General features: G+C 64.4%; 108 protein-coding genes and 1 tRNA gene (1 of these 109 running past the window's edge). 58 read left to right on the top strand and 51 right to left on the bottom strand.

Annotation, left to right across the window (positions count from 1 at the left end):
- The 3 genes from ABIB73_RS13895 to xth form a co-directional block, all read left to right on the top strand.
- Positions 1–873 carry the 3' portion of a DNA translocase FtsK gene (locus ABIB73_RS13895; RefSeq protein ID WP_354224898.1) on the top strand. The gene continues 1,605 nt to the left of window position 1, outside the view, so only the last 873 of its 2,478 coding nucleotides appear in the window; its start codon lies off the left edge, out of view; it ends in the stop codon at positions 871–873.
- 153 nt (positions 874–1,026) lie between these two features.
- Positions 1,027–1,782 carry an outer membrane lipoprotein carrier protein LolA gene (locus ABIB73_RS13890; protein ID WP_354224977.1) on the top strand — a complete coding sequence of 252 codons (756 nt, stop codon included), beginning with the start codon at positions 1,027–1,029 and terminating at the stop codon, positions 1,780–1,782.
- 131 nt (positions 1,783–1,913) lie between these two features.
- Positions 1,914–2,729, top strand: coding sequence for an exodeoxyribonuclease III (xth, locus tag ABIB73_RS13885; protein WP_354224897.1), 816 nt, complete (start codon positions 1,914–1,916; stop codon positions 2,727–2,729).
- 120 nt (positions 2,730–2,849) lie between these two features.
- Here xth and ABIB73_RS13880 read toward each other — a convergent pair whose 3' ends face one another.
- Together ABIB73_RS13880 and ABIB73_RS13875 are read right to left on the bottom strand one after the other, a co-directional pair.
- On the bottom strand, positions 2,850–3,293 hold the full coding sequence (locus ABIB73_RS13880; RefSeq protein WP_354224896.1) for a Crp/Fnr family transcriptional regulator: 444 nt from the start codon (positions 3,291–3,293) through the stop codon (positions 2,850–2,852).
- A gap of 58 nt (positions 3,294–3,351) precedes the next feature.
- The gene (locus tag ABIB73_RS13875; RefSeq protein ID WP_007598630.1) at positions 3,352–4,038 is read right to left on the bottom strand and encodes a response regulator transcription factor; all 687 of its coding nucleotides are present in this window, start codon (positions 4,036–4,038) and stop codon (positions 3,352–3,354) included.
- Between the two features lie 203 nt (positions 4,039–4,241).
- Here ABIB73_RS13875 and ABIB73_RS13870 point away from each other — a divergent pair, with 203 nt between their 5' ends.
- Entirely contained in the window at positions 4,242–4,811 is a 570-nt protein-coding gene (locus tag ABIB73_RS13870; RefSeq protein ID WP_354224895.1) for a L,D-transpeptidase family protein, read from the top strand.
- Positions 4,812–4,817: 6 nt separating this feature from the next.
- The gene (locus ABIB73_RS13865) at positions 4,818–5,603 is read left to right on the top strand and encodes a 2-keto-4-pentenoate hydratase (RefSeq protein WP_354224894.1); all 786 of its coding nucleotides are present in this window, start codon (positions 4,818–4,820) and stop codon (positions 5,601–5,603) included.
- Positions 5,604–5,743: 140 nt separating this feature from the next.
- Here the strand turns inward: ABIB73_RS13865 and ABIB73_RS13860 are convergent, their stop codons facing one another.
- Positions 5,744–6,433, bottom strand: coding sequence for a YggS family pyridoxal phosphate-dependent enzyme (locus ABIB73_RS13860; protein WP_354224893.1), 690 nt, complete (start codon positions 6,431–6,433; stop codon positions 5,744–5,746).
- A gap of 108 nt (positions 6,434–6,541) precedes the next feature.
- On the opposite strand from ABIB73_RS13860, the gene ABIB73_RS13855 reads away from it, so the two are divergent.
- On the top strand, positions 6,542–8,239 hold the full coding sequence (locus tag ABIB73_RS13855; protein ID WP_354224892.1) for a diguanylate cyclase domain-containing protein: 1,698 nt from the start codon (positions 6,542–6,544) through the stop codon (positions 8,237–8,239).
- 36 nt (positions 8,240–8,275) lie between these two features.
- On the opposite strand, the gene ABIB73_RS13850 is transcribed toward ABIB73_RS13855, so the two are convergent.
- A complete protein-coding gene (locus ABIB73_RS13850; protein WP_354224976.1) occupies positions 8,276–9,322 on the bottom strand; it encodes a GGDEF domain-containing protein in 1,047 nt (348 codons plus the stop codon).
- A 198-nt stretch (positions 9,323–9,520) separates the two neighbouring features.
- Here ABIB73_RS13850 and leuS point away from each other — a divergent pair, with 198 nt between their 5' ends.
- The 3 genes from leuS to holA are packed head-to-tail and all read left to right on the top strand — an operon-like array spanning position 9,521 to position 13,756.
- Positions 9,521–12,160, top strand: a complete 2,640-nt coding sequence (gene leuS / locus ABIB73_RS13845; RefSeq protein ID WP_354224891.1) for a leucine--tRNA ligase — start codon at positions 9,521–9,523, stop codon at positions 12,158–12,160.
- Positions 12,147–12,698, top strand: a complete 552-nt coding sequence (gene lptE / locus ABIB73_RS13840; protein ID WP_354224890.1) for an LPS assembly lipoprotein LptE — start codon at positions 12,147–12,149, stop codon at positions 12,696–12,698. The genes leuS and lptE overlap by 14 nt, the downstream gene beginning before the upstream one ends.
- 29 nt (positions 12,699–12,727) lie before the next feature.
- A complete protein-coding gene (gene holA, locus ABIB73_RS13835) occupies positions 12,728–13,756 on the top strand; it encodes a DNA polymerase III subunit delta (protein ID WP_354224889.1) in 1,029 nt (342 codons plus the stop codon).
- Between the two features lie 217 nt (positions 13,757–13,973).
- Here holA and ABIB73_RS13830 read toward each other — a convergent pair whose 3' ends face one another.
- From ABIB73_RS13830 to hemJ, 7 genes are all read right to left on the bottom strand, one after another.
- Positions 13,974–14,858 carry a ParB/RepB/Spo0J family partition protein gene (locus ABIB73_RS13830; RefSeq protein ID WP_354224888.1) on the bottom strand — a complete coding sequence of 295 codons (885 nt, stop codon included), beginning with the start codon at positions 14,856–14,858 and terminating at the stop codon, positions 13,974–13,976.
- Between the two features lie 145 nt (positions 14,859–15,003).
- Positions 15,004–15,870, bottom strand: coding sequence for a ParA family protein (locus tag ABIB73_RS13825; RefSeq protein WP_354224887.1), 867 nt, complete (start codon positions 15,868–15,870; stop codon positions 15,004–15,006).
- A gap of 29 nt (positions 15,871–15,899) precedes the next feature.
- Entirely contained in the window at positions 15,900–16,541 is a 642-nt protein-coding gene (gene rsmG, locus ABIB73_RS13820; protein WP_354224886.1) for a 16S rRNA (guanine(527)-N(7))-methyltransferase RsmG, read from the bottom strand.
- 141 nt (positions 16,542–16,682) lie between these two features.
- Positions 16,683–18,563 carry a tRNA uridine-5-carboxymethylaminomethyl(34) synthesis enzyme MnmG gene (gene mnmG / locus ABIB73_RS13815; protein ID WP_354224885.1) on the bottom strand — a complete coding sequence of 627 codons (1,881 nt, stop codon included), beginning with the start codon at positions 18,561–18,563 and terminating at the stop codon, positions 16,683–16,685.
- 222 nt (positions 18,564–18,785) lie between these two features.
- The gene (gene mnmE / locus ABIB73_RS13810; protein WP_354224884.1) at positions 18,786–20,144 is read right to left on the bottom strand and encodes a tRNA uridine-5-carboxymethylaminomethyl(34) synthesis GTPase MnmE; all 1,359 of its coding nucleotides are present in this window, start codon (positions 20,142–20,144) and stop codon (positions 18,786–18,788) included.
- A gap of 315 nt (positions 20,145–20,459) precedes the next feature.
- Positions 20,460–21,725 (bottom strand): transcription termination factor Rho, encoded by a 1,266-nt coding sequence (gene rho / locus ABIB73_RS13805; RefSeq protein WP_279660187.1) that lies wholly within the window; start codon positions 21,723–21,725, stop codon positions 20,460–20,462.
- Positions 21,726–21,972: 247 nt separating this feature from the next.
- Positions 21,973–22,407, bottom strand: a complete 435-nt coding sequence (gene hemJ, locus ABIB73_RS13800; protein WP_354224883.1) for a protoporphyrinogen oxidase HemJ — start codon at positions 22,405–22,407, stop codon at positions 21,973–21,975.
- A gap of 458 nt (positions 22,408–22,865) precedes the next feature.
- On the opposite strand from hemJ, the gene ABIB73_RS13795 reads away from it, so the two are divergent.
- Genes ABIB73_RS13795 through dnaQ form a run of 4 tightly spaced genes read left to right on the top strand, consistent with a single transcriptional unit; the run spans position 22,866 to position 25,693 of the window.
- Positions 22,866–23,705, top strand: a complete 840-nt coding sequence (locus ABIB73_RS13795) for a pyruvate, water dikinase regulatory protein (RefSeq protein WP_354224882.1) — start codon at positions 22,866–22,868, stop codon at positions 23,703–23,705.
- Positions 23,706–23,713: 8 nt separating this feature from the next.
- Positions 23,714–24,322, top strand: coding sequence for a Maf family nucleotide pyrophosphatase (locus ABIB73_RS13790; RefSeq protein ID WP_354224881.1), 609 nt, complete (start codon positions 23,714–23,716; stop codon positions 24,320–24,322).
- Positions 24,323–24,345: 23 nt separating this feature from the next.
- Positions 24,346–24,945, top strand: a complete 600-nt coding sequence (gene coaE / locus ABIB73_RS13785; RefSeq protein ID WP_354224975.1) for a dephospho-CoA kinase — start codon at positions 24,346–24,348, stop codon at positions 24,943–24,945.
- A gap of 28 nt (positions 24,946–24,973) precedes the next feature.
- Complete coding sequence (gene dnaQ, locus ABIB73_RS13780) at positions 24,974–25,693, top strand: DNA polymerase III subunit epsilon (RefSeq protein ID WP_354224880.1); 720 nt, start codon at positions 24,974–24,976, stop codon at positions 25,691–25,693.
- Here the strand turns inward: dnaQ and secB are convergent.
- A complete protein-coding gene (secB, locus tag ABIB73_RS13775) occupies positions 25,690–26,175 on the bottom strand; it encodes a protein-export chaperone SecB (protein ID WP_354224879.1) in 486 nt (161 codons plus the stop codon). The genes dnaQ and secB overlap by 4 nt on opposite strands.
- Before the next feature lie 416 nt (positions 26,176–26,591).
- Here secB and ABIB73_RS13770 point away from each other — a divergent pair, with 416 nt between their 5' ends.
- The 3 genes from ABIB73_RS13770 to ABIB73_RS13760 are packed head-to-tail and all read left to right on the top strand — an operon-like array spanning position 26,592 to position 29,399.
- On the top strand, positions 26,592–27,296 hold the full coding sequence (locus tag ABIB73_RS13770; protein ID WP_354224878.1) for a Tim44/TimA family putative adaptor protein: 705 nt from the start codon (positions 26,592–26,594) through the stop codon (positions 27,294–27,296).
- Positions 27,274–28,812 carry a murein transglycosylase A gene (gene mltA, locus ABIB73_RS13765; RefSeq protein ID WP_354224877.1) on the top strand — a complete coding sequence of 513 codons (1,539 nt, stop codon included), beginning with the start codon at positions 27,274–27,276 and terminating at the stop codon, positions 28,810–28,812. The genes ABIB73_RS13770 and mltA overlap by 23 nt, the downstream gene beginning before the upstream one ends.
- Positions 28,809–29,399 carry a Smr/MutS family protein gene (locus ABIB73_RS13760; protein ID WP_354224876.1) on the top strand — a complete coding sequence of 197 codons (591 nt, stop codon included), beginning with the start codon at positions 28,809–28,811 and terminating at the stop codon, positions 29,397–29,399. Before mltA ends, ABIB73_RS13760 begins: the two co-directional genes overlap by 4 nt.
- Here the strand turns inward: ABIB73_RS13760 and ABIB73_RS13755 are convergent.
- The 4 genes from ABIB73_RS13755 to hslV form a co-directional block, all read right to left on the bottom strand.
- The gene (locus ABIB73_RS13755; protein ID WP_354224875.1) at positions 29,396–30,520 is read right to left on the bottom strand and encodes a hypothetical protein; all 1,125 of its coding nucleotides are present in this window, start codon (positions 30,518–30,520) and stop codon (positions 29,396–29,398) included. The two genes, ABIB73_RS13760 and ABIB73_RS13755, sit on opposite strands and share 4 nt — an antisense overlap.
- A 200-nt stretch (positions 30,521–30,720) precedes the next feature.
- Complete coding sequence (hslU, locus tag ABIB73_RS13750; RefSeq protein WP_354224874.1) at positions 30,721–32,025, bottom strand: ATP-dependent protease ATPase subunit HslU; 1,305 nt, start codon at positions 32,023–32,025, stop codon at positions 30,721–30,723.
- Positions 32,026–32,077: 52 nt separating this feature from the next.
- The gene (locus tag ABIB73_RS13745; protein WP_354224873.1) at positions 32,078–32,689 is read right to left on the bottom strand and encodes a DUF2585 domain-containing protein; all 612 of its coding nucleotides are present in this window, start codon (positions 32,687–32,689) and stop codon (positions 32,078–32,080) included.
- Positions 32,690–32,692: 3 nt separating this feature from the next.
- Positions 32,693–33,253 carry an ATP-dependent protease subunit HslV gene (hslV, locus tag ABIB73_RS13740; protein ID WP_354224872.1) on the bottom strand — a complete coding sequence of 187 codons (561 nt, stop codon included), beginning with the start codon at positions 33,251–33,253 and terminating at the stop codon, positions 32,693–32,695.
- A 191-nt stretch (positions 33,254–33,444) separates the two neighbouring features.
- Here hslV and hisB point away from each other — a divergent pair, with 191 nt between their 5' ends.
- From hisB to coaA, 7 genes are all read left to right on the top strand, one after another.
- Positions 33,445–34,038 carry an imidazoleglycerol-phosphate dehydratase HisB gene (gene hisB, locus ABIB73_RS13735; RefSeq protein ID WP_354224871.1) on the top strand — a complete coding sequence of 198 codons (594 nt, stop codon included), beginning with the start codon at positions 33,445–33,447 and terminating at the stop codon, positions 34,036–34,038.
- A 66-nt stretch (positions 34,039–34,104) separates the two neighbouring features.
- Positions 34,105–34,635: a DUF2628 domain-containing protein gene (locus ABIB73_RS13730; protein ID WP_354224869.1), complete on the top strand. Its 531-nt coding sequence runs from the start codon at positions 34,105–34,107 to the stop codon at positions 34,633–34,635.
- On the top strand, positions 34,632–35,282 hold the full coding sequence (gene hisH, locus ABIB73_RS13725) for an imidazole glycerol phosphate synthase subunit HisH (RefSeq protein WP_354224867.1): 651 nt from the start codon (positions 34,632–34,634) through the stop codon (positions 35,280–35,282). The genes ABIB73_RS13730 and hisH overlap by 4 nt, the downstream gene beginning before the upstream one ends.
- A complete protein-coding gene (gene hisA, locus ABIB73_RS13720; RefSeq protein ID WP_354224865.1) occupies positions 35,279–36,010 on the top strand; it encodes a 1-(5-phosphoribosyl)-5-[(5-phosphoribosylamino)methylideneamino]imidazole-4-carboxamide isomerase in 732 nt (243 codons plus the stop codon). Before hisH ends, hisA begins: the two co-directional genes overlap by 4 nt.
- Positions 36,011–36,019: 9 nt before the next feature.
- Positions 36,020–36,796, top strand: coding sequence for an imidazole glycerol phosphate synthase subunit HisF (gene hisF / locus ABIB73_RS13715; protein ID WP_354224863.1), 777 nt, complete (start codon positions 36,020–36,022; stop codon positions 36,794–36,796).
- Positions 36,797–36,869: 73 nt separating this feature from the next.
- Positions 36,870–37,196, top strand: a complete 327-nt coding sequence (locus tag ABIB73_RS13710) for a phosphoribosyl-ATP diphosphatase (protein WP_354224861.1) — start codon at positions 36,870–36,872, stop codon at positions 37,194–37,196.
- Between the two features lie 27 nt (positions 37,197–37,223).
- A complete protein-coding gene (coaA, locus tag ABIB73_RS13705; protein ID WP_354224859.1) occupies positions 37,224–38,180 on the top strand; it encodes a type I pantothenate kinase in 957 nt (318 codons plus the stop codon).
- Between the two features lie 120 nt (positions 38,181–38,300).
- On the opposite strand, the gene ABIB73_RS13700 is transcribed toward coaA, so the two are convergent.
- The 3 genes from ABIB73_RS13700 to ABIB73_RS13690 all read right to left on the bottom strand — a co-directional run bounded on the left by ABIB73_RS13700 (position 38,301) and on the right by ABIB73_RS13690 (position 42,786).
- Complete coding sequence (locus tag ABIB73_RS13700) at positions 38,301–40,526, bottom strand: ATP-binding protein (RefSeq protein ID WP_354224974.1); 2,226 nt, start codon at positions 40,524–40,526, stop codon at positions 38,301–38,303.
- Positions 40,527–40,650: 124 nt separating this feature from the next.
- Entirely contained in the window at positions 40,651–41,118 is a 468-nt protein-coding gene (locus ABIB73_RS13695; protein WP_354224857.1) for a hypothetical protein, read from the bottom strand.
- A 129-nt stretch (positions 41,119–41,247) separates the two neighbouring features.
- Positions 41,248–42,786, bottom strand: a complete 1,539-nt coding sequence (locus ABIB73_RS13690) for a YifB family Mg chelatase-like AAA ATPase (protein ID WP_354224855.1) — start codon at positions 42,784–42,786, stop codon at positions 41,248–41,250.
- Positions 42,787–43,013: 227 nt separating this feature from the next.
- On the opposite strand from ABIB73_RS13690, the gene ABIB73_RS13685 reads away from it, so the two are divergent.
- Entirely contained in the window at positions 43,014–43,259 is a 246-nt protein-coding gene (locus ABIB73_RS13685) for a PilZ domain-containing protein (protein ID WP_027534981.1), read from the top strand.
- A gap of 156 nt (positions 43,260–43,415) precedes the next feature.
- Positions 43,416–44,192: a tetratricopeptide repeat protein gene (locus tag ABIB73_RS13680; RefSeq protein WP_354224853.1), complete on the top strand. Its 777-nt coding sequence runs from the start codon at positions 43,416–43,418 to the stop codon at positions 44,190–44,192.
- A 21-nt stretch (positions 44,193–44,213) separates the two neighbouring features.
- Here ABIB73_RS13680 and ABIB73_RS13675 read toward each other — a convergent pair whose 3' ends face one another.
- The 7 genes from ABIB73_RS13675 to rsmI all read right to left on the bottom strand — a co-directional run bounded on the left by ABIB73_RS13675 (position 44,214) and on the right by rsmI (position 51,423).
- A complete protein-coding gene (locus ABIB73_RS13675; protein ID WP_354224851.1) occupies positions 44,214–45,503 on the bottom strand; it encodes a CpaE/TadZ family protein in 1,290 nt (429 codons plus the stop codon).
- A complete protein-coding gene (locus ABIB73_RS13670; protein WP_354224849.1) occupies positions 45,500–46,237 on the bottom strand; it encodes a CpaD family pilus assembly protein in 738 nt (245 codons plus the stop codon). The genes ABIB73_RS13675 and ABIB73_RS13670 overlap by 4 nt, the downstream gene beginning before the upstream one ends.
- A gap of 56 nt (positions 46,238–46,293) precedes the next feature.
- Complete coding sequence (locus ABIB73_RS13665; protein ID WP_354224847.1) at positions 46,294–47,811, bottom strand: type II and III secretion system protein family protein; 1,518 nt, start codon at positions 47,809–47,811, stop codon at positions 46,294–46,296.
- Between the two features lie 14 nt (positions 47,812–47,825).
- Positions 47,826–48,647 carry a Flp pilus assembly protein CpaB gene (cpaB, locus tag ABIB73_RS13660; protein ID WP_354224845.1) on the bottom strand — a complete coding sequence of 274 codons (822 nt, stop codon included), beginning with the start codon at positions 48,645–48,647 and terminating at the stop codon, positions 47,826–47,828.
- Positions 48,648–49,117: 470 nt separating this feature from the next.
- A complete protein-coding gene (gene gshB, locus ABIB73_RS13655; RefSeq protein WP_354224843.1) occupies positions 49,118–50,062 on the bottom strand; it encodes a glutathione synthase in 945 nt (314 codons plus the stop codon).
- A gap of 10 nt (positions 50,063–50,072) precedes the next feature.
- Positions 50,073–50,486, bottom strand: a complete 414-nt coding sequence (locus ABIB73_RS13650; RefSeq protein ID WP_354224841.1) for a YraN family protein — start codon at positions 50,484–50,486, stop codon at positions 50,073–50,075.
- Positions 50,473–51,423 carry a 16S rRNA (cytidine(1402)-2'-O)-methyltransferase gene (gene rsmI / locus ABIB73_RS13645; RefSeq protein ID WP_354224839.1) on the bottom strand — a complete coding sequence of 317 codons (951 nt, stop codon included), beginning with the start codon at positions 51,421–51,423 and terminating at the stop codon, positions 50,473–50,475. Before rsmI ends, ABIB73_RS13650 begins: the two co-directional genes overlap by 14 nt.
- A gap of 367 nt (positions 51,424–51,790) precedes the next feature.
- Between rsmI and ABIB73_RS13640 the strand changes: the two genes are divergently transcribed.
- Positions 51,791–53,041 (top strand): penicillin-binding protein activator, encoded by a 1,251-nt coding sequence (locus tag ABIB73_RS13640; RefSeq protein WP_354224837.1) that lies wholly within the window; start codon positions 51,791–51,793, stop codon positions 53,039–53,041.
- Between the two features lie 72 nt (positions 53,042–53,113).
- Here the strand turns inward: ABIB73_RS13640 and hemW are convergent, their stop codons facing one another.
- From hemW to rph, 3 genes are read right to left on the bottom strand one after another with little or no spacing between them, the layout of a single operon-like run.
- A complete protein-coding gene (gene hemW, locus ABIB73_RS13635; RefSeq protein WP_354224835.1) occupies positions 53,114–54,268 on the bottom strand; it encodes a radical SAM family heme chaperone HemW in 1,155 nt (384 codons plus the stop codon).
- The gene (gene rdgB / locus ABIB73_RS13630; RefSeq protein WP_354224833.1) at positions 54,255–54,890 is read right to left on the bottom strand and encodes an RdgB/HAM1 family non-canonical purine NTP pyrophosphatase; all 636 of its coding nucleotides are present in this window, start codon (positions 54,888–54,890) and stop codon (positions 54,255–54,257) included. Before rdgB ends, hemW begins: the two co-directional genes overlap by 14 nt.
- 11 nt (positions 54,891–54,901) lie before the next feature.
- Complete coding sequence (rph, locus tag ABIB73_RS13625; protein ID WP_354224831.1) at positions 54,902–55,615, bottom strand: ribonuclease PH; 714 nt, start codon at positions 55,613–55,615, stop codon at positions 54,902–54,904.
- A 161-nt stretch (positions 55,616–55,776) separates the two neighbouring features.
- Here rph and hrcA point away from each other — a divergent pair, with 161 nt between their 5' ends.
- Both hrcA and grpE read left to right on the top strand, forming a co-directional pair.
- Positions 55,777–56,865 (top strand): heat-inducible transcriptional repressor HrcA, encoded by a 1,089-nt coding sequence (gene hrcA, locus ABIB73_RS13620; protein ID WP_354224829.1) that lies wholly within the window; start codon positions 55,777–55,779, stop codon positions 56,863–56,865.
- Positions 56,866–56,962: 97 nt separating this feature from the next.
- Positions 56,963–57,580, top strand: a complete 618-nt coding sequence (grpE, locus tag ABIB73_RS13615; protein ID WP_354224827.1) for a nucleotide exchange factor GrpE — start codon at positions 56,963–56,965, stop codon at positions 57,578–57,580.
- Between the two features lie 155 nt (positions 57,581–57,735).
- Here grpE and pncA read toward each other — a convergent pair whose 3' ends face one another.
- Both pncA and ABIB73_RS13605 read right to left on the bottom strand, forming a co-directional pair.
- Complete coding sequence (pncA, locus tag ABIB73_RS13610) at positions 57,736–58,458, bottom strand: bifunctional nicotinamidase/pyrazinamidase (RefSeq protein ID WP_354224826.1); 723 nt, start codon at positions 58,456–58,458, stop codon at positions 57,736–57,738.
- A 104-nt stretch (positions 58,459–58,562) separates the two neighbouring features.
- On the bottom strand, positions 58,563–59,504 hold the full coding sequence (locus ABIB73_RS13605) for a hypothetical protein (RefSeq protein ID WP_354224824.1): 942 nt from the start codon (positions 59,502–59,504) through the stop codon (positions 58,563–58,565).
- A 384-nt stretch (positions 59,505–59,888) separates the two neighbouring features.
- On the opposite strand from ABIB73_RS13605, the gene dnaK reads away from it, so the two are divergent.
- From dnaK to ABIB73_RS13565, 8 genes are all read left to right on the top strand, one after another.
- A complete protein-coding gene (gene dnaK / locus ABIB73_RS13600) occupies positions 59,889–61,790 on the top strand; it encodes a molecular chaperone DnaK (protein ID WP_354224822.1) in 1,902 nt (633 codons plus the stop codon).
- Positions 61,791–62,049: 259 nt separating this feature from the next.
- A complete protein-coding gene (dnaJ, locus tag ABIB73_RS13595) occupies positions 62,050–63,177 on the top strand; it encodes a molecular chaperone DnaJ (protein ID WP_354224820.1) in 1,128 nt (375 codons plus the stop codon).
- Between the two features lie 88 nt (positions 63,178–63,265).
- Positions 63,266–63,865 carry a class I SAM-dependent methyltransferase gene (locus tag ABIB73_RS13590; protein WP_354224818.1) on the top strand — a complete coding sequence of 200 codons (600 nt, stop codon included), beginning with the start codon at positions 63,266–63,268 and terminating at the stop codon, positions 63,863–63,865.
- A 57-nt stretch (positions 63,866–63,922) separates the two neighbouring features.
- Positions 63,923–64,501 carry an NADPH-dependent FMN reductase gene (locus ABIB73_RS13585; protein ID WP_354224816.1) on the top strand — a complete coding sequence of 193 codons (579 nt, stop codon included), beginning with the start codon at positions 63,923–63,925 and terminating at the stop codon, positions 64,499–64,501.
- A 6-nt stretch (positions 64,502–64,507) separates the two neighbouring features.
- On the top strand, positions 64,508–65,218 hold the full coding sequence (pyrF, locus tag ABIB73_RS13580) for an orotidine-5'-phosphate decarboxylase (protein WP_354224814.1): 711 nt from the start codon (positions 64,508–64,510) through the stop codon (positions 65,216–65,218).
- 23 nt (positions 65,219–65,241) lie between these two features.
- A complete protein-coding gene (locus ABIB73_RS13575; RefSeq protein ID WP_354224812.1) occupies positions 65,242–65,553 on the top strand; it encodes a DUF1330 domain-containing protein in 312 nt (103 codons plus the stop codon).
- A 255-nt stretch (positions 65,554–65,808) separates the two neighbouring features.
- Positions 65,809–66,624 (top strand): 4-hydroxy-tetrahydrodipicolinate reductase, encoded by an 816-nt coding sequence (gene dapB, locus ABIB73_RS13570; RefSeq protein ID WP_354224811.1) that lies wholly within the window; start codon positions 65,809–65,811, stop codon positions 66,622–66,624.
- A gap of 85 nt (positions 66,625–66,709) precedes the next feature.
- The gene (locus ABIB73_RS13565; protein WP_354224809.1) at positions 66,710–67,333 is read left to right on the top strand and encodes a 2,3-bisphosphoglycerate-dependent phosphoglycerate mutase; all 624 of its coding nucleotides are present in this window, start codon (positions 66,710–66,712) and stop codon (positions 67,331–67,333) included.
- A 40-nt stretch (positions 67,334–67,373) separates the two neighbouring features.
- On the opposite strand, the gene ABIB73_RS13560 is transcribed toward ABIB73_RS13565, so the two are convergent.
- Positions 67,374–68,270 carry a methylated-DNA--[protein]-cysteine S-methyltransferase gene (locus ABIB73_RS13560; protein WP_354224807.1) on the bottom strand — a complete coding sequence of 299 codons (897 nt, stop codon included), beginning with the start codon at positions 68,268–68,270 and terminating at the stop codon, positions 67,374–67,376.
- Between the two features lie 55 nt (positions 68,271–68,325).
- On the bottom strand, positions 68,326–68,871 hold the full coding sequence (locus ABIB73_RS13555; protein ID WP_354224805.1) for a DUF2244 domain-containing protein: 546 nt from the start codon (positions 68,869–68,871) through the stop codon (positions 68,326–68,328).
- Between the two features lie 22 nt (positions 68,872–68,893).
- Between ABIB73_RS13555 and nth the strand changes: the two genes are divergently transcribed.
- From nth to ABIB73_RS13540, 3 genes are read left to right on the top strand one after another with little or no spacing between them, the layout of a single operon-like run.
- Positions 68,894–69,649, top strand: a complete 756-nt coding sequence (gene nth, locus ABIB73_RS13550; protein ID WP_354224803.1) for an endonuclease III — start codon at positions 68,894–68,896, stop codon at positions 69,647–69,649.
- Positions 69,650–69,708: 59 nt separating this feature from the next.
- On the top strand, positions 69,709–70,845 hold the full coding sequence (locus ABIB73_RS13545; protein ID WP_354224801.1) for an HlyD family secretion protein: 1,137 nt from the start codon (positions 69,709–69,711) through the stop codon (positions 70,843–70,845).
- The gene (locus tag ABIB73_RS13540; protein WP_354224799.1) at positions 70,832–72,460 is read left to right on the top strand and encodes an MFS transporter; all 1,629 of its coding nucleotides are present in this window, start codon (positions 70,832–70,834) and stop codon (positions 72,458–72,460) included. Before ABIB73_RS13545 ends, ABIB73_RS13540 begins: the two co-directional genes overlap by 14 nt.
- Positions 72,461–72,520: 60 nt before the next feature.
- Here ABIB73_RS13540 and ABIB73_RS13535 read toward each other — a convergent pair whose 3' ends face one another.
- Positions 72,521–73,261, bottom strand: coding sequence for a sulfate transporter family protein (locus ABIB73_RS13535; protein ID WP_354224797.1), 741 nt, complete (start codon positions 73,259–73,261; stop codon positions 72,521–72,523).
- Between the two features lie 86 nt (positions 73,262–73,347).
- Positions 73,348–74,520, bottom strand: coding sequence for a phosphorylase family protein (locus ABIB73_RS13530; protein ID WP_354224795.1), 1,173 nt, complete (start codon positions 74,518–74,520; stop codon positions 73,348–73,350).
- A 288-nt stretch (positions 74,521–74,808) separates the two neighbouring features.
- Between ABIB73_RS13530 and ABIB73_RS13525 the strand changes: the two genes are divergently transcribed.
- Positions 74,809–76,452, top strand: coding sequence for a S53 family peptidase (locus tag ABIB73_RS13525; protein ID WP_354224793.1), 1,644 nt, complete (start codon positions 74,809–74,811; stop codon positions 76,450–76,452).
- A 59-nt stretch (positions 76,453–76,511) separates the two neighbouring features.
- Here ABIB73_RS13525 and ABIB73_RS13520 read toward each other — a convergent pair whose 3' ends face one another.
- Positions 76,512–77,927, bottom strand: a complete 1,416-nt coding sequence (locus ABIB73_RS13520) for an MFS transporter (protein WP_354224792.1) — start codon at positions 77,925–77,927, stop codon at positions 76,512–76,514.
- A gap of 318 nt (positions 77,928–78,245) precedes the next feature.
- Positions 78,246–79,178 (bottom strand): LysR family transcriptional regulator, encoded by a 933-nt coding sequence (locus tag ABIB73_RS13515; protein WP_354224790.1) that lies wholly within the window; start codon positions 79,176–79,178, stop codon positions 78,246–78,248.
- Between the two features lie 106 nt (positions 79,179–79,284).
- Between ABIB73_RS13515 and ABIB73_RS13510 the strand changes: the two genes are divergently transcribed.
- Positions 79,285–80,460 carry a CoA transferase gene (locus ABIB73_RS13510; protein ID WP_354224788.1) on the top strand — a complete coding sequence of 392 codons (1,176 nt, stop codon included), beginning with the start codon at positions 79,285–79,287 and terminating at the stop codon, positions 80,458–80,460.
- Complete coding sequence (locus ABIB73_RS13505) at positions 80,457–81,404, top strand: hydroxymethylglutaryl-CoA lyase (protein WP_354224786.1); 948 nt, start codon at positions 80,457–80,459, stop codon at positions 81,402–81,404. The genes ABIB73_RS13510 and ABIB73_RS13505 overlap by 4 nt, the downstream gene beginning before the upstream one ends.
- A gap of 156 nt (positions 81,405–81,560) precedes the next feature.
- Here ABIB73_RS13505 and nikR read toward each other — a convergent pair whose 3' ends face one another.
- Positions 81,561–82,007: a nickel-responsive transcriptional regulator NikR gene (gene nikR / locus ABIB73_RS13500; RefSeq protein ID WP_354224785.1), complete on the bottom strand. Its 447-nt coding sequence runs from the start codon at positions 82,005–82,007 to the stop codon at positions 81,561–81,563.
- 57 nt (positions 82,008–82,064) lie between these two features.
- Positions 82,065–84,506, bottom strand: a complete 2,442-nt coding sequence (locus ABIB73_RS13495; RefSeq protein ID WP_354224783.1) for a heavy metal translocating P-type ATPase — start codon at positions 84,504–84,506, stop codon at positions 82,065–82,067.
- Between the two features lie 50 nt (positions 84,507–84,556).
- On the opposite strand from ABIB73_RS13495, the gene ABIB73_RS13490 reads away from it, so the two are divergent.
- Positions 84,557–84,832 (top strand): metal-sensitive transcriptional regulator, encoded by a 276-nt coding sequence (locus tag ABIB73_RS13490; protein ID WP_007598521.1) that lies wholly within the window; start codon positions 84,557–84,559, stop codon positions 84,830–84,832.
- 180 nt (positions 84,833–85,012) lie between these two features.
- Here ABIB73_RS13490 and ABIB73_RS13485 read toward each other — a convergent pair whose 3' ends face one another.
- Entirely contained in the window at positions 85,013–85,996 is a 984-nt protein-coding gene (locus ABIB73_RS13485) for a YiiX/YebB-like N1pC/P60 family cysteine hydrolase (RefSeq protein WP_354224781.1), read from the bottom strand.
- A 189-nt stretch (positions 85,997–86,185) separates the two neighbouring features.
- Between ABIB73_RS13485 and ABIB73_RS13480 the strand changes: the two genes are divergently transcribed.
- The gene (locus tag ABIB73_RS13480; protein ID WP_354224779.1) at positions 86,186–87,574 is read left to right on the top strand and encodes a flavin monoamine oxidase family protein; all 1,389 of its coding nucleotides are present in this window, start codon (positions 86,186–86,188) and stop codon (positions 87,572–87,574) included.
- A 132-nt stretch (positions 87,575–87,706) separates the two neighbouring features.
- On the opposite strand, the gene ABIB73_RS13475 is transcribed toward ABIB73_RS13480, so the two are convergent.
- The 3 genes from ABIB73_RS13475 to pheS are packed head-to-tail and all read right to left on the bottom strand — an operon-like array spanning position 87,707 to position 92,020.
- Positions 87,707–88,477: a sulfite exporter TauE/SafE family protein gene (locus ABIB73_RS13475; protein ID WP_354224777.1), complete on the bottom strand. Its 771-nt coding sequence runs from the start codon at positions 88,475–88,477 to the stop codon at positions 87,707–87,709.
- Between the two features lie 55 nt (positions 88,478–88,532).
- On the bottom strand, positions 88,533–90,941 hold the full coding sequence (pheT, locus tag ABIB73_RS13470; RefSeq protein WP_354224776.1) for a phenylalanine--tRNA ligase subunit beta: 2,409 nt from the start codon (positions 90,939–90,941) through the stop codon (positions 88,533–88,535).
- Positions 90,938–92,020: a phenylalanine--tRNA ligase subunit alpha gene (pheS, locus tag ABIB73_RS13465; protein ID WP_354224774.1), complete on the bottom strand. Its 1,083-nt coding sequence runs from the start codon at positions 92,018–92,020 to the stop codon at positions 90,938–90,940. The genes pheT and pheS overlap by 4 nt, the downstream gene beginning before the upstream one ends.
- 136 nt (positions 92,021–92,156) lie before the next feature.
- Between pheS and ABIB73_RS13460 the strand changes: the two genes are divergently transcribed.
- Positions 92,157–92,564, top strand: coding sequence for a hypothetical protein (locus ABIB73_RS13460; RefSeq protein WP_354224772.1), 408 nt, complete (start codon positions 92,157–92,159; stop codon positions 92,562–92,564).
- 32 nt (positions 92,565–92,596) lie between these two features.
- Here ABIB73_RS13460 and rplT read toward each other — a convergent pair whose 3' ends face one another.
- From rplT to infC, 3 genes are all read right to left on the bottom strand, one after another.
- Positions 92,597–92,956 (bottom strand): 50S ribosomal protein L20, encoded by a 360-nt coding sequence (gene rplT / locus ABIB73_RS13455; RefSeq protein ID WP_354224770.1) that lies wholly within the window; start codon positions 92,954–92,956, stop codon positions 92,597–92,599.
- Between the two features lie 80 nt (positions 92,957–93,036).
- Entirely contained in the window at positions 93,037–93,237 is a 201-nt protein-coding gene (gene rpmI, locus ABIB73_RS13450; protein WP_008539890.1) for a 50S ribosomal protein L35, read from the bottom strand.
- A 495-nt stretch (positions 93,238–93,732) separates the two neighbouring features.
- Positions 93,733–94,272, bottom strand: coding sequence for a translation initiation factor IF-3 (gene infC / locus ABIB73_RS13445; RefSeq protein WP_354224973.1), 540 nt, complete (start codon positions 94,270–94,272; stop codon positions 93,733–93,735).
- Positions 94,273–94,526: 254 nt separating this feature from the next.
- On the opposite strand from infC, the gene ABIB73_RS13440 reads away from it, so the two are divergent.
- Both ABIB73_RS13440 and ABIB73_RS13435 read left to right on the top strand, forming a co-directional pair.
- On the top strand, positions 94,527–95,315 hold the full coding sequence (locus ABIB73_RS13440) for an alpha/beta hydrolase (RefSeq protein ID WP_354224769.1): 789 nt from the start codon (positions 94,527–94,529) through the stop codon (positions 95,313–95,315).
- Positions 95,316–95,418: 103 nt separating this feature from the next.
- A complete protein-coding gene (locus ABIB73_RS13435; RefSeq protein WP_354224767.1) occupies positions 95,419–95,886 on the top strand; it encodes a nuclear transport factor 2 family protein in 468 nt (155 codons plus the stop codon).
- Positions 95,887–95,985: 99 nt separating this feature from the next.
- On the opposite strand, the gene ABIB73_RS13430 is transcribed toward ABIB73_RS13435, so the two are convergent.
- From ABIB73_RS13430 to ABIB73_RS13420, 3 genes are all read right to left on the bottom strand, one after another.
- Positions 95,986–96,783 (bottom strand): acyl-CoA thioesterase domain-containing protein, encoded by a 798-nt coding sequence (locus ABIB73_RS13430; protein ID WP_354224765.1) that lies wholly within the window; start codon positions 96,781–96,783, stop codon positions 95,986–95,988.
- 171 nt (positions 96,784–96,954) lie between these two features.
- Entirely contained in the window at positions 96,955–98,130 is a 1,176-nt protein-coding gene (gene queG / locus ABIB73_RS13425) for a tRNA epoxyqueuosine(34) reductase QueG (protein WP_354224763.1), read from the bottom strand.
- Entirely contained in the window at positions 98,079–98,771 is a 693-nt protein-coding gene (locus tag ABIB73_RS13420; RefSeq protein ID WP_354224761.1) for a glutathione S-transferase family protein, read from the bottom strand. Before ABIB73_RS13420 ends, queG begins: the two co-directional genes overlap by 52 nt.
- A gap of 169 nt (positions 98,772–98,940) precedes the next feature.
- On the opposite strand from ABIB73_RS13420, the gene ABIB73_RS13415 reads away from it, so the two are divergent.
- The 3 genes from ABIB73_RS13415 (at position 98,941) to ABIB73_RS13405 (ending at position 101,922) form a co-directional block, all read left to right on the top strand.
- A complete protein-coding gene (locus ABIB73_RS13415) occupies positions 98,941–99,747 on the top strand; it encodes an undecaprenyl-diphosphate phosphatase (protein WP_354224759.1) in 807 nt (268 codons plus the stop codon).
- A gap of 100 nt (positions 99,748–99,847) precedes the next feature.
- On the top strand, positions 99,848–101,185 hold the full coding sequence (locus tag ABIB73_RS13410; RefSeq protein WP_354224757.1) for an FAD-binding oxidoreductase: 1,338 nt from the start codon (positions 99,848–99,850) through the stop codon (positions 101,183–101,185).
- Complete coding sequence (locus tag ABIB73_RS13405) at positions 101,182–101,922, top strand: SDR family oxidoreductase (protein ID WP_354224755.1); 741 nt, start codon at positions 101,182–101,184, stop codon at positions 101,920–101,922. Before ABIB73_RS13410 ends, ABIB73_RS13405 begins: the two co-directional genes overlap by 4 nt.
- A gap of 3 nt (positions 101,923–101,925) precedes the next feature.
- Here the strand turns inward: ABIB73_RS13405 and ABIB73_RS13400 are convergent, their stop codons facing one another.
- The gene (locus ABIB73_RS13400) at positions 101,926–102,891 is read right to left on the bottom strand and encodes a complex I NDUFA9 subunit family protein (protein ID WP_354224754.1); all 966 of its coding nucleotides are present in this window, start codon (positions 102,889–102,891) and stop codon (positions 101,926–101,928) included.
- Between the two features lie 138 nt (positions 102,892–103,029).
- Between ABIB73_RS13400 and ABIB73_RS13395 the strand changes: the two genes are divergently transcribed.
- Positions 103,030–103,116, top strand: a tRNA-Leu gene (locus ABIB73_RS13395).
- Positions 103,117–103,160: 44 nt separating this feature from the next.
- Here ABIB73_RS13395 and ABIB73_RS13390 read toward each other — a convergent pair.
- The gene (locus ABIB73_RS13390) at positions 103,161–103,454 is read right to left on the bottom strand and encodes a type II toxin-antitoxin system ParD family antitoxin (protein ID WP_354224752.1); all 294 of its coding nucleotides are present in this window, start codon (positions 103,452–103,454) and stop codon (positions 103,161–103,163) included.
- A 197-nt stretch (positions 103,455–103,651) separates the two neighbouring features.
- Here ABIB73_RS13390 and ABIB73_RS13385 point away from each other — a divergent pair, with 197 nt between their 5' ends.
- The 7 genes from ABIB73_RS13385 (at position 103,652) to hpf (ending at position 110,986) form a co-directional block, all read left to right on the top strand.
- Positions 103,652–105,001 (top strand): UbiA family prenyltransferase, encoded by a 1,350-nt coding sequence (locus tag ABIB73_RS13385; RefSeq protein ID WP_354224750.1) that lies wholly within the window; start codon positions 103,652–103,654, stop codon positions 104,999–105,001.
- Positions 105,002–105,112: 111 nt separating this feature from the next.
- Positions 105,113–105,727 (top strand): ribonuclease D, encoded by a 615-nt coding sequence (locus ABIB73_RS13380; RefSeq protein WP_354224748.1) that lies wholly within the window; start codon positions 105,113–105,115, stop codon positions 105,725–105,727.
- Positions 105,728–105,900: 173 nt separating this feature from the next.
- The gene (lptC, locus tag ABIB73_RS13375) at positions 105,901–106,626 is read left to right on the top strand and encodes an LPS export ABC transporter periplasmic protein LptC (RefSeq protein WP_354224746.1); all 726 of its coding nucleotides are present in this window, start codon (positions 105,901–105,903) and stop codon (positions 106,624–106,626) included.
- 5 nt (positions 106,627–106,631) lie between these two features.
- Positions 106,632–107,363 (top strand): LptA/OstA family protein, encoded by a 732-nt coding sequence (locus ABIB73_RS13370; RefSeq protein WP_354224744.1) that lies wholly within the window; start codon positions 106,632–106,634, stop codon positions 107,361–107,363.
- A gap of 222 nt (positions 107,364–107,585) precedes the next feature.
- Positions 107,586–108,599, top strand: coding sequence for an LPS export ABC transporter ATP-binding protein (gene lptB, locus ABIB73_RS13365; RefSeq protein ID WP_354224742.1), 1,014 nt, complete (start codon positions 107,586–107,588; stop codon positions 108,597–108,599).
- A gap of 91 nt (positions 108,600–108,690) precedes the next feature.
- Positions 108,691–110,304, top strand: a complete 1,614-nt coding sequence (gene rpoN, locus ABIB73_RS13360) for an RNA polymerase factor sigma-54 (RefSeq protein ID WP_354224740.1) — start codon at positions 108,691–108,693, stop codon at positions 110,302–110,304.
- An 82-nt stretch (positions 110,305–110,386) separates the two neighbouring features.
- Positions 110,387–110,986 carry a ribosome hibernation-promoting factor, HPF/YfiA family gene (gene hpf / locus ABIB73_RS13355; RefSeq protein WP_354224738.1) on the top strand — a complete coding sequence of 200 codons (600 nt, stop codon included), beginning with the start codon at positions 110,387–110,389 and terminating at the stop codon, positions 110,984–110,986.
- The last annotated feature ends 14 nt before the right edge of the window (positions 110,987–111,000 follow it).

The following is a 111,000-nucleotide window of genomic DNA, read 5'->3' as shown; positions in this document are numbered from 1 at the left end:
GCGCTGAAATGGGCCGTGCGCGAGATGGAAGAGCGCTACAAGAACATGGCCAAGCTCGGCGTGCGCAACATCGACGGCTACAATGCGCGCCTGCTCGAAGTGAAGGCCAAGGGCGAAGAGCCGACGCGCACGGTGCATACCGGCTTCGACAAGGAGACCGGCAAGGCGATCTACGAGGAAGAGAAGCTCTCGCTCGAACCGCTGCCCTACATCGTCATCATCGTCGACGAAATGGCCGACCTGATGATGGTCGCCGGCAAGGACATCGAAGGCGCGGTGCAACGCCTGGCGCAGATGGCGCGCGCCGCCGGCCTGCACGTGATCCTCGCCACGCAGCGTCCATCGGTCGACGTCATCACCGGCACAATCAAGGCGAACTTCCCGACCCGCATCGCCTTCCAGGTCACCTCCAAGATCGACAGCCGCACCATCCTCGGCGAGATGGGCGCCGAACAGCTGCTCGGTCAGGGCGACATGCTCTACATGGCGGGCGGCGGCCGCATCAGCCGCGTACACGGACCTTTTGCCTCCGACGAGGAAGTCGAGAAGGTGGTGCGTCACCTCAAGACGCAGGGTCAGCCGGAATATCTCGAAGCGGTCACGGCGGAAGAGCCCACCGAGGACGAGGACGGCGCGGTGTTCGACGCAACCGGAATGGGCGCGGACGGCGGCGGCGATCTGTTCGCGCAGGCCGTTGCGATCGTCAAACGCGACCGCAAGGCCTCGACCAGCTACATCCAGCGCCGCCTGCAAATCGGCTACAACCGCGCCGCATCGCTGATGGAGCGCATGGAACTGGAGGGCATTGTCGGCCCAGCCAACCACGCCGGCAAGCGCGAGATTCTGGTCGAGGAAGAAGACAGCCACATGTGAGGCGAGGGGCCTCGAAATGATCTTTTCACGCAAAAACGTTATCTGCTTTTGGCCGAAATCACGCTAAAACGACGCCTAGCCACACAGGACGACGCGTTGATCAGACATCCGGACATTCGATTCGCTGCCTCCATCGCCGCGCGAAGCGCGCGCGTGGCGGGTGTGCTGCTCGTCACCGCCGCGATGGTGACCGCTACGTCGGTCGCGCAGACCGTGCCGGTACCGAAGCCCGCACCGAAAGGCCGCGACGGTGCTCAGCCCTCGGGGGGGCCGTCGATCACGGGCGCGACGCAGGCGCCACCGAATCCGATCATTCCCGATCCGCGCCGCAACGTGCCGAGCAGCATCTTCCAGACCTTCGATGCGAACCAGAAGGCGCAGGCGGCCAAGGTCAGCGCCTATCTGTCCTCGCTGTCGACGCTGGTCGGGAATTTCGTCCAGGTCGGCCCCGACGGCAGCAAGACCCAGGGCGATTTCTACATCCAGAAGCCGGGCAAGGTGCGCTTCGAATATGATCCGCCGAGCCCGATCGATATCATCGCCGACGGATCGTCAGTCGTGGTGCGCGACCGCAAGCTCGCCACGCAGGACGTCTATCCGCTGTCGCAGACGCCGCTGCGCTTTCTGTTGTCGGACCGCATCGACCTGATGAAGGACACCAACGTCGTCAATGTCACTGCCGACGACGCCTTCGTCAGCGTGACGATCGAAGAGAAGCAAGCGCTCGTCGGCACCAGCCGTCTCATGCTGATGATCGGCGCCAAGGACGGCCAGCTGAAGCAATGGACCGTCACCGACCCGCAGGGCTACGACACCACGATCGCGGTCTATAATCTCGATGCGGGCAAGAAGCTCGATCCCAGCATGTTCAAGATCGATTTTACAAATTACGGCCCATCGCCAGGTTGAGACCTGCTCGCTGCTCCGACGATCGTCATGCCCGGGCTTGTCCCGGGCATCCACGTTCTGAGCCTACAAAAAAGGCGTGGATGGCCGGGTCAAGCCCGGCCATGACGGATAGAGTTTGTTAGATCAATCTCATGCGTCTTTCCCTGACAACCTGGAACATCAATTCGGTGCGGCTGCGCATCGATCTCGTCGCGAAGTTTCTCAAGAGCGCGCGGCCGGATGTGCTGTGCCTCCAGGAGACCAAGTGCATCGACGACGCCTTTCCGCTGAAGCGCTTCAAGCGGCTCGGCTATGAGCATGTCGCGCTGAACGGGCAGAAGGGCTATCACGGCGTCGCCATCGTCTCGAAGATTCCGTTCGAGTCAAAGGACATCCGCACCTTCTGCGACAAGGTGGATTCGCGCCACATCTCGGTGTCGTTCGGCGAGAAAGCGCAAATCGCAAAACCGCTGGTGCTGCATAATTTCTACGTGCCCGCCGGCGGCGACATTCCCGATCCCGCGCTGAACGAAAAATTCGACCACAAGCTCCGCTTCCTCGACGAGATGAAGGCGTGCGAGCCGTTGCATCCGCGCGGCGAGGACCGCCATATCCTGGTCGGCGATCTCAACGTCGCGCCGCACGAGAACGACGTGTGGTCGCACAAGCAGCTTCTGAAAGTGGTCTCGCACACGCCGATCGAAACCGAGAAGCTACAGGCCGCGCTGAACGCCGGCGAATGGATCGACGTCGCGCGCGAGCGCATTCCGATGTCGGAAAAGGTCTATACGTGGTGGAGCTACCGCGCCGCCGACTGGACCGTCGGCGACCGCGGCCGCAGGCTCGACCACATCTGGGTCTCGCGCGCGCTGAAAGACGCGGTCAGCGATTTCAGAATTTTGCGCGACGCGCGAAAGTGGGAGCGGCCATCGGACCACGTTCCGGTGACGGTGACGCTGGAGGTTTGATCTCTCGTCATTCCGGGGCGCAACGAAGTCGCGAGCCCGGAATCCGTTCATCTACAGTCTCTGCGGCTCCATGGATTCCGGGTTCGCGCTGCGCGGCCCCGGAATGACGAGCAGAAAGACCTACGTGCTCAGCTTTGCACCGGCCATCAAGATGTCGCTGGCAATCTGACTGGAGCGCACCGCGAATTCGTCGCGGAGGCGGAGCGCGGCAGCCGGGTCGCTCTCGAGCACGCGCTGAAACAGGCTGCGCGCGACGCGGATAACTGAGGAATGCTCCAGCGCGATCGCGCCCGACGGCCGCTTCATCGGCACGACCAGTGCGAGTTCGCCGATCAACGTGCCGGGGCCCGCGATTATTTCGGCGCCGGCGCCGTCATCGACGCGAAAGGCGCCGCGCTGAACTACGAAACCGGCGTCGGCGTCGTCACCGAGATTGAACAGGACATCGCCGCGGACGAAATCACGCTGCTCGGAGCCGATCGCCAGCATGCGCAACGAGGCGTCTCCCAACAGGCGCAGTGTCGGGACACGCTCGAGCAGCGCTACGTCGTCGTCGATTGACATTCAGATCCGAGGCTCAAGGGCACGCGATCTAAAACGATTCGCACGCCCCCGAAGCGTATCACGGCACCAGCTTGTAGCCACCGGCTTCCGTCACCAGGATTTCCGGGTTGGCGGCGTCCTTCTCGATCTTCTGGCGAAGGCGGTAGATGTGGGTTTCCAGCGTGTGGGTGGTGACGCCGGAATTATAGCCCCAAACCTCCTGGAGCAGGGTCTCGCGCGACACCGGCATCTGGCCAGCCCGGTAGAGGAAGCGCAGGATCGCGGTCTCCTTCTCCGTCAGCCGCACCTTGCGCGCGTTGGCGGCGGTCAGCATCTTGGAGCCGGGACGGAAACTGTAGGGCCCGACCGAGAACACCGCGTCTTCGCTGGCCTCGTGCTGGCGAAGCTGGGCGCGGATGCGGGCGAGCAGCACGGCAAAGCGGAAAGGCTTTGCGACATAGTCGTTGGCGCCGGATTCCAGTCCCAAAATCGTATCGGAATCGGTGTCATGCCCGGTGAGCATGATGATCGGCGCCTTGAACCCGCCCTTGCGCAAGGAGCGGACCACCTCGCGGCCATCGGTGTCGGGGAGGCCGACATCCATCAGGACGAGATCAGGGGCGTTGGCCTTTGCGGCGCTGGCGCCCTTGGCGCCGGTATCGACGGCCGAGGCTTCAAATTCTTCGTGTAGCGATAATTGCTCCACCAACGTATCGCGCAGATCGGTATCGTCATCCACGATCAGGATCTTGCGGGCATTGGCCATAGCGGGTCATCCTTTTGGGGTCCGGCTCGGCGCGCATGCATGCCGCACCCAGCCGTAACGGGAAGTTTTGGGGTCGCTGTTTTTATTGTTGTTCGTGTTGAAGTAGTGGGCTGTTACCGATTCACAAGCCGGAATTACTCTAACCCAGAATAGCAGGGCGGTTTGATGAATGTCCTGTAATGAATTCGACACCGCGCTTTCACATGAAAAACAACGTCAATTCAATCGGTTACACCAAGATTCGGCACTCCGGCCAGCTCTCGACGATCCGCGTTAAGCCTGCCGCCGGCAATCCACGCCGGGGCTGGCTCACCGCCGGACAGCTGACGATTCCGGTGGCGCTGGGGCGCGGCGGCATTTTGGCCAACAAACGCGAGGGCGATGGTGCCACCCCCAGGGGCAGCTTCAGGCCGCAGCAATTATGGTGGCGGGGCGACCGCCACAGCCGGCCGCAAACCCTCCTGCCGGCCCGGACCATCACCGGCGCAGACGCCTGGTGCGAAGATCCTAGTGATCGCCACTACAACCAGTGGATCCGGCTCGGAAGCGAGCAGGGCGGCGACCGGCTCAGGCGCGCCGATCACCTCTACGATTTCATCATCGAGATCGACCACAACACCAGGCCACGCATCGCCGGCCGCGGCAGCGCGGTGTTTTTACACCTGGCCCGCGACAATTTCGGTCCGACCGCGGGCTGCGTCTCCATGAGGAAATCTGCGATGCTGCAATTGCTGCGGCGCCTGGGACCGCGAACAAGAATCATCATCGGGTGAGGACACATGCTCGACAAGGATCAGATCGCCGCCGCGTCACGCGTCCTCGTCCAACATTGGCGCGACGGCGCCAAGCTTGAGGCGCTCGAGGCGAGCTTGCGGCCGCGGAGCCGCGCCGAGGGCTACGCCGTCCAGGCCGCTCTCGAAACGCATTCGGCCGGGAAATTGTTCGGCTGGAAAATCGCGGCAACCAGCGAGGCCGGACAGAAGCACATCAATGTCGCAGGTCCCATGGCCGGACGCATCTTGAGCGACACTGTCATCGCCGATGGCGGCACCGCGTCGATGAAAGGCAACGCTATGCGCGTCGGCGAGCCGGAATTTTGCTTCCGCATGGGGCGCGATCTGGCGCCACGGCCTGAGCCTTATAGCGTCGACGAGGTGCTCGCCGCCGTCGACACCTTGCATCCGGCCATCGAGATTCCCGATTCGCGCTTTGCCGATTTCGCCGGCGCCGGCGAGGCCCAGCTCATCGCAGACAATGCCTGCGCGCATCTGTTCGTGCTCGGCGCGCCGACCACCGCGAACTGGCGCGCGATGGATCTCATCGAGGAACGGCCCGAGATCGCGCTGCGCGGCCAGCGCTATATCGGCCACGGCAAGAACGTGCTCGGCGATCCCCGTGTCGCGCTGACCTGGCTCGCGAACGAGCTGCGCGGGCTTGGCATCACCTTGCGGGCAGGGGAGGTGGTGACGACAGGAACGTGCCATCCGCCACTGCCGATCGAGGCGGGCGATCATTTTGCGGTGGATTTTGGCGTGCTGGGGAAGGTGTCGGCGGGGTTCGAATAGACACCTCACCCACCGCCGTCATTGCGAGCGAAGCGAAGCAATCCAGGCTGTCACCGCGGAAAGATTCTGGATTGCTTCGCTGCGCTCGCAATGACGAATGAGAGAGCTCGTGTTGGCCTCCCGGCCTTCGCCGACGGCAATCACCGATGCCCGAAGATCGCGCTCCCCACGCGGACATGCGTGGCGCCGAGCATGATGGCAGTGGCAAAATCCGCACTCATGCCCATCGACAGGTTCTGCAAGCCATTGCGCGCGGCGATCTTGGCCGTGAGCGCAAAATGCGCCGCCGGCGGCTCGTCCACCGGCGGGATGCACATGAGGCCGGAGATCGTCAAGCCATAGGAGTCGCGGCAGCTCGCGAGGAAGCTATCGGCCTCGCCGGGCGCGATGCCGGCCTTCTGCGGCTCCTCGCCGGTGTTGATCTGGACGAAGAGCTGCGGGTGTTTTTTCTGGGATTCGATTTCTTTGGCTAACGCTTGGCAAATGCTCGGACGGTCAACCGAATGGATGGCATCGAACAGCGCGACCGCCTCTTTCGCCTTGTTGGATTGCAGTGGTCCGATCAGATGCAGCGCGATATCGGGGTAAGCAGGCGTTAACGCAGGCCACTTGCCTTTAGCCTCCTGGACACGATTCTCGCCAAATACGCGCTGTCCGGCCCCGATAACCGGCATAATTGCATCAGCCGCGAAGGTCTTGGACACCGCGATCAAAGTGACCGCGGCGCGATCGCGCCGCGCGTCCTTGCAGGCGCGCGCGATTTCCGCCTCGACTGCGGCGAGCGCGTTTGGTGAATGGCCGGTTACCGGCCCGGCGTTGGCTTCTGTCATGACGTCGATTGGCTGTGTCCGTAGCGGAGGTAGTTCCAATTTTACCAAGTTCAAGAAAGGGTTTTTGAACCCTTCGCTTTACCTTGCCACATGGGGTGGGTCGCGAAGATGGCAAACGTTAGTTTCAACCGCAAACGAGCAAAACTCAAGCAGGTCCTCGGAATCCGGGCACGGCTTGCGTTGCTCGCGGTGATTCTGGTGGCCCCCTTGATGCTCGAGCGCATCCGTTCGCTCGAAGACACCCGCACCAAACAGATTGCGCAGGCCACGGCCGAATTCACCACCGTGGCGAGGCACAGCGCCGATGCGCAACGCGAGGTGATCTCGTCGGTCGAGACCATCCTGAAATCCGAGGCCTTCATCCGCGCTTCCGCCGGCGGCGTCAGCAAGAGCTGCGACGTGCTGCGCGCGAGCCTGCCGACGAGCCTTCCCTGGATCCGCACGCTGCTGATCGCCGGCCAGGACGGCCGCATCCAGTGCGCGACCAACAACATGTATGTCGGCCTCGACCTCAGCGACCGGCCCTATTTCCAGCAGGCGCAGGAGACCGGCCGCTTCGTGCTGTCCGACTTCATTCTATCGCGGCCCGTGCAGACACCGACCGTCATGGCGGTGTATCCGGTCTCTGCGTTCAGCGGCGTCGCCGACGCCGTCGTGCTCGCGACCGTCAATCTCGACTGGATGTCGAAGGTCATGAACAATCTGGGCGGCCGCGCCGGCATCGCGGCGGTGCTGGTCGACAGCGCCGGCACCGTGCTGGCCGCGCCCGCCGACCAGCACAGCGCGGTCGGACGTCCGCTCGACAACATGCCGCTGATGTCGGCCATCGCCGATATGGCCTTGCGTTCGAACCAGGACGAAGGCTCGCTGTCGTTCCTCGCCGCTGACGGCTCACGGCGCGCGGTCAGCTTCACCCGCATCGCCGGCACCAATGCCCGCCTGATCGCGAGCATCGACGAGGACAAGGTGTCGGCAGCGGTCAGCCGCGACATCCGCACCGCTTATCTCCAGCTTGCTTTCGTCGTCGTGTTCGTGCTGCTCGGCGCGCTGATCGCCGCCGAGAAGCTCGTGATCAAGCCGATCGAGATGCTCGCGGACATGGCCAAGCGTCTTGGCGAGGGCGATCTGTCGGCCCGCGCCGCGCGCAATCGCCTGCCGTCCGAATTCGTGCCGCTGGCGCGCGCGTTCAACGCGATGGCCGCCCAGCTCAGCCAGCGCGAGCGCGAGCTGATCGCGAGCAACGACCGGCTGACGGTGATGGCATCGATCGACATGCTGTCGGGACTTGCCAACCGCCGCGGCTTCCAGAGCCGGCTCGATTTCGAATGGATGCGCGCGCAGCAATATGGCAGCGAGCTCGCGCTGCTGATGATCGACGTCGATCACTTCAAGCTCTTCAACGACACCTACGGCCATCTCGAAGGCGATTCCTGCCTAACCCGGCTCGGCGAGTCGCTGTCCGGCATCGCCGCCGACACCATGGGCTTCGCGGCGCGCTATGGCGGCGAGGAATTCTGCCTGCTGCTGCCGAACACCGATGTGATGCGCGCGGTCGAGATCGGCGAGCTGGTGCGCGCGGCCGTGCTGAAGCTCTGCCTGCCGCACATCACGTCCGCCCACATGGTGGTCACCGTATCGATCGGCGTTGCCGCCACGCGGCCCAACGAGACCTTGCGTCCGGGTGATCTGATCGAAGCCGCCGACGCTGCGCTCTACGCCGCAAAACACCGCGGCCGCAACAATGTCGTCGAACATGGCATCCTGCGGATCGAGGGCAGCACGACCGAGATCGCGATGGCGGGCTGATCCCGCGGCGACGCTGTCTTCACCTTCATCGGAGAACTAGCCCGCGGCCCAGGCGCGATCGAGCTCGTTTTCCGTCACAACGCGATTGCGGCCGCCGCCTTTGGCGAGATAGAGCGCGCGGTCGCAGCGCTCGACGAGATCCGCAATCGCCTCACCCACCCGATACTGCGCCACGCCGATCGACACGGTGATGTTGGGCAACACTTCGCCGGTCGACCGGCGCGTGATCGTGCACTCCCCGATCGCGCGCCTGATACGCTCGGCGATCTCGGCACAGGCGGCAAGATCGGCGTCCGGCAGCACCGCCATCAGCTCCTCGCCGCCATAGCGCGCCGGCAGATCATCGACGCGCACCTTTTCGCGCAGCACCTTTGCCATCAGGCGCAGCACCTGGTCGCCAACGCCGTGGCCGAAATTGTCGTTGAAGGTCTTGAAGTGGTCGATGTCGAGCATCAGCACGCTGAGCGGCTCGCCCCATTCTGCGGTCGCCTGTGCCTTGCGCAGGAATTCATCCAGCGCCCGCCGGTTCGCCAGCCCGGTCAGCGTATCGGTCCGTGCGCGCTCTTCGGATTTGGAGAGCGAATCGCGGATCACGTCGAGCTCGCGGGCCTTTTCCGCAAAGCCCGCCTCCAGTCGCGTCGCCCTTGTGGCGGCGCGCGCCAGCTCGTTCATCAGCTGCGAAACCAACGCCTTCGGATCGACGCCGGCCTGGCCCTGATCGGCGACGTCGTTGATCGCCTGCAGCTGGGAACGATTGTCGGCGATCGCGGTCGCCAGAAATTCCTTCGCCGCGCCCATCAGCCCATGCAGGCGCTTGGACGTCTCGGAGGCAGCGGCGCCCGCGTTGGGCGCGACATAGGTCTCGAACAGGTCCTGATTGGTTCGGACGTCGAACGGACGATTGTGGTCGATCAGGAGATCGATGGCGTTGCGCAGATCGTCATGGGCGCCCGCGACATAATGGAACCAGACCGCAAAATTGTTCGGCGTCGGCGGAATCCGTTGCTCGGCCATGCCGCGCATCGCCCTATCGGCGACAGAGGCGGCATAGTCGTGATCGAGATCGTCGAAGCTCATGTCCATCGCGGGCATTGGGGGGTTGTATCTGCTTGCAACCTCGCATCGACCTCTTAATCGCCCCCCAACAGCGGCCTCAGTAGTTATGCGGGGAGAGCGGCCTTGCAGACCCGCCCCCGCGGCAACCCATTGACCCCTTGAGGACTTCTATGGCCTAGTCCGCCGTCTTTAGACGGCCCGAACTCACGAAAACCCAACGATTCCATGACCTCCGAACGCTACAACGCCCGCGACGCCGAACCGCGCTGGCAACGCCAATGGGACGAACAGGCCATCTTCGTCTCCAGGAACGACGATTCGCGGCCGAAATACTATGTGCTGGAGATGTTCCCCTACCCATCCGGGCGCATCCATATCGGCCATGTCCGCAATTACACGCTCGGCGACGTGCTGGCCCGCTTCATGCGCGCCAAGGGGTTCAACGTGCTGCACCCGATGGGCTGGGATGCCTTCGGCCTGCCGGCCGAGAACGCCGCGATCGAGCGCAAGGTCGCGCCAAAGGCCTGGACCTACGACAACATCGCCTCGATGAAGAAGCAGCTCCGTTCGATCGGGCTGTCGCTGGACTGGAGCCGCGAGATCGCGACCTGCGATCCCAGCTATTACAAGCACCAGCAGAAGATGTTTCTGGACTTCCTGCGCGCCGGCCTCGCCGAGCGCGAGAAGCGCAAGGTGAATTGGGACCCCGTCGACATGACCGTGCTCGCCAATGAGCAGGTGATCGACGGCCGTGGCTGGCGTTCGGGCGCCGTTGTCGAACAACGGGAAATGAGCCAGTGGGTCTTCAAGATCACGAAGTACTCGCAGGAGCTGTTGTCCGCGCTGGACGGGCTGGATCGCTGGCCCGACAAGGTGCGGCTGATGCAGCGCAACTGGATCGGCCGCTCCGAGGGCCTGCTGGTCCGCTTCGCGCTGGATGCCAAGACCTTGCCTGAAGGCTCGACGCCCGCCGGCGAGAGCGAGCTGAAGATCTTCACGACGCGCCCCGACACGCTGTTCGGCGCGAAGTTCATGGCGATCTCGGCCGATCATCCGCTGGCGACCGCCGCCGCCGCGAAGAACCCGAAGCTCGCGGAGTTCATCGCCGAGATCAAGAAGATCGGCACCGCGCAGGAGATCATCGACACCGCGGAGAAGCAGGGTTTTGACACCGGCATCCGCGCGGTCCATCCGTTCGATCCGACCTGGAAGCTGCCGGTCTATGTCGCGAACTTCGTGCTGATGGAATACGGCACCGGCGCGATCTTCGGCTGCCCCGCGCATGACCAGCGCGACCTCGACTTCGTCAACAAGTACAATCTCGGCAACACGCCGGTGGTGTGCCCCGAGGGCCAGGATCCGAAGACCTTTGTAATCACCGACACCGCCTATGACGGTGACGGCCGCATGATCAATTCGCGCTTTCTCGACGGCATGACCATCGAGCAGGCCAAGGACGAAATCGCAAAACGTCTTGAAAACGAGCTGCGCGGCAACGCGCCGGTCGGCGAGCGGCAGGTCAATTTCCGCCTGCGAGACTGGGGCATTTCGCGTCAGCGCTATTGGGGCTGCCCGATTCCCGTCATCCACTGTCCCAAGTGCGATGTGGTGCCAGTGCCGGATGCCGACCTGCCGGTGAAGCTGCCGGACGATGCGACCTTCGACAAGCCGGGCAACGCGCTCGACCACCATCCGACCTGGAAGCACGTCACCTGCCCGCAATGCGGCGGCAAGGCTAGCCGCGAAACCGACACCATGGACACCTTCGTGGACTCGTCCTGGTATTTTGCGCGCTTCACCGATCCCTGGAACGAGAACGCGCCGACGACGCCTGCGGTCGCCAACCGGATGATGCCGGTCGACCAGTATATCGGCGGCGTCGAGCATGCGATCCTGCATCTGCTCTACAGCCGCTTCTTCGTCCGCGCGATGAAGGCAACCGGCCACATCGCGATGGACGAGCCGTTCGCCGGCATGTTCACGCAGGGCATGGTGGTGCACGAGACATACCAGAAGGCCGACGGCACCTATGTGCAGCCGGCCGAGGTCAAGATCGAAGTCGGCGGCAACGGCAGGCGTGCTGTTCTGCTGGCGACCGGCGAGGACATCACCGTCGGCCCGATCGAGAAGATGTCGAAGTCGAAGAAGAACACCGTCGACCCCGACGACATCATCGAGACCTACGGCGCCGACGTCGCGCGCTGGTTCATGCTGTCGGACTCCCCGCCCGACCGCGACGTGATCTGGAGCGACGAGCGCGTCCAGGGCGCCTCGCGCTTCGTGCAGCGGCTGTGGCGGCTGGTGAACGACTCACTGGAGTTCGGCAAGGGCGCGCCCGCGGCGCGGCCGGCTTCGTTCGGGGCGGATGCGACCGCCCTGCGCAAGGCCGCCCATGGCGCGCTGGACAAGGTCACGACCGGCATCGAGCGGCTGCACTTCAACGTCTGCCTTGCCCATATCCGCGAATTCGCCAATGCGTTTTCGGAGGTGCTGCAGCGCCCCGGCCAACCCTCTCCCGACTTGGCTTGGGCGATCCGGGAGGCCAGCCAGATCCTGGTCCAGCTGTTCTCCCCGATGATGCCGCATCTGGCCGAGGAGTGCTGGCAGGTGCTGGGCCATGAGGGGCTGGTTTCCGAGGCCAATTGGCCCCAAATCGAACGCGATTTGCTGGTTGAAGACAGCGTGACCCTGGTGGTTCAGGTCAACGGCAAGAAGCGGGGTGATGTCACGGTTGCAACAGCGGCCCAGAATCCGGAAATCGAGGCTGCCGTTTTGGCCCTCGATGCGGTAAAACTGGCCCTGGACGGCAAGCCCGTCCGCAAGGTGATCATCGTCCCCAAGAGGATCGTGAATGTTGTCGGCTAGGATCCGCATCGCAGCGCGCTTGCTGGCGGTTGCCGCATTGGCGGCGCTGACGGCTGGCTGTTTCCAGCCGATGTATGCCGAACATACCGACGGCACCCCCGGCCTGCGCGAGAAGCTGATGGGGGTCGACCTTCCGCCCATCAGCAAGGCGAACGCCTCACGCGAGGCCCGGGTCGGCGTGGAAGTCCGCAACGCCCTCGCCTTTAAGCTTTACGGCTCGGCCACGGGCATGCCGCCCACCCATCGTCTGGACATCCGCTTCAACTCCAGCAGGTCATCCCTGATCGTCGATCCCAATACCGGCCTGCCGAACAGCGAAAACTACGGCATCGACTGCCAGTATAATCTGATCGAGGTCGCGACCGGCAAGTCGGTGATGACCGGCTCCACGTTCTCGCGCGTGTCCTATGACATGCCCGGCTCCTACCAGCGCTTCGCCCGCAACCGCGCGGTGCGTGACGCCGAGGATCGTGCCGCCAACGAGATCGCCGAGAACATCAACACCCGGCTCGCCGCGTTCTTCACCGCGGGCACCTAGGTTTGCTTCTTGTCATGGCGATCTAGGTCATGGTCGCGCTACGCGGAAAAGAGATCGACGCCTTCCTCGCCCGCCCCGATGTGGGCCGTCCGATCATCCTGCTCTATGGTCCGGACGCCGGCCTCGTGCGCGAACGCGCCGATGCGCTGATCGCCTCCGCGGTCGACGATCCCAACGATCCCTTCTCATTGGTCAAGCTCGATGGTGACGAACTCTCGGCCGAGCCGTCGCGTCTGGTCGATGAAGCGATGACCGTGCCGCTGTTTGGCGGTCGCCGCGCCATTCGCGTGCGCGCCGGCTCACGCAGCTTTGCCAGCGGCATCGACACGTTGGCGGAGATGGGCGTGAAAGATTGCCGCATCGTGATCGAGGCCGGAGAGCTGCGCCCCGAATCGCCGTTGCGCAAGGCCTGCGAGCGCGCCAAGACGGCGGTGGCGATCGGCTGCTATCCCGACACTGAGCGCGACCTCGCAAAGCTTATGGAGGATGAACTTCGCATCGCCAATCTGCGCATCGCGCAGGACGCCCGCGCTGCGCTGATGTCGTTTCTCGGCGGCGACCGCCAGGCCTCGCGCAACGAGCTGCGCAAGCTCACGCTCTACGCCCACGGCAAAGGCGAGATCACGCTGGATGACGTGATGGCCGTGGTGGCCGACGCGTCCGAGCTGAAACTCGATCCGATCGTCGACGGCGCCTTCGCCGGCCGGCCTGATATCGTCGAGACCGAATTCGCAAAGGCCATGATCGCCGGTACCTATCCCGGTGTGATCATCTCCGCCGCACAGCGCCAGGCCGCATGGCTGCATAAATCCGCGCTTGCGATCGCCGACGGTACGCCGGCCTCCGCCGTGCTCGACGGCGGATTTCCGCGGCTGCATTTTTCACGAAAGCCCGCGGTCGAGACCGCGCTGCGCAATTTCAGCGTGGCGCGACTCGCCGGCATCATCGAGCAGCTCGCCACCGCAGCACTCGACACCCGCAAGCAATCCACCCTCGCCGCCGCCATCGCCCAGCGTACGCTGATGGCGATTGCGGCCAATGCGAAGCGGCGCGGCTGAGCTCCGTTCCCTCCGCCGTCGTTGCGAGGAGCTCTTGCGACGACGATGTTGATGGACGTGCGCGCCACGCACTCAGCCGTCGTCCTGGCGAAAGCCAGGACCCATTACCCCAGTGAGAGGTTTGGCGAAGATTCGTAGTTCGGTACTGCGACCAACCCTCATCGATGGATCACGCGGTATGAGTCCTGGCTTACGCCAGGACGACACCGAGGGTCGTCTAGATCGCGCCCTTCGCCAGCCGCTTCATTACCTCGTCGAGCTGATCAAGGTTGCGGTAGTTGATCTGCACGGAGCCGCCGGGATCGCGGTGGCTCACGGTGACCTTGAGGCCGAGCGCATCGCTGACACGCTTCTCGAGATCGACCGTATCAGGGTCCTTCTCCTTGGCCCCCGCGCGCGCCTTCTGCGGCTTGCGCTCCGGCACGCCCTCTTCATGCGCGAGCGCTTCGGCCTGACGGACGTTGAGGCCCTCTTCGACGATGCGCTTGGCGGCCGCAAGCGGATCGGGCACGCCGATCAGTGCGCGGGCATGACCGGCGGTCAGCTGTCCCGTCGCGATGAAGGCCTGCACCTCGGCCGGCAGTTTTGTCAGCCGCATCATATTGGCGACGTGGCTGCGGCTCTTGCCGACGACTTTTGCGATGTCGTCCTGGCTACGTTTGAACTCGTTGGCGAGCGCGTGATAGCCCTGCGCCTCTTCCATCGGGTTGAGGTCTTCGCGCTGCACGTTCTCGACGATCGCGAATTCCAGCGCATCGCTGTCGCTGATGTCGACGGGCACGATCGGTACTTCATGCAGGCCGGCCATCTGCGAGGCGCGCCAGCGCCGCTCGCCGGCGATGATCTCAAAACGATCCTGCGCGCCCTTCACGGGGCGCACCACGATCGGCTGAATCACGCCATGCTGCTTGATGGAGTCCGAGAGCTCCTTGAGCTCGACTTCCGAGAAGGTGCGGCGCGGGTTGCGCGGATTGGGCTTGATGAATTCGATCGGCACCTTGCGCTGCGCGCGCGGACGGTCGACATGCTGTGCCTCGCCGCCGACGTCACCGATCAGACTCGCAAGACCCCGGCCCAGTCGCGAACGCGCTTCGTCGGCCATCGCCAGCTCCCTTGGATTCACGTAGCAACACTCCAGAACTGAATTTCGAAATCGTAGGATCGTGGGGTGGGCAAAGCGAAGCGTACCCACCTTTGCGGAAGATGGTGGGCACGGCGAAGACGCCTTTGCCCACCCTACGGCAGCTTCAATGTGTCGTGCGCAGCTCGCGCTCGCGCTGGATCACTTCGGTGGCGAGCCGCAGGTAAGCTTCGCTGCCGACGCATTTGAGATCGTAGACCAGCACCGGCTTACCGTAGGACGGCGCCTCCGAGATGCGCACGTTGCGCGGAATCATGGTCTTGTAGACCTTCTCGCCCATGAATTGGCGGACGTCGGCGACGACCTGGTTCGAGAGGTTGTTGCGCGAGTCGAACATGGTCAGCACGATGCCGTGGATCGACAGGTTCGGGTTGAGCGTCGAGCGCACCTGCTCGACCGTCTGGAGCAATTGCGACAGACCTTCGAGCGCGAAGAACTCGCACTGCAGCGGCACCAGGATCGCATCCGACGCCGCCATCGCATTCACCGTCAGCAGGTTGAGCGAGGGCGGGCAGTCGATCAGCACATAAGTGTAGTCGGCATCCGGCGAGACGTTGTTGTTGAGCGAGCCGATGGCATCGCGCAGCTTGAAGGCGCGGCCCGGCGTGGTGCCGAGCTCGAGCTCGAGGCCGGAGAGATCCATGGTCGAGGGCGCGATGTGCAGCCGCGGCACTGCGGTCGACACCACCGCCTCGCGCAAACTCGCTTCGCCGATGAGCACGTCATAGGTCGAGCAGGAGCGGTTGCGGCGATCGATGCCGAGACCAGTTGAGGCGTTGCCCTGCGGATCGAGATCGACGATCAGGACACGCTCGCCAATCGCTGCGAGCGCCGTGCCGAGATTGATCGCTGTGGTTGTTTTTCCCACACCGCCCTTCTGATTCGCCAGCGCGAGAATGCGCGGGTGGCCCTGCGGGACCACTGCCTTTTCTTGGGCGGTCGGCTCTTGCTGCGGTTCGTCAATCACGGTCATCGCAATTCCCCACTCGACCCCTGAACGCCTCAGCCGCGCCGTTCGGCGGTATCAAGCTCCACGATCCAGCCGTCACCGGTGCGGCTTTGGTGGAGCTGAGGCTGAATATTCCAATATTTAGCGGCTTCGGTCAATTCAGCCTCTACATCTTGACCCTTTGGAAATAACGCTTTTGCGCCCTGGCGCATCAGCGGCTCCGCAAAGCCGATGAGTTGATGTAGCGGAGCCAGCGCGCGCGCGGTGACGCAATCGACGGGCCCGGTGATTCTATCCACATTATCCCCGATCTCGGCGAGATGTACGACTCCTGGAGATGTGGTGATGCGGACAGCTTCGCGCAGGAACGCCGCCTTCTTGGCGATGCGCTCGACGAGGTGAACGCTGGCGCCCGCCGTTTCGGCCATGGTGCAGGCCAGGACGACGCCGGGAAAGCCGCCGCCGCTGCCGAGGTCCGCCCAACGTTTCGCCGACGGTGCGAGGTCCACGAGCTGAAGCGAGTCGGCGATGTGCCGGGTCCAGAGGTGCGGCAGGGTTGAGGGGGCGACGAGGTTGGTCTTGGCCTGCCACTCCCGGAGCAGCGCGATGTAGCGATCGAGCCGGGCTTCGGTTTCACGTGAAACGGGAGCGAGCTTCAGGGCTGCGGCCTTGTCGGCTGCGATGACAGAGTCCAACGATCTATCGTTCGCGCCGGCCTTGTCGATCTTCGGACTGGCCGATGCCGACCCAGATCGAGGTCCCGCCCCTTCGCCCGCCTCAGGTCCGCGCGATGAAGATCTGCCGCCCGCCGGTCCGCGTTGTTTCACGTGAAACGCCTATGCGATTGCTTTGGAAGTCTTCCGCGCCTCGCGGCGGAGATAGGCCGCGAGGATACCCAGTGCCGCTGGCGTCATGCCATCGATTCGGCCGGCCTGGCCAACGGTGAATGGACGCGCCTTCTCCAGCTTGGCGCGGACCTCGTTGGAGAGACCGGGCACCAGCTTGTAGTCGACCTCAGATAGCACCAACCCCTCGTCCCGCCTGAAGGCCTCGACGTCCGCGCTCTGCCGCTCCAGATAGACGTCGTACCTGGCGTCGATCTCGAGATGGGTCGCGATCACTCGATCGATCGTCGATAGCTCGGGCCAGATCGCGCGGACCTGGGTCCAGCCGATGTCTGGATAGGCCATCAGCTCGAAGGCCGACCGCCGCTGGCCGTCCCGGTTCAGGGACAGCCCGTGCTTGATCGCCTCGTTCGGGGTGATCGTCAGCGACTTCGAAAGCGTCCGGGCCGCATCGAGAGCGTCCATCTTGGCGCGATGATGCTGGTTCCGGGCACTGCCGACACATCCGAGCGCAATCCCCTTCTCGGTCAGGCGCTGGTCGGCGTTGTCCGCCCGCAGCGTCAGCCGGTATTCGGCCCGCGAGGTGAACATCCGATAGGGCTCGCTGATCCCGCGGGTGACGAGGTCGTCGATCATCACCCCGAGATATCCGTCTGCCCGATCAAACACCGTCAGCGCGGCGCCACTGGCGGCCAGCGCTGCGTTCAGGCCGGCCACGATGCCCTGCCCGGCGGCTTCCTCATATCCGGTCGTGCCATTGATCTGCCCGGCCAGGAACAGGCCGCGCAGACGCTTGGTCTGGAGGGTCGGATCAAGCTCGCGGGGATCGATGTGGTCGTATTCGATGGCATAGCCCGGCCGGACCATCTTCACCTGCTCAAGACCGGGGATGCTGGCGAGGATCGCGAGCTGGACCTCCTCCGGCAGCGAGGTCGAGATGCCGTTGGGATAGACGGTCGTATCGTCGAGTCCTTCCGGCTCCAGAAAGATCTGATGGCCGTCGCGATCGCCGAAGCGGACGATCTTGTCCTCGATCGAGGGACAATAGCGCGGACCGGAGCTCTTGATCTGGCCGGAGTACATCGGCGAACGATGGACATTGGCCCGGATCACCTCATGGGTTGCGGACGTCGTCCGGGTGATCCCGCACTGGATCTGCGGCGTCGTGATCCGCTCCGTCATCACCGAGAACGGCTCCGGGGGCTCGTCTCCCGGCTGCATCTCGACGGCCGACCAGTCGATCGTAGAGCCGTCGAGCCGCGGCGGCGTCCCGGTCTTCAACCGCCCCAAGGTGAAACCGGCGCGCTCGAAAGAGCTCGACAGGCCCATCGCCGGGGCTTCCCCGACACGTCCGGCCGGCCAGTTCTTCTCACCGAGATGGATCAGACCGCGAAGGAAGGTGCCAGTGGTGACGACGATCGCCCCTGCGCGAAGCTCCCGGCCGTCGGCCAGACGCAAGCCGGTCACCCGGCCCTCAACCACGGTCAGATCGTCCGCCTCGCCTTCGATGACGGAAAGACCCTGGGTCTCCCGGATCGCCGCCTGCATTGCCGCGGCATAGAGCTTCCGGTCGGCCTGGGCCCGCGGACCACGGACGGCTGGACCCTTGCGCCGATTGAGCACACGAAACTGGATCCCGCCGGCATCGGCCACGCGACCCATCAAACCATCGAGCGCATCGACCTCACGAACCAGATGGCCCTTGCCGAGACCGCCAATGGCGGGATTGCAGGACATCGCGCCAATCGTCGAGAAGCGGTGCGTCACCAGCGCGGTTATTGCGCCCATCCGGGCGGAAGCAGCCGCGGCCTCACAGCCGGCATGGCCGCCGCCAATCACGATGACGTGGAAATTCTCTCGCTCTGTACGCATGAGCGGACTTCTAGCTCAGAGTGGAAAAAGCCGGAAGTCAAAACTCGGGAGGCGGCTGTTTCACGTGAAACAAGGACCGACCGGCCCGGAACAAATTTTCTCGAAAACAACCCCATGCACAGTAGAGCGGGGCTTGAAATCATTATGTTTCACGTGAAACAGTCGGAACCCATTGCTGGCCTGTTTCACGTGAAGGATTAGTTCTAGAATGAAAAACTAGCGCTACTTTCCGATACAGAATTTCTGGAAAATGGCTCCAAGGACGTCCTCGACGTCCACCCGGCCCAACAGCCGACCCAAAGCGTAAGCCGCGGCGCGTAGCTCTTCGGCGGCCAGCTCCTCGCCCTCTTCTACAAGCTCCAGGCTCCGGCGCAAGCTATCTGAGGCCCGGTGCAACAGATCGCGTTGGCGTGCCCGAGTCACCAACGCACCCTCGCTGGTTCCGAAGAACTCGGAGGCGAATTTCACCAGCGCATCGACCAGCTCTGGAATACCATCGCCCAGGCTGGCCGAGATCCCAAACTCGCCGCGCGGCTCGGTCCCCGCGATCCCGCTGAGATCAATCTTGTTCCGCACGATCCAGACCGAGCCGCCGGACAGCTCAACCTTGCCGCCCGTTTTCCACGGCGATCGCATGGCATCGGGATCGACGGGCTGCCGTCCCTCCACCAGCCACAGCACGAGGTCGGCGTCTTCGGCTCGCGCTCGCGCCCGGCGCACGCCTTCCTGTTCGACCGGATCATCGGTCTCGCGAATGCCGGCGGTGTCGATCACTGTGACGGGGTAGCCGTCGAGATCGAGCTGCACCTCGATCACGTCACGCGTGGTGCCGGCGTGCGGTGAGACGATCGCAACGTCGCGCCGTGCAAGCTGATTGATCAGCGTCGACTTGCCGACGTTCGGCTCTCCTGCAATCGCAACCACAAGGCCGTCGCGCAGACGTTCAGCCTGGCCCTGTGCCGCAAGGACTTCTGCGATTTCGTCATGCAAGGCTTTGATCGCCTTGACCGCCGACGCCATCAACTCGGCGGGCACATCGCCTTCGTCGGAGAAATCGATGCCCGCCTCGATCAGCGCGGAGGCCTCGATGATGCGCTCCCGCCAGTCGCGCGCGCGATTACCCAGCAGGCCCTGTAACTGCCGTAGCGCCTGGCGGCGCTGCCGATCGGTATCGGCATGGATGAGATCGTCCAGCCCTTCGGCCTCGGTCAGATCGAGCTTGCCGTTCTCAAAGGCGCGCCGCGTAAACTCGCCGGGCTCGGCCGCGCGCGTATTCGGAATCGCGGAAATCGCGGCCAGGAGCGCCGACAGTACGGCACGACCGCCATGGACGTGAAATTCGGCGATGTCCTCGCCGCTCGCGCTCGCCGGCCCTGGAAACCACAGCACGACCGCGTCGTCGATCGGCTGGCCTTTCCCGTCCCGGAGCAGCCGGCGGCCGGCCTGCCTCGGCTCGGGCAACTTCCCCGCAAGTGTCGTCAGCGCCAGGCCGGCCTGCGGTCCGGAGACGCGCACCACGGCGATCGCGCTCGGAGGCCTGCCTGACGACAGCGCAAATATGGTCTGGTCCCGCGGGTGCATGGCCTATTTGTCCGGCTGCCGGGGAAAAGGCAAACATCGTTTAATGACCTGGAAGACCACGCTTGTTGCGGATTATCCCGCAGCAAATCCGCTATGTTGCATTGCAACAATATACGCAGCATTTTGCTGCGGATTTTCACAGTTCGTGCCCGCTCCGCGCAGCATGGTAAGAATATCTGGTTTAAAAAACAAATCCTTAGTTGAAATCACCGAAACCGATTGGGCTACTTCTTATGCTGCACTTTGCCGCAACATAGCCGCACAAAAAGGAAAAGGGCGCCCGAAGGCGCCCTCCAATCTTTTGCTGCACTGCACTCAGGTGTTCATCGAGTCGAAGAACTCGGAATTGCTCTTGGTCGAACGCAGCTTGTCGAGCAGGAAGTCGATCCCGTCCATCGTACCCATCGGGTTCAGGATGCGCCGCAGCACGTACATCTTCTTCAGCACCAGCGGATCGGTGATGAGTTCCTCCTTGCGGGTGCCGGAGCGCGAGATGTCGATCGCCGGGAAGGTCCGCTTGTCCGAGACCTTGCGGTCGAGGATCAGTTCGGAGTTACCGGTGCCCTTGAACTCTTCGAAGATGACTTCATCCATACGGCTGCCGGTATCGACCAGCGCGGTCGCGATGATGGTCAGCGAACCGCCCTCCTCGATGTTGCGGGCGGCGCCAAAGAAGCGCTTTGGCCGCTGGAGCGCGTTGGCGTCGACACCACCGGTCAACACCTTGCCGGATGACGGCACCACGGTGTTGTAGGCACGGCCGAGACGCGTGATCGAATCGAGCAGGATGACGACGTCGCGGCCATGCTCGACGAGACGTTTTGCCTTTTCGATCACCATCTCGGCGACCTGGACGTGACGCACGGCCGGTTCGTCGAAGGTCGAAGACACGACCTCGCCCTTCACCGAGCGCTGCATGTCCGTGACTTCTTCCGGACGTTCGTCGATCAGAAGCACGATCAGATAGCATTCGGGGTGATTGTGCGCGATGGAATGCGCGATGTTCTGCATCAGCACGGTTTTACCGGTGCGCGGCGGCGCGACGATCAGCGCGCGCTGACCCTTGCCGATCGGCGCGACAATGTCGATCACCCTTGCAGAAAGGTCTTTTCGCGTCGGATCGTCGATTTCCATGCGGAAACGCTGGTTCGGAAACAGCGGCGTGAGGTTGTCGAAATTGACCTTGTGCTTGGCCTTTTCCGGGTCCTCGAAATTGAGCGTGTTGACCTTCAGCAGCGCGAAATAGCGTTCGCCCTCTTTCGGGCTGCGAATATGGCCCTCGATGGTGTCGCCGGTGCGCAGGCCGAAGCGGCGGATCTGCGACGGCGAAACGTAGATGTCGTCCGGGCCCGGCAGATAATTGGCATCCGGCGAGCGGAGGAAGCCGAAGCCGTCGGAGAGAACTTCGACGACGCCCTCGCCGACGATGTCGGTTTCCGCGAGCGCGAGCTGCTTGAGGATGGCGAACAACAGCTCCTGCTTGCGCATGGTGCTGGCATTCTCGACCCCGTTCTCTTCCGCGAACGAGACGAGCTCGGCCGGCGTCTTCGACTTGAGGTCCTGAAGTTTAATTTCCCGCATTGGGGTGGTCCTGTGGGGTAACCTGGGGAGGGGGTGCGAGGAGGCTCTGAAATGCGGACGCGAGAAGGTAAGGTCCGCAGGTCTGGCAAGGAGAGTGCCGGTGAGGCTTCAAACCTGATGCGGTGTCCGGCCTCTGAAAAGCTCAGACACAACCACATCCGCCTGCGTTGGGTGGGATATCGCTAATATAGAAAATCGCTTCTCACTGCGCAAGCCGAAGCGCTGAGCGATCGTTCACGATCCTTGCCTAGAACGGCTTCACGATCACCATGATGACGATCAAAATCATCAGGACGGTCGGCACCTCATTGATAATCCGATAGAATTTCTGGCTCCGCGGACGCCGGTCGGCAGCGAAATCCTTCAGCCAGCGTGAAAAAAAGCCGTGGACCGCGGACAGCGCCAGGACCAGTGCCAGTTTTACGTGCAGCCAGCCGGAGGCCAACCAATGGCCGGACCAGGCGAGGTAGAGCCCGGCGAGCCAGGTGACGATCATCGCGGGGTTGATGATTGCCTTGAGCAGCCGGCGTTCCATGACCTTGAACGTCTCCGACTGCTTCGAACCGATTTCGGCCTCGCAGTGATAGACGAACAGTCGCGGCAGATAGAGCATGCCCGCCATCCAGGAGATCACGGCGATCACGTGCAGCGCCTTGATCCAGAGATAGACGTCTTCAAACATGTCCGGCGTCCGAATTTGCGACCGGCCTTCCGGCGGCTGGGGATAGTAAGATCTCGTTAAGGTCTTCCAGCGCACACTTATCCATCCGGGGCATCCTTCTCAAAATAGAATCTTAGATTCTTAAGGTTTGAGTCTATGTGACGGTGGATTGGACTCACACAATGCCATCCGCCACTTCACGCGCGCTTGTTCACATCCATCAACATGTCCAATGCGGTTCCGGCCTGACCGGATAAGTCATCCGGGCTCAAAGGCTTGCGCGTTTCTATCCGCAGTCTATCAAGGGGCTTATCCGCGCAATCCCGTTTCCCTCTCGCAGGGGCGCCGGAGTTGTTCTGATGGGCAGTGGTGTGAAGAAAATTGGCAGTTGTCCCGCCCCTGGTGTCGCGCAACCCTTTCCGAGGGGTTAAGGTCCACAGAAATCCACAAACCACACCGCCTCCATACAAAGGGCTTTTGTGCCGACCTCGAACAATTATTTCCATCTGCACCTCGTCTCCGACTCCACCGGTGAGACGCTGATCACGGTCGCACGCGCTGTCGCCGCACAGTACGCGAATGTGACTCCTGTCGAGCATGTCTATCCGCTGGTGCGCAGCCAGAAGCAGCTCGATCGGGTGCTCGACGAGATCGAGGAGGCGCCGGGGATCGTGTTGTTCACGCTGCTCGAGAAGGATCTGGTCTCGCGGCTCGAGGACAAGTGCAAGGGGATCAATGTTCCGAGCCTGTCGATCATCGGCCCGGTGATGCAATTGTTCGAAGCCTATCTCGGTGCTGCGACCACCGGTCGCGTCGGCGCGCAGCACGTTCTCAACGCGGAATATTTCAAGCGCATCGACGCGCTGAACTACACGATGATCCACGACGATGGCCAGCATGTCGAAGGCCTTGACGACGCCGACGTTGTGCTCGTCGGTGTCTCCCGCACCTCGAAGACGCCGACGTCGATCTATCTGGCCAATCGCGGCATCCGCACCGCCAACGTGCCGCTGGTGCCGGGCATCCCGGTGCCGGCGCAATTGGAGACGTTGACGCGGCCGCTGGTCGTGAGCCTGCACGCAACGCCGGAACGCCTGATCCAGGTCCGCCAGAATCGCCTGCTCTCCATGGGTGCCGATTCCAGCAGCGACACCTATACTGACAGGCAGGCGGTCGCCGAGGAGGTCGCGTTCGCGCGCAAGCTAAGCGCCAAGCATGACTGGCCGCTGCTGGATGTCACGCGGCGCTCGATCGAGGAAACCGCTGCTGCAATCATGAAGCTCTACAGCGATCGCCAGCGCAACCGACCCTCGGAATAGTTTCTCTGATGGCCCTCTGGCGCGGCAAATCTCCCTTGATTCTGGCGTCGCAAAGCAGCGCACGAAAGATGCTGCTCGCGAATGCCGGGCTGGAGTCCAAGGCGATTACAGCCGATATCGACGAGCGCGCCATTCAGGCCGCTTCAAAGCTGTCGAGACCGCACGAAGTCGCATCGCTTCTGGCGAGCGAGAAAGCCAAGGCCGTCTCGGCGCATCACCCGGGAAGCTACGTAATCGGTGCTGATCAGACGCTGGCGCTTGGCGAGCGCCTCTTCAACAAGCCCACAGGTCGCGACCAGGCGATGGCGCAACTGCGCGATCTCGCCGGCAACAGCCATGAGCTGAACTCGGCCGTGGCCGTGGCGCATGATGGCAAGATTGTTTTCGAGGATGTCACGGTCGCGCGCATGACCATGCGGCAGATGACCGAGGCGGAGCTTTCGGCCTATCTCGATGCCGCCGGCGATGCCGTAACCACCAGCGTCGGTGCCTATCAGCTCGAGGGTCTCGGCATCCATCTGTTCGAGCGCATCGAAGGTGATCATTTCACCATTCTCGGCCTGCCGCTGCTGCCGCTGCTTGCGTTCCTGCGGCGCGAGCGGCTAGTTGAGGTGTGACGGGCAAAGATGGCTGTGCGCTGATGCGGATTTTGGGACTGACCGGCTCGATCGGGATGGGCAAATCCACCACCGCAAAGCTGTTCGCGGAGGCAGGCGTCCCTGTCTACGACGCCGATGCCGCTGTCCATCAACTCTATGAGGGAGAGGCGGCGCCGGCGATTGAAGCCGCCTTTCCCGGCACAACCTTGAACGGCAAGGTCGACCGGCCAAAACTGTCGGCGCGCGTGGTGCACGATCCCGCCGCGATCAAGCAGCTCGAGCAGATCGTCCATCCGATGCTCGGCGCCTCCCGGCAAAAATTCTTTGCCGATGCACAAGCCGCCAACGCGCCGGTCGTGGTCCTGGACATCCCGCTGCTGTTCGAGACCGGCGGCGAGAAGCGCGTCGATGCCGTGGTCGTGGTGTCGACCTCGGAGGAACTTCAGCGCGAGCGCGTGCTGGCGCGTGGCACCATGGACGAGGCGAAGCTCGACGCCATCATCGCCAAGCAGACGCCCGACGCCGAAAAGCGCAAGCGAGCCGATTTCGTAGTGGATACGTCACACGGACTTGAACCCGTGCGTGCGCAAATCACGCACATCCTGGCCGAGGTCGTTAAGATGCCGAAGCGGCGAGCCTGATTCGCCACGTCACACGGCTTCCTGGATCATGCGCGAAATCGTCCTCGACACCGAAACCACCGGCCTCGATCCCCTGCGCGGCGATCGTCTGGTCGAAATCGGCTGCGTCGAGATTTTTAATCGCATGCCGACGGGGCAGAGCTTTCACTGCTACATCAATCCCGAGCGGGACATGCCCGCGGAAGCGTTTGCGGTGCACGGGCTGTCGGCCGAATTCCTGGCGACGAAGCCGCTGTTCCACGAGGTCGTCGACGAGTTTCTGGAGTTCATCGGCGACGCGCCGCTGGTGATCCACAACGCCTCGTTCGACATCAGCTTCATCAATGCCGAGCTCGACCGGATCAAGCGCGCGGCGGTCCCGCGTGAGCGGCTGGTCGACACGCTGCTGCTGGCGCGGCGCAAGCATCCCGGCGTGTCCAACCGGCTCGACGATCTCTGCTCGCGCTACGCGATCGATAATTCCCACCGCACCAAGCACGGCGCGCTGCTCGACGCCGAGCTGCTCGCGGAAGTCTATGTCGATCTGGTCGGAGCACGGCAGTCGCAGCTGCTCCTGGCTTCGGAAGCCGAGGAGATTCGCCTCAATGCCGCTGGCGAAGCGCCGCGGCGGCAGCGGTCGGTGCCGCTCGCGCCGCGGATTTCGGACGCGGAGCGCGAGGCCCACCGGGCCTTCATCGCAACGCTCGGCGACAAGGCGATCTGGAACGAGTTCCTTCCCGTTCCAGCTGCCGCTAATCCGGCTGGTTAGGCCTGGCCGGCCTGACCACCGGCGGCCATTTGCCGCTCCATGTTCTGGCGATAGAGACCGACGAAATCGACCGGATCCAGCATCAGCGGCGGGAACCCGCCGTCGCGAACGGCGGTTGCGATGATCTCGCGCGCGAACGGGAACAACAGCCGCGGGCACTCGATCATGACCAGCGGATGCAAATTCTCCTTCGGCACGTTGGCGATCCGGAACACGCCGGCATAAGCGAGCTCGAACGAGAACATCACCTTGCCTGCGGTCTCGGCCTTGCCCTCGACCGACAAGGTCACCTCGAACTCAGTTTCGCTGAGGTTGTTGGCGCTGACGTTGATCTGGATGTTGATCTGGGGCGGCTGGCCCTGCTGCTGGAGCGAGGTCGGCGCGTTCGGATTTTCGAACGAGAGGTCCTTGGTATATTGCGCCAGTACGTTGAGCTGGGGAGCCTGGGCCGCCTCGGGAGGGGTGCCGTTGCCGTTGGTCATAAGAGTCTCTCCTTACCCGATTGGGGCTGAATTTCGCGGCGGTTGGCTAACATAGGGCCGCCTCATTCCACAAGGACGAACGGCTCCGGATGGTCGATCCGGGTCGTGCCCACAACTGTGACGTCCAACCCGCCCCGGACACGAAATCGCACGTTAAACGATTGAAGATGCGCGATTTCCGGGGAGGATCGGGTTTCCCCTTAAGCATAAAACGCGCTACACTTCACGCTGTGCCAAAAGGCGCCATTGGCCGGGCAAGATTTCGTGCCTACATCCGACAGATCCGATGCCGGTCTGTGGAGCCGGTCCTAAAATGGTGATGGAGTCTTGCCGTTCCGGTATGGAACGGTCTACTGGCCGGATCGATTTTCCCCGGCGACGGCCCCTTCTAGAGAAGACCAGAAAGCGAACACCACGTGGACATCTACACCATCATCTTCCTGGCGCTGGCGGTCTTCATTTTCCTGCGGCTGCGCAGCGTGCTGGGGCAGCGGACGGGCAGTGAGCGGCCGCCGTTCGACCGCACCGCCCGCAACGCGCTCCAGGGTGCCCCGGACAAGAACGTCGTGACCATGCCGGGCAAGGTGATCGACCAGGCTCCGCTGGCGCCGACGGCCGAGCCGGCCCCGCCCTCCGACCGCTGGAAGGGCCTGACCGAGCCGGGCACTGCGCTGGCCCAGGGCCTGGATGCCATCGTCGACAAGGATTCCACCTTCGACCCGCGCCATTTCATCTCCGGTGCCCGCGGCGCCTATGAGATGATCGTGCTGGCCTTTGCCAATGGCGACCGCCGCGCGCTGCGCGACCTGCTGTCGTCGGAGGTCTATGAGAGCTTCGACGCCGCGATCAAGGAGCGCGAGAAGAACGAGCAGAAGACCGAGACGCGCTTCGTCTCGATCGACAAGGCCGAACTCGCCGGCGCCGAGCTGCGTGACCGCACGGCACAGCTCACCATACGTTTTGTCTCGCAGATGATCTCGGCCACCCGCGACAAGGCCGGCAACATCGTCGACGGCAGCGCCGACACGGTCGCTGACATCACCGACATCTGGACTTTCGCCCGCGACATCACCTCTCGCGATCCGAACTGGAAGCTGGTTGGCACCGGAAGCGCGAATTAAACTTGTCCTCAGGAATGGCGTGACGGCGCTGTGCGCGGGTGCCGTTGTGCTGTCGTCGTTCTCGCTCGGCGCCGAGGCGGCGCGGCGGCACTATCGCAGCCATCACCACCATCTTCCGGAATTGGCTGCGACCCCACCGCGAGCCCTGCCCTATCCCCAGCTCCCACTCCCCTTCGAGATTCCCGGCGCGCAATATCTTCCGCTGGCCTGGGCGGACGTGAAGGGCTGGAGCGATGACGATCATCTCGCAGCCTACAAGACCTTTCGCGCGAGCTGCCGTTCGATCAATGCGCAGACCGGCGCGGTCGAGCCGAAAGCACTGGGCGCATCGCTGAGCGAACCTTGCCGGATCGTCAAATCGCTCGATCTCACCGACGACGCCAGGGCGAAGGCCTTCTTCGAGGAAAACTTTTCGCCGCTGCGGATCTCGCGCCTCGGCGAGCCCGATGGTTTCGTCACCGGCTATTACGAGCCGGTGCTCGATGGCTCGCACACGCAGACCGACGTCTACAACGTTCCGGTCTATCGCCGCCCCTCGAACCTGTTTGTGCGCGGTTACAAGCAGGACTCGGTCAGCCTGCCCAACAAGGGGCCGGTCTATCGCAAGATCGGCCGCCGCAAGCTCGTGCCCTATTACGACCGCGGCGAGATCGAGGATGGCAAGATCGCCGGCCGCGGGCTTGAGATCGCCTGGCTGAAGGATCCGACCGATCTGTTGTTTGCCCAGATCCAGGGCTCGGCGCGGATCAAGTTCGATGACGGCACCACCGTCCGGCTCAATTACGACGCCTATAACGGCTATCCCTACACGGCCGTGGGGCGCATCCTGATCGAGCGTGGCATCATCCCGAAGGAGGAGATGTCGATGCAGAAGATCAGGGAGTGGATGACGCAGAATCCTGACGGTGCCAAGGAACTGCGGCGGCAGAACCGCTCCTACATCTTCTTCCGCGAGGTCAACCTGTCCGACAAGGACGAGGCGGTGGGTGCGCAAGGCATTCCGCTGACGGCGGGCCGCTCGATCGCGGTCGACAAATCGCTGCATGTCTACGGCACGCCGTTCTTCATCGAGGGCGAGCTGCCGATCGATTCCGAACGCTCCAAGACGCCGTTCCACCGCCTGATGATCGCGCAGGATACCGGCTCGGCCATCATCGGCCCGGCGCGTGCCGATCTCTATTTCGGCGCAGGCCAGGACGCCGGCCGCGTCTCGGGGCGGCTGCGTCACCCCATGCACTTCGTGATGCTGGCGCCGAAGAGCCTCGATCCCATGGCACGCGGCCAAAAGCTGCCGGTGCCCGATCCGCGGCCGTCGGAAAAGATCGCAAAGCTGTTTCCGCAGACGGATTCAGCCAAGGATTCGGCTAAGCCGGCGGCTCCCGCCGCAGCCACGGCGCCAGGCAAGGGCGAGACGGTCGCCGTCGCCAGCCCGGTCCCGCTGCCGGCGCCGCGTCCCGTGATAGAGCCTGTCCGCGAGCCGCGCCGGCCCGCGAAAAGTCATCCCCATCGGCAATGAAACGATCGTCCCGTCCGCCCGTGCTGGAGCCTCGTCCCTCGCCGCGCCGACGTGCGCTCAGCGAGGAAGATCGCGAGCTGTGGGACCTCGTCGTAAAGCAGGTCAAGCCGCTCAGGAAGCATCGCGCGCCGAAGGTGCACGCCGCGCCGAGTGCCGAGCCCCCGCCCGCTGCCCTGGTCAAAAGGCCGGCGCCATCGACAAGGCCTGTTGCTGCTGCGCCGGCACCGCGTGCAGCGAGGCCGTCTGTGCCGCCTCTGGCACCGCTCGGCAAGCGCGAGCGGACAAAACTGTCGCGCGGCCGCAGCGAGATCGAGGCGCGGCTTGATCTGCATGGCATGACCCAGATGCGCGCTCATCGCGCCCTGACCGGCTTCCTCCACCGCGCCCATCACGACGGTCTGACCTTCGTGCTGGTCATCACCGGCAAGGGCCGCAGCGGCGGCGAAAGCGGCGTGCTCCGCCGCCAGGTGCCGGAATGGCTGAGCCTGCCGGAATTCCGTGCCTTCGTGGTCGGCTTTGAAGAGGCCGGGATTGGGCATGGCGGCGAGGGCGCACTCTATGTGCGGATCAGGCGGGCGAGATTTTAGAACGGGCGGACGATGCCGACGCGCGGGATCAGCGTGAGGATCAGGCCGAAGATATTCGTGTTGCGATCCTCGGCCGGAATCAGTGGCGTATCCCGCGCGGCCGGCAGCATCTTCACGGCATGCAGGATCAGGAACATGCAGACCGCCCAGTTCGAGATCCAGCGCGAATAGTCGAACACCATGACAAACATCACGAGATAAGCGAGGCTGACGCCGATCAACGCCGCGATCACGAGGCGACGGTGCATGTCGCTTTCGAGCGCGCGAATCAGACCGGCAAAATAGCGCCACAGCGGCGTGTGCAGCCAGATCAGCAGGGCGAAGACGGGCAGGCCAAGGATGTTGTGCGGCAGACGCCCCCAGGTGTCTGAAACCTCCTGCGACAGCGGCTGGTACCAGATATAGGCGAACTGCAGCAGATCGGTGCGCGAAGGATCGGCCATCCGGCTTTTCAGATACGCCACGAAATCCGCTTCCGGGACCGGCATCGTTCCCAGGAATTGCGCTGCGAAGAACAGCGCAGTGACGACGGCGAAGGCGGCGAGGCCGAATGCAACGTTGCTGCGATTGCAGCCGTAAGCGAGATAGTGCCTGGTCACGACAATGGTGATGACCGTCGGCACATACATCAGCAGATGGATGTGGTGGATCAGCACGAGAATGATCGAGAACAGCGCAGCCGTTGCCACAAACAGGAGTGAGCCCGCCGGCATCAGCAGCAGGATGATTGCGAGCGCACAGCCATAGATGTCGAAATGGCCGAGCGTATGCATGAAGTTTTTGAGGAAGAACGGCGAGCCCGCGATGAAGACGAACAGCGGCAGCGTCCTCCCGGCGAAGCCGAACGTCTTCTGAAACAGTTTTGCGTACAATCCCAGCGTCACCAGCCAGGTGACGCCGCCGATCGCGAACACTGACCATACCGGCACCTTGGCGGTGAACAGCGCAACGATCGCCCCGATCAACGCGCGCTTGATGAAGCCGAAATGGTAGTCGACGAGGAGGTGGATGTACGGGACGTAAGGCGGCAGCTGGATCTTGTGGACGAACACGCCGGCGATGATGGCGGCGTTGATCGTGAGCAGGATGCGCCAGGGGTTTTGCATGACGTTAGCGAGCATGTGGCACTCGACGCGCACAAAACTCCGCTGTCGTCCCGGCGAACGCCGGGACCCATAGCCACGAATGTTCGTTTTGATCCAAAGCCGGGGCCGCTATCTTTTCCAACAATAACCGCTGGTGGTTATGGGTCCCGGCCCCCCGTGCGCAATTGCGCACTAGGCCGGGACGACAGCGGAATTGATAGCGCGGCAGCCCGAAATTACAAAATAAACCGGCTCAGATCGGCGTTCTTGGCGAGGTCGCCGACGTGCTTCTGCACGTAATCCGCATCAACCCGGATGGTGTCGCCGTTACGGTCGGGGGCGGCGAAGGAGATTTCGTCCAGCACCCGCTCCATCACGGTCTGCAGCCGCCGCGCGCCGATGTTCTCGACGGTCGAATTGACGGCGACCGCGACGTCGGCGAGCGCGTCGATGGCACTGTCGGTGATGTCGAGCGTGACGCCCTCGGTCTGCAGCAGCGCGATATATTGCTTGATCAGCGACGCCTCAGGCTCGGTGAGGATCCGCCGCATGTCGTCGCGGGTCAGGGCCTGCAACTCGACGCGGATCGGCAGCCGGCCCTGCAATTCCGGCAGAAGGTCGGACGGCTTTGCGATGTGAAAGGCGCCGGAGGCGATGAACAGGATGTGGTCGGTCTTCACCGCGCCATGCTTGGTCGAGACCGTGGTGCCCTCGATCAGCGGCAGCAGATCGCGCTGCACGCCTTCGCGCGAGACGTCGCCGCCGACCCGGCCGTCGCGCACGCAGATCTTGTCGATTTCGTCGAGAAACACGATGCCGTTGTTCTCGACTGCGTTGATCGCCTCCAGCGTCAACTGATCGGTGTCCAAGAGCTTGTCGGATTCCTCGTTGACGAGGATCTCGTGCGAGCTCTCCACCGTCAGCCGCCGCGTCTTGCTGCGGCCGCCAAGCTTGCCAAAGATGTCGCCGATCGAAACCGCGCCCATCTGCGCGCCCGGCATGCCCGGGATCTCGAACATCGGAAAGCCGCTGCCGGAAGACTGCGTCTCGATCTCGATTTCCTTGTCGTTCAGTTCGCCGGCGCGCAACTTCTTGCGGAAGGAATCCCGCGTCGCGGCACTGGCATTGGCGCCAACCAGCGCGTCGAGCACGCGCTCCTCGGCGGCGAGCTGGGCGCGCGCCTGCACGTCCTTGCGCTTGCGCTCGCGCACCTGGGCGATCGCGACCTCGACGAGGTCGCGCACGATCTGCTCGACGTCGCGGCCGACATAACCGACCTCGGTGAATTTCGTCGCCTCGACCTTCAGGAACGGCGCATTCGCGAGCTTGGCGAGGCGCCGCGCGATTTCCGTCTTGCCGACGCCGGTCGGACCGATCATCAAGATGTTTTTCGGCAGCACTTCCTCGCGCAAGGAACCTTCGAGCTGCTGCCGGCGCCAGCGGTTGCGCAACGCGATCGAGACCGCGCGCTTGGCGTCAGCCTGGCCGACGATGTAACGATCGAGTTCGGAAACGATTTCGCGGGGAGAGAAGTCTGTCATGGGACCTTAGCTAGGGTCAGATGCCGGCCGGGACAAGCCGCTTTTTTGGCCGTCAGATGATCGGCGGACCTGATTGCCACTGTTTCACGGCGTCGATCGGATGGACCAGCATCAGAATATTCAGCGTCAGATTGTCGCGAATGTGAAGCGCCAGCATGATCTCGAAGGCGAGCCCGATCACGACCGTCGCCGGGATCGGCAGCACGCGTGCGGTGAGGAACCCCAGCACCATGAACAGCGTGTCCGAGATCGAATTGACGATGCTGTCGCCGTAATAATCCAGCGAGATCGTGCCGGCGCGGTAGCGCTCGATGATGAACGGCGAATTCTCGACGATCTCCCAGGCGCCTTCGATCAACATGGCGATGATCAGCCGCGCTGCCCAGGACAGGGGCAGCCGCGAGAACAGCAGCCAGGTCAATCCGTAGAACAGGAAGCCGTGAAGCACGTGCGAGAAACTGTACCAGTCGGCGATGTGCTGGGAATTCTCCGAGCTGTTCACCACGCCATGCCAGAGCTTGATGGTGCCGCAGGTGCAGATTGGCACCCGCCCCATCGCGAACAGGATCGAGGCCTGCAGCGCCAGCAACAACAGCGCGACGCCGACCCATGCGAGTGGATGAAGCGCGGGTTGGGTCGGGCTGGTGCTGCGGGCCAAGGCCATCCACTAGCCGGCCGACAGGGCTTCGATGGTGACGTTGCGGTTGGTGTAGACGCAGATGTCGGCGGCGATATCGAGCGAGCGGCGGACGATGGTCTCGGCGTCCTTGTCGGTGTCGAGCAGGGCGCGCGCCGCGGCCAAGGCATAGTTGCCGCCGGAGCCGATCGCCATGACGCCAGCCTCGGGCTCCAGCACGTCGCCGGTGCCGGTCAGGACCAGAGAGACGTCCTTGTCGGCCACGATCATCATGGCCTCCAGCCGCCGCAGATAGCGGTCGGTGCGCCAGTCCTTGGCGAGCTCGACCGCGGCCCGGGTCAATTGCCCCGGATATTGCTCGAGTTTGGCTTCCAACCGCTCAAAGAGTGTGAAGGCGTCGGCGGTGGCACCGGCAAAGCCGCCGATGACGTCGCCCTTGCCGAGCTTGCGGACCTTCCTGGCGTTGGACTTGATCACGGTCTGGCCGATCGAGACCTGGCCGTCGCCGCCGACCACCACCTTGCCGCCCTTGCGGACCGTCAAAATCGTGGTGCCGTGCCAGACCGGCAGGCTGTTCTGGGAATCCTGCATGATATACCTCGTTGTCCGGCCTGATTTAGGCGGTCGGGGGCTGGGACACAACGGGCCGCTCCGGCCCCAATTTTCGCTCACCATAGGTGGAAGTGCCGCCCTGGCAGGGCGATCCCGCAGTAGCGAAGACGTCATTGGGCTGTTAAAAGACCGGCGTTTTCGGCCCGGGACCTGAACGAAAGCTCATTTTGATGCGCACCGCGACGATCAAGCGCAAGACCAAGGAGACCGACATCGAGGTCACCGTGAACCTCGATGGATCCGGCGTGTCCAAAATCGCGACCGGCATCGGCTTTTTCGACCATATGCTCGATCTCCTCGCCCGCCATTCCCGCATCGACCTCACGGTCAAGGCGGTGGGCGATTTGCACATTGATCATCACCATACCACCGAAGACACCGGCATCGCGCTCGGCCAGGCCGTCAAGCAGGCGCTCGGCACCATGGCGGGCATCACCCGCTATGCCGACGTGCACATGCCCATGGACGAGACGCTGTCGCGAATCGTCATCGACATCTCGGGCCGCCCGGTCCTGGTGTTCAAGGTCGACTTCCCCCGCGACAAGATCGGTGAGTTCGACACCGAGCTGGTGCGCGAGTGGTTCCAGGCCTTCGCCATGAATGCCGGCGTGACTCTCCACGTCGAGACCCTATATGGCGATAACAGCCACCATATCGCCGAATCCTGCTTCAAGGGTCTGGCGCGGGCGCTGCGGGCGGCGGTCACGATCGATCCACGGGCGGCGGGCGAAGTGCCCTCCACCAAGGGCTCGCTCGGCGGCTGACATCTCCGTCTTGGGGGCCGAACGCCGCCGGCGGCATCACTGGATTCTCGAAAACGGGGCATCACCATGCCTGTCTACACAGTTCATGCTCCCACCCCCGGCGGGACCGACCTGCGCGCGACCGACAAATTCGTGTTCGTGCGCGACGGCTTCCATTTCTGGGCGATGGTGTTCGGCCCGCTCTGGCTGCTCTGGAACAGGCTCTGGCTGGCGCTGATCGGCTGGGTGGTCTTTGTCGCTGCGTTCGATGCCGGGCTGTCCAGCCTTGGTGTCGGTCGCGCCTCGATCTTCTTCGCCAATACCATCGTCGCGCTCTTGATGGGTTTTGAGGCCTCGAGCCTGCGCCGCTGGACGCTGTCGCGCGGCAACTGGCGCCAGCTCGACGTCGTCGTCGCTGACGACAAGGATACCGCCGAGCGCCGCTTCTTCGAGCGCTGGAGCCAAAAGCAGCGCGGCATCGTCAACGACCAATGGGCCGTCGATCGCGGCGGCCCGCCGCCAACCCGCAACGTGCCGGGTCAGCAATTCTCGAACCCGCCGCCGCTGCCGGCGGGTGGCATCATTGGATTGTTTCCAGAACCGGGAGGGTCAAGATGAGCGTCGCCATCATCGATTACGGTTCCGGCAATCTGCATTCCGCCGCCAAGGCGTTCGAGCGCGCCGCGCGCAGCATGGAGAATCCGCAAAAGGTCTTCGTCACCAGCGATCCGGACCAGGCCTATGGTGCCGATCGTCTGGTGCTGCCGGGCGTCGGTGCATTCGCCGACTGCCGGCGCGGGCTCGATGCCGTCAATGGCATGGTCGAGGCGATCACCGAAGCGGTTCGCGTGAAGGCGCGGCCGATGTTCGGCATCTGCGTCGGCATGCAGCTGTTCGCCACCCGCGGCAAGGAGCACGTCATCACGCAAGGGCTGAACTGGATCGGCGGCGACGTCGAGAAGATCGCGCCGCGCGACGAGAGCCTGAAGATCCCGCACATGGGCTGGAACACCCTCGACGTGCTGCGCGAGCACCCGGTGCTGGAGAGATTGCCACTCGGCCCCAAGGGCCAGCACGCCTATTTCGTGCACTCCTACCACCTCAACGCTGCCAATGAGGCGGACGTGCTCGCGCGCGCCGATTACGGCGGGCCGGTCACGGCCATCGTCGCGAAAGACACCGCCATCGGCACGCAATTTCACCCCGAGAAGAGCCAGCGTTTCGGGCTGGCCCTGATCTCGAACTTTTTGAGATGGAAGCCGTGATTCTCTTCCCCGCCATCGACCTCAAGAACGGCCAATGCGTGCGCCTCGAGCAAGGCGACATGGCGCGCGCGACCGTGTTCAACCTCGATCCCGTGGCGCAGGCGCAGAGCTTTGTTACGCAGGGCTTTGAGTATCTCCACGTCGTCGACCTCGACGGTGCCTTTGCCGGCAAGCCGGTGAACGCGGAGGCCGTCGAGGGCATGCTGAAGACGATCAAGATCCCGGTGCAGCTCGGCGGCGGCATCCGCGATCTGGCCACCGTTGAAGCCTGGCTCGCCAAGGGCATCAGCCGCGTCATCATCGGCACCGCCGCAGTGCGCGATCCGGAGCTGGTGAAGACCGCCGCGAAGAAATTCCCCGGCCGCGTCGCGGTCGGGCTCGACGCCCGTGACGGCAAGGTCGCGGTCGAAGGCTGGGCCGAGACCTCGCAGGTGACCGTCCTGGAAATCGCGCAGCGGTTCGAGGATGCCGGCGTCGCCGCCATCATCTTCACTGATATCGCGCGCGATGGCCTGCTCAAGGGCCTGAACCTCGATGCGACCATCGCACTGGCCGATGCCATCTCCATCCCCGTCATCGCCTCCGGCGGCCTGGCTTCGATCGAGGACGTCAAGGCAATGCTGACGCTGCGCGCCAAAAAGCTCGCCGGCGCGATCGCTGGCCGCGCGCTTTACGATGGCCGCCTCGATCCCGCTGCTGCCCTCACCTTGATCCGCAACGCCGCCTAGGAGATTTTGATGTTCAAGGTGCGCGTGATCCCCTGCCTCGACGTCAAGGACGGCCGGGTCGTGAAAGGCGTCAACTTCGTCGACCTCCGTGATGCCGGCGATCCCGTCGAAGCGGCGATCGCCTATGACGCCGCCGGCGCCGACGAGCTCTGCTTCCTCGACATCACCGCGACCCATGAGAACCGCGGCATCATGCTGGACGTGGTCCGGCGCACGGCGGAGGCCTGCTTCATGCCGGTGACCGTCGGCGGCGGCGTCCGCAAGGTCGACGATATCAAGACGTTGCTGCGCGCCGGCGCCGACAAGGTCTCGATCAACAGCGCCGCGGTGTCGCGGCGCGAATTCGTCAAGGAAGCCGCCGAAAAGTTCGGTGAGCAGTGCGTGGTGGTTGCGATCGACGCCAAGCGGGTCAAGCGCGGCGGCGGCTCCGAGCGCTGGGAGATCTTTACCCATGGCGGCCGCAATTCGACCGGGATCGATGCCATCGAATATGCCCAGGAAGTGGTCTCGCTCGGCGCCGGTGAAATTTTGCTCACCTCGATGGACCGCGACGGCACAAGGCAGGGCTTTGACATCCCGCTGACCCGGGCCATTGCCGACAGCGTTCCCGTTCCCGTGATTGCCTCGGGCGGAGTCGGCAATCTCGACCACCTCGTCGACGGTATCCGCGACGGGCGCGCCACCGCGGTGCTGGCCGCCTCGATCTTCCACTTCGGGGAATTCACCATCCGCGAAGCCAAGGAGCACATGGCCCGGCGCGGGCTACCCATGCGCCTGGATGCCTGACGACTCCCGTTCATAAAAATGCTACATCAGTCGGCGGAGCCGGCTTTTCGGCTGGGCGTTTTGAGTATCCGGTATGCCGCGTTTCACGATCCACGATCTGGCCGCAACCATCGACGCCCGCGCCGCGGCCGGCGGCGAGGGCTCCTATACCCGCAAGCTCCTGGACAAGGGCGCCGAACATTGCGCCAAGAAGTTCGGTGAGGAAGCAGTCGAAACCGTAATCGCAGCAGTCGAAAACGATCGCGAGCATCTGATCGCTGAAGGCGCCGACCTGCTCTACCACTTCCTTGTGCTGCTCAAGGCGCGCGGGATAAAACTGGACGAGGTCGAGGCGGCGCTGGACAAGCGGACGACGATGTCCGGGTTGGAAGAGAAGGCGTCGCGCAAGGGCAGCAGCTAGCTGAGGCGAAAACGGAAAGGCGGCGTCATGGATATCCGCGCACCCGAGCAGCAGTACAATCCGTACCGCGTTTATACGCGCGAGCAGTGGTCGCGGTTGCGCGACGACACACCGATGACGCTGGAGCCGGGCGAATTCGACCGGCTGCGCTCGCTGCACGATCGCCTCGACTTGCAGGAGGTCGAGGACATTTATCTTCCGCTGTCGCGATTGCTGTCGATCTATGTCGATGCGATGCAGCGGCTGTATTACGCGGAGCGCCAGTTCCTCAACATCCGCGACCGCAAGATGCCCTACATCATCGGTGTCGCCGGTTCGGTCGCGGTCGGAAAATCCACCACCGCCCGCGTGCTCCAGGCATTGCTGGCGCGCTGGTCGCCGCGTCCGAAGGTCGAACTGATCACCACCGACGGATTTCTCTATCCCAACGCCGTGCTCGATCGGCAAGGCATCATGCAGAAGAAGGGTTTTCCCGAGAGCTACGATCTGCCGCTGCTGCTCAGTTTCCTGTCCGATATCAAGGCCGGCCGCCGTCATGTGCGCGCGCCGGTCTATTCGCATCTGACCTATGACATCGTACCGAACCAGTGGGCCGAGATCGACCAGCCCGACATCTTGATCGTCGAGGGCGTCAACGTGCTGCAAACCGGCAAGCTACCGCGCGACGGCAAGGCGGTGCCGGTCGTCTCCGACTTCTTCGACTTCTCGGTCTATATCGATGCCGACGAGGCGGCACTGCGGCGGTGGTATATCAAGCGCTTCCTGGCACTGCGCGACACCGCGTTCACCAACCCAAAGTCCTACTTCAACCGCTACGCGCTGTTGTCCGACGAGGAAGCCACCGCCACCGCGACCGCGATCTGGGAGCGCACCAACCTCGCCAATCTCGAGGACAACATTTTGCCCACCCGCCCCCGCGCGACGCTCATCTTGAAGAAGGGCGCCGACCACGTGGTGGAGAGCGTGGCGCTGCGAAGATTGTAGGCCGTGACTTCGTAGGGTGGGCGAAGGCGCGCTCTTCGCGCGCCGTGCCCACCATCGATCCGCGTTGTTGAACGTGGATGGTGGGCACGCTACGCTTTGCCCACCCGCAGTCGATCGTGGCTACACCGCAATCTGCCTTGCCGCCGCCAGCCCGGCCAGCGCCTCGTCCAGCTTCTCGCGGTCGAGTGGCTTGATCAAAAATCCATTCATGCCCGCCTCGAAACAGGCATAGCGATCCTCCACCAGCGTATTCGCGGTGAGCGCCAGGATCGGCGTATGGCGGCTGCTCGTGGCTGCCTCGTGCACGCGGATGCGCTTCGTCGCCTCGATGCCGTCGAGCTGAGGCATCTGGATATCCATCAGCACGAGATCATAGGGCGTGCCGGCCGAGCTGGCAGCGAGCCAGGATTCCAGCGCCGCCTCGCCATGGACCGCGATGACGACGCGATGGCCGAGCTTGGTCAGCAGCGACCGCATCAACAGCGCGTTGATCTCGTTGTCTTCGGCGACCAGGATCGAAAGGCCCTTCGCCGGCGTCTTGACCGCAGCCGGTTCGACAGGCTCCGGCGCAAGGTCGGGCGAGGCGACTTCCGGCGTCAGCGCGAGACGCGCGGCGAGCGAGGCCGCGCGCAGCGGCTTCACCAGAAAGCCGGTGAAGGCCGGCGAGAGCTTTTCGTGGCGCGAGCCCGACGTCAGCAGCACCAGCCGCTGCGTCGCGTGGGCGCGGGCGACCTCGCCCAGGCGATCGGCGATGGCCGGGCCGATCGCACGATCGATCAGCACCGCATGCCACGAGCGTTCCGGCAGCAGCGCCTCGGCCACGGCCGCATCTGCCACCAGACAGATCTGGCCGCCCCAGCGCTCCAGCCGCCGCGCGATCAGCGATGCTTCGATGCCGTCGGCCATCACGAGGATCGACTTGCCGGTGAGGTCGGGACTCGGGAACGCCGTCCGTCCCGCGTCTCCTTGCGATGGCGCGAGCGGGATCGCGATTTCGAAGGTGGAGCCCTTGCCGGGCTCGCTCGTGAGCATGATGCGGCCGCCCATGCGCTTGACGATGCGCTCGCTGATGGCAAGCCCCAGTCCGGTGCCGCCATAGGTGCGCGCGACGCGCTCGTCGGCCTGCTCGAATTCGCGGAAGATGCGCGTCTGCGCTTCGGGCGCGATCCCGATGCCGGTGTCGCGCACCAGAAAGCTGATCTCGTTCGGCCAGATGCCGGGTTCGACGATCAGCGCGACACCACCGTTCGCGGTGAATTTGATGGCGTTGCCAGCGAGATTGAGCAGCACCTGGCGCAGCCGCGCGGCATCGCCAGTGACCTCGAGCGGCAGGCGTTCGTCGATGTAAGCCGCGATCTCGAGATTTTTGGCCTGCACGCGGGGCGCCAGCAGCTCGGTGATCTCCTCGATCAAGGTCGACAGCGCGAAAGGACGCTGGTCGAGATCGAGCTTGCCCGCTTCGATCTTGGAATAGTCGAGCAGCTCCTCGATCAGTGCCATCAAGGCTTCGCCGGAGGTTTTCACCGCCTTGGCATAGGTCGCCTGCTCCGGCGTCAGCGTGGTGTCGAGCAGCAGCCCGCCCATGCCGATGATGCCGTTCAGGGGGGTGCGGATCTCGTGCGAGGCCATCGCGAGGAAGCGCGATTTGGCGCGGTTGGCGGCATTGGCCTGATCGCGTGCGTCCGACAGCGCGCGCTCGGTCTCGGTGCGGTCGGTGACGTCGCGTCCGACGCTCTGCAATTCGGCGGGCTGGCCGGCATCGTGTCGCACAAAGCCCTCGCGCCAGGCGATCCAGCGCGCCCCGACGGGCGTTGCGATCTTCTGGTCGTGGATACGTGTGCCGTTGCTTTCGCGTGCGCTGTCGCCCTGCTCCAGCACGTCAAAATCAAAGCGCGTGCCGACCAGCGCGCTGCGCGCCTGCGCGGCCAGCGCGCAAAAGGCGTCGTTGGCGAAGGTGATGCGGCCCTGGTGGTCGCGCAGCACGATCAAATCGCCCTGCGACTCAAACAGGCTGCGGGCGCGCTCTTCGGCCTCCTTCAGCTCCCAATTGCGATCGATCAGCGCCTCGTTGTGGGCGGCGAGCGACCGCAGCCGCCTGTTGACGAAGCGCAGCCGCATGCTGAGTGTCGCCAGGCCAAGGCAGGCGAGGGCGAACAGGAAGCTCGCGCCGATCGCAAAGGTATTGGGATCGTAGCCGGAATTCTCGGAGCGGCTGCCGGAGACGAAGCCATAGGCACCGCCGAACGTCGCCGAGAAGATCATGAACGAGCGGATCGCAAAGGAGATTCTCGGGTGGCGGCGCCTGAAGCGGCGCATGCGCACCTTGATCCGGAACGTCCGACCCATCGTCACCGACCCCGACTCTTATATAACCCTGCAATCGCCGCCCGCGACGATGTCCCCACCGACCTTGCGAACAGTTTGAGGTTTGGAGGCCGCCTCGAAACAGGGTTGACGAGATGTTAACGGCTCAGAGTGAGGCAGCCTGGAGGTGGCGCTGGCCGCCGCGGGCACCGACGATCAGCGCCGCGGCCTCGCGCTGCGAAAACGTCTTCGAGCGCACATAGATGCGGTAGTCGGCCGGCCCCTCGCTGGATAGATAGATCGTCGGACGGTCACCGCCCGGCTGCCCGGAAATCGCGACCAGACGCGTCGACGGATTGCCCTGGCAGGCGCTTGGCTCCTCGCTCGCGCCGTCATCGACCACCGCGAAATCCGCGACGTCGGCGTCGTCGGTGATCTGCACCCGCACCGTCGCCTGCGCAGGATCGTCGGTGAAGGCGACCTGGATGCCGGCGGTCCAGAACAGGGATGCGAGCTCGACCGAGGTCTCGCCGATAGCGATGCAGGGATGCGAGACCGATCCGATCTCGCTGCGGGCAAACACCGCAGCCGCCAACAGGGGAACCACCGAGGCCAGGATCTTGAAACGCAACATGACACTCTACTCGCCAGACTCGCCAGGCCCCGGCAAACTCATACGGGAACTCACGTACGTAGCTCTTGGGCCTTATGGTTTGCAGAGGGTAAAGGAAACTCGTTACCGCCGGGTTGATGCGCGCGGCCGTCACGCCATCTGCCGCACATCCTCCGCGAGTGCGCGATAGGACAGCGCTTCGGCGAGATGCAGCCGGCCGATCTTGTCGGCGCCGTCGAGATCGGCGAGCGTACGCGCGACCCGCAGCACCCGGTGATAGCCGCGCGCCGACAGCCGCATGGTCTCGGCGGCATCACGCAGCAGTTTGGCGCCCTGCGCGTCGGGCTTTGCGATCTCCTCCAGCACCGAGGCCGGCGCCTCGGCATTGGTGCGGACCTGCGGCAGGCCTGCATCCGCATAGCGCGCAAGCTGGATATCGCGTGCCGCCGCCACACGCGCCGCGACTTCGGCGGAGCCTTCCGCCGGCGGCGGCAGGATCAGATCGGCCGCGGTCACCGCCGGCACCTCGATGCGCAAATCGATGCGGTCCATCAGCGGGCCGGAGATGCGCGCCTGATAGTCGCCGGTGCAGCGATCGATGCGGCCGCGCTTGCAGGCATAGCCCGGCTCGAACGCATTGCCGCAGCGGCAGGGATTCATCGCGGCGACCAGCATGAAGCGCGCCGGATAGGTGACGCGATGGTTGGCGCGGGAGACCGAGACCTCACCGTTCTCCAGCGGCTGGCGCAGCGAATCCAGCACCCGCGGGTCGAATTCCGGCAGCTCGTCGAGGAACAGCACGCCCTGATGCGCGAGCGAGATCTCGCCGGGCTTTGCCCGCGCGCCGCCGCCGGTGAGTGCCGCCATGCTGGCGGAGTGATGCGGCGAGCGGAACGGGCGCCGCGACGTCAGCGCGCCGCCCTCGATCTCGCCGGCGACAGAGGCGATCATCGAGACCTCCAACAGCTCGCCCGGCGACAGCGGCGGCAGGATCGAGGGCAGCCGCGCCGCCAGCATCGACTTGCCGGCGCCGGGCGCGCCGATCATGAGCAGATGATGGCCGCCGGCGGCCGCGATCTCGAGCGCCCGCTTGGCGCTCTCCTGGCCCTTGATGTCGCGCAGGTCGAGCAGCGAGGCCGGGGCCTCATGCACCTTCGGCACCGGGCGCGACAGCACCTGCGTGCCCTTGAAGTGGTTGGCGATCTGGATCAGCGAGTGTGCGGCGATGATCTGGATGTCCGGGCTCGCCCACGCTGCTTCCGAGCCGCAAGCGGCGGGACAGATCAATCCTTCCTCGCGCACATTGGCGCCGATCGCGGCGGGCAAAACGCCGGCAACCGGCGCGATCGAGCCGTCGAGGCCGAGTTCGCCAAGCACGGTAAAACCCGTCAGTGCGTCCGGCGGTATAGCGCCGATCGCCGCCATCAGCCCGAGCGCGATCGGGAGATCATAATGGCTACCTTCTTTTGGCAAGTCGGCGGGCGCGAGGTTGACGATGATCCGCCGTGCCGGCAACGCCAGCCCCGAGGCGATCAGCGCCGAGCGAACCCGCTCGCGCGCTTCCGACACGGCCTTGTCCGGAAGGCCGACGATGGCAAACGCCGGCAGGCCCGGCGCGACCTGCACCTGCACGTCGACCGCGCGGGCCTCGATCCCCTCAAATGCAACGGTAGAAACCCGCTGAACCATGCCCGAACCAGCCTGCCCTCTCGCACAATCGAGGGTAGCAGAGCTCGATCTCCTCTGCAAGAACAATACGGGAACATTCCCGGAGGCCCGGCAAGCCCTAATCAATCGTAAACAGGGCGCAGACACTATGCCTCGAATGCGAGCGGCCCTGCTCAGCACATCCCAACGAATGTTCGCTACTCCTAGGGGTGCGGGATGGGCCGTGATCTAACGGGTGAACAATTCAAATGCTTGCAAATCGCCGCAGAAGCGAACGTCGGGTGTGCACGCGGCTCGCCAAGATTCATTTCGGCGCGGGTTCGCTGCCGAGGGACTGCACGATTACGGATATCTCGGATGGGGGCGTGAAAGTGGTGGCGGAATTCCTGGAAGTGCCGCCGCAATTCACGATCATCTTCGCGCCCGACTACTCCCGCCAGTGCCGCCTGCGCTGGCGCATCGGCTGCGAATTCGGCGCGGAATTCACCGACTAGACGAGCATGATCCGGACCCGAAGGGCCGCGTTAGCGCAAAATGTGCAGCGGTTTTCCGGAAAGATCATGCTCAAACTAAAGACCCGATGCGCGTCCTTAACGGGAATTTAGCGTTAATCGGTAAGCATCCCTGATCAGTCGCCGAGTGATCAGAGTATGTCCAAGCGTTCGTCCCTTGCCTCTCCCCCGGCGAGATTGCTGCTTCCCGCGCTTCTGGTGCTCGTGCTCGGCGGTTGCCAGACCACGAGCCTTGAGGACGTCACCGGCGCGCTCGGCGGCAAGCCGGAATCCATGGCCAGGGCCGACGCCAAACCGGACATGGACGCCCTGCGCGAGCGCTATCGCGCCAAGCCGAGCGATTCCAACATCGCCCTCGATTACGGCCAGGCGTTACGCCAGACCGGCCAGCGCGCCCAGGCGGTCGCGGTGCTCGAGCAGGCCGTGCTCGCCCATCCCAGCAACAAGGCGCTGCTCGCCGGCTACGGCCGCGCGCTCGCCGACAGCGGCAATTTCCAGCAGGCCTTCGATGTCCTGAGCCGCGCGCACACGCCCGAGGATCCCGACTGGCGCATCCTGTCGGCACAGGGCGCGGCGCTCGACCAGCTCGGCCGCAACGAGGAAGCGCAGCAATATTATGCGACCGCGCTGAAGATCGTGCCGGACGAACCGCAGGTTTTGTCCAATCTCGGGCTGTCCTATCTGCTCCAGAACAATCTGCCCAGGGCAGAGGAAACCATGCGCCGCGCCTACGAGCGCAACCCGGCGGATTCGCGCGTGCGGGCCAATCTCGCGCTGGTGCTGGGACTGGAAGGAAAGCAGGCCGAGGCCGAGACCATCGTGAAGGCCGATCTTCCGCCGGATCAGGCTGCGGCAAAGGTCACGGCACTGCGCCAATTGCTGACGAAGAAGCAACAGCAGCGGGCTGAGAAGTAACCCGCCGCAGTTAGCTCGCGCTTACGATGCCTTGCGATGTGGTGCAGATGGGCGTCCGGATCTGCCCTTCAACTTCTTCAGGAGTGGTCCGAGCAGGGAGCGCTTCGGCTTCTTCACCTCGCCACGTCCGGCGAGACGGTTTGCCATGTTCTGGAATAGCTCGGTGGTGCGGTGGCTCTTGGAGACCTCCGCGATCATCTGGCCGTTATTGGCCGCGGTCGAGAACAGCTTTGAATCGAACGGGATCACCGCGAGCGGCTGGCTCTCCATGGTCTTGGCAAACGACTTGACGTCGATCTCCGCCCGCTTGTGCATGCCGACCTGGTTGATGCAGTAGAGCGGCGGCCGGTCGTTCGGCCGTGCCGCCTTGAGCACGGTGAGCATATTCTTGGTGTTGCGCAAGTTGGCGAGATCGGGCTCGGCCACGATCACGATGTCGTCGGCGTTGACCAGCGCGCGCCGCGTCCAGCCCGACCATTGGTGGGGAACGTCGAGCACGATGCAGGGCGTGGTCATGCGCAGCGTGTCGAAGATCGCGTCAAAAGCTTCGGCGCCGAAATCATAGACACGGTCAAGGGTGGCAGGCGCAGCGAGGAGGCTGAGGCGCTCGGTGCATTTGGAGAGCAGGCGCTCCATCAGCGCCGTGTCCGGCCGATCCTGCGACAGCACCGCGTTGGCGATGCCCTGAACCGGGTCCTGGTTGTAGTCGAGGCCCGCGGTGCCGAAGGCGAGGTCGAGGTCGATCACGACGGAATCGAGCGCCAGGTCGCGCGCGATGGTCCAGGCCACGTTGTGCGCGACGGTGGACGCACCGACGCCGCCCTTGGCGCCGACCACCGCGATGACGCGGCCGGTGATGATGGCTTCCGAAGCCGAGAACAGGCTGCAGATCGAGCGCACCACGTCGATGGTCTCGACCGGCCCGATCACGTAGTCGTTGACGCCGCGCCGCACCAGCTCGCGATAGGGCGCCGTGTCGTTGGGATTGCCGATCACGACCACGCGGGTGCCGGGATCGCAGACGCCGGCGAGATCGTCGAGCCCTTCGAGGATGTCGCGCGTGCCGTCGGATTCGATCACGATCACGTTCGGCGTCGGCATCGTGTCATAGACTTCGATCGCCGCGGCAAGGCCGCCGTCTTTTGCGGTGAGATGCGCCTTGGCGAGACGGCGGTCCTGGCCTGCCGCGGTCACCGCGGCGAGCGTCTGCTCGGTCTCGCAAAACGCCTGCACCGAGATGCGGGGTACCGGCGCAATGTGTTCGTCGGGGTGCTGCGGATCGTCCGCTTCTTCGTCGTGGACGCTTGTCATTTGCCTGTGTCGCTGAGTTTGGCCTTGTCAGCCTCGGGATAGGTGGTCGAGGTCGCCGCGCCCTTGCGGTAGCGGTCGAAGGCGATGTCGCGCCGTGCGGTATAGGCCGGCGTCTCGGCGCGAGGCTGCTCGAGGTCGGCGGGATTGTCGATCATCGCCGCGAGATTGCGCTGGGTGGCGCAGCCGAGATTGAAATAGGGCCGGTTCTCATTGTAGCCGGGGTCGAGGATGGACGGCCCCATGTCCTCCGGCCACAGCCCGCACGGGCCGGCGACCGCGGCGATCCTGGAATAGCTCAGCCGGATGGTCGGCAGCAGGGCGGGATCCTCGGGGCGGTAGGGATGCTGGACGATGGCGCGCGATGGCACGCCGCTGGCGCCGAGCACGGCGCGGATTTCGTGATAGGTCGCCGCTGCGGCGCGCGAGTTCGCGGTGTCGACGGGCACGTCGACAATGACAGAGCCGGTGCCTTCGCGCACCCAGTCCTGGCCGATGCCGGTGACGTCGGCGTGCTGCGCGGCCGAGAGACCGCCGCGGGCCTTGCCGACAAAGATCACGATCGAGCGCTTGGCTTCCTGCACCGCGATCGGGTGACGCTGGCGATAGTCGGTCGGCACCGTCTGGGTGGTAACGACCTCGCCGGTGGTGTTGCACGCACCCAGCATGACGGAGAGCCCCGCCAGTGCGAGCGCGATGCGCAAATTGCGACGTCGATCATCTGTCGTCTTCGTCATCGGCCTGTCCCCACTTGCCCCGTGTCTTGCCCCGTTCGCCAAACCGTCCGTTCGTCTCAGTCGATGATGAAGCCGAAATCGCCCTGGTTGCCGTCCATCGGATCGACGCGGCGCGCAATGCCATAGAGGCGGTTCATGCGGCCGAGCAGCGCCGATTGCGCATCCGACGACGGCGCGAAGCCGTCATCCGGCCGCGACAATTCCTTCTGGGCGACCGCGCGCACCACATAGGGCGTCACGATCACCATCAGCTCGGTCTCGTTGTTGACGAAGTCCTGGCTGCGGAACAGCGCACCGAGGATCGGCACCTGGTCGACGCCGGGCAGGCCGTTGATCGCCTGCTTGGTCTGCTGCTGGATCAGGCCGGCCATCGCCATCGAGCCGCCCGACGGGATTTCCAGCGTGGTCTCGGCGCGACGGGTCTGGACCGAGGGGATGGTGATCGAGTTGGTCGAGCTCGAGGACAGCGCCTGCGACACGGTGATGGCGTTCTGGCTCGACAGCTCCGAGACCTCGGTCATCACCCGCAGGCTGATGCGGCCCTCGCTGAGCACCACCGGCGTGAAGTTCAGCGAGATGCCGAACTTCTTGTAGGTGATCTGGGTGGTACAGACATGGGTGACCGGATCGCAGGAATAACCCGCCGGGATCGGGAATTCGCCACCCGCAATGAAAGTCGCGGATTCACCCGAGATCGCCGTCAGGCTCGGCTCCGCCAAGGTGCGCATCACGCCGGCGCTTTCCATCGCGCGCATCGTGGCGCTGACGGTGGCCACACCCTTGGTGAGGCCGGAGACGCCGAGCCCGTTGTTGCTGACCAGCGGTCCGCCACTGGCCGAGAACGGGTTGGAATTGTTGAAATTGACCACCGCGGTGCCGGCGTTCAGGCTGGCGCTGAGGTCGACGCCCAATTGCTTGACGATGTCGCGGCGGACTTCGCCGACCACGACTTTCAGCATCACCTGGTCGCGGCCGCGCACGACGATGTTGTTGACGACCTTGTCGGCGCCGCCGACCAGCTTGGCGGCGACGTCGCCGGCCTGCTGGGCCTCGACCGGGCTCGACACCGAGCCGGTCAGCATCACGCTGTCACCGACGCCCTCGATCTGCACGCCCGGCAACGACTGGCGCAGCGCCGCGCGCATGCCGTTGAGATCGCGCTTCACCGCGATGTCGTAGGAGGCGACCTGCTGGCCGTCAGCGGTGAAGAACACGACGTTGGTCTGGCCGACCTGGCCGCCGATGATATAGGCGCGCTGCGCCGAGCGGATCACCGCATTGGCGATCTTGGGATCGGCCACCAGAACGTCCTTGACCTCGCGCGGCAGGTCGATCACGACCGACTTGCCGACGCCGAGCGACAGGAAGCGCGTCCGGGCCGGCGCGATGGTCGCGACCGGCGCCACGCCGAGATCCGGCGCCTGCAACGGCGCCTGGTCTCCGACCGGCGCATCCGCCGCGCTGACCCGATCGGGGGCTGCGACCAGCCCCAGCATCAGCATTGTCCCCGTCCAGAACGAGCGCGCGCGCTTCCCCCGAATGCGCAGGCCCGTCCGATTATCCCCGTGGTTCATTTTGGGTGTCCCCATCACTTCTGTGACGTTAGTTGCCGCGCCTGCACGCCGTAGCGGATCACGTTGACGCCGCCGGGGCGCTTGAGCGCCTGGTCTTCGGGCGCGCCATCAGACGCGTTGGCATCGGCGATGCTCCGCAGCGCGAGCGCCAGCGTGCCGCCCTGGCGCGCGGCCGATAGAATAGCGACCTGGTCGGGCTTGAGCTCGAGCGTGACGGTCTTGCCGAGCACGGCGTTCTGGCCGTCCTTTTCCTTCGGCGCCTGGTCGATGGCGAGCACGCGGATGTTGGTCAGGATGACCTCGGACAGGATAAGGTCATTGCCGCCGGTCGGGCCGTTGTTGTTGGTGCCGTCGGGATTCTTCAGGCGCCGCGTCAGGAAGACGTCGACGCGGTCGTTCGGCAGGATGAAGCCGCCGGCGCCGGTCTCGGCTGAAATTTCGGTGGAGACGGCCCGCATGCCGGTCGGCAGGATCGCGGCCATAAAGCCGGAGCCATCGGCCCTCACCAGCTTCTGCTCGCGGATCGGCTCGCCCTGCATCAACGGCACGCGCGCGATTGAGCCTGCGATCTGGCTCTGCGCCTCCGGCCGGCTGTCGCGGCGGATGAAGGCGCTGCTCGCGGTCGTCGCCGGCCAGGCCTGCCATTGCAGATCCTCGGCCTTCACAGCCTGGCCGAGCTGGATGTCGGATTTGGCGACGAGCACCTCGACTGTCGGCAGCTTCTCGGCCACCGGAAGGGCGGGCGCGGGCTTGTTGTCATAGCCGCTCGCCAGATACGCGGCGACGCCGCCGGCGCCCAGCGCAATGACGAGAACGACAATGCGTGCGGTGTTCATACGCCTCTACTCTTACGCGGGGCACTCGAACCGCACGTGGCGGGTTCCCCGGCATCGATGAGTAGGGAGTAAAAGTATAAGGGGTGTTGCGAGGCAGAGTGTGATGGCCAGTCACGCTACGAGTTTTGGCCAGATGGTGAATGCCGCGTTATTCGTCAGGCCGGGGGCCCCGTAGTTCACGCAAGGCGAGAAGCGCTCGTGAGAGGCGGCGCGGGGCGTCATGGTGAATGGGTGGTTAGTGATGGGAGGTTTGAAGCCATGTCGTGGTGGCGTGTCGCTATATCCGCGACCACACCGGTGGTCCGTCATTCCTGAGGTGCGAGGCTTGCGATGCAACGCATCGCAAGGTGAGCCTCGAAGGATGACGGTCGGGATGCAGCCGGGCCGTCGCCCTTCGAGGGCCGCTGAAGAAGCGGCCACCTCAGGGTGACGGTAATGGAGTGAGCATCCGCGCTATGAAGCGACAGCCGCTACTTCGCCCGCTTCTGCTCGATCACGTCCCAGACCTTTGCCGCCACGTCAGGGCCGCCGAGCCGCGCAATGGCGCGGATGCCGGTGGGCGAGGTCACGTTGATCTCGGTGAGGTTGCCATTGATGACGTCGATGCCGACGAACAGCAGGCCGCGTTCGCGCAGCGCCGGGCCGACGGTTGCGCAGATCTCGCGCTCGCGCGGGGTAAGCTCGGTCTCCTGCGCCGCGCCGCCGCGCACCATGTTGGAGCGGAGGTCGTCGGCGGCCGGAACGCGATTGACCGCGCCGGCAAACTCGCCGTTGACCAGGATGATGCGCTTGTCGCCGTGCTTCACCTCGGGGATGAACTGCTGGATCACCCACGGCTCCTTGAAGGTGACCGAGAACATGTCGAACAGCGAGCCGAAATTCATGTCCTGCGGCATCACGCGAAACACCGCGGCGCCGCCATGGCCGTGCAGCGGCTTCATCACCACGGCGCCGTGCCGGTCGCGGAAGGCGTTGATCTCGTCGAGATCGCGCGAGATCAGGGTCGGCGGCATCAATTGCGGAAAATCCATCACGAACAGCTTTTCCGGCGCGTTGCGCACCGAGGCCGGGTCGTTGACGACCAGCGTCTTCGGATGGATGCGCTCAAGCAAATGCGTCGAGGTGATGTAGGCGAGGTCGAACGGCGGATCCTGGCGCAACAGCACGACGTCGAAGCCATTCAGCGCCTCGCGCTTGGGCTCACCGAGGGTGAAATGGTCGCCGGGCTCGTCGCGCACGGTCAGGAGCTGAACCGGAGCGACGATCTCATCGCCGACCATCGAGAGCTTGTCGGGCGTGTAATAGGACAAGCCGTGGCCGCGTTTCTGCGCCTCCAGAAGCAGCGCAAAGGTGGAATCGCCCTTGATGTTGATGCGGGCGATGGGGTCCATCTGGACGGCGACGTTCAGTTTCATGGTCTGCCTTTCAGGTCGAGGCGTCGAATGCCGCCAACACATGGCGCGGAAGTGACCGCGGCGCAATCAGCATGGCGTCGAATCGCAGTTCGAATTCCGCATGCTCGGGATGCGCGGCAAGCCAGCCTTGCGCGGCATTGATGATGCGTTGCTGCTGGCGCGGCGTCACCGCGAAGGCGGCGTCATCCAGCGTCGCGCGCGCCTTGACCTCGACGAAGGCGATCAGGTTGCGGCGGCGCGCCACGATGTCGATCTCGCCATGCGGCGTGCGGTAGCGTTTTGCCAGGATGCGGTAGCCCTTGGCCATGAGGAAGGCTGCGGCGCGGCTCTCCGCAGAGATGCCGGTTCGGAACGCGGCGATGCGTTCGGGCGAGGCGACTTTCGGTTCCTGTTTAGGTTCTTGGGCGCCCTCACGCTTCGCCATCGCCGCCCCGCAAGTCCTTTGCGATTTCGAGCGCGCGGGCATAGACCTCGCGCCGCGGCCGCCCCGACAGCTCGACCGTATGCGCCACCGCGTCCTTGACGCTGTGTGATGCGAGCTGGACGCGCAGGACATGGTCGAGCGCGTCCGACGTCATCACGTCAGCGTCGGCCGCGGGCGGGCCGATCACCAGCACGAATTCACCGCGCGTCTCCAGCGTGTCCGCCTCGCGCGCGAGCTCGCTCAGCGGCGCGCGCGAAATCTCCTCGTGCAGTTTCGTCAGCTCGCGGCAGATCGCGGCCTCGCGCGTCCCCATGATCTCGGCGAGCTCGGCCAGCGTGTCCTGCACGCGGTTGCCGGATTCGAACATCACCAGCGTCGCATCGATGCGGGCAAGTTCGGTCAGGCGTGAGCGGCGTGCCGCGGATTTTGCCGGCAGAAAGCCTTCGAAGAAGAAGCGATCGGTTGGAAGTGCCGCGACTGACAGCGCCGCCAGCACCGAGGACGGGCCGGGCAGCGCATACACCGCATGCCCCGCCGCGCAGACCTCGCGCACCAGCTTGAAGCCGGGATCGGAGATCAGCGGCGTGCCGGCGTCCGACACCAGCGCGACCGAGCCGCCCTGTGCCAGCGCTTCCAGAATCTTCGGCCGCGCGGCTTCGGCATTGTGCTCGTGATAGGGCTTGAGCTGCGCCGAGATGGCGTAGCGCTCGGTGAGGCGCCGCGTGATGCGGGTGTCCTCGCAGGCGATGATATCGACACCAGCAAGCGTCTGGAGCGCGCGCAGCGTGATATCGCCGAGATTGCCGATGGGGGTAGCGACCAGATAGAGGCCCACCACCGCCTTCGGCGCCGCAAGCCGATGGGCGTCGATGGAGAAACCGTGCGGGGCGGCTTCCGTACCTTCGGGTGTATTTATTGGGGCCGGCTTTGCGCGCATAATGAGATGAACTTAGGCATGATCTGGAGGGCTGGGAACCGCTCCTCCGAAAAAGATCGTAAGAGCCAAGATACCGAGCCAAGATACTGGGTCATGGAGCGAGGAAGGACGTGAATGTGATCGATCTGGGGTCACATTCGAGAGGGAATGAAGCGTCAGCGCCATATTCGCGGCGGAAACGCCGCCTTGATGCTGCGCGACGAACGGCGAACAGCCACCCAGGACTTGAGACGCGGCCGCGTTAAGCGGTCATTATCCTTTTGTTTTGGTTAACTATTTGCCGACAATATGCCTGAATCCGCGGCTTCTGTCGCGGCAAGAGTTGGTTGTGACCGGCTGGCGACGGCTGGTCAGAAGAAGAGCTGTCATGGTGGGCCCGCGCACTCCCAGATCTTCCTCTTCGGAGGAGTCTCCCGTTCAGGGGCCCCGATCGTCGGGGGCGACCCGGCGGAGTGCGCTTGGCCTGTTGCTCGGCGCGCCGCTGCTGTCCGCCTGCGCCGGCGTGCAGCAGAGCCTCAGCCAGTTCTCCAATCCCTTCAGCAGCTCCTCGCCTCCGGCTCAGCCCGGTGGGCCGCCGCAGCAGGCGACGACCGCCGGCACCGGCGGGGTGAAAGTTGCCGTGATCCTGCCGCTCTCGGCAGCCGGAAACGCCGGCTTGGCAGCGCAATCCATGCGCAACGCCGCCGAGATGGCGTTGGCCGAGTTCCAGAACCCCAACATCCAGCTCCTGATCAAGGACGACAATGGCAGCCCGCAAGGCGCGCAACAGGGTGCGCAGCAGGCGGTCGATGAAGGCGCCGAGATCATTCTGGGGCCGCTGTTCGCTCAGTCGGTGCCGGCGGTGGCGCAGGTCGCGCGCACGCGGGGCATCTCGGTGATGGCATTCTCGACCGACTCCAGCATTGCCGGCCGCGGCGTCTATCTGCTCAGCTTCCTGCCGGAGTCCGACGTCAACCGTATCGTCGAATATTCCGCCAGCATCGGAAAGCGCTCCATCGCTGTGCTCGTGCCCGACAATGCCTATGGCAATGTCGTCGAAGCCGCGGTGAAGGCTGCGGTGCCGCGGCGCGGCGGCCGCATTGTCGCGTTCGAGAAATATGGTGCCGATCGCGCCACGCCGGCACGGACCGTGGCGCAGCAACTCGGCAGTGCCGATGCGCTGTTCATTGCCGATGACGGCGATGCCGTCGTCGCGGTGGCGGACGCGATGACCGCGGCGGGCGCGAATTTGCGCAACATCCAGCTGCTCGGCACCGGCCTGTGGGACAATCCGCGCGTCTATGCCAGCGCCGCGCTGCAGGGCGGCCTCTACGCCGCGCCGGACCCGGCCGGCTTCCGCGCCTTCTCCGGCCGTTACCGCACCAAATACGGCGCCGAGCCGGTGCGCACCGCAACGCTCGCCTATGACGCGGTCGCCCTCGTCGCAGCCCTGGCGCGCACGCAAGGCACCACGCGCTTCTCTTCCGACGTGCTCACCAATCCCTCCGGCTTCGCCGGCATCGACGGCCTGTTCCGCTTCCGCGCGGATGGGACGAACGAGCGTGGGCTTGCGGTGATGAAGGTGACGACCGGCGGCGGCGTCGCGGTCGCGGGCTCGCCGAAGAGTTTTGGCGCGTAGCAACATCTGCGCTGTCGTCCCGGATCGGCGCTCCGCTTCGCTGCGCTTGTCCGGGACGACGATGGAGAAAGCCTACGCAGCCAGATCCGCGACCACCGCATCCAGCACCGGAAATCCGCTGCTCGTTACGCGCAACCGCCCCGTCGCATCCACTGTGATCGCGCCCTCTTCGCGCAACAGCGCGATGCGTTTGGGGTCGAGCGGGCGGCCGGAGAGCGCGGTGTAGCGCTCGGGATCGATGCCCTCTGCAAGGCGCAATCCCATCAGCAAAAATTCGTCGGCGCGCTCCTCGCTGTTGAGGAGATCGTCGGTGACGACGCCGTGGCCGTTGGTCTCGACCCGCATCAGCCAGGCTTCGGGGCGCTTCTCGGTGGCGGTGGCGTGGCGGATGCCATCGATATCGAGGCGGCCGTGCGCGCCGGGACCGATGCCGGCATATTCCTCGCCGCGCCAGTAGACGAGATTGTGCCGGCACTCGGCGCCGCTGCGCGCGTGATTTGAAATCTCGTAGGCAGGCAGCCCCAGTCTGTCGCAGGTCTCCTGCGTCACGTCGTAGAGCGCGCGCGCGATCGCCTCGTCCGGCGTCTTCAGCTTTCCGGCCTGGTGCAGGCCGAAGAATGGCGTGCCCTCTTCGATCGTCAATTGATAGAGCGACAGATGCTCGGCCGCTTCATCGATGGCGTGGCGGAGTTCGTCCGCCCACATCGCCGGTGACTGGTCGGGGCGGGCATAGATCAGATCGAACGAGTAGCGGTCGAACGAACGGCGTGCGATCGCGACTGCGTCGAGCGCCTCGCGGGCGCTGTGCATGCGGCCCAGTGCCTTCAGCGAGGCGTCGTCAAGCGCCTGGACGCCGAGCGAGACGCGGTTGACGCCGGCGGCGCGATAGCCAGCGAAGCGCGTGGCTTCGACGCTGGTCGGGTTCGCCTCGAGCGTGACTTCGACGTCGTTGGCGACTTTCCAGTGCTTGCCGATCGCATCGAGCACCGCGCCGACGGTTGCGGGCTGCATCAGCGACGGCGTGCCGCCACCGAGGAAGATCGAGGTGACCTCGCGGCCGGGCGCGCGCCGTGCGGTCGTCTCGATCTCGCGTGCGAACGCCGAGGCAAAACGCGCCTCGTCGATCGCGGCATGGCGGACATGGCTGTTGAAGTCGCAATAGGGGCACTTCGACAGGCAGAACGGCCAATGCACATAGACGCCGAAAGCTTCGTTAGCGCGGCTCAAGGCAGATCTCCGCCAGTTTCACGAAAGCGCGGGCGCGATGCGACAGGCCAAGGCCGAGCGGCGGCAGGCCGTGCTTCTCGATGCTGGTCATCTCGCCGAAGGTGCGGTCGTGTCCGTCCGGCAAAAACATCGGATCGTAGCCGAAGCCGGCTGTGCCGCGCGGCGGCCAGATCAGCGTGCCGTCGACGCGCGCTTCGACCTCTTCGAGATGATCGTCGGGCCAGGCGACGCAGAGCGCGGAGACGAAATGCGCCGTGCGCTTGTCGGGCGTGGTTGCGCCGCGCTCCTGCAACAGGCGTTCGATCTGCGCCATCGCCGCGGCAAAATCCTTGTTCGGGCCGGCCCAGCGCGCGCTGTAGATGCCGGGCGCGCCGTCGAGCGCGTCGACCACGATCCCGGAATCATCGGCGAAAGCGGGAAGCTTGGTCGCCTGCGCCGCCGCGACCGCCTTGATCGCGGCGTTGCTGCGGAAATCGGTGCCGGTTTCTTCCGGCTCGGGCAGGCCGAGCTCGCCGGCCGACACCGCCTCGATGCCGTAAGGCGCGAGCAACTCCTTCATCTCGGCGAGCTTGCCGGGATTGTGGGTTGCAATGACGAGCTTTCCGGTGATTCGGCGGTGCATGGGCTTATTGACTACGCCACTGCCAGTTTCTGCAAGTCCACGAGACGCGCGACGCCCTTGCGGGCCAGCGCCATCAGCGCCAGGAACTCGGCTTCCGTGAACGGCTCGCGTTCCGCGGTGCCCTGCACCTCGATGATGCGGCCATCGCCGGTCATGACGAAATTGGCGTCGGTGTCGGCTTCCGAATCCTCGGCATAGTCGAGATCCAGCACCGGTGTGCCCTGATAGATGCCGCAGGAAATCGCCGCGACGTTGTCGCGCATCACGTTGGCCTTGATCATGTTGCGCGCCTTCATCCAGCTGATGCAATCGGCGAGCGCGACCCAGGCGCCGGTGATCGAGGCCGTGCGGGTGCCGCCGTCGGCCTGGATCACGTCGCAATCGACGGTGATCTGGCGCTCGCCGAGCGCTTCGAGATCGACGATGGTGCGCAGCGAGCGGCCGATCAGGCGCTGGATTTCCACGGTACGGCCGCTCTGCTTTCCGGCCGAGGCTTCGCGGCGGGTGCGTTCCAGCGTGGCGCGCGGCAGCATGCCGTATTCGGCGGTGACCCAGCCGCGGCCCTGGCCCTTCAGCCACGGCGGCAGGCGCTCTTCCAGAGTGGCGGTGACCAGCACATGGGTGTCGCCGAATTTCACCAGGCAGGAGCCTTCCGCATATTTGACGACGCCGCGCTCCAGCGTCACGGGGCGCAATTCGTCGGGCGCACGGCGGCTTGGCCGCATGGGAAATCCTCCAAAACTCACGGGAATAGGCTGTTCGCGGTGCTTGTAGGTGGGGTGAGGGTGAGCGGCAAGGCCTTTCAGCCCCCAGGCAACCGCAAAACCCCGCTTGTCAGGGAGCTCCTGGATGGACAAGTTATGAGCATCTGAAGGAGTTGACGTCCGTGGCCCATCACGATCCGATCCATCTGATCGCGCCGCGCGCAGGCCTCGCTCAGCTCAACGAGCGTTCCCGCGACATCTTTCGTCAAATTGTCGAAAGCTATCTCGCCACCGGCGAGCCGGTCGGCTCACGGAACATTTCGCGGCTGATCGCCATGCCGCTGTCGCCGGCTTCGGTCCGCAATGTCATGGCCGATCTGGAACAGCTCGGCCTGATCTATGCCCCGCATACCTCCGCTGGCCGGCTGCCGACGGAACTCGGGCTGCGCTTCTTCGTCGACGCGTTGATGCAGGTCGGCGACCTCAACGAGGCCGAGCGGCAGTCGATCCAGAGCCAGCTCACCTCCGTCGGTCAGGCGCAATCGGTCGAGGCGGCACTGGACCAAGCTCTGACACGGCTGTCGGGCCTGACCCGGGCTGCCGCGGTCGTGCTGACGCCGAAATCCAATGCGCGGCTGAAACACATCGAATTCGTCCGCCTGGAACCGGAGAAGGCGCTGGTGATCCTGGTCGGCGAGGATGGCCAGGTCGAAAACCGCGTGCTGGCGCTGCCGCTCGGAGTTCCCTCCTCCGCGCTCACCGAAGCCGGCAACTTCCTCAATGCCCGGATCCGCGGCCGCACACTGGCCGAGGCCCGGCTCGAGCTGGAAACCGCGCTCGGAGAGGCCCGCGCCGAGCTCGATCAGCTGACCCAGAAGGTGATTTCGGCTGGCATCGCAAGCTGGTCCGGCGGCGAGAGCGAGGACCGCCAGCTCATCGTTCGCGGCCACGCCAATCTGCTCGAAGACCTGCATGCGCTGGAGGATCTGGAACGGGTGCGTCTCCTGTTCGACGACCTCGAGACCAAGCGCGGCGTGATCGACCTGCTCGGCCGGGCCGAGACCGCGGAGGGCGTGCGAATCTTCATCGGAAGCGAGAACAAGCTGTTCTCTTTGTCCGGCTCCTCCACCATCATCTCGCCCTATCGGGATGCGGCCGGCCACATCGTAGGCGTTTTGGGCGTCATCGGCCCGACACGGCTGAATTATGCCCGCGTGATCCCGACCGTGGACTACGCTGCCCGCATCGTCAGCCGCCTCCTGGGCGGCTGACCGGCGTTTCGGCCGATCACGGGCGCTTGATTTTCGGCGTCCGAAGCACGATATCCGGGCGAGAAAAATCCCTGAGACGAGTTTGAAAAGAGAGCCGATGACCGATCGAGACCGGCAACCCGAAGACACGGCCGCTGCGACCGACGAGCCCGTGGTGTCGAAGCCCTACATCATGCCCGACGATCCCGAGCCCGGCTCGGTCGAATTGTTGCAGAAGGAAGCTGCCGAGGCGCGCGACCGCATGCTGCGGACGCTGGCCGAGATGGAGAACCTGCGCAAGCGCACCGCCAAGGAGGTCGCTGACTCCAAGCTCTACGGCGTTACCGGCTTTGCCCGTGACGTGCTCGACATCGCCGACAATCTCCAGCGCGCGCTCGATGCGGTGCCGGCCGAGGCGCGTGCCGCGGCCGATCCCGGCCTGACCTCGCTGATCGAGGGCGTCGAGCTCACCGAGCGTTCGCTGCTCAATGCGCTGGAAAAGCACGGCGTGAAGAAGTTCGATCCGCAGGGCCAGAAATTCGATCCGAACTTCCAGCAGGCGATGTTCGAAGTGCCCGATCCGTCGGTGCCGTCGGGCACCGTGGTGCAGGTCATGCAAGCCGGCTACACCATCGGCGAGCGCGTGCTGCGTCCCGCGCTCGTCGGCGTCGCCAAGGGCGGCCCGAAGGCCGCGCCGGCGGCCAACAGCAACGAGTCGAACGGCGCGGCGAACTGATCCTCATGGTGAGGAGGCGCGAAGCGCCATCTAGCGATGCTTTGCATCGCCGCGAGAACCATGCAGGCCCGGCTCTGGCAGCTCGGCCTTCATCCTTCGAGACGCGCGCGAAGGGCGCGCTCCTCAGGATGAGGGTTTGGCGGCGTAAGCCGCGCTTACGCGCTCACCGCGATATCCGCAGACTGGATCCGCTTCACGCCCGCCTTGGCCATATCGGCCCAGGCTTTTGCCAGCGAGCCCTGCGTGTCGATGCCGCGGCAGGCGTCCTCGACGACATAGACCTCAAAACCCGCCTTGCGCGCGTCGAGCGCGGTCCAGGCGACGCAGAAGTCCGTCGCGAGCCCTGCGACGAAGACGCGCTTGATCTTGCGCGCCTTGAGATAGCCGGCGAGGCCGGTGGAAGTCTTGCCGTCGGCTTCGAGGAAAGCCGAATAGCTGTCGACGTCCTTGTGAAAACCCTTGCGGATGATGAGCTCGGCCTGCGGGATCGAGAGGTCCTTCGAGAGCGAGGCGCCGTCGGTGCCCTGTACGCAATGGTCGGGCCACAGCACCTGCTTGCCGTAGGGCAGGTCGATGGTCTCGAACGGCTTCTTGCCGGAATGCACCGATGCGAACGAGACATGGCCCGGCGTGTGCCAGTCCTGCGTCATCACCACGTTCGAGAACGCCTTGGCCATCTTGTTGATGACGGGCACCACCTGCTCGCCTTCCTTCACCGCGAGGCTGCCGCCCGGAAGAAAGCAGTTTTGCACGTCGATCACGAGCAGCACGGATGCATCATCCGGCTTGATCGAGGCCGCCGCAAAGAGTGCGCTTGGTACGAGGCTCGCGAGCGCCGTCGTCCCCAGAGCTGCCAAGACTTGTCGCCGATCCAGCATCGTTCGCCTCCCTCCAGGATGATCCAACGGGAGGAAAGCCTAGTTCCGTTCGTGTACGAACAGAAGCCCGAAAATGCAGCCGGATCTGGTGAGTGCCTGGGCTGCTAACCCTTGGGCTGGATCCCGTCGCGCACGGCGCGGAAGCGGTTGAAGGCGGTTGTCCACTGGTCGCGCGGAGCGCTGGCAATAATGCGCAGCGAGGCGCCGCCGGTGCTGAAGCGGATCCACTGCACCACCGTCACTGCGGTCTTGTCCTTGCCGCTGACGCCGTCGATCCGGGTCTCGAAACCCTGCTGGCCATTGATGCGGATCGGCTCGGACATGGTGACGCGCGACTCGCGCACGCCGGGGATCTGGAGCGCCGCCTCCTGGGCGAAGCGGGCACGGTCGTCGGCCTGCTGCGGGGTCGCGCCGATCAGGCCGAGGATCATGAACGGCTTCGACTCATAGCCTGTGCTCTCATCGCCGTCGGCCAGGATGATGCTGCTGCCCGGCGCCAGCGTGCGGATGTCCTTGAAGTTGGCAAGATCGGTGATCTTGAACGGCATCAGCGCGATCTGCTCTTCGGCCGCGACCTGCTTGCGGATGACGGTGCTCGCAAACATCTGCCGCACCGCCTCGTCGGTGTAGATCTTGGTCGCATTCTCCGGGATCTGCACGGCGACATAGCCGGAGAAGCCGGCGCCCGGCACGATCATCGAATAGCGTTTTACCGGGGTATCGCCGGCCTTGCCGCTTTCAGTGGTGAAATAGGCAAGGCCCGCGGGGGTCTCGATCTTGTCCGGCTTGACGCCGTTGGCTCCGGCCGGATTGGAATTGAAGGCGCTCGCGACCTCGCCATAGGCAGCCGGCGGCAGCTCGGTGATCAGCACCTTGACGGTGCCGTCCTCGCTCTCGAAGCCCGGAAAAGTCTTGGCCGTGCCGAGTCCGATCAACGGCGCCATGCCGAGGCGCAGCCCGGGCGGGAAAACGGCGTCGGCCGCACAGGCCGGAAATGCTGTGGCGACGAGGAGCGCGAGCGCGGCGAGGGGGCGAATGAGCTTCATGGGCACTCTACTTGGTTCACATTGAGGCCGTTCGATGGTCGGTCATCGGGCCCCTTTGTCGCGTGAGGCAGCCTCGGGCGGCAGTCCGGCCGGTCCGCCTTTTAGCGGGTTTGGCCTCGCTGCAACAGGGCGGTGGCCGGGGGCCGTCAGAGGACCAGACCTGTTAATAATTCCTCACCTGCAAGGGCGGCGAAGCCCGGATATGTTCTTCCAAAACCCAATGTTTTCACGGCTGAAACTTGCGTTCGGTCCTTGCGGGCCCCTCCCCCCCTCCTATATGAGCGTCAACCATCGCAATATCGCGAATGTTTGATCTTAGGGGGTTTCGGTTCGGGTGCCTTCTGGGCCCAGCCAACCTGCCGCAAAAACAAGGATATCAGGACCATGGGAAAGGTCATTGGGATCGACCTCGGCACCACGAATTCGTGCGTCGCCGTAATGGACGGCAAGAACGCCAAAGTCATCGAGAATTCCGAAGGCATGCGCACGACGCCTTCGATCGTCGCCGTCACGGACGACGGTGAGCGCCTCGTCGGCCAGCCCGCCAAGCGCCAGGCCGTTACCAATCCCGAGCGCACCTTCTTCGCAGTGAAGCGCCTCATCGGCCGCCGCTACGACGACCCGATGGTCGAGAAGGACAAGAAGCTCGTTCCGTACAAGATCGTGAAGGCTTCCAACGGCGACGCCTGGGTCGAGGCCGACGGTCAGACCTACTCGCCCTCGCAGGTCTCGGCGTTCATCTTGCAGAAGATGAAGGAGACCGCGGAAGCCCATCTCGGCCAGAAGGTCGACCAGGCCGTCATCACCGTTCCCGCCTACTTCAACGACGCCCAGCGCCAGGCGACCAAGGACGCCGGCAAGATCGCTGGCCTTGAAGTGCTGCGCATCATCAACGAGCCGACCGCGGCCGCGCTCGCCTATGGCCTCGACAAGACCAAGACCGGCACGATCGCCGTGTACGACCTCGGCGGCGGCACGTTCGATATCTCCATTCTCGAAATCGGCGACGGCGTGTTCGAGGTGAAGTCGACCAACGGCGACACCTTCCTCGGCGGTGAAGACTTTGACATGCGCCTCGTGGGTTATCTGGCCGACGAGTTCCAGAAGGAGCAGGGCATCAACCTGCGCAACGACAAGCTCGCGTTGCAGCGCCTGAAGGAAGCCGCTGAAAAGGCCAAGATCGAGCTGTCGTCGACGACGCAGACCGAGATCAACCTGCCCTTCATCACCGCGGACCAGACCGGGCCGAAGCATCTGACGATGAAGCTCACCCGCGCCAAGTTCGAAGCGCTGGTCGACGACCTCGTCCAGAAGACCGTCGAGCCCTGCCGCAAGGCACTGAAGGACGCGGGTCTCACCGCGGCCGAGATCGGCGAAGTGGTACTGGTCGGCGGCATGTCGCGCATGCCGAAGGTCCAGGAAGTTGTGAAGCAGCTGTTCGGCAAGGAGCCGCACAAGGGCGTCAATCCGGACGAAGTCGTGGCGATCGGCGCCGCGATCCAGGCCGGCGTGCTCCAGGGCGACGTCAAGGACGTGCTGCTGCTCGACGTGACCCCGCTGTCGCTGGGCATCGAGACGCTGGGCGGTGTGTTCACCCGCATCATCGACCGCAACACCACGATTCCGACCAAGAAGAGCCAGGTGTTCTCGACCGCAGAGGACAGCCAGAACGCGGTCACCATCCGCGTCTTCCAGGGCGAGCGTGAAATGGCGGCCGACAACAAGATGCTTGGCCAGTTCGACCTGATGGGCATTCCGCCGGCCCCGCGCGGCATGCCGCAGATCGAGGTGACCTTCGACATCGACGCCAACGGCATCGTCAACGTTTCGGCCAAGGACAAGGCCACCGGCAAGGAGCAGCAGATCCGCATCCAGGCCTCGGGCGGCCTGTCGGAAGCCGACATCGACAAGATGGTCAAGGACGCCGAGGCCAATGCCGCGGCCGACAAGCAGCGCCGCGAGGCGGTCGATGCCAAAAATCATGCCGACGCGCTGGTGCACTCCACCGAGAAGGCGCTGGCCGAGCACGGTTCGAAGGTTGCCGAGACCGAACGCCGCGCCATCGAGGATGCCGTCAGCGACCTCAAGGAAGCGCTGAAGGGTGACGATGCCGAGGCGATCAAGGCCAAGACCAACACGCTGGCCCAGGCTTCGATGAAGCTTGGCGAAGCCATGTACAAGCAGCAGGCCGAGGCCGATGCGGCCAAGGACGCTGCGAAGGACGACGTCGTCGACGCGGAATTCACCGAAGTCGACGACGACAAGAACAACAAGAAGTCTGCATAAGCCCGCGAGGGTCATGATGCGGACGGCTTGGACCCCACACGCTTCACTGGCCTCCCCCCTCAGGGGGGAGGCCTTCGTGTTGGGCTCGACGGGGCGCAGTCCTGTTAAGATCGTCCCCGTTACGATCGATCAATTCCCAGCACTTATGCCCAACGCTGCCATGCAACCCTCTGCCGCAAGGCGGAAGGCTGCCTATATCGTCGCGTGGCGGCGTTGTTTCGCCCCGACTTGAATCGCGATTGGATAGACCGGGTCAGACATGTCCACCAAGCGCTGCTATTACGAAACCCTCGAAGTCGAACGCTCCGCCGACGATTCCGTCCTGAAATCGTCGTTCCGCAAGCTTGCGATGAAATTTCATCCCGACCGCAATCCGGGAGATGACACCAGCGAAGTCCGCTTCAAGGAAATCAACGAGGCCTACGAGGTCCTCAAGGACAAGGACAAGCGCGCGGCCTATGACCGGTTCGGCCATGCTGCCTTCGAGCAGGGCGGTCCTGGTGGCGGTGCAGGTTTCGGCGCGGGCTTCGCGTCCTCCTTCTCCGACATTTTCGAGGATTTGTTCGGCATGGCCGGACAGCGCGGTCGCGGCGGCCGCGAGCGCGGCGCCGACCTGCGCTACAACATGGAAATTACGCTCGAGGAAGCCTTCGGCGGCAAGACCGCGCAGATCGAGATCCCGGTCTCGGTCACCTGCGAGGCCTGCTCGGGCATCGGCGCCAAGGCCGGCACCAAGCCGAAGACCTGCTCGACCTGCGGCGGCGCCGGCCGCGTACGGCAGTCGCAGGGCTTCTTCACCCTCGAGCGCACCTGCCCCGGCTGTCAGGGCCGCGGCCAGATGATCGAGGACGCCTGCCCCTCCTGCTCAGGCCAGGGCCGCGTCACCCGCGAGCGGAATCTGTCGGTCAACATTCCCCAGGGTGTCGAGGACGGCACCAGGATCAGGCTCGCTGGCGAGGGCGAGGCGGGTGTCCGCGGCGGCCCGCCCGGCGACCTCTACATCTTCCTGTCGCTGGCCCAGCACCAGTTCTTCCAGCGCGACGGCGCCGATCTACATTGCCGCGTGCCGATCTCGATGGTGACCGCAGCCCTTGGCGGCGAATTCGAGGTGCCGACCATCGACAAGGGCAAGGCCAAGGTGAAGGTCCCCGCCGGAACCCAGTCGGCCCGCCGATTCCGCATTGCATCAAAAGGCATGCCGGTGCTGCGCTCGCGCCAGATGGGCGATATGTACGTCCAGGTCGTGGTCGAGACCCCGCAAAACCTCACCAAGAAGCAGCAGGAATTGCTGGCCGAGTTCGAAAAGCTCTCCTCTGGCAACACCCAGCCGGAATCCGAGGGCTTCTTCACCAAGGTCAAGGATTTCTTCGGTAATCGGGCGAATTGACCCGGCTTGACCGTATCGTCTTCGGCCTATACGTCTTTGTGACCATTTTCTGACACGCCGCGGTCACGCGGTCCCGTCCGGTCCTGACATGCCATTGCCATCGTCCGCGCGTGCGTTGAAGAAGCCTCGTCTTGATGACGAGGTGCGCTTTCTAAGGTCGTGGATCGAAAAGCCCCTCCACATGGGCGCGGTGATGCCTTCGGGTAAGCTGCTCGCACGGACCATGGCCCGTTACGTCGACATGAACTCGGACGCACCGGTGGTCGAGCTCGGCCCCGGCACCGGCGCCATCACCTCGGCGCTGGTCGAGCGTGGTGTGGACCAGAAACGTCTCGTCCTCGTCGAATACAATCCCGGCTTCTGCGCTTTGCTGCGCGATCGCTATCCGCAGGCCAAGGTGGTGCAGGGCGACGCCTATCGCCTGCGCGATACGCTCTGGAACGTCTTGAGCGCGCCGGCCTGCGCCGTCGTCTCCGGCCTGCCGCTGGTGACCAAACCGATGCTGACACGGCTGCGGCTCATCCGCGACGCGTTCACGGCGCTCGCGCCCGGCGCGCCCTTCGTCCAGTTCACCTATGCGGTGGTGCCGCCGATCCCGAAATCGCTGCCTGGCGTGTCCACAGAGGCCTCGGAACGAATCTGGATGAACCTTCCGCCGGCCCGCGTCTGGGTGTATCGCAAGGATTAATTCCGCCGGCTTCCTTCTTTGCGCGGCGGGCTGGTTTCGCCGAACGCATTGGATTGGATGTCAGCACCCAAAATCCTGGTCATTCCCGGCTCGCTGCGCACCGGCTCGCACAATGCGAAGCTGGCGGCGGTCGCCGCGTATGAATTCGCCCAGGCCGGCGTCGACATCACCCGCATCTCGCTCGCCGATTTTCCGCTGCCGATCTACGACGGCGACCTCCAGGCCAAATCCGGCGTGCCCAAGCATGCAGTCAACCTCAAGCGCATGATTGGCGCGCATCATGGCGTTCTGATCGTCACGCCCGAATACAATGCTTCGGTGCCGCCGCTCCTGAAGAACGCGATCGACTGGGTCAGCCGCGTGCAGGATCCGCACGAGGCGCGCGGCGAGGTGTTCCGCAACCGCGCCTTCGCGCTCGCCGGCGCCTCGCAGAGCCGGCTTGGCAGCGCCCGTGCACTCCAGGCGTTGCGGCTGATCCTGACCTCCTGCCACGCCAATGTGATCGCCAGCCAGCTCACGCTCGCCTTTGCCGGAGAGGCCTATGACGATATGGACAGGCTGAAGAACCAGGGCGATATCGACGCCATGAGGGAGATGGTGCGGCAGTTGATCGACATTTCTCAACGCATGATGTGAGGTGACATGACGCCAGCCGAAATCGCCCCAAAAGACCGCCTGATCGTCGCGCTCGATCTGCCGAGCCCGGAGGCCGCGGAGGCGATGATCAACCGTCTCGGCGACACCGTCACCTTCTACAAGATCGGCTACCAGCTCGCTTATGCCGGCGGCCTGCCGCTGATCGGCAAGCTTGCCGACAAGGGCAAGAAGGTGTTCGCCGATCTCAAGATGCACGACATCGGCAATACGGTGACGCGCGGGGTCGAGAGTGTCGCCAGGCTGGGTGCGACCTTCCTCACAGTGCATGCCTATCCGCAGACCATGAAGGGCGCCGTCGAAGGCCGCGGCAGCGCCAGCCTGAAGATTCTCGCCGTCACGGTGCTGACCTCCTACAACGATGACGATCTCCATGCGGCCGGTTACCGGCTCGGCGTCTCCGAGTTGGTCGAGGCGCGCGCGCAGCAGGCACAGGTGCTTGGCGTCGATGGTCTCGTCTGCTCGCCCGAGGAAGTCGGCAGCTTGCGCAAGATCGTCGGCCACCAGATGAGTCTGGTCACCCCCGGCATCCGGCCGGCGGGCGCAGCGAGCGGTGACCAGAAACGCATCATGACGCCGGGCCGCGCGATTGCGGCCGGCGCAGATTATCTCGTCGTCGGGCGGCCGGTGGTGGAAGCCACGGATCCCAAGGCTGTCGCAGAGGCCATCCAGGCCGAAATCGCACAGGCGCTTGGCTAACCAACAACACAGGGAGAAGAACAATGGCAAAGGGCTACTGGATCGGACGCGTCGACGTGAGCAATGACGAGGGCTACAAGCCCTACGCCGTCGCCAACGGTCCGATCTTCAAGAAATGGGGCGCCCGCTTCGTCGTCCGCGCCGGCAAGTTCACCACCGTCGAAGGCGCCAGCCGTACCCGCAACGTCGTGATCGAATTCCCGGACTACGAGACCGCGATCGCCTGCTACAACTCGCCGGAATACCAGGCCAACATCAAGGTGCGCCAGCCGCATTCGCTGGCCGACCTTATCATCATCGAGGGCTATGACGGCCCGCAGCCGTCAGACGGCTGAGCCGCGAGCTTTCGCTTACCCTCCCCTGGAGGGGGAGGGTCGATCGCGCGTAGCGCGAGCGGTGTGGGGTGATCTCTCAACTCGGGCATTGTTCGTTGCGGAGGGACTGTCACCCCACCCCGTCACGCAATCTCGCTTTGCTCGATCGCGTGCCGACCCTCCCCCTTCAGGGGAGGGTGGGAGCACGCCGCGCTGTGTCCCCTCGGTTGCCGGAACTGCCTCCCGCCGCTACAACGGCCGTGAGAGGATCACACCATGTCCGAGATGCGCTTGATTGTTGCTGGAGCTGGCGGCCGGATGGGCCGGGCGCTGATGCGGGCGATTGCCGATACCAAAGGCGCGGTTGTGGCCGGCGCGCTGGAGGCGCCGGGCTCGGAGCTGCTCGGCAAGGACGCCGGCGCGCTCGCGGGGCTGCCGGCCAATGGCATCAAGCTCTCTGCCGATCTCTGGGCGATGTCGAAGGACGCCGACGGCATTCTGGATTTCACGGTGCCGGCGGCGACCATTGCCAATGTTGCGATCGCGGCCGAGCGCGGCCTCGTGCATGTCATCGGCACGACCGGCCTGTCGGCCTCCGACAACGCCGTGATCAAGAGTGTGACCAACCGCGCCGTCGTCGTGCAATCCGGCAATATGAGCCTGGGCGTCAATTTGCTCGCTGCCGTCGTCAAGCGTGTCGCCAAGGCGCTCGACGAAAGTTTTGATATCGAAGTCGTGGAAACGCACCACCGCATGAAAGTCGATGCGCCCTCCGGCACCGCGCTGATGCTAGGCCAGGCGGCGGCCGCCGGCCGCGGCATCTCACTTGAGGAGCATGCGGCGCGCGGCCGCGACGGCATAACCGGCGCGCGGCGGCCCGGCGACATCGGCTTTGCCTCCTTGCGCGGCGGCACCGTCGCCGGCGAGCACAGCGTGACCTTCCTCGGTCAGTTCGAGCGCCTGACGCTGTCGCATCTGGCCGAGGACCGCATGCTGTTCGCCCATGGCGCGCTGAAGGCGGCACTTTGGGCGCATGGCAAGAAGCCGGGACACTACTCCATGGCCGACGTGCTCGGTCTCGCAGATATCTGAACGAGCTGGAGCATGATCCGGAAAAGTGTGAAGCGGTTTTCCGACAAGATCATGCTTAAACAATAACCTAAACGGAAAGCAGTCAATGAGCGAACGTCTTCTCGTGCTCGTGCGCCACGGCCAGAGCGAATGGAATCTGAAGAACCTGTTCACGGGGTGGAAGGATCCTGATCTCACCGAGCTCGGCGTCACGGAAGCCAGGGAGGCTGGTCGCAAGCTGAAGGCGCAGGGTCTCGTGTTCGACGTCGCCTACACCTCGGTGCTGACACGCGCGCAGCACACGCTCGACCTCATCCTCGGTGAGCTCGACCAGAAAGGCTTGCCCACCAGCAAGGACCTCGCGCTGAACGAGCGCGACTATGGCGATCTCTCCGGCCTCAACAAGGACGACGCCCGCAAGAAATGGGGCGAGGATCAGGTGCTGATCTGGCGCCGCTCCTACGACGTGCCGCCGCCCGGCGGCGAAAGCCTGAAGGACACGCTGGCGCGCGCGCTGCCCTATTACGTGCAGGAGATTCTGCCCGCCGTGCTCAATGGCAAGCGCACCCTGGTTGCAGCCCACGGCAATTCGCTGCGTGCGCTGATCATGGTGCTGGAAAAACTCTCGCCCGAAGGCATCTTGAAGCGCGAACTGGCCACCGGCGTGCCGATCATCTACCGGCTCAATGCGGACTCGACCGTGGCCTCGAAGCTGGATCTGGCGGGCTGAGCGCTTCGCCTCTCCCCGCGTGCGGGGCGAGGGAGAAGACTTACTGCATCCCCAGCTGCCCCGCCTCCCAGCCCAGCATCGCCTGCTTGCGGGTAATGCCCCAATGATAGCCGGTGAGGGTGCCACTTTTGCCGAGTGCGCGGTGGCAGGGCACGACGAAGGACACCGGATTCTTGCCGATCGCGGCACCGACCGCGCGCGAGGCTTTCGGGTTGTTGATGTTGCAGGCGATGTCCGAATAGGACACTGCGCGTCCCATCGGGATTTTCAACAAGGTCTCCCACACCCGCACCTCGAAATCGGTGCCGATCATCACCACGCGCAAGGGCTGGTCCGGCCGCCACAGCTTTGTGTCGAAGATGCGCTGGGCGAGCGGGGCGGTGCCTTCGTGATCCCAAACGTAAGTTGCGTTCCGCCAGCGCCGCGTCATGTCGGCAAGCGCGGCCTTCTCCTCGCCGGGATCGGCGAAGGCCAGGCCCGACAGACCGCGATCGGTCGCGATCACGATGGCGGTGCCGAACGGCGAGGGATGAAAGCCGTAGCGCAAGGTGAGGCCTGCGCCGCCATTTTTCCACTCGCCCGGCGACATCGCTTCGTGGGTGACGAAGAGATCGTGCAGCCGGCCCGGACCTGAGAGACCCGAGTCGAGCGCCGCGTCGAGAATGCTGGCGGAATCCCGTAGCAGCCCCTTGGCATGGTCGAGCGTCAACGCCTGCATGAAAGCCTTCGGCGTGATCGAGGCCCAGCGGCGGAACAGGTGGTGCAGCTCATCCGGCGTGACGCCGGCCGCATCCGCCATCGCCTCGATGGTCGGCTGCGCGCGCCATTTCTCCGAAATGAAGGCGATCGCCCGGCGCACGGAATCGTAGTCGCGCAGCGCGGCGTTCTGGGAACCTGGCTTGGCCAGGCGCTGGTCATGTATCGCGAGTGTCATCATGACCGCAAATGTAGGAGAGAGGGCGGCTCGAAACCACCCGATTTCCGATCGCCGGTCAGCCGATCGGGTTGTAGGTCGGGCCGCGCCTTGCGGCGTTCAGCGCCTCTATCAAGGCTTTGTAAAAACTAGCCTTTTCGTCCGGCCCCAAGAAGCCGGCGATCAGGAGCCGGCGGCCGCGCGAGATCAGATAGAGGTGCTCGATGCCAAAGTCCTCGTCGACCTCCTGGTCGAGCCGGACCCAGAGCGGGTTGAACGTCCATTCGGCGACCTGGCCGCGATGGCTGACGCGCCGCACGCGCAACTCCGATGACGTGACGACGATCTCTTCGCTTGCCCGCGCCGTGCGGAAATTGACCTTGAAGGCCCACCAGACCACCAGAACGTCGAGGCCGAAGAAGCCAAGCACCGGCCAGGCCCCCATCATCAGGAAGACCATCCCGGTGACGAAGCCGACCGCGCTCAAGAACAGCATCACGGCGAGAAAGCCGGTGCGATTGAGCGAACGGTGCGGCGTCAGCCGCGCGGAGAGGATCTGCACCTCGCCCTGACCCTCAGAGTCCTGGCCAGACTCCTGGCGCTCAATTTCGTTGCCTGTGCTCATCGTCCCTCAGTATATCCCGATCATGGCGAAAATCATCCGCAAGCCGGCCCCGCGCAAAGCGGCCGTGACGAAGAAAACGGCAAAGACAGCCGCCGCGAAGCCGAAGGCGCCCGCGAAGGCGGTGAAGACCAAGGCCATCAAACCCTGGACTCCGGCTGAGATTCACGAGGCCTTCAGCCGTTTCCGCAAGGCCAATCCGGAGCCGAAGGGTGAGCTCGAGCATCTCAATCCGTTTACGCTGCTGGTTGCCGTCGTGCTGTCGGCGCAGGCGACCGACGCCGGCGTCAACAAGGCGACACGCGCATTGTTTGAGGTCGCCGATACCCCGCAAAAAATGCTCGACCTCGGAGAGGAGCGCCTGCGCGACTACATCAAGACCATCGGCCTCTACCGCACCAAGGCCAAGAACGTCATTGCGCTGTCGGCCAAGCTGCTCGTCGAGTTCGGCGGCGAGGTGCCGCGCACGCGCGCGGAGATCGAGTCATTGCCCGGCGCGGGGCGCAAGACCGCCAATGTCGTGCTCAACATGGCCTTTGGCGAGCACACCATGGCGGTCGACACACATGTCTTCCGCGTCGGCAATCGCACCGGGCTTGCGCCCGGCAAGACGCCGCTCGAGGTCGAGCTCGGGCTGGAAAAAGTCATCCCGTCCGAATTCATGCTGCATGCACATCACTGGCTTATCCTGCATGGCCGTTACACCTGCCTCGCGCGCAAGCCGCGCTGCGAGGTATGCCTGATCAATGATCTTTGCCGGTGGCCCGAGAAGACGGTCTGAGGCAGTATTCGCCGCCGTTCCGGAACGATGTGAAGCAAGTCTGTTTTTGAGGTCATGTCGTGAGTCAACAGGAACAAGTTTCGCCGCCTCCCGCCGCTCCGGCACCGGCGATGCAATCCAAGCCAACGCGGCGGCCGGCGAGCTCGCTGTGGAGTCGGCTCGCGATCCCGCTGTTTGCTGTGATCGTCGCGCTTGCCTTCGTCGCGCTGGCGACGCTGCGCTTCGACGAATGGGTCGGCAATGCAGTGATCCAGACCACCAATGATGCGTATGTGCGTGCCGAGCTGACGCGGCTGGCAAGCCGTGTTTCGGGCGAGGTGCTGACCGTTGCGGTGACCGACTTCCAGCGCGTCAAGGCCGGCGATCTCCTGATCCAGATCGACCCCGCCGATTACGAGGCCCAGGTCGCGCAGTCCGAGGCCGCGGTTGCCGCAGCCCAGGCCGTACTCGACAATCTGGCTAATCAGATCGAGCTGCAATATGCGACGATCGCCCAGGCCGCGGCCGCGCGTCTGTCGGCGGAAGCGTTAGAGGTCGAGGCCAAGCAGGAGCAGGAGCGCCAGCAATCGCTGACGCAGACCGAATCCGGCACGCGGCAGCGGTTCGAGCAGGCGGTCGCGGGCTATGCCAAGGCGCAGGCCGACGTGCGCGCGAGCCGCGCCGTGATCGCAGCCCAGCAGCACCAGCTCGAAGTCCTGCAAGGCACCAGGAAGCAGCGCGCCGCGGATCTCGACGCCACCAAGGCGACGCTGGCGAGCGTGAAGCTCAAGCTTGGTTATACGAAGATCACGGCGCCGTTCGATGGCGTCGTCGGCGAGCGTCAGGTGCAGCCCGGCGACTACGTCAACATCGGCACCAACCTCATCAACGTGGTGCCGCTGCCAAATGTCTATGTGATCGCGAACTACAAGGAGACCCAGCTCACCCACGTGCAGCCGGGCCAGCCGGTCGAGATCACCGTCGACAGTTTTCCGCGCGAAAAGCTGCGCGGCAAGGTCGAACGCATCGCGCCGGCGACCGGTGCGCAGGTCGCGCTGCTGCCGCTTGACAACGCCACCGGCAACTTCACCAAGGTCGTGCAGCGCATTCCCGTGCGAATCCAGTTCGACGACAACCAGCCGTTGCTGGCGCGGCTGGTGCCGGGCATGTCGGTCGTCACCAGCATCAACACCGCGGGCACGAATGGCGCAAAATGACGACGCCAGTCGCGGCCCGCTCTCGCGCGGCGGCATCGCGCCACAGCCGCTGTTTGCCGTGGCGGCGGTGCTGCTCGGCTCGTTCCTCGCCAATTTCGACAGCCGGCTGACCACTGTCGGGCTGCCTGACTTGCGCGGCGCGTTCTCGCTCACCTTCGACGAAGGCGCGTGGCTTTCCACCGCCGGCATCGGTTCGCAGATATTCATCGCGCCCGCGGTGGCCTGGCTTGCGACGGTGTTCGGCCTGCGGCGTGTGCTTGGTATCCCGAGCCTGATCTATGCCGCAGTCTCGCTGATCATTCCCTTCGTTCGCGATTATCCGACGTTGCTTGTGCTCAGCGCCGTGCATGGTCTGTTGCTGGGCACCTTTGTGCCGGCAACACTGATGATCGTATTCCGCAATCTGCCGATCCGCTGGTGGCTGCCGGCGATCTCGATCTACTCGATCCGCGTCGGATTTGCGCTCGATACCTCGAGCTCGCTGGTTGGCTTCTATGTCGACCATCTCGGCTGGCAGTGGCTGTATTGGCAGAGCGTCGTGATCGCGCCCCTGATGGGCCTGATGGTCTATCTCGGCACACCGAACGAGCCGGTCAATCGCGCCTTGCTGCGCGAGGCCGACTGGGGTGGCATGCTGCTGCTCGGCGCATCGGTGTCGATGATCTATGCCGGCCTCGACCAGGGCAATCGCCTGGACTGGCTGGGCTCCGGCACGGTGATGGCGCTGCTCGTCGCCGGCGCGGCGTTGTTCGTGGCCTTCGTCATCAACGAGGTATTGGCTCGACGGCCATGGGCGCATGTGAACGTGCTGTTCTCGCGCAATGTCGGGCTGTCGCTGGTCGTGATCCTGCTCTACACGCTGACGTCGCTCTCCAACTCGTCGCTGGTGCCGAACTTCCTCGGCAATATCGGCCTGCTCAGGCCGGAGCAAAGCGGCCTGTTGCTGCTCACCTACGGCGCGCTGCCGATGTTCGTGCTGGTGCCCATTTCAATCTGGCTGCTCCGCCATTTCGATGCCCGCGCGGTGACCGTGCTCGGATTTGCCTGCTTCGCCGCCGCCAATCTCTGGGGCACCCAACTCACCCATGACTGGGCGCGCGAAGACTTCATCGGCATTGTGCTGCTGCAATCGGTCGGTCAATCGACGACGCTGCTGCCGATCATCATCATGGCGCTGTCGAATTCAGATCCCAGCCGCGCCACCTCCTTTGCCGCCTATATCCAGATCATGCGGCTCGGCGGTGCAGAGATCGGCGTGGCGCTGATGGGAACGTGGCTACGCGTCCGCGAGCAGGTCCATTCCTTCTATATCGGCCAGCATATTCTCACCGGCGAGGTCGATGTGGTGCGCGCGCTGAAGCAGCTTGCCGATCGTTTCGCTGCCCATGGCGCGGCCTCCGCGCCGGCGCGTGCGGTCGGTACGCTCGCGGGTTTCGTTCAGCGCGAGGCCAATGTGCTCGCTTATATCGACGGCTTCTGGCTGTGCTTCTGGCTGGCGATGGCCGCGCTCGGCTTCATCGCGTTGATCACCCGCGCGCCGCCGGGCCCGTTCACGCCGGCGCCGTTCGGCTTCGCCAAGATGCTGCTGCGCAAATGTGGAGTGCAGGTCGCGTAGCGCCCGGTCACCTCTCCCGCAAGCGGGAGAGGGAGCGCACCGTCCACGCGGATTGTACATTCACCGCATCTGCCGCGCCGGCTCGATCAGCTCGGGCCGCGATCCGGACAGACGCTTGTGCATGTGAACCATGAAGGCCATGCCGAAGATCGGCGTCGCCAGATTGACGATCGGGATCGAGACGAAGGCCGCGATGACCAGGCCGGCGGTGAAGATGGTCGCGGCGTTGTCGCGCCGCATCGCCCTGGCCTCATCCGGGGAGCGGAAGCGCATCGCCGCGAGCTCGAAATATTCGCGGCCCAACAGCCAGGCGGCGGCGAGGAAGAAGATCAGGAATCCCGCGCCGGCCAGGAACACGAAGGGCAGTGCGATCAGATAGACCAGGATCGTCAACAGCGCAGTCTTGATGCCCTCATGGATCGCCTGGCTGAACGGCAGGGCGACGCCCGGCCGCTCGGCGGGATAATATTCGCGCTCGACGATATCGGCGACGTCGTCGACGAACAGGCTCGCCACCAGCGAGGTGATCGCAGGCATCAGGAAGACGCTGCCGAACACGACGCCAAGACCCGCCGCGATCGAGATGATCCAGGCGAGCACTTCCAGCGACGAGTGCCAGCTGGGCCCGAGCAGGCCCTCGAGCCAGACCTCGCCGTAGGTAGCAAACCAGCTGAGCAAGCGCTGCAGCCCGATCGCCAGCACGACGATCAGCACCAGCGCAAGCCCGATCGATCGCCACAGGATCGAGCGCATCGGCGGCGACATCATTTGCGACAGCGCCTTGACGGCGGCATCCAGCATGGAACACCCTCTCACGAATTCACCCGCGAGAGGTAGACACCCCAGGCCGCTTCGGCAAGGGACGCTGACCTAGCAGGGCCTGCGGCTCAAGGTTCTGCCGCGATGCTGGCCCAGCAGGTGATGGCGCTGCAGACCGTGCTCCAGCGGCCAAACCCCTTGTAGATCTGGGCGGCGACCTGTTCCTGCTGCTTCAGGGTGCCCTCGGCCTTGATCTGCGGATCGGAAACGTTGCGGATCGCGAGCCAGCGCGGTGCCTTGGCGCCCAGTTCCTGGGCCACGAGGCCGAGGATGGCGTCGCCCATTTCGGAGACGTCGCCGAGCCCCTGGAGATGGAAATGATTGTCCGAGGTGTCGAAACCGAAGAAATCGGTGGTCACCACGGAAGACGACAGCCCGCTCGGCTTGACGACAAAAATCTTCGGCGCCCTGGTGTTGTCCTTCGGCAATTGCCCGGCATTGGCCTTGAACAGCGTCTTGGCCTGCGCAAACTTTTTCGTCACGGCAGACTTGCTGGAGAAATGCTCCTGCGCAAAGGGCTGCTTCTTGAACTTCGACAGGCAGTCGAACCGGACGATCGGGCTGACGACGACGTCGCCGACCTCGACCGCCTTGCCGATGCCGCCGGCCGTGCCGGTGGTGATGACGAGGGTGGGCTGCACCTCGGTGACGATCTGGCGCCAGACGTCGATGTTGGGCAGCTGCGGGCCGTCCTGCGACATGTGCGAGTCGGATTTGAAGACCACGACCTTCTTCTTGCCGATCGTCGTGGTCCAGAAGGTGCCGAGCCGCTTCAGCTCCCTGGCCGGACAGCCGTTGCGCATCTTCTTGGAGATCGTTGCGTAATTGTGCGTATAGGGCACGTAGTCGTTGCGGGAATCCTTGCCCGGCGTCAGTACGCGGCTGAGCGCGTGGCCCTCGTCAACGGTCCAGGTCACGACCAGAACGTCGGCGCGCGGCAGCGGGCCCTTGCCGTTGCCCTTCGGCTTCGGCCCGGTCTGCGGCGCGAGCCCCTTGGGCCAGGGAATGTCGGTGAAGCGCGACAGCCCGGTCGCGGTCGAGAAGGCCATGAACGCGCGGCCCTCGGCGGATTCGGAATCGAAATCGATGATCTCGCGCTGGAAGTCCTCCGCCTTGACCTTCGTGGTCTTCTTCACGGCGGCGTCCGCGATGCGCTTGACCGTAAAGGTCTCGCGCGGCGGCGGTGTCGTGATCGGATCGAACCCAAGATTTCTCTCAACCCATTTTCGGTCGGCCAGCATCGCATCGTCTCCGCCAATTGTTTTTGACAAACGTCTGATTTCGACAAACGTCTTTCATTGGTCGGCCAAGCGAGCCGACGGTTGCAATCTTAGATCGAATTCTTGGGCAGCGAATGGTCCGGGCTATTGACCGATTCCGTGCCGATCTGAGCCTGCCGAGGATTTCCACTGACAAATAAGGGTTATTCTGAAAAAAATATCGCTCAATATCTGAACCAATTCGCGGCTGAGATTACACCTATAGTTGAGGTGAGGCAATCTACCTTCCAATCACGAACGGAGGACGTCATGACAAGCTCGACTAAGCGTGTCGCGCTGGTGAACAGCGCGCGGAAATTGCCGAAGGGCGCCAAGCTCGTCAGCGCGGCCGACCCCAAGCAGGAAATCGAGATCAGCGTTCGCCTGCGCGCGAAGCGTGCCGACGACGAGCAGGTGATGGCGCTCGGTGCGCAACCGCCGCGCGAGCGGCAATATCTTTCCCGCGCCGAGTTTGCCGACGAGATGGGCGCCGATACGGCCGACGTCGCCAAGATCGACGATTTCGCTCATCATCACGATCTCAACGTCAAGAGCGTGCACCTGGCCTCCCGCACGGTGAAGCTGACCGGCACGGTGAAGGCGATGAGCGCGGCCTTCGGCGTCAAGCTCAACAAGGTCAGGCACGATGGGGCGACCTATCGCATGCGCAAGGGCAACGTGCAGATCCCGGCGGAGCTCGAGGGCATCGTGGTCGGCGTGCACGGCCTGGACAACCGGCCGGTGGCGCAGCCGCATTTCCGGCGCAGGACAGCGAGGAAGGGCGCGACCGCGCGCGCGGGGCAGGGCGGCAGCTTCTCGGTCGAGCAGATCGCCCAGCTCTATAACTTTCCCGACGGCGAGACCGGCGCCGGCCAGTGCATCGCCATCATCGAACTCAACGACATCGACCAGAGGGGCCACCCCACGGGCGCCGGCTACAAGACCTCGGACCTGAAGACCTTCTTCAAGAAGGCGGGCATCCCGATGCCACAGATCGCGCCCGCAAGCGTCGACGGCGGCGCCAACAAGCCCGGCCATTCCGATGCCGACGGCGAAGTCGTGCTCGACATCGAGGTCGCCGGTGCCATCGCACCCGGCGCCAAGATCGTGGTCTATTTCGCGCCGAACACCACCAACGGCTTCATCGACGCGGTGAAGGCCGCGGTCCACGACACCGCGCGAAAGCCCTCGGTGATCTCGATCAGCTGGGGCGGACCGGAAGATCCGGCCGGCTCGCAGCAATTCGTCGACGGCCTGAACGAGGCGATCCGTGATGCCGCCGCGATGGGCGTCACCGTCTGCGTCGCCTCCGGCGACAACGGCTCGGCGGACATGGCGCAGGGGTGGGATGGCAAGCCGCACGCCGACTTCCCGGCCTCCAGCCCGTTCGCGCTCGCCTGTGGCGGAACGAACCTGAGGGCCCCGAACGGCGCGATCACCGAAGTCGTCTGGAACGGTGGCCCGCAAGATGGTGCGGGTGGTGGCGGCGTCAGCATCGTGTTCCCGCGGCCGCAATACCAGGCCCATGCGCATGTGCCGAAATCACCGTCGCATTCGGTCGGTCGCGGCGTGCCCGACGTCGCCGGTGACGCCGATCCGGCGACCGGCTACCAGATCTTCCTCAACGGCGTCGTCACCACCATTGGCGGTACCAGCGCGGTGGCGCCGCTGATGGCCGGATTGATCGCCCGCATCAACGAAGCCACGACCAAGAAATTCGGCAAGACGGTCGGCTTTATCAACCCGCTGATCTACGCCTCGCACGCGCAAGGCGTGTTCCGCGACATCACGGTCGGTAACAACGACATCACCGGCTCCCTCCACGGCATGTACAAGGCCGGCCCCGGCTGGGACGCCTGCTCCGGCCTCGGCGTCCCCAACGGCGCGGCGTTGCAGAACCTGCTCGCGGCGTGATCAAGTAGAGGCTCTCTCCTCTCCCTCTCCCCGTTCTTACGGGGAGAGGGAAAGACCACTCACATCGCGTCCAGCGGCTTGCCGCGCACGTTCGGACCGAACAGCGTCATCGCGATCACCACGATCAGCATCGCCGCAGTGATCAGGCCGAACACGCCGGTGACGCCGGCTTCCTTCAGCATGTAGGCGACGATGAAGCCCGAGAACGTCGCGCTCAGCCGGCTCATCGAATAGACGAGGCCGGAGGCCTGCGCCCGGATCTGCGTCGGGAACACCTCGGTCTGGTAGGCGTGATAGGCGTAGGACATCGTGGTGTTGCAGGCCGTCAGCAGCACGCCGCAGACGATCAGCACGCCAGGCTCGGTCAATTGCGCGAACGCCATGCCGAAGACGATGATGGCAACGCAGGCGCCGGCGATGATCCATCGGCGCTCGAACCTGTCGGCGAAGCTTGCGGCGAGCAGCGGCGCGATCGGATAGGCGAAGGCGACGATGAAGGAATATTGCAGGCTCTTGGTGACAGTGATGCCCTTCTCGACCAGCAGCGTCGGCACCCAATTGGCGAAGCCATAGAAGCCGAAAGCCTGGCACAAATTGAACACCATGAACAGGACGACGAGCGAGAGATAGGGCGGACGGAACAGATCGGCGAAACCAACGCGCGCGGCCGAATGTGCCGCCTGGTGCGTGGACGACATCAGGGGGCGTGAGCCTGCGCCGCCACTGGCAGCCTCCAGCGTCGTCAGGATGCGAAACGCCTCCTTGTTGCGGCCATGGCGCGCAAGCCAGAGCGGGCTCTCGGGCAGGAACAGCCGCAGCACCCAGACGATCATGCTGGCGGCGGCGCCGATCAGCACCACCCAGCGCCAGCCCTCGATGCCGTAAGGCGCGAGCGGCACCAGCCACCAGGCGAGGAAGGCGACGACGGGGACGGCGATGAACATGATCGACTGGTTCACCGCAAAGGCGCGTCCGCGCATCCGGCTCGGCACCATCTCGGTGATGTAGGCGTCGATGGTGATGACCTCGACGCCGATGCCGATGCCGGCCAGGAAGCGCCAGAACAAGAGGCCCTCCGGGGAGGTCTGGCAGGCCATGATCACGGATGCCGCGGTGTAGCCGAGCAGCGCAAAGGTGAAGATGGCGCGGCGGCCAAAGCGGTCGGCGAGGAAGCCGAGGAAGAAAGTCCCGACGAACAGGCCGGCAAAGGTCGCGGCGACAAAGGCGCCGATGCCGGAGAAGCCGAAAAAGGCCGTTGTCGTCGTGCTCAACAGCCCGCTGCGGCTCAGGCCCGGCGCGATGTAGCCGGTGAGGAACAAATCGTAGATCTCGAAGCAGCCGCCGAGCGAGAGCAGGATGACGAGCTGCCAGACGTAAGCTGTCCCTGGCATCGCCTCGAGCCGTCGCGAGATCTCGCCGGGCCCGGATGGCGCAGCGCCGAGCTCAAAGCCTGTGTCGATGCCGACAACGCTCATGATGTCCTCCCCGTGGCGCGCGGATCGCGCGCGGTTGCCGGCGGCTCATCTCTGTTTTTTTCGCAAGCTCTGCCGGACCGCCATGTTGGCGGGTCGAAGCCAGAAATCCAGAAGAACATATCGATGGGAGCGTTCGAGATTTTCGAACTCGGGCGCACTTCTCCCTCTCCCGTGCTTACGGGGAGAGGGCGGGGTGAGGGGCTCTCTCCGCGAACTCGTCGCTCACCATCTTCGCGGATGCAGCCCCTCACCCCAACCCTCTCCCCGTAAGAACGGGGCGAGGGAGCGCACCGTTGCTGCAGTGCCCATTTCGTGTCCTCAGCCCGCTAGCGTCGCCTGCCAGCCGCCGCTGCGGACCTGCTCGGCGATCAGCGCGAGCATGAGGCGGCGCATCTCTTCCATCGCATAGGTCATCGGGCGATTGCGCAGGCGGCAGAGATAGAGCGTGCGGGTCAGCTTCGGATCGATCACCTTGCGTGCAACCAGGCGGCCGGCCTTGAGCTCCTCCCGCGCGAACAGTTTTGTCGCGATGGTGCAGCCAAGTCCTTCCACCAGCGCGCCGGTCATGCCCGTGATCGAATTGGCGTGCAGGATCGCGCTGCCTTCCAGCCGCTTGAGCAGGACCGGATCGTCCAGCAGCGCGCGCGAGGACAGACCGAGGCCGTAACGCAGCAGGATCAGCGGCAGCCGGTTCAGCTCTTCGAAGCGGATCGGGGTCTTGCTCTTGCCGACCAGTTTTGGAATGCCGACGAGGAACATCTCTTCTTCGAGAACCGGCTCGGTGATCAGCTCCTTCTCCGACGGCGGATTGTAGACCAGCGCCAGATCGACATTGGAGATCATCAAATGCATCAGCGTCGCGCCCGACAGGCTCTCGGTGAGCGACAGTTTGAGCTTGGGATATTTGGTGAGCACCGTGCGCATCAGCTCCACGCCGATCGCCTTGACGCCGGAATTGGCCATGCCGATCGAGATATCGCCCGCGATGACGCGGGCGCCCTCGCGCACCTCCGTCTCGGCTTCCGCCATCGCGCGCAGGATGATGCGCGCATGCTCGTAAAGCCGCTCGCCGGCCGCCGTTGGTTCCATGCCGCGTGGCTTGCGCTCGAACAAGGGCGTTGCGAATTCCGCTTCGAGGTTCGAGATATGGTGGCTGAGCGCGGACTGAGCGACGTTGACCTGGTCGGCCGCGCGCGACAGGTTCCGCTGCTCGTAGACGGCGATGAAATAGCGGAGCTGGCGTGAATCCATGGGCGATCAAGCGTTCTAGAACCGTGAAGGCATCCTTCGACAGATTATATTTTTCAGAAGGCTTGTGAAGGCCTAGTCTTCGGGACGAACGAACAGGGAGAGATGCATGACTGAGGCCGGATTGCCGCTCGAAGGCGTGCGGGTGGTCGAGATGACGCACATGGTCATGGGTCCGACCTGTGGCATGATCCTCGCGCAATTCGGCGCCGAGGTGATCAAGGTCGAGCCGCCCTCCGGCGACAAGACCCGCTCTCTCGGTGGCATGGGGACGGCGTTCTTTCCACTGTTCAACCGCGGCAAGCGCAGTGTGGTGCTGGATTTCGAGAAGCTGGCGGATCGCGACGCCATGCACCGTCTGCTCGAGACCGCCGACGTGTTCCTGGAGAATTTTCGCGATGGCCAGCTCGAGAAGCAGGGGCTTGGCACCGAGGAATTACGCCGCCGGCATCCGCATCTGATCATCGCCGGCCACAAGGGTTTTCTGTCCGGCCCCTATGAGCATCGCCCCGCGCTCGATGAGGTCGTGCAGATGATGTCGGGACTGGCTGCCATGACCGGCACCAAAGAGAAGCCGCAGCGCGTCGGCTCCTCCGCCAACGACATCATGGGTGGCATGTTCGGCGTGATCGCCATCCTCGCCGCGCTGTATCAGAAGCGCGGGGGCAAGCGTGACGGCGCCGACATCCGCATCGGCCTGTTCGAGAATTGCCTGTTCCTGGTTGCCCAGCACATGGTCGAATATGAGATGACCGGCAACAAGCCGCGCTCGATGCCGGAGCGCGAGCACGCCTGGCCGATCTATGACATTTTTGACACCGCCGGCGATGGACGCATTTTTATTGGCGTTGTCACCGAGGGCCATTGGCAGAGTTTTTGCCGCGAGTTCGGCCTGACCGAGTTCCTCGATGATCCCGCCTTGCGCACCACCACCGATCGCATCCTGGCGCGGTCGCGGATCATTCCGCGCGTGGCCGAAATCATCCGGCAATGGCACGTGGCAGAGCTGTCGCAAAGGCTCGATGCGCTCAACATCTGCTTCTCGCCGATCAATCGGCCCGAGGATCTCCTGTCCGACCCGCATGTGCTGCGGCCGGGCGGGCTGGTCAACAATGTCACCGCCGACGGCAAGCCGTTCCATGTGCCGGCGCTGCCGGTCGAGTGGAACGGCAGCCATTTCGGCGAAGGCCTGAAGGTTGCGCCGCTTGGCGCCGACACATCCGTCGTTCGCGCCGAGATCGACAAGGACGACGTCACATCAAAAGCCGCTGGGAGGCGCGCATGAGCCGGATCGAGACAATCTATCCCCCTGAGCGAGTCAACCTGCGCGAGGTCGGCCTGCGCGACGGGCTCCAGCTCGTGAAGAAAATCCCGTCAACCGCGGCCAAGCAGCGCTGGGTGAGCGAGGAATACGCCGCCGGCGTGCGGCATTTCGAGGTCGGCTCGTTCCTGCCGGCAAAGACCTTTCCGCAATTCGTCGACGTCCGCGATGTGATCGCGACGGTGGCGAGCCTGCCCGGCGCCCATGGCGTTGCGCTTGCGCTCAATGAGCGCGGGGTCAACGAGGCACTGGAGTCCGGCGTCGGCGAGATTGCTTCGGTGGTCTCAGCCACGGAGGAGCACAGCCAGGCCAACGCGCATCGCTCGCGTGACTCCGCGATCGCCAATGTGAAGCGGCTGTGCGAGATGCGCGATGCGAGCTCCCACAAACCGCTGGTGAACGCCGCGATCTCAATGGCGTTGGGCTGCTCGATCACCGGTGCGGTCGATCCCATCGAGGTGCTGCGGCTGGTCGACAAGTGCCTCGAGGCGGGCGTCGATTTCGTCGCGATTGCCGATACCGTCGGCTATGCCGGGCCGAAGCAGGTGGGTGAATTGTCACGCGCCGCGGTGAAGCTCGCAGGGCAAAAGCCGATCTGCATCCACCTCCACGACACCCGCGGCATGGGCATCGCCAACGCGGCGGCCGCGCTGGACGAAGGCGTCCGCATCCTCGACGGCTCGCTCGGCGGCCTCGGCGGCTGCCCCTTCGCGCCCGGCGCGACCGGCAACGTCGTATTCGAGGACCTCGTGTTCCTCTGCGAGAGTAAGGGATTTGCGACGGGGATCGATCTCGAGAAGCTGATCGCAGTGCGCAAGATTTTGCGCGAGGAGATGCCGAACGAAGCGCTCTACGGCGGCGTCGCGCGGGCGGGGTTGCCGTGCGGAAGCGCGGCGAGGGCGGCGTGAGGTTCTTCGCCTCAGCTTTCGTGTCCCGGACGCGGCGCGGCATGAAATGACGCGACGCAGAGCCGGGACCGATCTCGGTCCGGGTGCTGGGCCCCGGCTCTGCAGCGCACCGCTGAAGAAGCGCTGCGCTGCGTCCGGGGCACGAGAGCTCGCAACCTACTCATGCCGATGCCCATGCTTCCGCGTTTTCGCCGGCTTGCCGTCTCCCGTCGGGATCATCATCACGCGGCCGTAGCGTACGCCGCGTTCGGCGATGATGTGGTCGGCGAAATGCTTGACCTCGGAGGCATCGCCGCGCAGCGCCGTCATCTCCATGCAATTGTTGTCGTCGAGATGGACGTGCAGCGTCGCCAGCGCGAGGTCGTGATGGCCGTGGAATTCCTGCACCAGCCGCTTTGAGAGATCGCGCGCGGCGTGGTCGTAGACATAGACGAGGCTGGCCACGCAGGGGCCGGTCTGCGCGGTATCCTCGGTGCTCTGTTGCAGGCCGGCCCGCGCCAGATCGCGGATGATCTCGGAGCGGTTCTGGTAGCCGCGTGCTTCGGCGGCGGCATCGATCTCCGCCAGCAAATCGTCCTCGATCGTGATCGTAATCCGCTGCATCAGGTCCTCTCCGCGCGTACCGCCGAATGAGCCAGTTCTACACGGATTTCCTCGCTCTCACAGCCGGGCTGCGCGCAGCCGCAGCGCATTCCCGACCACGCTGACCGAGGACAGCGCCATCGCCGCCGCCGCGATGATCGGCGAGAGCAGCACACCGAAGGCCGGATAGAGGATGCCTGCGGCAATCGGAATACCGGCGGCATTGTAGATGAAGGCGAAGAACAGGTTTTGCCGGATGTTGCTCATGGTCGCCTGCGACAGCTTTCGCGCACGCACGATACCGGTGAGGTCGCCTTTGAGCAGGGTGATGCCGGCGCTCTCGATCGCCACGTCGGTGCCGGTGCCCATGGCGATGCCGACTGCGGCCGCTGCCAGCGCCGGTGCGTCGTTGACGCCGTCGCCGGCCATCGCGACGCTGCGGCCGGCCTTTTGCAGTTTTGTCACCACCGTGCTCTTTTGATCCGGCAGCACCTCGGCCTCGACGTCGGCAATGCCGAGCCTGCGCGCCACGGCTTCTGCCGTGGTGCGGTTGTCACCGGTCAGCATGATGACCTTGATGCCTTCGGCCGCGAGCGCCTTCAGCGCCTCCGCCGTCGACGCCTTGACCGGATCGGCGATCGCAAACAGGCCGGCGAGCGCACCATCGACGGCCATGTTGATGACGGTGGCGCCGTCGCCGCGCAGGCGCTCGGCCTCGGCATCGAGCGCGGTGGTGTCGATCCCGATCGACGACAGATATTTTGCATTGCCGAGCACAATCGTGCGGCCGTCAACCTTGCCGGTCGCGCCCTTGCCCGTCGGCGAATCGAATTGCTCGACCTGGCTGAGCGCAAGCTGCTTCTCCTTCGCCGCGCGCATGATGGCATCGGCCAGCGGATGTTCGCTGGCGCGCTCGACGCTGGCCGCCAGCCTGAGGATGTCATCCTCCGCAAAGCGGCCCGCGGGGACGATCGCGACCACCTTGGGCTTGCCCTCGGTCAGCGTGCCCGTCTTGTCGACCACGAGCGTGTCGATCTTCTCCATCCGCTCCAGCGCCTCGGCGTTCTTGATCAGCACGCCAGCTTGCGCGCCGCGGCCGACGCCGACCATGATCGACATCGGGGTCGCGAGCCCCAGCGCACAGGGGCAGGCGATGATCAGCACGCTGACGGCGGCGACGAGGCCAAAGGCCAACCGCGGCTCCGGTCCGAACCAGGCCCACGCCGCAAACGCGACGATGGCGACGAGGATGACGGTCGGCACGAACCAGCCCGCGACCTGGTCGGCGAGGCGTTGGATCGGCGCGCGCGAGCGCTGTGCGTCCGCGACCATCTGCACGATCTGCGACAGCAGCGTCTCGCGGCCGACCTTGTCGACGCGCATGATGAAGCTGCCGGATTGATTGAGCGTGCCGGCGATCACCTTGGCGCCGGTTTCCTTGGTGACGGGCATGGATTCGCCGGTGACGAGGGATTCGTCGAGCGAAGAGCGTCCCTCCAGGATGATACCGTCGACCGGCACCTTCTCGCCGGGGCGGACGCGCAGGCGGTCGCCGGCATGGAGTGTATCGATTTCGACCTCGTGCTCATTGCCATCGGCATCGACGCGTCGCGCGGTCTTCGGCGCGAGCTGCAACAGCGCCTTGATCGCGCCCGAGGTCGCATCGCGAGCGCGCAGCTCCAGCACCTGGCCGAGCAGCACCAGGACGGTGATGACCCCGGCGGCTTCGAAATAAACGGCGACCGCATCCTCATGGCCGCGGAAGGTGGCAGGGAAAATCTGCGGCGCGATGGTGCCGATCAGGCTGTAGACATAGGCGACGCCCGTGCCCATCGCGATCAGCGTGAACATGTTGAAATTGCGCGTCACCAGCGACAGCCAGCCGCGGACGAAGAACGGCCAGCCGGCCCAGACCACCACGGGCGTGGCGAAGACGAGCTGGATCCAGTTCGACAGCGTCGGATCAATCCAGTTGTGCGCGCCCGCAAGATGGCCGCCCATCTCCAGCACCACCGCCGGCAGCGCCAGCGCGCCGCCGATCCAGAACCGCCGCGTCATGTCGGCGAGTTCCGGGTTGGGGCCGGTCTCCAGGCTCGCGATCTCCGGCTCCAGCGCCATGCCGCAGATCGGGCAGCTGCCGGGTCCGACCTGGCGAATCTCCGGATGCATCGGGCAGGTGTAGATCGTGCCCGCCGGCATCTCGGGCTCGAGCGCCTTCTCCTTGGCGAGGTATTTTGTGGGATCGGCGGCAAATTTGCTGCGGCAGCCCGCCGAGCAGAAATGGAAGGTCTCGCCGTGCTGTGTGAGGCGATGTTGAGAGGTCGCGGGATCGACCGTCATGCCGCAGACAGGGTCGAGAACCATCGTTGGCGCGTCGCCATGGTCATGCGCATGATCGCCGTGCCCGCCGCAGCACGAGGCGGCCGCAGGCTTTGCCGCGGGCGGAGCGGCCTTGGCCGAACAGCCGCATCCGGAATGAGCGTCCGCCTTGTGGTGGTGGTCGTGTTCAGCGTCGTTCATGCCCATGCTCCGGCCTTGCAATATATACCCCATGGGGGTATATAGACGGCATGCGCAAGGACATCAAGGCATCCGTCGGAAAACGCCTCGGCCGGATCGAGGGCCAGGTTCGCGGCCTCTCGAAAATGGTCGAGGAGGACCGCTACTGTATCGACATCGTGACGCAGATCTCGGCGGTGCGCGCCGCGTTGCGCCGGGTCGAGGAGGAGGTCTTGAAGGACCACGTTGCCCATTGCGTCGAGCACGCCATCGCCAGCGGCGACAAGGCGGATCAACGCGAGAAGATCGCGGAGCTGATGGCGGTGATTGGACGGGCGGAGCGGTAGGCGTTCACGCGCTCAGCCATTGCGAGCGCGCACTGTGTCTCCCCAGGTCGTCCCGACGAAGGCCGGGACCCATAATCCCAGGGAGTAGTTTGGCGTAGACTCGTTGTTCGGTATGCCTACCAAACGTAATGGATAAATCACGCGGTATGGGTCCCGGCCTTCGCCGGGACGACAGCGGGGCTACGCCGCAATCCCGCGCGTGCGGGTCCGCCGCCGTCGCCGGTACATCGCGATCTTCTTCAGCAGCAAAAAATGTTCCGAGACGGTGACGCGTTCCACCAGCTCCGCAGGCTGCGCGCCTACTTGCTCAGCCGGAATTTGATCCGGCGCTTCTTCGTCAATCGCTTCAGGAACGAGCGGCGGCGCACTGATCGTTTCTGGAAACACCCCGAATGAGCCTGCTACCTCCTCGAGCGGCTTTTGCTTGTCGGCCCAGTGCAGGGCGGTGTAGTCGAAGCCGTGCACGATGGTGGGTTTGACGACTTCGAAATAGGGCGAGATGTCGAAGTCGCGGGGCATGTAGAGCGAGGAATCGCGGATGTGCAGGATTTCGCGGCGGGCGGCGCGGCTGCCGGCCTTGGTGATCTTCGGCAGGATCGGATAGCGCACGGCGTCGAAGGCCTGCGCAATCAGCGCCGAGCAGATGATTTTTGTCGGATCGCCCGAGCCGATCGCGATCATGCGCCGCCGCCAGCGCTGCGGGATCGGCAGCGGAAACAGGAAGCGCATCAGGTCGATGATGTTCTTGGTGTCGTAGCCGAAGCCGATGCGGTTGATGGCATAGCGGCAGACCGTGGTGCGGTCCTCATAGGACAGCCCGACCGGGCGACAGACGCGGGTGTGATAGGGGAAATATTTCGACAGCGGTGCGGAGGTGACGCCTTCGCCGATATTGGCCTCGATCAGCACGTGCGGCTCGCCGTCAGGCTCTTCCGCGCCCTCGATCGGGCCGACATAGAGCGCGGCATGCGACCAGGTCGACTGCGTCAGATATTTGATGATGCCGGAGATGCGGTTGTTGCCCTCGACCAGCAGCACGTCGCCGGGCTCGATGACGCCGCGCAGGTGCTCCGGGTCGCTCGGTGTGAACGGCTCGTAGCCTGGCACCTCCTTTGAGAGGTACGCGGCAATCAGCTTGCCGACTGAATCTAGGACCGTCCCCATGAACTCCCCCCACGGCCTTTTCCGGCCGTCTTTTCTCCTTCTCTATCATGGTCGGAACGTGTTGCAATTCGGTTCATCAGTTTGTGAGATCAAGCACGATTGATTCACCATGATGGTTGCCGCGCAACATCAGATACGGCAAGGTTCGCTAGCTGTTCCCATTCGCCGCAAGTCCCCGGAAACCATGACATGACAATCACGCGCCGCAGTTTCCTATCGGCGTCGGCGGCTCTTGCCGCGATGCCGGTTCTGCGCGCAACCGCCGCGCCGCTGCCGCGCGAGGCTGACATTGTCGTGATCGGCGCGGGTGCGGCGGGCATCGCCGCGGCGCGGCGCGTCATGGCGGCCAATCGCAAGGTCGTGGTGGTAGAAGCCGGCTCGCAAATCGGCGGGCGCTGCATCACCGACAGCACCACCTTCGACGTGCCGTTGGATCGGGGCGCGCGCTGGATGCACAATCCCGACACCAACCCGATGATCAGGCTGGCACGCAGCGTCGGGCTCGATGTCCTGCCGGCGCCATCCGGCCAGAAGATGCGCATTGGCCGCCGCAATGCACGCGCCGGCGAGACCGAGGAATTTCTGGCGGCGCTGGTGCGTGCCAACCGCGCGATCGACGAAGCCTTGCGCGGCAAGCTGGATACATCCTGCGCTGCGTTGCTGCCGAAGGATCTCGGCGATTGGGCGGGGGCGACCGAGTTCGTATTGGGCGCGAGCTTTGCCGGCAAGGATCTGAAGGAGCTTTCGGCGATCGACAAGGCGCGGGCGCAGGACCGCAATGCCGCGATCGCCTGTCGCCAGGGGCTGGGCACGCTGATCACGAAACTCGGCGAGCTGGCGCCCGTCGCGCTGTCGACGCCGGCGAGCCGGATCGTCTGGAGCAATCGCGACGTCAGCGTGGAGACGCAGGGAGGCAAGATCGCTGCCCGCGCCGCCATCGTCACGGTCTCGACCAATGTGCTGACCGCGGGCGCGATCAAGTTCGCGCCCGATCTTCCCAAGCGCACGCTCGATGCCGCGTCAAAGCTTGGGCTCGGCAGCTACGATCACATCGTGCTGCAATTGCCGGGAAACCCGCTCGGCCTGTCGCGCGACGACATCTTCATCGAGCAGAGCAATTCGACGCGCACCGCGCTGATGTTCGCCAATATCGGCGGCTCTTCGCTGTGCTCGATCGATATCGGCGGCGCGTTCGGTCGCGATCTCTCGGAGCAGGGCGAGAAGGCGATGACGGCTTTCGCCAGGGAGTGGATCACAAAGCTGTTCGGCAGCGAGGCTGCCGCCGCCGTGCAGAAGACCAGCGCGACGCGCTGGAATGCCTCGCCCTTCGTGATGGGCGCGATGTCGGCGGCTTCACCGGGCGGCCAGCTCTCGCGCAAGGTTTTGACCGAGCCGATCGGCTGCATGTTCCTCGCCGGCGAAGCCACGCACGAGACACTCTGGGGCACCGTCGACGGCGCCTGGGAAAGCGGCGAACGTGCGGCGGACGCCGCGCTCCGCAAGATCGGCGCGTTGAAGGACGAGCCGGCCGATGTGCCGACGCAGTCGACCAAGCGGCGGCGAGCTCCGCGGAACTAAACTCTCTCCGTCGTCCCGGCGAAGGCCGGGACCCATAACCACAGGAAGTTGTTTGACGAAGACTCGGAGTTGCCAGTTCGCGCAATAAGCGCTGACCGGGATTATGGGTCCCTGCCTACGCCGGGACGACGGCTACCGCAAAACCCCATCCAGCACCGGCAGCCCCGCAATCACCGCCATTGCGATCAGCGCGTAGCAGATGCCGCGAAACACCCTCTCGCTGGCGCGGCCGAACAGCGATGCGCCGAAGGCGACGCCGATCGCATAGACCGGGCCGACAATGAGCGAGAGCAGGAGCGATTCGCGCGAGATCAAGCCCGTCGTGGCGTAGCTGACCATCGAAAAAAAGTCCGACGCGCCGAAGAACAGCAAGATGTTGGCGCGCGCGACGATCGGTTCGATGGGGCGACCGAGCCAGTAGCCGACGATCGGCGGCCCGCCCGTCTGCGCCAACCCGCTACAGAAGCCGGAGAGGCCGCCGATGCCGACCGAGAGCCAGGCGTGATCCTTGCCGCGGTAGCGCCAGCCTGACAGCAGCAGAAGTAGCAGCGCAGCGACGAAGCAGGAGATGATCCAGCGCGTAGTGACGGGCTCGAGCACGCTGAGGAAATAGGTGCCGACGGGCACGCCGACCAACGCGCCCAGCACGATCACGGCGGTGGCCTTGCGATCCGCTTTCCGCCATGCGTCCGGCAGCAGCGGCGCGGCGGCAACGAAGTCGATCACGAGCAGCAGCGCTGCGACCAGCCGCGGAGCCGCGACGCTGCTCGCCAGCGGCATGAAGATCAGCGCCGAGCCGAAGCCGGAGAACCCGCGCGCGGTACCCGACACGAAAGCGATGGAGCAGAGCGCCATCGCGATGGTGAGGCTGACATCTTTCGGGAGAAAGTCGGTGAGACTCATGCTCTTTGTCTCTGGAGCATGACGTTATCCGAAAACCGCTTCACACTTTTCGGCGTCATGCTCTCAAAGTGCCGCCGGTCTTCTTCGTCACCTCCGCCACGATCTTCGCGGCGACGGCCTCGATCTCCTGGTCGGTCAGCGTCTTCTCGCGTGGCTGGATCGTCACCGCGATGGCGATCGACTTCTTGCCGTCGTCGATGCCCTTGCCTTCATAGACGTCGAACACGTTGACGCCGGTGATCAGCTTCTTGTCGACACCCTGAGCGGTGCGCACGATGTCACCCGCCTTCACGGTACGGTCGACGATAAAGGCGAAATCGCGCGAGACCGGCTGGAACGCCGACAGCTCGATCACGGGCTTGGCGCGAGTCGGCTTCTTCTTTGCCTCGGGGACGCGGTCGAGGATCACCTCGAACACCATCAACGGGCCGCCGGCACCGAGCGCTTCGAGCGCGCGCGGGTGCATCTCGCCGCAATAGCCGAGCACGTTCTGCGGGCCGATCTGGATCGTGCCGGAGCGGCCCGGATGCAGCCATCCGGGTCCGCCAGCCACGATCTGAAGCGCCTGCATCGGCGCGCCGGCCGCAGCAAGTACCGCCAGCGCATCGGCCTTGGCGTCGAACACATCAGCCTGCGCCGAGCCCGACCAGTGCCGTCCGAGACCTTCCGACGACGCAAAGCCGCGGCGGACGCCGCTCGCCGCCATGAACTGATCCTGCGGACGGTCGCCCTTGAAGATCTGGCCGACCTCGAACAGCGCCACATCGCCGAAGCCGCGATCGGCATTGGCCTGCGCGGCCGCGACAAGTCCGGGCAACAGGCTCGGCCGCATGTCGGAGAGGTCAGCGGCGATCGGGTTGGCCACTTCGAGTTCGCGCTGGCCGCCGCCGAACAGTTTTGCCGCCGGCTTCGTGATGAAGGACCAGGTCACCGCTTCAATGATGCCGCGGCTCGCGAGCGCGCGCCTGGCGCGGCGGGTGCGAAGCTGAAGCGGCGTCAGCACCGGCTTGCGCGCGTCCTCGCCGCGCTCGAACGGCGTCATCGGCACCTTGTCGACGCCGTAGATGCGGACGACCTCCTCGACGATGTCGGCCTTGCCGTGAACGTCGGTGCGCCACGACGGCACCGCGACCTTCATCACCGGACCCGGGCCAGCCATCATGAAGCCGAGATGGGACAGGATGCGCTTCATCTCCGGCAGCGGCACCTCGATGCCGGACAGCCGCTTCACCTCGGTGATCGGGAAGTCGATCACGCGGTCGTCGCCAAAGGCTTTTCCGACCACGATGTTCTCGGACGGCGTGCCGCCGCACAGCTCCATCACGAGTTTCGTGGCGAGTTCCAGCCCGGGCACCATGAAGGCCGGATCGACGCCGCGCTCGAAGCGGTAGCGCGCATCCGAATTGATGCCGAGCTTGCGGCCGGTTTGGGCGATGTTGATCTCGTTCCACAGCGCCGATTCGATCAGCACGTCGGTGGTGGTCTCGTCGCAGCCCGAGGCCTCGCCGCCCATGATGCCGGCGAGCGATTCGACGCCATGCTCGTCGGCGATCACGCAGATGGCGGGATCGAGATTGTAGGTGCGGCCGTCGAGCGCGAGCAGCGTCTCACCGTTGCGGGCGCGGCGCACCACGAGATTGCCCTTCACCTTCCTGGCGTCGAACACGTGCAGCGGACGTGCGCGGTCGTAGGTCATGAAGTTGGTGATGTCGACCAGCGCGTTGATCGGACGAAGCCCGATCGCGGTCAGCTGCTTCTGCAGCCATTCCGGCGACGGGCCGTTCTTGACGCCGCGCACGAGACGCAGCGCGAAGCCCGGGCAGAGCGCAGCGTCCTCGACCGTGACCTTCATGGGACAGGGGAATTCACCCTTGATCGGCTTGATCGTCGGATCCTTGAACTTGCCCATGTCGGCGGCGGCGAGGTCGCGCGCGATGCCGTGCACGCCGGTGCAGTCCTGCCGGTTCGGCGTCAAATTGATCTCGACCACGGGATCGCCGAGTGCGGCCCATTCGGCATAGCCGACGCCGATCGGCGCGTCCGCCGGCAATTCCATGATGCCATCATGGTCGTTGGAGATCTGCAGCTCGGCCGCCGAGCACAGCATGCCACGGCTCTCGACGCCGCGAATGGTGCCGATGCCGAGCGTGATGTCCTTGCCGGGAATATAGGTCCCGGGCGGCGAGAACACGCTGACGAGACCCGCGCGCGCATTCGGCGCGCCGCACACGACCTGCACCGGTGCGCCACCGTCGCCGGTGTCGACCATGCAGACGCGCAGCCGATCCGCATTCGGATGCTGCTCGGCGGAGATCACCTTCGCAATGGTGAAGGATTTAAGCGCCTTCGCCTTGTCCTCGATGTTCTCGACCTCGAGCCCGATCATGGTGAGCTTGTCGGCGAGCTTTTCCAGCGGCTCGTCGGTGTCGAGATGATCCTTCAGCCAGGAGAGGGTGAATTTCACGAGCTCAGCCCTCCGGCAAGCGTCGGCACTTCCAGCGGCTTGAAGCCGTAATGGGACAGCCAGCGGACGTCGCTGTCGAACAGCTGGCGCAGGTCGGCGATGCCGTATTTCAGCATGGCGATGCGGTCGATGCCCATGCCCCAGGCAAAGCCCTGGTACTCATCGGGATCGATGCCGCAGGCGCGCAGCACGTTCGGATGCACCATGCCGCAGCCGAGAATCTCAAGCCAGTCCTCACCCTCGCCAAAGCGAATCTCGCCCTTGTCGCGGCGGCACTGGATGTCGACTTCCAGCGACGGCTCGGTGAACGGGAAGAACGAGGGACGGAAGCGCATGTTGATGTGGTCGACCTCGAAGAACGCCTTGCAGAACTCGTGCAAAATCCATTTGAGGTGGCCGAGATGCGAGTGCTTGTCGATCACGAGCCCTTCGACCTGGTGGAATTGCGGCGTGTGGGTCGCGTCCGAATCGATGCGGTAGGTGCGGCCCGGGCAGATCACGCGGATCGGCGGCTTCTGGCTCAGCATGGTGCGCACCTGCACCGGCGAGGTGTGGGTGCGCAACAGCATGCGCGAGCCGTCCTCCTTCGGATGAAAGAAGAAGGTGTCGTGCATCTCGCGGGCGGGATGGCCCTCGGGGAAGTTCAGCTTGGTGAAATTGTAATCGTCGGTCTCGATGTCGGGACCTTCGGCGACCGAGAAGCCCATGTCGGCGAAGATCGTGGTCAGTTCGTCCCAGACCTGGCTCAGCGGATGGATACGGCCGGCCTCGGCCGGCGCATCGCGCAGCGGCAGGGTGACGTCGATGGTCTCGGAGGTAAGCCGTGCATCGAGCGCTGCCGACTTCAGAAGGTCGCGCCGCGCGGCGAGCGCCTGGGTGACCTCGTCCTTGGCCTGGTTGATGGCGGCGCCTTGCGTCTTGCGCTCGTCCGGCGACATCTTGCCGAGCGTTGCGAGCAGCGCGGAGATCGAGCCCTTCTTGCCGAGCGAGGCGACACGGACGGCTTCAAGCGCCGCCTCGTCGCCGCTAGCAGCGATTTGCGCGAGGATGGATTGGACGAGACTGGCGAGGTCGGACACTGTCGGATCCTTTCAAAAGGCTGCCGGTTGTGGCCGCAGCCGGGTCGGAACGTCAAGCCGTCAGGGGATCGGAAACAGCCGGGCTCTTGAACCGTTTTGGCATGGCTGGTGCCAACCGATGTCGAAGGAGACGATGATGCGTTTGCGATCCTGCGTGGCCGGCCTGGCCCTGGCTCTTTTCGGAAGCGTGGCTCACGCCGCGGAGGAATGTCCGGCCAAGTCCACATCGATGGACGACATCATTGCCGTCCTCAACGCGGCGCCGAGTTGCGCACGCGCCATGAAGCTGTTCGAGGCCTGCGAATACGGCGCCAGCGGCGACGTCCAGTTCGGTGGGGTCGTCGAGAAGAAGTGCGAGGCCGATTTTATCGGCCGTCTGAAGCCGCCGCAGAAGCTGAGCTATCAGCGCGAGTTGCGGGTCTGCGACCGGAAGTACCGGAACAAGTCCGGCACCATGTATATCTCGTTCACAGCCTTCTGCCGGGCGGAGGTCGCCCAGCGCTACTCGCGAAGAGCGCTGAAGGCCGGCGGAGCCGGCCGTTAGCGCGGTATTGCTCAGGCAACGAGAGCGCCCTCTTAGGCGGGCAGCGCAGCCTTGGCCTTCTCGGCAATCAACTGGAACGACGCCGGCTCGTGGATCGCGAGATCCGACAGCACCTTGCGGTCGACCGTGATGCCCGACTTGGCGAGGCCGTCGATAAATCGGCTGTAGGTCAGGCCGAACGGGCGGACAGCAGCGTTGAGACGCTGGATCCAGAGCGCGCGGAAGGTCCGCTTCTTGCGCTTGCGGTCGCGGAAGGCGTACTGCGCGGCCTTCTCGACGGCCGGCTTGGCGGTGCGGATGGTGTTCTTGCGGCGGCCGCGGAAGCCCTTGGCGGCCTTGTAGACTTTCTTGTGCTTGGCGTGGGCGGTCACACCGCGTTTGACGCGAGACATGACAAAAATCCTTCAGAGATGACTTGGTTTTGGGATCGCCGCGTAAAACGCGGCTCGGTTGGCAGTGATCGTGGACGCGATCAGGCGTTCGGCAAGAAGTACTTCTTGACGTTGTCGCCGTCGGTCTTGAACAGCACGCGGGTGCCGCGGAGCTGACGGATCTGCTTCTTCGTCCGCTTGATCATGCCGTGACGCTTGCCGCGCTGGGCGTGCATCACTTTGCCGGTGGCAGTCACCTTGAAGCGCTTTTTAGCGCCCGATTTGGTCTTCAGCTTGGGCATTTTGCTCTCCTATGGCCACAACAGAATGCCGCCCGTGAAGGCGGCTGGCCGTCTAAAATGCTCGTTAGAGCGTTGATTGTGCTCAGGTTTTTGCGAATTGGCGCGAAAACCCGCACGGACACCGCCACGGCAGCCCTTAAATCAGCCGGGCGATGAAGGCTGGGCTTATGGCAGAGCGCGAGCGAAATGGCAACGGTGAACCGCCACCGGGGGCGGCCGTCTCGCCGGCGCGGCGGGCAGAGGCTCCTGAAAAGGGATCATTTCCGGCGACCGCTACCGCGGCACCTGGCAGGCGACGCGGACGTAGCTGCCAAGCGCTCGATGCGCTCCCTCCCCCGCTTGCGGGGGTGTTTCCTCAAGCGAGAACCCCCAAGAGGAAAAATCCCTCACCCGGCGCGCTGCGCCGACCTCTCCCGCAAGCGGGAGAGGTGAAAAGCAAAACGGCCCGCCGGAGATCCGGACGGGCCGTTGAATTTCAGCTGCAACCAGCCGGCGTCAGCGCGGCGCCAGCACCATGACGACCTGACGGCCCTCGAACCGGGCGTCCTGCTCGACCTTGGCGAGCTCGGCGACGTCGGTCTTGATCTTGTCCAAGAGTTTGGTGCCGATCTCCTGGTGCGCCATCTCGCGGCCGCGATAGCGCAGCGTGATCTTGACCTTGTCGCCCTCTTCGAAGAACCGCAGCATCGCGCGCATCTTCACGTCATAATCGTGATCGTCGATCATCGGCCGGAGTTTGATCTCCTTGATCTCGACGGTCTTCTGGCGCTTGCGGGCTTCGGCGGCTTTCTTCTGGGCGGAATACTTGTACTTCCCGTAGTCCATGATCTTGCAGACGGGAGGGCTGACATTTGGCGAAATCTCGACCAGATCCATGCCTGCTTCCTGGGCCATCCGGATGGCCATCATCGTCTCGACCGTGCCTTTGTTGTCACCGGTCTGATCGATCAGCTGGATCTGCGCATTGCGAATATCATCATTGATGCGCGGCCCGTCTTTGGCGGCTGGGGCCGGGGCTCTATTGGGACGGCGAATGGGTGGTTCTCCAAAGTTGTGAAAGGAAGCGGCTATTTTGAAGGAAGAAGCGTTTGCCGGCAAGCAAATCGCTCGTGCGAGGAGCGAAAAACCCTCAAATGCGAGGCATTTTGGCCACGCCCGTCGGCACGCTGCTCGACATAGACACCTTGTTGCTGTTCCGCAAGCGTCCCAAAAGGGTCAATGCCAATGTCGGGTTGCGTTGCGGGACGCGTCCGGACAGCTCAAAACTGCACAGCTGGAGTAAACGTTCCATGACCAACGCAATTCCCGATGCCGTGCTTGACGTCATCGATGTGGGCGAGGGCCCGTCAGCGCGCAAGATTGCGGTGCGCAGCCGCGCCGGACAGGGCCCCGGCCTGCTCTGGCTCGGTGGTTTCAAGTCGGACATGCAGGGCACCAAGGCCGTTGCGTTGGATGCCTGGGCCCAGGAGCACGGCCGCGCCTCGGTCCGGTTCGACTATTCCGGCCATGGCGAATCCGGCGGTGATTTCGCCGACGGAACCATCGGGCGCTGGCTGGAAGAGAGCGTGGCAGTGTTCGAGCGGTTCTGCGACGGCCCGCAAATTCTGATCGGCTCTTCCATGGGCGGCTGGATGGCGCTGCTGCTGGCGCGCGAAATCAAAAAGCGTTCGAGCAAGGCGTCTCTGGCCGGCCTCGTGTTGATCGCGCCGGCGCCCGACTTCACCGAGGAGCTGATGTGGACGAACTTTTCGGCCGAGGTGAAAAAGGAGATCGAGACCAAGGGCCTCTGGCTCAGGCCGTCCGAATATGGCGACGGCTCACCCTATCCGATCACGCGAAACCTGATCGAGGAGGGCCGCAATCATCTCCTGCTCGGCAGCGCCATCGATCTCGGCTGCCCCGTCCGAATTCTCCAGGGCGCGCAGGATCCTGATGTGCCGTGGCAGCACGCCTTCGCACTGACGCATCGCCTGCCGGCGGACGACGTCGTGCTGACCATGATCCAGGACGGCGATCACCGCCTGTCGCGCCCGCAAGACATCGCGCGCATTCTTGCCGCGGTGGCGGAGATCGGGTGAAGTGTTGTTCGGTGTCATTGCCGTCGTGTTTTAACCGAGACGCTGCAGCGTGCGGGATGCCCCGCCTTCGCGGGGTATGACGAAGAAAGTGGGAGAAACCCCCATGACCACCACCGCCATGCTGCGCGCCTTCTGCGACGCGGTCGAGAGCCGCAACGGCAAGGCCTTTGCCGATCTATTCACCGAGGACGGCGTCTATCACGACGTGTTCTACGGCGCCTTCGAAGGCCGCGAAAAGATCGCCGCGATGGTCGACGACTGGTTCTATCGCACAGCGACCGAGTTCCGCTGGGACATGCATGATCCCGTGTCGAACGGCACCACGCTCTACGCGCGCTACACGTTCAGCTATCGCTCGACCTTGCCGGAAGCAGGCGGTGCACGGGCGATGTTCGAGGGCGTTGCGATCATGACGCTGCGTGATGCCAGGATCGTCAGCTATCACGAGGTCGCCAACACCGCGCCGGCCTTTGTCGACCTGAAGTTCGCGCCGGAGCGGATCGCGAAGATCGTCGGCAAGCAGGGCGCCGAGCTGAAGGCGCGGCCGGAGATGAAGCGGCACGTGGCGTAGGCTCTCTCTGTTGTCGTAGGGAGCGAGCTCTCTCCACATCGTCATTCCGGGGCTCGCGACTTTGTCGCGCCCCGGAATGACGGAGGCGAGAGTTGAGCGCTACGGCGGCGGTGGCTTCGCCATCGGCTTGCGCTGCGCCAGCGCCGCCACCGTCGCGGTGCCGATCGGACCCTGTTCGTCATAGAGCCAGCATTCGCCGATCGCGACACCATCGGTGGCCTGGTGGTTGACCACGTCGAAGCCGATCCAGTTCGTCACCGGCAGGCGCTGCAGATAGATCGTCACGTCGCTGTTGATGTAGCCGAGCCCCTTGTCGCCGGCATTCGCAAACGGGCTCGCGAAATCGGCGCCGGTGGCGACATGGACGAACGGCGTCATCGGCACGCCCGCGACGAGTTCGCGCACCTCGCTCATCCAGAGCCGGCGCGGACCGAGCGAGCCCATGTGGCCGATGATCGGCCGCGTTGCCCATTTGCCATTCATGCCGAGCCGCGGGTCGGTCGGCTTTGGAATGTCGGCCGGCTTCGGCACGTCCCAGTTCGGCGGCGACCAGACGTTACCGTCAGGATTCTGCGTCCGCCGCAGCAGCTGGCAGGAGGCGCGCGCCATGCTGACTCCACCGGAGACAAACTCCGCCTCGATCACGCGGATGCGCATTCCGTCGCGCACCAGCCGCGTCGTCACTTCGATCGGCTTGTCGATGGTCGGCAGCCGAAACATGTCGACGGTCAGCCGCGCCGGCACGAATTCAGGCCCCGAATGCCGCTCCTCGATGGCGAAGCCGAGCAGGCCGATGATGACGCGTCCGTGCAGCGACTTCGGATCCCACGGACCGTTGGCAACTTCCGTCGGATGGAATGTGTCGCCGTCGCGGGTGAAGAAAGGCATGTTTGTCATGACGCGCGAGCTTGAAGGATCGTGCGGGGAAATCAAGGTCCCCGACCTCATGGTGAGGAGGCGCGAAGCGCCGTCTCGAACCATGCAGGCCCCGCTGCGGCAGCCCGGCCTCGATCCTTCGAGACGCGCGCGAAGAGCGCGCTCCTCAGGATGAGGGGAAGGAGCAAAGTGTTAGGAAGCGACCTTCCACTCCTCGCGCACGCTGTCGTCACGCTCGTTGGCAATCGCATTCGTCTTGATCGCTGCGAACTCTTGGTCCGTCAGCAACTGTCCCAGCGCCCACACCGCAGCCCCGCGCACCAATGCGCTCTCATCTCCGAGCAACCGCCGCGCGTCCTCCGCCAGCGCTGCATCGCCGGAGTTGCCGATCGCGATCAGCACGTTGCGCAAGAACCGGTCGCGGCCGATGCGCTTGACCGGGGACTTCGTGAACAGCGCGCGAAACGATGCGTCGTCGAGCCGCGCCAGCTCGGCGAGCTCGGGCGCGCGCAATGCGTCGCGTGCGGCGAGCTTTGCTTCACGGCCCTCCTGCGCGAACTTGTTCCAGGGGCATGCGGCGAGGCAATCGTCGCAGCCATAGATGCGGTTGCCGATGGCTTTGCGAAACTCGTGCGGGACCGGTCCCTTGTTCTCGATGGTGAGGTAAGAGATGCAGCGCCGCGCATCGAGCTTGTAGGGCGCGGGGAACGCTGCGGTCGGGCAGATATCGAGGCATGCGCGGCAAGAGCCGCAGTGATCGATCTCGGCACTGTCGCGCGGCAATTCGAGGGTGGTGTAGATCGCGCCGAGAAACAGCCACGAGCCGAATTCGCGCGAGACGAGATTGGTGTGCTTGCCCTGCCAGCCGAGATGAGCGGCTTGCGCGAGCGGCTTCTCCATCACGGCCGCGGTGTCGACGAACACCTTGACCTCGGACGGCGCGGTGGCGACCAGCCAGCGCGCCAGCGCCTTCAGCCGCTTCTTGATGAGATCGTGATAGTCGTCGCCCTGCGCATAGACCGAGATCGCCGCGCGCGTGCGCTGTTGCAGGATATTCAGCGGATCGGAGTCGGGACCATAGTTGACGCCGAGCATGATCACGCTGCGCACGTCCTGCCACAGACCGCGCGGATCGACGCGGCGTTCAGGGCTCGCCGCGAGCCAGTCCATATCGCCATGGCCGCCGGACGCGATGAATTCGAGAAAGTGCTTTCCGGCATTCTCGATCGTGCCTGATACGGTGATGCCGATGCAGTCGAAGCCGAGCGCTTTCGCCTCTCGCGCCAGCGCCGTCTTCAGTTCAGTCAGATTGGAGTTCAGAAATCCAGGTCCACATAGGTCCGCGACGCCGGCACGCCGGCCAGCCATTCGCTCAGGAGCGGACGGAACGACGGGCGGGATTTCACCCGCGCGTACCACGCCTTTGCCGCGTCGTCCTCGCTCCATGGCACGTCGCCCAGATAATCGATCGCCGAAAGATGAGCCGCGGCGGCGAGATCCGCGTAAGTCAGCCGGTCGCCGGCGAGGAAGTTGCGCGTCTGCGCCAGCCAGCCGATATAGGCCAGATGATAGCGCACATTGGCCTTCGCCGCGCGCATCACGTCGGCCGAGGGCGCGCCGCCACCGTTCTCCTCGCTCATGAAGCGTTTGTAGATGCGCTCGGTGACAAGCGGGTGGGAGACCTCCTCGAAGAATTTCTCGTTGAACCAGGCCATCAGCCGGCGCACCTCGACACGCTCGGCGATCGAGTCCGGCATCAGCCGCTTAGGCCCCATCTCGGCGCCATAGGCCTCGTCGAGATATTCGGCGATGATGGCCGCGCCTGGAATCGGGGACTGCTCGCCGTCCACCAGCACCGGCGTGGTGCCGGCTGCATTGAGCAGCAAAAATGCCTCGCGCCGTTCCCAGCTGCGCTCCTCGACCAGCTTCAGGTCGAGCCCGTATTCGCCCGCGATCAGGCGGATGAAACGCGAATGTGGACAGAACGGATGATGAGACAGCGTAAACATGAAGCCTTTGACTATTTGATGGTGCTTAAGAATCCATCAATGTTTGTGCAGCGCCACACTAGTCCTTCAAAATCGCGAGGCAAGGGTGCGATGCCGCATTTTGCGATTGCAGCAAAAGGACGAATAGGCGAGAAGAGCCCCGCTTTTCCAGCGGAAATGGACCGTAAATATGTCAGATACAATACGGGCAGTGATCCTCGGCATCATCGAGGGTGTAACCGAGTTCCTTCCCGTCTCCTCGACCGGCCACCTCCTGCTCGCGGAGCGTTTCTTTGGCCTCGGCGAAGGCGCCTTCTGGGATTCGTTTACGGTTCTGATCCAGCTCGGCGCGATCCTCGCGATCGTCGTATTGTATTTCAAGAAATTGTGGGACGTCGCGATCGGCATGTTCACTGGCGACGCCTACGCACGCCGCTTCGTGATCGGCGTGCTGGTGGCGTTCCTGCCCGCGGTCGTCGTCGGTCTCGTCGCCGGCAAATACATCAAGAGCGTGCTGTTCAATCCGTGGGTCGTGTGCTTCTCGCTGATCGTCGGCGGCGCCATCCTGTTGTGGGTCGATCGGCTCGATCTCAAGGCGCGCGAGCATGACGCCACCAGGTTTCCGCTGCTGATGTATCTCTACATCGGCATCGCGCAGTGTATTGCGATGATCCCCGGCGTGTCGCGCTCCGGTGCCAGCATCGTCGCTGCGATGTTTCTGGGGGCCGACAAGCGCGCGGCGGCGGAGTTCTCGTTCTTCCTCGCCATCCCCACCATGATCGGCGCGTTCGCCTACGACTTCTACAAGAACCGCTCCGAGATGACGATGGACCACATGGGCATCGTCGCGATCGGCTTCGTGGTGTCGTTCATCACCGCGATCATCGTAGTAAAGGCGTTCCTCGGATACGTCACCCGCCACGGCTTCGTGGTGTTCGCCTGGTGGCGCGTCATCGTCGGCACGCTTGGCCTGATCGCGCTGGCGCTCGGCCATTAACCTCTCGAAAACTCACTGACGCGCTTCAACGTAATATAAGCTTTTGATCGGTAGGCAGTTTCCAGGCAAGGCGCGGCGCGCCCTGCAAAGGAGCTGAGCGATGACCCTCGTCAGCGGCTGGGGACGCTTCCCGGTCGTCGATACCGATGTGTTGCGGCCGCGGTCGTTCGAGGCCGTGGGCGAAGCCGTCGCAGGGGTAACCGGCTCCGTGGCCCGCGGCAACGGCCGCGCCTATGGCGATGCCGCGATTGGCGTCAGCCGGACCATTACGATGACCGGGTTCGACCGTGTCAGGTCGTTCGATCCGGCGACGGGCCGCATTCGCCTCGAGGCGGGCGTGCTGCTGTCGGACCTGATCGACACCTTTGGTCCGCGCGGCTTCCTGCCCTTCGTCGTGCCGGGTACGCGGTTCGTGTCGGTCGGTGGCGCGATTGCCGCCGACGTGCACGGCAAGAACCATCATTGCGAGGGCGGCTTCGGCCGCTATGTCGACAGCATCTTGTTGCGCACCGGGCGGGGCGAGACCATCGAGGCCTCGCGCGAGCAGAACCCCGAAGCCTTCTTTGCAACCATCGGCGGCATGGGCCTGACCGGAATCATTCTCGAAGCGACCGTCCGGCTGCGGCCGGTCGACACCGGCTGGATCCGTGAGCGGGTGATCTCTGCGTCCGATCTCGATGCGGCGATACGCGCGCTCGAGGCGAGCGATTCCGCGACCTATTCGGTGGCGTGGATCGATTGCGCCGCGAGCGGCAGCGATCTCGGCCGCTCGCTGATCTATCTCGGTGAGCACGCGCGGGCCGACGAGCTTGCCGATGGCGCCGTTCGATTTCCCGTTGGCAAGGGTCCGGGCCTCGCCGTGCCCGTCGATCTGCCGGCGATGACGCTGAACCGCACCAGCATCCGCGCCTTCAATGAGCTCTACTACCGCATGGGCACGCGCCGCGCCGGCGGCAGTCGTGTGGTCTCGCTCTATCCGTATTTCTTTCCGCTCGACAGCATCGCTGACTGGAATCGCATTTATGGAAAACGCGGCTTCCTCCAGCATCAATGCGTGATTCCGGAAGCCGGCGCGCGCGCCGTGCTCGGCGATATCCTCGATCGTGTCTCGAAGCGTGGCGATGCGTCCTTCCTTGCGGTGCTGAAGAAGCTCGGCCAGGGCGACGGCATGCTGTCGTTTCCGCTGCCCGGCTACACGCTGGCGCTGGATTTCCCGATCAAGGGCGACATCCTGAATTTCCTCGACGAGATCGACCGCCTGGTCGTCGCTGCCGGTGGCAGGCTTTATCTGGCGAAAGACGCGCGCCAGTCGCGTGCGACCTTCGAGGCCGGCTATCCCGCTCTGCAACGCTTCAACGCGATCCGCAAATCGCTCGACCCCGCGGGAAACATCCGTTCGAAACTTTCGCAGCGTTTATTTGATGAGGTGCAGCCGTGACGTCGCGCAAGACTGTATTGGTGCTGGGTGGCTCCTCCGATATCGGGCGCGCCGCCGCGCGCGCCTTTGCGAAAGCGGGTTACGATGTCGGGCTCGCAGGGCGCGACGCCGCTGCGCTCGAGCCTGACGCCGCCGATCTGCGCGCCCGCTACAGCATCGAGGCGAACACCCTGAAGTTCGACGTGCTCGACACCGCCACGTTCGAGAGCTTCGCCGGCGGCCTTCCGGCATTGCCCGACGTCGTCGTCTCGATTGTTGGCTTGCTGGGCGTGCAGGTGCAGGCGGAAAGCGATCTCGCTCATGCCACCACGATCATGCGTTCGAACTACGAGGGGCCGTCGCTGATCCTCGGTCTGTTCGCCGAAAAATTCCTGGCGCGCGGCAATGGCACCATCGTCGGCGTGTCCTCGGTCGCCGGCGATCGCGGCCGTTCCTCGAACTATGTCTACGGCTCGGCCAAGGCGGGTTTCTCCGCATTCCTGTCCGGCCTGCGCGGCCGCGCCAGCCGCGGTGGCGTGCATGTCGTCACGGTGAAGCCCGGCTTCGTCCGTACCAAGATGACGGAGGGAATGAAGCTGATCGGCCCGCTGACCGTCGATGCGCCGGTGGTGGGCGATGCGATCCTTCAGGCCGTGGAGCGGAAGACGGATGTCGTCTATGTCAGCGGCACATGGCGCCTCGTGATGTTCATCATCAAGGCGTTGCCGGAGGCGGTGTTCAAGAAGCTGAAATTCTGAGCCTCACGCGCTCTTGCGCTGGAACTGGCCGGCGGCGCGAAAACGCCAGAGATATTGCGGGGCGATGGCTTCCAGCGAATCGGCGGATATGCCGAGGCCTTCCAGCGTCAGGCCTGCAGCCTTCGCCGTATCAGAGACGACATTGTCGCGCGCGAGCAGCGTGACCTGGTCCGGCGTCAGCTTGAACGCGCCCGGCGCGAATTGCAGGAAGTTGGCCTTGAAGCGGGCGAGGGAGAACGGCAGCGGGATCAGCGCCGGCTTGCGGTCGGCGATGGCGAGGATCGCCTCGATGATCTCGCGCATGGTCAGCACTTCGGGCCCGCCGAGCTCGTAAGTGGCGCCGGCCTTGGCCTTGCCGTCGACGGCATCCGCGATCGCGGTCGCGACGTCGCCGACATAGACCGGCTGCATCCGGGTACTCCCGCCGATCAGCGGCAGCACCGGCGACATCCGCGCCAGCGCGGCGAAGCGGTTGGTGAACTGGTCCTCGGGTCCGAACATCACGGAGGGGCGGAAGATCGTGGCGGACGGCACCGCTGCCGTCACAGCCGCCTCGCCGGCCGCCTTGGCCCTGGCATAGCGCGAGGGCGATTCCGCGTCGGCGCCGATCGCCGAGACATGCACCATGCGGGCGCCTGTGGCTGCTGCCGCCTTGGCGACCGTTTCGGCGCCCTTGGCCTGGACGGCGTCGAAGCTCTGCGCGCCGCTCTCGGCGAGGATGCCCACGAGGTTGATCGCGACATCCGAATCACGCATCGCCGCCTCGACCGAGGTCGGATAGCGCAGATTGGCCTGCACGGTGTGGACTTGCCCGACCTTGCCCGAAGGCTGGAGGAAACCGGCGAGCTCCGGCCGACGCACCGCGACCCGGACCCGGTAGTCGCGCCTGCACAGCGCGCGGACGACATTCCGGCCCAAAAACCCCGATCCGCCGAAAACCGTGACGAGAGTTTCCAGATTCGATGCCATGAGGTCCGTTCCTGCGGGAGAGTGCGCCTGACGAGGCTTGTATCGGGCCGTTTTGCGATGCGCAATCCGCATCCCCACGCCCGAATTGACAAGCGCGTCACCGAACCGTAGTAACCGCCCCCGTGCCCCAACCGGCATGCCCAGGTGGTGGAATTGGTAGACGCGCTGGCTTCAGGTGCCAGTGGCTTAACGGCCGTGAAGGTTCGAGTCCTTTCCTGGGCACCATTTAGGTTCGTGCGACTGCGATCAGCGGGTGCCCTCCCAAAAATCTACTCCTCCGGGAAAAGCAGCGGCTCGTAGTCGCGGGCGCCGTGGCCCGTCTTGCCGGCCAATCGCGCTTCCAGCCGGTCAAAAACCTCGGAGCTTGGTTTGGTCCGGCCCGCATCAGCATCATCAAGCCCGCGTGCGATCGCCGCGTCCAACACCGCTAACCGCGCTTCGCGCTCCTGAATGAGTCGCACGCCCTCCCGCAGCACCTCGCTCTTGGAGTGGTAGCGGCCCGATGCGACTAGCTTTGTCACAAAGTTTTCAAGGGCTTCGCCGAGATCTGCACTTACCGCCATGCCGCGCTTCTCCGCCAATATTCAGCTTAATAACTATTATTGAATGGTCTCTGCATCAAGCCGGACCTGATTGGCTCCCGCTCCAATTAAGCCGCCCTTAGCGAATGTTCCCCTAGGCTCGAGGCCGTCCATTTTCCTGCTCCCGGCCTCCCCAGCCTTTGGGCCGGTCGTGTCGCGGTAAGTCAGAGCGTTTTCGGATGGAGCAGCCTGCCTGGCAGTACGATCGCGGCGCGTCCGAGCCGTCGGTGATCCCGGCGCCTGCCCGGACGCTCGTCATCGACCTCGAAGGCGCGCTGCTGCGTTCGGAACTGCTGATGGAAGCGCTGTTCAGCGCGCCCGGCCGCATGCTTGCCCGCTTCGGCGCGGGCGGACGCCCGGGCATGGCCGCGCTCACGGATATTCTGGCACGGGCCGAAATCGACTACGCCCATCTTCCCTATGATACCGACGTGCTGAACCGGGCGCTGGCAGCGCGGGCGCGGGGCGAGAAGATCTATCTCGTAGCTAGCCGCTTTGCCGATCATGCCGCTGGGGTCGCCGCGCATCTCGGATTCGATGGCGTGGTTGCGCCGGCGGATCTAGTCGCGGGCGACAAGCTGCCATTCGATCGCGTCTCGGTGGAGCGCATCAGCGAGCGCAGCCGCCCCAGCCTCAAGACCTCTAGTTTGAAGACCTCTAATTTGAAGACTTGGGCGAAGGCGCTGCGGGTCTATCAATACGCCAAGAACACGCTGGTGTTCGTGCCGGCGATCACCGCGCATCAGATGAATGTTGCGACGCTCGGCTCCGCGCTGCTGGCGTTCCTGGCGTTCTCGGCCTGCGCCTCGGGCGCCTATCTGATGAACGATCTGCTCGATCTCGCAGCCGACCGGCAGCACCCGACCAAGCGTCATCGCGCGCTCGCGGCCGGTGATCTCGCGATCTCGTCGGCGCTGCTTGCGATCCCCGTGCTGTGGACTTTCGCGGTCGCTGCCAGCCTCTGCATCTCCGCGGCCTTCCTCGGCGTCCTCGCCGTTTATCTCGCCACCACCATCGCCTATTCGCTGGTGCTCAAGCGCAAGATGCTGGTCGACGTGGTGACGCTCGCCGGCCTCTACTCCTTGCGCATCGGCGCCGGCGCCGTCGCCGCCGGCGTGATGCTGTCGGAATGGCTGATGATCTTCTCGCTGTTCGTGTTCACCTCACTGGCGCTGATCAAGCGCTTCAGCGAGCTCAGCATGCGCGAGGGCGCGGGCCTGTCCGATCCCTCCAACCGCGACTACCGGATCACCGATCTGCACATCATCGCCGCCATGGCCGCCGCAAGCGCCATGAATGCGGTGACGGTGTTCTCGCTCTATCTGTCGTCCTCCGCGGTGACGCCGCTCTACAGCCGCCCCTGGATGCTGTGGCTGCTCGCGCCGTTGCTGCTCTACTGGTTCGGCCGTGCCCTGATGATCGCGCATCGCCGCGAGATGCCCGACGATCCCATCATCTACGCCTTCCGCGACGGCGCCAGCCGCACCACCGTGGCGGCGATGATCTGCATCATGCTGGCGGCGATCTGACCGGCCCCGCATCCGGCGCTTGCGCGACCCGCCCGCAGTGGATACATCGCGGGCAATCCCGACTAGCCTATGCTGCCGACGCTACCGATTCGATTGAGGTTTTGAAACGCCATGACCGTACGCCTGCATCGCGGCGATTTGCCCGACCTGTCCCGCTACACCGCAGCGGTGGCGATCGACACCGAGACCATGGGCCTGAACCCGCACCGCGACCGGCTCTGCGTGGTCCAGCTCTCGCCCGGCGACGGCAGCGCCGACGTGGTGCAGATCCCGAAGGGCCACACCGATGCGCCGAACCTGAAGGCGCTGCTGGCCAATCCCGCCATCACCAAGATCTTCCATTTCGCCCGGTTCGACATCGCCGTGCTTTACCAGACCTTCGGCGTGATGACCGGGCCGATCTACTGCACCAAGATCGCCTCCCGCCTGACGCGGACCTATACCGACCGCCATGGCCTCAAGGACCTCGTGCGCGAGGTGCTCAATGTCGACCTCTCCAAGCAGCAGCAATCCAGCGACTGGGGTTCCGACAGCCTGACCGAACCGCAGCTCGCCTACGCCGCCTCCGACGTGCTGCATCTGCACGGCTTGCGCGAGCGGCTCGACGCCATGCTGGTCCGGGAGGGCCGCACCGCGCTGGCAAAAGCCTGTTTCGACTTCCTGCCGACCCGCGCCCTGCTCGACCTCCAGGGCTGGCAGGAAGAGGACATTTTCGCGCATTCCTGAAGCCTTTGGCGGCCGTTAGGTTGGGGCTGCCGCCCCGTTTCGGACACTTTCGTAACGGCCTGTCGCAGGCTGCATATTCCCGAGGTCGCGGGTACAATGGGGCACCCTCGATCGGAGCCTTTGACCGACAAGGCTAGTGACTGAACAAGGCAGGCGACGCCCCTGGAGCACCGGTGAACTCGGCCCAGTTTTCAACCTACGACGCCGCGCTTGCGGCGAAGTTTGCCAGCGCGGCGCGCCACAGCCGCCTGGTGCGGATTCTGCGCATCGCGGTGCCGGCGACGGTGGTTGTGGCCATGGCCTCGATCGTTGCCGTCTCGACCTTTCTGAACCCCTTCCAGATTCCCATAAAACTCGACTCCGGAAACCTCGTGGTGACCGGCACTAAGATCACGATGGAATCGCCGCACATGTCCGGCTTCACCCCGGACCAGCGGCCCTATGAGCTCTGGGCCAAGACCGCAACGCAGGACATCACCGATCCCGATCATGTCGATCTCGCAGACCTGCGTGCGAAGGTCCTGATGGAAGATCAATCCACCCTGTTCCTCGATGCCCGCACCGGCCGGTTCGACAACAAGCAGCAGCAGCTCGACCTGCACAAGGATATCTTCCTGCGCACCTCGACCGGCTATGAGGCGCGGCTGAACTCGGCCTTCGTCGACATGGGCAAGGGCACGGTCTCGTCGGACGAGCATGTCGACGTCAAGCTGACCAACGGCACGCTGACGGCCGACCGGCTGCGCATCACGGAAGGCGGCGACGTCATTCGCTTCGAGGGCAATGTCGTGATGCATCTGGACAAGATCAGCACGGATGACGCTGCTAGCGCGCCTGTCGAGCAGCCCGCGCCGGCGCCGCCGGCGAAGTCCAAGAGCAAGTCTGCGAATTCAAAATGATTTTCATGGCCAGATTTTTTCCGCGCAACGACGGGCGTAGCGCCATCTTCAGTGCGGCCGCGCTTGTCGGCGTCGCGCTGATTGCTACGGGTGCGGCGGTCGCGCAGAGCACGATGCAAGGCGTGCCCAACGCCATGCAGGGTTTCTCGCAGAACCGCGATCAGCCGATCCAGATCGAAGCCGCCTCGCTCGAGATGCGCGACAAGAAGAAGGAGGCGACCTTCTCCGGCAATGTGAAGGTCGTGCAGGGCGACACCACCATGACCTCGAAGACGCTGGTGGTGTTCTACGAATCGAGCAGCGACAAGGCGGCCACGCCGCCGGCAACTGGGCAAACCGCAAAGAGCGCAAAGGCTGCTCCGATGCAATCGGCAACGCCGGGGCCCGGCGGCGCCTCTTCGATCAAGCGGCTGGAAGCGCGCGGCAATGTCGTGGTGACCCAGAAGGACCAGGTGGTGACCGGCGAGACCGCCGTCTTCGACACCAAGACCAACCTCATCACCATGCTCGGCGGTTCGGGCGGTCAGGTGGTCCTGACGCAGTGCCAGAACGTGCTGCGCGGCGACAAGCTGATGGTCGACATGACCACCGGCGTCTCGCGGGTGGAATCGGACAGCGGCAAGGTGCAGGGTCTGTTCATCCAGTCGCAGGGCGGGCAGAACGGCAAATGCGGGACGCCCGTAACCCCTGGCTCAGGGCCGGCGACGCCTTCGCTCATCCCCGGTAAGCCTAAGTAAATCAATATGTTAGGTAATAATTTCCTGCCGCGAGGTTGAAGCCGGCGCGACAAGACTGTATCTACCGCAACGGGCTTTCGAAGCGGGGTCTGCCGCTTTTCGGGCATGTTTCACTGGGCATGAGACATCCCCTAACTCATGCTGCGTCGGCGAATCGCAAGGCCGGCGCGGCAGATCGCGCGAATATCGCGCAGGATCATCGTAGAAGGCTAGAAGGCGGGGATGGTCGATCTCTTCAGCATGTTCCGTCGGCGCCCCGCCAAGCGCGGCCGGCCAGGATTTGCGCGTCAGGACATTACCGCGCTCGCAGACGACATAGGCGGCCTGGTGACCAGCCAGGTGCGGGATGCGCCCCCCATCGCACGTGATCAGTCCGTTCAGGTGCCGGACCAGTTCCGCGGCGAACCGCGGCCGCCGCGTCAGCCAGCTCAACCGGCCAAAGCCAGTGCCAAGCCCAATATCAAGTCCAATACCAAGGCCAACGGCTCGGGCGGGCCGCAGCTTCTGAAGCGGCCGGGCTTCCTGGCTGTGCATAGCGTGGAAAAGAGCTTTGGCAGCCGCCAGGTGGTGCGCGGCGTCAGCATCTATGTGCGCCGCGGCGAAGCGGTCGGGCTGCTCGGTCCGAACGGCGCCGGCAAGACCACCGTGTTCTATATGATCACCGGTCTGATCAAGCCCGATCGCGGCGCGATCGAGCTCGACGGCCACGATGTCACGAAGCTGCCGATGTATCAGCGCGCGCGGCTCGGCATCGGCTATCTGCCGCAGGAGGCCTCGATCTTCCGCGGCCTCACCGTCGAGCAGAACATCCGCGCCGTGCTCGAAGTGGTCGAGCCCTCGCGCAAAAAGCGTGAGCAGCAGCTCGATGCGCTGCTCGACGAATTCAACATTACGCGGCTGCGGAAATCGCCCTCAATCGCGCTATCCGGCGGCGAGCGGCGGCGCGTCGAGATCGCGCGCGCTCTGGCGACGCGTCCGAACTACATGCTGCTCGACGAGCCCTTCGCCGGCATCGATCCGATCGCGGTCGGCGATATTCAGGATCTCGTCCGCCATCTCACCAATCGCGGCATCGGCGTGCTCATCACCGACCACAATGTACGCGAGACGCTCGGCCTCACCGACCGTGCCTATATCGTCTATGCCGGTGAAATCTTGACCGAGGGCAGCCCGGATGAGATCGTCAATGATCCGGATGTTCGCCGCCTCTATCTCGGCGAGGAATTCCGCCTCTAGCCCTTTTTTCGAGTTCGTCAAGGCGTGTACATCGGGCTTGGACTAGGATAAGCAAAAATCGGACCAATTTTTTGGGAACGGTTCTTGCTTCATGGCGCTCACGCAGAGATTAGAGTTCCGGCAATCGCAGTCGCTGGTCATGACGCCGCAGCTGATGCAGGCGATCAAGCTGCTGCAATTGTCCAATCTCGATCTCACGACCTTCGTCGAGGAAGAACTCGAGCGTAACCCGCTGCTGGAACGGGCCAATGACGAGGCGCCGGCGGGCGAAGCCCAGGCGGAAGCCGGCCAGTTCAATGATTCCGACGGCGGCCACAACGACGAGCCGGGCGGTGGCCCGGGCGAGGCCTTCGAGCCCGGCCAGGAAGAATGGATGAGCAAGGATCTTGGCACCCGCGCCGAGATCGAGCAGACCCTCGACACCGGCCTGGACAACGTCTTCTCCGAGGAACCGGCCGAGGCGGCCGCGCGCACCGCCCAGGATGCGGCGCCGACGACCTATACGGAATGGGGCGGCGGTGCCTCCGGGGACGAGGACTACAATCTCGAAGCCTTCGTTGCCGCGGAGACCACGCTTGGCGACCATCTCGCCGAGCAGCTCTCGGTCGCCTTCACTGGACCCGCGCAGCGCATGATCGGGCAGTACCTGATCGACCTCGTCGACGAGGCCGGCTATCTGCCGCCAGACCTCGGTCAGGCCGCCGAGCGGCTTGGCGCATCGCAGCAGGACGTCGACAACGTTCTTGCCGTGCTGCAAAAATTCGACCCGCCCGGTGTCTGCGCGCGCAATTTGAGCGAATGCCTGGCGATCCAGCTGCGCGAGCTCGACCGCTACGATCCCGCGATGCAGGCGCTGGTCGAGCATCTCGATCTCCTTGCCAAGCGTGACATCGCCGGCCTGCGCAAGGTCTGCGGCGTCGACGACGAGGACATCGCCGACATGATCGGCGAGATTCGTCGCCTCAATCCCAAGCCCGGCATGAAGTTCGGCTCGGCGCGTCTTCAGACCATGGTGCCGGACGTCTATGTCCGCCCGGGTCCGGATGGCGGCTGGCATGTCGAGCTCAACAGCGACACCTTGCCGCGCGTGCTGGTCAACCAGACTTATTATTCGCAACTGTCGAAGAAGGTCGGCAAGGACGGCGACAAGTCGTATTTCACCGACGCGCTCCAGAACGCGACCTGGCTGGTGCGCGCGCTCGACCAGCGCGCCCGCACCATTTTAAAGGTCGCGACCGAGATCGTGCGGCAGCAGGACGGCTTCTTCACGCATGGCGTGGCGCATCTGCGGCCGCTGAATCTCAAGGCCGTCGCCGATGCCATCCAGATGCATGAATCCACGGTGTCGCGCGTCACAGCGAACAAATACATGGCGACAAACCGCGGCACGTTCGAGCTGAAATACTTCTTCACGGCATCGATCGCCTCGGCCGACGGCGGCGAGGCGCATTCGGCCGAAGCCGTGCGTCACCACATCAAGCAGCTGATCGATTCGGAAGCGCCTGCCGCGATCCTGTCGGATGATACGATCGTGGAACGGTTGCGCGCCTCGGGCATTGATATTGCTCGCCGCACGGTCGCGAAGTACCGCGAAGCCATGCGCATTCCCTCCTCGGTGCAACGCCGCCGCGACAAGCAGAGCGCTCTTGGTAACGTTCTCTCCACCGCAATGTCCGATCGCTCCCGCAACACCGAGCCGGCCTGATTGCGCGGGCGCGAAATCGCGCTACTCTCAATCTCCCATCGAGACCGATCCCAGCTAGGCACCAAACCAAGCGAGGTATCACATGACTCTCAGAATCTCGGGAAAGAGCGTCAGCGTCGGCGAGGCCCTGCGCGGCCGAGTTGCCGACCGCACCGACGAGGTGCTGCGTAAATATTTCGATGGCAATTATTCCGGCCACATCACGCTGAGCAAGGATGGCTTCGGCTTCCGCACCGACTGTGCGCTGCACCTCGATTCGGGAATCACGCTGGAGGCCGATTCGAACGCGCCGGACGCCTATGCCAGCGCCGACCAGGCCCTGTTGATGATCGAGAAGCGGCTCAAGCGTTACAAGAGCCGGCTCAAGGACCGTTCGGCCCGTAAGGCCCATGTCGCCTCTGCGGCGCTCGCCGCGCTCGATGCCACCAGCTACGTGCTGGAGGCGCCGGGAGAGGGTGAAGACGACGATGAGGTCACCGGCTACAGCCCCGTGATCATCGCAGAGGCAACCACCTCGCTGAAACTGCTCTCGGTCAGCGAAGCCGTCATGGAACTCGACCTCAGCGGGGCACCCTGCCTGGTCTTCCAGCATGGCTCGTCGGGCCGGGTGAACATCATTTACCGCCGGGCCGACGGCAATGTGGGCTGGATCGACCCGCCGGGCGGAAAATCGGGCGGGTAGGCCCGTGCAAGGGA

Origin of the sequence: Bradyrhizobium sp. F1.4.3 (genome assembly GCF_040548375.1) — a bacterium.
In the GTDB taxonomy this organism is placed as follows: domain Bacteria; phylum Pseudomonadota; class Alphaproteobacteria; order Rhizobiales; family Xanthobacteraceae; genus Bradyrhizobium.
The sequence above is the reverse complement of the archived record's forward strand: the minus strand, read 5'-3'. Positions and strand labels throughout refer to the sequence as shown.

What these genes read in the sequence shown, in the direction of transcription:
- ABIB73_RS13640 (WP_354224837.1), top strand. Translation starts at nt 51,791, where the DNA reads ATGGTGGGCCCGCGCACTCCCAGATCTTCCTCTTCGGAGGAGTCTCCC.
- pncA (WP_354224826.1), bottom strand. Translation starts at nt 58,458, where the DNA reads ATGCTGGATCGGCGACAAGTCTTGGCAGCTCTGGGGACGACGGCGCTC.
- secB (WP_354224879.1), bottom strand. Translation starts at nt 26,175, where the DNA reads ATGACCAACGGCAACGGCACCCCTCCCGAGGCGGCCCAGGCTCCCCAG.
- coaE (WP_354224975.1), top strand. Translation starts at nt 24,346, where the DNA reads ATGCGGATTTTGGGACTGACCGGCTCGATCGGGATGGGCAAATCCACC.
- ABIB73_RS13480 (WP_354224779.1), top strand. Translation starts at nt 86,186, where the DNA reads ATGACAATCACGCGCCGCAGTTTCCTATCGGCGTCGGCGGCTCTTGCC.
- rpmI (WP_008539890.1), bottom strand. Translation starts at nt 93,237, where the DNA reads ATGCCCAAGCTGAAGACCAAATCGGGCGCTAAAAAGCGCTTCAAGGTG.
- pyrF (WP_354224814.1), top strand. Translation starts at nt 64,508, where the DNA reads ATGACGCCAGCCGAAATCGCCCCAAAAGACCGCCTGATCGTCGCGCTC.
- ABIB73_RS13410 (WP_354224757.1), top strand. Translation starts at nt 99,848, where the DNA reads ATGACCCTCGTCAGCGGCTGGGGACGCTTCCCGGTCGTCGATACCGAT.
- ABIB73_RS13495 (WP_354224783.1), bottom strand. Translation starts at nt 84,506, where the DNA reads ATGAACGACGCTGAACACGACCACCACCACAAGGCGGACGCTCATTCC.
- dapB (WP_354224811.1), top strand. Translation starts at nt 65,809, where the DNA reads ATGTCCGAGATGCGCTTGATTGTTGCTGGAGCTGGCGGCCGGATGGGC.
- ABIB73_RS13860 (WP_354224893.1), bottom strand. Translation starts at nt 6,433, where the DNA reads ATGACAGAAGCCAACGCCGGGCCGGTAACCGGCCATTCACCAAACGCG.
- dnaQ (WP_354224880.1), top strand. Translation starts at nt 24,974, where the DNA reads ATGCGCGAAATCGTCCTCGACACCGAAACCACCGGCCTCGATCCCCTG.
- ABIB73_RS13590 (WP_354224818.1), top strand. Translation starts at nt 63,266, where the DNA reads ATGCCATTGCCATCGTCCGCGCGTGCGTTGAAGAAGCCTCGTCTTGAT.
- ABIB73_RS13700 (WP_354224974.1), bottom strand. Translation starts at nt 40,526, where the DNA reads ATGGGTCGGACGTTCCGGATCAAGGTGCGCATGCGCCGCTTCAGGCGC.
- ABIB73_RS13370 (WP_354224744.1), top strand. Translation starts at nt 106,632, where the DNA reads ATGGCCAGATTTTTTCCGCGCAACGACGGGCGTAGCGCCATCTTCAGT.
- hisH (WP_354224867.1), top strand. Translation starts at nt 34,632, where the DNA reads ATGAGCGTCGCCATCATCGATTACGGTTCCGGCAATCTGCATTCCGCC.
- ABIB73_RS13485 (WP_354224781.1), bottom strand. Translation starts at nt 85,996, where the DNA reads ATGGGGACGGTCCTAGATTCAGTCGGCAAGCTGATTGCCGCGTACCTC.
- ABIB73_RS13380 (WP_354224748.1), top strand. Translation starts at nt 105,113, where the DNA reads ATGACCGTACGCCTGCATCGCGGCGATTTGCCCGACCTGTCCCGCTAC.
- cpaB (WP_354224845.1), bottom strand. Translation starts at nt 48,647, where the DNA reads ATGAACACCGCACGCATTGTCGTTCTCGTCATTGCGCTGGGCGCCGGC.
- ABIB73_RS13710 (WP_354224861.1), top strand. Translation starts at nt 36,870, where the DNA reads ATGCCGCGTTTCACGATCCACGATCTGGCCGCAACCATCGACGCCCGC.
- ABIB73_RS13535 (WP_354224797.1), bottom strand. Translation starts at nt 73,261, where the DNA reads ATGCTGGATGCCGCCGTCAAGGCGCTGTCGCAAATGATGTCGCCGCCG.
- ABIB73_RS13560 (WP_354224807.1), bottom strand. Translation starts at nt 68,270, where the DNA reads ATGATGACACTCGCGATACATGACCAGCGCCTGGCCAAGCCAGGTTCC.
- rpoN (WP_354224740.1), top strand. Translation starts at nt 108,691, where the DNA reads ATGGCGCTCACGCAGAGATTAGAGTTCCGGCAATCGCAGTCGCTGGTC.
- nikR (WP_354224785.1), bottom strand. Translation starts at nt 82,007, where the DNA reads ATGCAGCGGATTACGATCACGATCGAGGACGATTTGCTGGCGGAGATC.
- ABIB73_RS13690 (WP_354224855.1), bottom strand. Translation starts at nt 42,786, where the DNA reads ATGGTTCAGCGGGTTTCTACCGTTGCATTTGAGGGGATCGAGGCCCGC.
- ABIB73_RS13875 (WP_007598630.1), bottom strand. Translation starts at nt 4,038, where the DNA reads ATGGCCAATGCCCGCAAGATCCTGATCGTGGATGACGATACCGATCTG.
- lptE (WP_354224890.1), top strand. Translation starts at nt 12,147, where the DNA reads ATGTTGTCGGCTAGGATCCGCATCGCAGCGCGCTTGCTGGCGGTTGCC.
- hpf (WP_354224738.1), top strand. Translation starts at nt 110,387, where the DNA reads ATGACTCTCAGAATCTCGGGAAAGAGCGTCAGCGTCGGCGAGGCCCTG.
- lptB (WP_354224742.1), top strand. Translation starts at nt 107,586, where the DNA reads ATGGTCGATCTCTTCAGCATGTTCCGTCGGCGCCCCGCCAAGCGCGGC.
- ABIB73_RS13420 (WP_354224761.1), bottom strand. Translation starts at nt 98,771, where the DNA reads ATGTTTACGCTGTCTCATCATCCGTTCTGTCCACATTCGCGTTTCATC.
- ABIB73_RS13830 (WP_354224888.1), bottom strand. Translation starts at nt 14,858, where the DNA reads ATGGCCGACGAAGCGCGTTCGCGACTGGGCCGGGGTCTTGCGAGTCTG.
- ABIB73_RS13540 (WP_354224799.1), top strand. Translation starts at nt 70,832, where the DNA reads ATGGCGCAAAATGACGACGCCAGTCGCGGCCCGCTCTCGCGCGGCGGC.
- ABIB73_RS13605 (WP_354224824.1), bottom strand. Translation starts at nt 59,504, where the DNA reads ATGAAGCTCATTCGCCCCCTCGCCGCGCTCGCGCTCCTCGTCGCCACA.
- rplT (WP_354224770.1), bottom strand. Translation starts at nt 92,956, where the DNA reads ATGTCTCGCGTCAAACGCGGTGTGACCGCCCACGCCAAGCACAAGAAA.
- rho (WP_279660187.1), bottom strand. Translation starts at nt 21,725, where the DNA reads ATGCGGGAAATTAAACTTCAGGACCTCAAGTCGAAGACGCCGGCCGAG.
- ABIB73_RS13510 (WP_354224788.1), top strand. Translation starts at nt 79,285, where the DNA reads ATGACTGAGGCCGGATTGCCGCTCGAAGGCGTGCGGGTGGTCGAGATG.
- ABIB73_RS13865 (WP_354224894.1), top strand. Translation starts at nt 4,818, where the DNA reads ATGCTCGACAAGGATCAGATCGCCGCCGCGTCACGCGTCCTCGTCCAA.
- ABIB73_RS13790 (WP_354224881.1), top strand. Translation starts at nt 23,714, where the DNA reads ATGGCCCTCTGGCGCGGCAAATCTCCCTTGATTCTGGCGTCGCAAAGC.
- ABIB73_RS13685 (WP_027534981.1), top strand. Translation starts at nt 43,014, where the DNA reads ATGCTTGCAAATCGCCGCAGAAGCGAACGTCGGGTGTGCACGCGGCTC.
- mnmG (WP_354224885.1), bottom strand. Translation starts at nt 18,563, where the DNA reads ATGCGTACAGAGCGAGAGAATTTCCACGTCATCGTGATTGGCGGCGGC.
- ABIB73_RS13760 (WP_354224876.1), top strand. Translation starts at nt 28,809, where the DNA reads ATGAAACGATCGTCCCGTCCGCCCGTGCTGGAGCCTCGTCCCTCGCCG.
- ABIB73_RS13825 (WP_354224887.1), bottom strand. Translation starts at nt 15,870, where the DNA reads ATGACCGTGATTGACGAACCGCAGCAAGAGCCGACCGCCCAAGAAAAG.
- hisF (WP_354224863.1), top strand. Translation starts at nt 36,020, where the DNA reads ATGTTCAAGGTGCGCGTGATCCCCTGCCTCGACGTCAAGGACGGCCGG.
- ABIB73_RS13430 (WP_354224765.1), bottom strand. Translation starts at nt 96,783, where the DNA reads ATGACAAACATGCCTTTCTTCACCCGCGACGGCGACACATTCCATCCG.
- ABIB73_RS13870 (WP_354224895.1), top strand. Translation starts at nt 4,242, where the DNA reads ATGAAAAACAACGTCAATTCAATCGGTTACACCAAGATTCGGCACTCC.
- ABIB73_RS13520 (WP_354224792.1), bottom strand. Translation starts at nt 77,927, where the DNA reads ATGAGCGTTGTCGGCATCGACACAGGCTTTGAGCTCGGCGCTGCGCCA.
- hslU (WP_354224874.1), bottom strand. Translation starts at nt 32,025, where the DNA reads ATGACAGACTTCTCTCCCCGCGAAATCGTTTCCGAACTCGATCGTTAC.
- ABIB73_RS13585 (WP_354224816.1), top strand. Translation starts at nt 63,923, where the DNA reads ATGTCAGCACCCAAAATCCTGGTCATTCCCGGCTCGCTGCGCACCGGC.
- ABIB73_RS13415 (WP_354224759.1), top strand. Translation starts at nt 98,941, where the DNA reads ATGTCAGATACAATACGGGCAGTGATCCTCGGCATCATCGAGGGTGTA.
- ABIB73_RS13575 (WP_354224812.1), top strand. Translation starts at nt 65,242, where the DNA reads ATGGCAAAGGGCTACTGGATCGGACGCGTCGACGTGAGCAATGACGAG.
- mnmE (WP_354224884.1), bottom strand. Translation starts at nt 20,144, where the DNA reads ATGCACCCGCGGGACCAGACCATATTTGCGCTGTCGTCAGGCAGGCCT.
- ABIB73_RS13880 (WP_354224896.1), bottom strand. Translation starts at nt 3,293, where the DNA reads ATGTCAATCGACGACGACGTAGCGCTGCTCGAGCGTGTCCCGACACTG.
- rsmI (WP_354224839.1), bottom strand. Translation starts at nt 51,423, where the DNA reads ATGCGCGCAAAGCCGGCCCCAATAAATACACCCGAAGGTACGGAAGCC.
- ABIB73_RS13670 (WP_354224849.1), bottom strand. Translation starts at nt 46,237, where the DNA reads ATGACGAAGACGACAGATGATCGACGTCGCAATTTGCGCATCGCGCTC.
- ABIB73_RS13390 (WP_354224752.1), bottom strand. Translation starts at nt 103,454, where the DNA reads ATGGCGGTAAGTGCAGATCTCGGCGAAGCCCTTGAAAACTTTGTGACA.
- hslV (WP_354224872.1), bottom strand. Translation starts at nt 33,253, where the DNA reads ATGCAGGATTCCCAGAACAGCCTGCCGGTCTGGCACGGCACCACGATT.
- nth (WP_354224803.1), top strand. Translation starts at nt 68,894, where the DNA reads ATGGCGAAAATCATCCGCAAGCCGGCCCCGCGCAAAGCGGCCGTGACG.
- ABIB73_RS13385 (WP_354224750.1), top strand. Translation starts at nt 103,652, where the DNA reads ATGGAGCAGCCTGCCTGGCAGTACGATCGCGGCGCGTCCGAGCCGTCG.
- dnaK (WP_354224822.1), top strand. Translation starts at nt 59,889, where the DNA reads ATGGGAAAGGTCATTGGGATCGACCTCGGCACCACGAATTCGTGCGTC.
- ABIB73_RS13855 (WP_354224892.1), top strand. Translation starts at nt 6,542, where the DNA reads ATGGCAAACGTTAGTTTCAACCGCAAACGAGCAAAACTCAAGCAGGTC.
- ABIB73_RS13400 (WP_354224754.1), bottom strand. Translation starts at nt 102,891, where the DNA reads ATGGCATCGAATCTGGAAACTCTCGTCACGGTTTTCGGCGGATCGGGG.
- coaA (WP_354224859.1), top strand. Translation starts at nt 37,224, where the DNA reads ATGGATATCCGCGCACCCGAGCAGCAGTACAATCCGTACCGCGTTTAT.
- hemJ (WP_354224883.1), bottom strand. Translation starts at nt 22,407, where the DNA reads ATGTTTGAAGACGTCTATCTCTGGATCAAGGCGCTGCACGTGATCGCC.
- ABIB73_RS13530 (WP_354224795.1), bottom strand. Translation starts at nt 74,520, where the DNA reads ATGCTGGCCGACCGAAAATGGGTTGAGAGAAATCTTGGGTTCGATCCG.
- holA (WP_354224889.1), top strand. Translation starts at nt 12,728, where the DNA reads ATGGTCGCGCTACGCGGAAAAGAGATCGACGCCTTCCTCGCCCGCCCC.
- ABIB73_RS13730 (WP_354224869.1), top strand. Translation starts at nt 34,105, where the DNA reads ATGCCTGTCTACACAGTTCATGCTCCCACCCCCGGCGGGACCGACCTG.
- ABIB73_RS13755 (WP_354224875.1), bottom strand. Translation starts at nt 30,520, where the DNA reads ATGCTCGCTAACGTCATGCAAAACCCCTGGCGCATCCTGCTCACGATC.
- ABIB73_RS13525 (WP_354224793.1), top strand. Translation starts at nt 74,809, where the DNA reads ATGACAAGCTCGACTAAGCGTGTCGCGCTGGTGAACAGCGCGCGGAAA.
- rph (WP_354224831.1), bottom strand. Translation starts at nt 55,615, where the DNA reads ATGCGGCCAAGCCGCCGTGCGCCCGACGAATTGCGCCCCGTGACGCTG.
- queG (WP_354224763.1), bottom strand. Translation starts at nt 98,130, where the DNA reads ATGGCTGGCCGGCGTGCCGGCGTCGCGGACCTATGTGGACCTGGATTT.
- ABIB73_RS13505 (WP_354224786.1), top strand. Translation starts at nt 80,457, where the DNA reads ATGAGCCGGATCGAGACAATCTATCCCCCTGAGCGAGTCAACCTGCGC.
- ABIB73_RS13435 (WP_354224767.1), top strand. Translation starts at nt 95,419, where the DNA reads ATGACCACCACCGCCATGCTGCGCGCCTTCTGCGACGCGGTCGAGAGC.
- ABIB73_RS13650 (WP_354224841.1), bottom strand. Translation starts at nt 50,486, where the DNA reads ATGGCGAAGCGTGAGGGCGCCCAAGAACCTAAACAGGAACCGAAAGTC.
- ABIB73_RS13565 (WP_354224809.1), top strand. Translation starts at nt 66,710, where the DNA reads ATGAGCGAACGTCTTCTCGTGCTCGTGCGCCACGGCCAGAGCGAATGG.
- gshB (WP_354224843.1), bottom strand. Translation starts at nt 50,062, where the DNA reads ATGAAACTGAACGTCGCCGTCCAGATGGACCCCATCGCCCGCATCAAC.
- ABIB73_RS13745 (WP_354224873.1), bottom strand. Translation starts at nt 32,689, where the DNA reads ATGGCCTTGGCCCGCAGCACCAGCCCGACCCAACCCGCGCTTCATCCA.
- leuS (WP_354224891.1), top strand. Translation starts at nt 9,521, where the DNA reads ATGACCTCCGAACGCTACAACGCCCGCGACGCCGAACCGCGCTGGCAA.
- rdgB (WP_354224833.1), bottom strand. Translation starts at nt 54,890, where the DNA reads ATGCACCGCCGAATCACCGGAAAGCTCGTCATTGCAACCCACAATCCC.
- hisB (WP_354224871.1), top strand. Translation starts at nt 33,445, where the DNA reads ATGCGCACCGCGACGATCAAGCGCAAGACCAAGGAGACCGACATCGAG.
- ABIB73_RS13490 (WP_007598521.1), top strand. Translation starts at nt 84,557, where the DNA reads ATGCGCAAGGACATCAAGGCATCCGTCGGAAAACGCCTCGGCCGGATC.
- ABIB73_RS13665 (WP_354224847.1), bottom strand. Translation starts at nt 47,811, where the DNA reads ATGAACCACGGGGATAATCGGACGGGCCTGCGCATTCGGGGGAAGCGC.
- ABIB73_RS13675 (WP_354224851.1), bottom strand. Translation starts at nt 45,503, where the DNA reads ATGACAAGCGTCCACGACGAAGAAGCGGACGATCCGCAGCACCCCGAC.
- ABIB73_RS13460 (WP_354224772.1), top strand. Translation starts at nt 92,157, where the DNA reads ATGCGTTTGCGATCCTGCGTGGCCGGCCTGGCCCTGGCTCTTTTCGGA.
- dnaJ (WP_354224820.1), top strand. Translation starts at nt 62,050, where the DNA reads ATGTCCACCAAGCGCTGCTATTACGAAACCCTCGAAGTCGAACGCTCC.
- grpE (WP_354224827.1), top strand. Translation starts at nt 56,963, where the DNA reads ATGACCGATCGAGACCGGCAACCCGAAGACACGGCCGCTGCGACCGAC.
- xth (WP_354224897.1), top strand. Translation starts at nt 1,914, where the DNA reads ATGCGTCTTTCCCTGACAACCTGGAACATCAATTCGGTGCGGCTGCGC.
- ABIB73_RS13515 (WP_354224790.1), bottom strand. Translation starts at nt 79,178, where the DNA reads ATGGATTCACGCCAGCTCCGCTATTTCATCGCCGTCTACGAGCAGCGG.
- ABIB73_RS13555 (WP_354224805.1), bottom strand. Translation starts at nt 68,871, where the DNA reads ATGAGCACAGGCAACGAAATTGAGCGCCAGGAGTCTGGCCAGGACTCT.
- ABIB73_RS13475 (WP_354224777.1), bottom strand. Translation starts at nt 88,477, where the DNA reads ATGAGTCTCACCGACTTTCTCCCGAAAGATGTCAGCCTCACCATCGCG.
- ABIB73_RS13850 (WP_354224976.1), bottom strand. Translation starts at nt 9,322, where the DNA reads ATGGACATGAGCTTCGACGATCTCGATCACGACTATGCCGCCTCTGTC.
- ABIB73_RS13695 (WP_354224857.1), bottom strand. Translation starts at nt 41,118, where the DNA reads ATGTTGCGTTTCAAGATCCTGGCCTCGGTGGTTCCCCTGTTGGCGGCT.
- ABIB73_RS13440 (WP_354224769.1), top strand. Translation starts at nt 94,527, where the DNA reads ATGACCAACGCAATTCCCGATGCCGTGCTTGACGTCATCGATGTGGGC.
- ABIB73_RS13680 (WP_354224853.1), top strand. Translation starts at nt 43,416, where the DNA reads ATGTCCAAGCGTTCGTCCCTTGCCTCTCCCCCGGCGAGATTGCTGCTT.